Source organism: Azospirillum picis, from assembly GCF_017876115.1.
GTDB classification, from domain to species: Bacteria; Pseudomonadota; Alphaproteobacteria; order Azospirillales; family Azospirillaceae; genus Azospirillum; species Azospirillum picis.
In genome coordinates this window covers 1-102,747 of the sequence record NZ_JAGINO010000026.1, presented here as the reverse complement: position 1 = coordinate 102,747, position 102,747 = coordinate 1, and the positions used below count along the sequence as shown (strand labels likewise).

Genomic DNA, 102,747 nt, shown 5'->3' with positions numbered 1-102,747 from the left:
ATCGAACCCGCAACCGTCATCGCATGGTCGGCGTGGAGGCGATGCCATCAAGCGCTCGCCTGCCAAGCCCACCGTACAAAAGCGCAACTGTAATGCTAGGTCTCGTAGCGTTCGTAGTCGTGGCGGGGGGCGAGGTCGTCCAGGCCGCCGGCTCCGACTGCTCCCGACCTTTCGCTGGAGGTGCCGCGCGGGCAGATCGTCTGCTTGCTGGGCGGCAACGCCAGCGGCAAATCCACCTCGATGAAAATCATCCTGGGGCTGCTGAAGCCGCGCTCCGGGCAGGTGGTCTTCGACGGGCAGCCGCTGACCGGTTTGACTACGCCGCAGATCGTCCGGCGCGGCATCGGCTCCGTGCCCGAATCCCGCCGCTTGTTCGGCACCATGACGGTGCGCGAGAATGTGCTGATGGGCGCCTACACCCGCAGCGACGCGCACGAGGTGGCGGAGGATTACGAGAGCATCCTCGACCTGTTCCCCAAGCTGCGCGAACGCCATTCCCAGCAGGCCGGCACCCTGTCTGGCGGCGAACAGCAGATGGTGGCGATGGCCCGCGCCCTGATGGGCCGTCCCCGGCTGATCGTGATGGACGAGCCGACGATGGGCCTGTCGCCCTTGCATGTCGACCGCGTGCTGGAGATGATCCAGACCATCAACCGGCAGGGCGTCAGCATTTTCATGGTGGAACAGAACGCCAGCCTCGCCCTGCAGATCGCCCATCGCGGCTATGTGCTGCAGACCGGCCGCATCGTGCTGTCCGGCCCTGCCGCCGACCTCGCCCGCGACCCGCAGATCCGCGACGCCTATTGGGCGGTGCCCAGGCCGCCTGACACCGCAATACCGACAGGACCCGATTGACGATGACCAAGGACAGTTCCACCGTTGCAGACCCCGGCCCCCGTTCCCTGGAGGAGCTGGAGGCGCGGCTCGCCCGCGATCTCGATGTGCTCACCCTGCCGCCGGCCGACTGGGTACCGGCGCGAGAGGGCGTTCTCGACATCGCCATCGTCGGGGCAGGCATGGCCGGGCTGACCGCCGCCTTCGCCCTGCGCAAGGTCGGCATCTCCAACATCCGGCTGTTCGACCGGGCGCCCGCCGGCCGCGAGGGGCCGTGGGCGACCTATGCCCGCATGGAGACGCTGCGGTCGCCCAAGACGCTGACCGGGCCGGCGCTGGGCTTCGCCAACCTGACCTTCCGCGCCTGGTACGAGGCACAATTCGGCCGCACCGCCTGGGAGGTTCTGCACCGCATCCCGCGCCTGCAATGGCTCGATTACCTGACCTGGTACCGCCGCGTCACCGGCGCGTCGGTGCAGAACGACACCACCTTGACCGCGATCACCGGCGATGCGGACGGTGTTTCCCTCGACCTCGCCGGTCCTGAGGGGCGGCAGCGGGTGCGGGCGCGCCGGGTGATCCTGGCCAATGGGCGCGACGGGCTGGGTGGTCCCTTCGTCCCCGCCTTCTGGCAGGCGGTGGACAAGCGCTTCTGGAGCCATGCCCATGAGGCCATCGATTTCGCGGCGCTGAAGGGCAAGACCGTCGCGGTGCTCGGTGCCGGTGCCGGCGCCGTGGACAACGCGGCGGAGGCACTGGAGACCGGGGCCGCCAAGGTCTACATGCTGATCCGCCGGGCTGAACTGCCGCGCATCAACAAGAGTCTGGGCGCCGGCCATCCCGGCATCGTTCTGGGTTTCCATACCCTGTCGGACGAGCGGCGCTGGGCCTACAACCAGTACATCGCCGACACCGGCGTCCCGGCGCCGCACAACTCGATGCTGCGCTGCTCGCGCCACGCCAACTTCTCGCTTCTCACCAACTGCCCCGTCGAGGCGGCGGAGGTGGAGGGCGACCGGCTGGTGCTGCGCACCGGACGCGGAACGGTGACGGTCGACCACGTCATCCTCGCCACCGGCTTTTCCGTCGACTGGGCGCAGCGGCCGGAACTGGCGGAGATCGCCCGCTACACCCTGCTGTGGCGTGACCGCTATGTCCTGCCGGGCCATGAAGGCAGCGAATTCGCCCTGCACCCGTATCTCGGCCCCGATTTCGAGTTCCTGGAACGCAATCCGGGCGAGGCCCCCTGGCTGAACCGCGTCCATGCCTTCAACTATGCCGCGGTGCTGAGCCACGGCAAGGTGACCGGCGACATCCCCGGCATCAGCGCCGGCGCGGAGCGACTGGCCGACAGCCTCACTGCCGCCCTGTTCACCGAGGATTACGATCATCACTGGCAGCGGCTGATCGAGTTCAAGACGCCGGAACTGCTGGGCGACGAATGGACCGAAGCGGAGGGTTTCTGATGAGCGCAACCACCATCGACGCCGTCGGTGATATCGCTCACGTAGCGCCCGACTTGATCGACCGGCTGGCCGGCCTGTCCGATGCCTCCCCTCTGCTGGCGTTGCGCGCCCGCCGAGCGGAAGTGCGCTCCCGCACCCAAGCGGCGCACGACGCCCTGCTGTCGCCGGGGCGGCCCGGTCTGTTTCCCGCCGCCGAGCGTGCCGCGGTGGCGGAGCGCATTGCCACGCTGGCCAGAAACGAGGCACTTGCCGCCCATTACCGCAGGCTTGCCGTTGGCGCCGTTGCCCGCCCGGCCCTGATCGCCCACGCCGAGCGCGTCACGCTTTCGCCACGCGATTCCCGGCCGGAGCATCTGCGTGTGTTGGAGGATGCAGGGCTGGACGCCCACGGCATCGTCGCGCTGTCGCAGTTGATCGCACTTGTGAATTATCAGGCCCGCTTGCTGGCCGGACTGCAAGCGCTAGAGGCGGGAGGTGAGGACCAGTCGCAAGCCGATCTGGCGTTCGCGGCACCCGTTCCGGCCGATCCGGCGATCGGTTTCACCATCGACCTCCTGGACTGGAAGCCCTGGCTTGCCCCGGTGGCGCTTGAGGAGGCCAGCGAGGAGCAGCGCGTGGCGTTGGCAGTGACGCCGTCCAATATTGCAATCGGCGCCTATTCGCTGGTGCTGGCGCACGAGCCGGAGGCGCTCCTCCATCGCACGCCGCTGTTCAACGGCATCATGTACGCCCCACGCGGCCTGCCGCGGGCGGAGCGCGAACTGGCGACCGCCGTTGAGTCGGTGCTGAACGGCTGCGTCTATTGCGCGTCGGTCCATGCCCGCCGGTTCGTTGAACTGACCGGACGCAGGGAGTTGATCGACGCGCTGTTCACGCGGGGGATCGCCGGTCTGGACGACCCGCGCGAACAGGCCATTGCGCGTGCCTCCGCTCGTCTGACCGTGACCCCCACCGCCCTGACAATGGAGGACGTCGCGGCGCTACGTCAGGCTGGGTTGGAGGATGGTGAGATTCTCGACCTGATCCTGGCAGTTGCGATCTTCGCTTGGGCCAACCGTCTTATGCTGAGCCTGGGAGAACCTGTGCGTTGATGGGCCGTCGATGGCTGTGTTGGCGTCATAAATATTAAATCCTGGTTGATTTTGCCCCATAATCAACTTCATTCGGCTTCATGGGCGAGAAAATTTTGCCTTGCTGTGCTTGTCGGGCGAGTGATTGCCCTTAGAACCCGTTTGACAACCGCTTCAGTGGCAGACTCGTCGAAGTAGGAGGCTTGCCATGGCGAGCTGTATCATGCCGCCGGAGACATCGATCCGAGCTTCATAATCTCGAACCAGGCGTCTCCAGCAGGTCATCCACCCGAAAGTCCGCTCGATCTCCCAACAACGTTCCGCAACCAAACAATTATGCCGCCAACCCGATCTGATCCGAGGGGCCCTGATAGGCCTCGTCCGGGGTTGTGCCGTCGAGCGCCGAACGCGAATGGTCGGCGTTGTAATGATCGATCCGGCGCCCAATCCGGGCCTTGGCTTCACTGCCGGTTTCGAAGGCGTGCAGGTAGACCCATCACCGTCAGACCGCCCCGGATTGCCTCCAGCCCCGCCTTCACCTTGAACTCCGCCGACTACCGTGTCCGTTTTCCCGGCATCGGGGCCGTCCTGCGTCCTGGCCGAACCAAGCTTGTCCGACTGTCCGGGAAACGGGGACCACATCGCCTCATCGACCATCGCCCCGGATCGCCCGCAGCGGATGCTTGGCCGGAATCCGCTCCTCCACCGACCCGTAGCTAAACATCGCGCCCTGATACGGCTGCCGGACGCGCATCTCCGTGACCTCGTCTGACCACCATAAAAGGCAAGCGGATCACAACCGCCCCGTGCCGGTAAGGGTGTCTTTCGGCAGCCTGTTGGAGCGCCGCTTGCGAACCGGCTTCTCGGACTCCGCATCGCCGTCCTCCGGCGGGGCGTCGGTATTTCCGTCACGGCGGTAATGCTCGTAGGACTTATCGATATGCTGCTTCATCAGCTTTTCGGCTTCGTCGGGCTGACCGCTTTCGATGGCCGCGATGATCGCATCATGCTCGTTGGCCGCAGCATGCATGCGGCCGTCCTTGTAGGTGGCATGCTGATGCGAGAAGCGCAGCACGTCGGGGCCCATCAGGGCGATCAACGACCGGAGGAGGTTGTTGTTGGTCGCTTCGGCCACCTTCAGGTGAAACAGCAGATCTTCTTCCAGCGTGTAGGCGTTGGCCTCGGCCTGCTCGCGCATGCGTTGCTGGGCCTTGCGGATTTCAGCGATCTGTCCAGCATGGGCACGTTCGGTCGCCAGCCGGGCGGACAATGCCTCCAGCGCGCCACGCACCTCGATCAGCATCTCCGGGCTGGTGTCGCCGGCGTTCAGGATGTTGCTGATGAGGCCGATCAGCACATGCTCGCTGAGATTTTCCACCACCGTTCCGCTCTGCGGCGACGTGCGGACGATCCCGAAAAACTCCAGGCGGCGCAAAGCCTCGCGCACCGTGCCGCGGCTGACGTCGAAACGCTCCGCAAGCACCCTTTCGGCCGGCAGCTTCTGGCCGGCCTTGATGATCCGGCGGGCGATCAGATCGCTGATCTGCTCGATGATGATGTCGGGCGGACGCCGGATCTTGATCTTTTGAAAGTGGCGGGAGACATCGTAATCAGGATCATCCATGCCACTCTCCGATCACCGAACTGGTTCGCTGGTTTACCGTCGCTCCAATCCTTTAGGCATCCTTGGCTGCCGAGTCAATCGCATGCCCTGCCGGAGATGCGTTGCTTCCATCGGATAACCGCGTCGGGCGGGAGAAGGTTACGTGCTCGGTCAGAGGTGCCGGCGCCAGCGGTTCGGCGACGTCCCCGCCCGGCATCGCCGCCCGGCGGGGACGGGAGGTCGAGAGATCAGTAGATGGCCATGAAGCCGCCATCGACGAAGATTAGCTGCCCGTTGACGAAATCGGAAGCCGACGAGGCGAGGAACACCGCAGTGCCGACCAGATCCGCCGGATTGCCCCAGCGGCGGGCAGGTGTGCGCTTCTTCACCCAGCCGTCGAACTCCTCGTTCTCGATCAGGGGCTTGTTCATTTCAGTGACGATGTAGCCCGGACCGATGGCGTTGATCTGGACGTTGAACTCCGCCCATTCCGCCGTCATCGATTTCGTGAGGAGGCGGATGCCGCCCTTGGCGGCGGCATAGGGTGCCACGGTGACCCGCGCCTGCTCGCTGGTCAGGGAGCCGATGTTGATGATCTTGCCCGCGCGCCGCGCCACCATGCGGCGGCCGGCTTCGCGCCCGACGACGAACGCGCTGGTCAGGTTGGTGTCGACGACCTTGCGGAAGTCGTCCACCGGGAAATCGACCAGCGGGCTTCGGATCTGGATGCCGGCGTTGTTGACCAGGATGTCGACGGAAATCCCCTGCTCGTCGAACCGGGCGAAGGCCTTCGCTACGGCGTTCTCGTCCGTCACGTCGAAGGCGGATTCATGGACGGCATAGCCCTTGTCGCGCGCCCTGGCCGCAGCATCGGCAAGGGAATCGGGGTTGATGTCGCTGAGGATGATCGCAGCACCGGCCTCGGCCAGCCCTTCGGCGATGGTGTTGCCCAGCCCGCGGGCCGATCCGGTGACGAGGGCGGTTTTTCCGCTCAGATCGAACATGGTCGTCATGGTGGCTTCTTCCGGTTAGAGGCTTGTGCGGCGAACCCGCAGATCGGGACGCTCAAAGACGGCCGGCAGCAGTTCGGTGCCGAGCCCCGGTCCTTCCATCGGCAGGACATGGCCGTCGATGATGCGGGGCACCTCGGTGACGATTTCGGTGTACCAGCCGGTGTAGAAGGCCCTCACCGACTCCTGGATCAGCGTGTTCGGGGTCGACAGCGAGGAGTGGACCGCGGCGACATAGGCGACCGGGCCGGTGCAGTCGTGCGGGGCGTAGGGGCGATGGTAGGTGTCGGCGAGCGAGGCGATCTTGCGGCCCTCGGTGAGGCCGCCGGTCCACACCAGATCGGTCATCACCACGCCGATGGCGCCGGCTTCCAGCATGTCCTTGTAGGGGAAGCGCGATCCCAGCGTTTCCGAGGCGCAGATCGGCACGCTGGTCGAGGTGGCCAGCTCGGTCAGCGCATTGACCGAGTTCATGCGGATCGGATCCTCGTACCAGGTGGGATCGTAGTCTTCGAGGACGCGGGCGATCTTCTTGACGGTCGGCAGGTTCCACAGGCAGTGGAATTCGACCATGATCTGCATGCGGTCACCCACCGCCTTGCGGATCTTCTCGAACGGTTCGACGGCGCGCTTCATCTGCTCGGCGGTGATGAAACGGCCGTCGTTGGCGATGGCGGCCGGATCGAACGGCCAGATCTTCATGCCGGTGATGCCTTGCTCCAGCAGGCTTTCCGCCAGCCGGCCGGCATCGGTCATGAAGCCGTTCAGATCCTCGTACGGTCCCTCACTTGAGCCCAGGTTCCAGGTGTCGACCGGCTTGATCTTGTTGGAGCGCACATAGCCGTAGCCGGCGCAGGTGTTGTAGACCGGCACCCGGTCGTGGCAGAGCCCGCCCAGCATCTGGTGCACCGGCTGGCCGCAGACCTTGCCGAGAATGTCCCACAATGCGAGGTCGATGGCCGACGCGGCGCGGTATTCGGCGCCGGTCGAGGACTGCGCCATCGGCAGGTTCACCAACTCGCGGGCATGGGCCTCGATGCGCAACGGGTCCATTCCGAGCAGGCGGGCGGCCAGGACGTCATGGATGTGCGCCTCGACCGCGCCGGCGCCGTAGAAGGTCTCGCCGAGGCCGACGATGCCGGCATCGGTGTGGACGCGGACCCAGACGACGTTGGAGAACTCGTCCGTCCTCAGTGTTTCCAACTGCGTGATTTTCATGGAGCGCTCGCAATGGATGGGTGGACTGCCCGATCGGGGCGGTCCCACCGGAGGCGGGGATGCGCCGTGCCGCGGCACGGCGTCGCCGGATCAGAAGACGATCTGCACTTTCATGTTGCTGTTGCGGTCGTGTGCCGCGGCGAACGCGTCGGCCGCCGCCTCGAACGGGAACTGTGCCGTGGCCAGCGGCGACAGGTCGACGCCGCCGGTGGTCAGGGCGGACACCGCCCAGGCGAATTCCTCATGGAAGCGGAAGGAGGTCTTGAACGTCACTTCCTTAGCGAGCAGGCGGTTGAGCGGGATCGGGGTAAGGCCGGGCGCTAGCATGCCGACCTGGACCACGGCACCGCCCGGACGGGTGCTGAGCACGCAGGTCTCTACCGCCTTGGCACTGCCGGACGCTTCGAAGCAGACGTCGAAGCAGCCGCGGTCGGCCTGCCAGCGGCTGGGGGTTTCGCTGTCGGCGAGGACGTTGACCGTTTCGTGGGCGCCGATTCGGGCGGCGATCTCCAGCGGCTTGTCGGACAGGTCGGTGATGGTGACGTGTTCGGCCCCCGCCCGGCGCGCGGCGACGGCGATCAGGCAGCCGATCGGCCCGGCACCGGTGATCAGCACGCGTCGTCCGAGCAGGCTGCCGGCCTGCGCCACCGCGTGCAGGGCGACGGCGAAGGGTTCGGCGAAGACCAGATTGGTATGCGGCGTGTCGGCCGGCACAGGAAAGCATTGGAAATCGCGCACCACCAGCGTTTCGCGGAAGGCGCCCTGGACATGCGGGAAGCGCGCGGCGCTGCCGAAGAAGATCATGTTGGCACAGAGATTTTCCCGGCCGCCCAGGCAATGCGGGCAGGTCCGGCACGGCTTGCCGGGGTTGACGGCGACGCGGTCGCCGATCCTGGTCCGGGTGACGTCGGGGCCGACCTCGACGACATCGCCGCTGATCTCGTGGCCCAGGACCATCGGCTCCCGGACGTTGAAATCGCCGACCCGGCCTTCGAAGAAATAATGGAGATCCGACCCGCAGATGCCACCAGCGGCGATCCTGACGCGGACCTCTCCCGGCTTCAGGGCCGGCTCGTCGAGCGTCTCAAGGCGAAGGTCCTTTTGTCCATGCAGAACGCAACCGCGCATCTGGTCTCTCCTGGAAGGCAACGGCGCGCCATCGCGCCTCGTATCGTGTAGGGGCAGTCCGATTGTCCAGCCGGTGGATGTGTCGGGTAGCGTCTGAGCCGCTCGACACCGGCGGCGGCGGAAATCGGCAAAAAGGACCAATTGGTCAATTGGTTTTCTGGTAATATTGATAAGCTGGTTGTGTGGGCATGTCAACATGACGTGTTCAGTTTTGATGCCCGTGCCGATGGCACATGGCACCGACGATTGCCGGCACGCCGGCCTTGCCTGGATCAATAGGTAAAAATATCAAAGGCTTGACTGTGTCGCTGCAAGCGGACGGCATGTGATGCGCGAGTGTTCCGGCGACGGCGAGGAGGGGGAGGGCAAGGCATCGGATTACGTCTGCGATACCCCAACGGCCTGCAATCAAGCCATCCTGCGACCGTCGGTCGCACGCCGACAAAACATTTTGTGCATCCAGCGTTATGCGATTGACACGCCCTTGCCCGTTGCACTATCCAATGGATCAAAAGACCAATAAACCAATTGCCCAATGTCCGGGCTCTTGGTCCGGCGGGGACCGCCAGGATGAGGGCGGCATGAGTGATCTTATGCTGCCGCCCACGATAGGAAGCATCCGTGGTGTGAGCAGACCGGAACAGGGCATCGGACTCGGTCTATCAATCCATTCCGCTGACCGCGGCGCCTGGTCGCCACGGAATCCGGTGGAAATAATCTCGAGGGGGAATCATGAGTGCTATGCCCAAGGGAAAATCGCAGGCCAGCGGCGGTGCCGCTCCGCCCGGGTCCCCCCTCCGCGTGGTCGTCGCCGACGCCAACTTCATGCCCCACCGTGCATTGATGGAAGCGCAGCTTCCTGCAGGCACCGCCGTGTCCTGGCATCCTGCCTTCGACGAGGCGGCGGTGGCGGCTGACCTGCCGGGTGCCCATGTCTTCGTCGGGCCGCGCTTCACGGCCAGGATGGGGGCCGCCGCCGATTCCCTTCGGCTGGTCCATGTCGGCGGCGCCGGCTATGACGGCATCGACGGCAAGGCGCTGCCCGATGGCGTCCTCTGTGCCAATACCTTCTGCCACGAATGCTCGATCGCCGAATATGTTGCGGCGACCAGCGTCGTCATGCGCCGCCAGTTCTTGCAGCAGGACCGCGAACTGCGCCGGGGGCATTGGGATTCCTCAGTCTATGAATCGCAGCGCTCTCAATTGAGCTCGCTGGCCGGAGCCATCGTCGGCATCGTCGGGTACGGCCACATCGGATCGCGTGTCTGGCAGTTGATGCGGGCATTCGGCGCTTCTGGTGTCGCGGTCACCTCGCGGCCGGCGAGGGCCGAAGGGGAGGGGTTGAGCTGGGTCGCCGGCACCGACGGTCTCGACCGCCTGCTCGCGGAGAGCGATATCGTGGTGCTGTGCCTTCCGCTGTTGCCGGAAACCCGCCACCTCATCGGCAGGGCGCAGCTTGCGGCGATGAAGCCCGATGCATTGCTGGTCAATGTCAGCCGCGGCCCGCTGGTCGACCCCGAGGCGCTTTACGGTGCGCTGAAGGAACGCCGCATCGGCGGTGCCGTCATCGACGTGTGGTATCAGTATCCGAACGGCGGCGCCCACGCCCGGCCGGCGCCGCTGCCCTTCGACACGCTCGACAATATCCTGATGACGCCGCATGTCTCCGGCGTCACCACCCAGACCTTCCAGGGCCGCGTGCGCGAGGTCGCCGCGAACATTTCCCGGCTGAAGGCGGAAGAGCCGTTGCGCAATCTGGTCAGTCCCCGCTGAACGCCGGCTGACACCATCGCGGGCTTCCGCAACGGCAAGCCCGGGCGTGCCCAACCGCTGGCGCCGTACCGGCCGGCTTGTCCATCCCCCGGCGCCCCCATCATCGCGCGGCCCAGGCCGCGCGCTCATTGATCCACCGCTGTGGTGGTTGATGAAGGAAGCAGGACATGTCTCAGATATCCAGCTCCATCGCCGAAACCGAACAGATAGCCCGGGCCGACGCTGCCGCCGATGCCCCTGCCGATGCCAAGAATGTCCGTCGGGCTGCACTGGCGGGTCTCATCGGCACGATGCTCGAAAATTACGATTTCGTGATCTACGGCACGGCCTCCGCCCTGATCTTCAGCAAGCTGTTCTTCCCGACCATCTCTCCGGCGGCCGGCATCATCGCCGCCTTCGGTGCCTACGCCATCGGCTTTCTCGCCCGGCCGCTCGGCGGCCTCTTCTTCTCGCATTACGGCGAGAAGTTTGGCCGCAAATGGGTGCTGGTCACCACCCTGTTCCTGATGGGCGGGGCGACCTTCGCCATCGGCTGCCTGCCGACCTACGAGACGGCGGGCATCTGGGCACCGCTGCTGCTGGTCCTCTGCCGCTTCTTCCAGGGCTTCGGGGCGGGTGCCGAACAGTCGGGAGGCGCCACGCTGCTGACTGAAACTGCACCCCTCGGCCAGCGTGGCCGGCTGTCGTCGCTGATCATGGTGGGTGCGGCCTTCGGCACGGCGCTGGGGGCCATCGCCTGGATCGGCGTGCAGCGCCTTCCCGACGACATGCTGATGAGCTGGGGATGGCGCGCGATCTTCTGGAGCAGCATCCTCGTCACCATCGCCGCTTTCGTCATCCGGCTGAAGCTCGCCGAAAGCCCCGTGTTCACGGAGCTGAAGAAGAAGGTGGACGTCCGGAACCAGGCTCCGCTCAGGGTCGTTGCAAAGCATGGAAAGAAGAGCGTCATCAAGGTCATCCTGATGAACTGGGGCGTGTCGACCCAGTCCTACACCTATCAGGTCTTTATGATCTCCTATCTGATCAATGTGGTGGGGGTCGATACGCACTTCGTCCCGCCGGTCCAGCTTGCCGCTGCCATCGCCGCATCCTTCGCGGCCTTCCTGACGGGCAGCCTGTCCGATCGTTTCGGACGCCGCCGGATGACGCTCGCGCTGACAGGGATCCTCGTCGTTACGCCATTCATCGTCTTCCCCGGTCTCAACACCGGTTCGCCGGTCCTGATCACCGCCATCATCGTGTTCGGCTATATGGTTGCGGCCCAGGGAGTGACCGGCGTGCATATGAGCTTTTTCCCCGAGATCTTCGGCAGCCGCTACCGCTATGCCGGCGTGACGCTGGGGCGGGAGTTCTCGTCGATCATCGGCGGCGGCATCGCCCCGCTGCTGTGCGCCTCCCTGCTGGCTTGGTACGGCAATTCCTGGATTCCCGTGGCGATCTATATGGCCGTCACCATGCTGGTGTCGTTTCTGGCCACTTACTCGTTGCCCGAAACCCTCGACCGCGACCTGAACACGCCAACGGACGCCGAATGGGGCGAAGCGCGGCCTTCCAGGGCGCAACTCTGAACGGCGCCTGATCCCGGGGGACAGAGGCCGGAACCGTCTGCCCCCGCTCTTTCTCCTCCCATATCAAGGATGGGCAAGGCCATGACCCCCCGCTTTCACCGCAAGGCGGTCCGCATCGTTGGCGCCTATGCCGCTCAGCCGGATGCCCTGGAGGAGCGCGGAGCCTTTCTTGAAGAGGTTCTGTCTCTGCCCGGTGTCGATGGTCTCGAGATCCCATGGGGAGCGCCCGGCTGGGAGCGGGACGCACCGATCCTGGCCGATGTGCTCGGTGCCGTGAAGGGGCGGGGTGGGCATGTGCTGACCCTGATCGGCGCTGCCGCGTCGGCCGCGGCCAAGGAGCCGGCGGTCGGCTTGGCCTCTCCCGATCCCGAGGGGCGTGACCAGGCCGTGCAGCTTGTTGCGGCTGCCCGCGGAGCCGCGCTGGATTTCATGGCGCGCGGACAGCGCATCGCGGCCGTCGAACTCCAAGCATTTCCGACGTTGCCGCAGGCTGACGCCGGGCAGGGCGGTCGTGCGTTGGAGCGGTCGCTGTGCGAGATTCTGTCTTGGGACTGGGGCGGCGCTACTGTCGTCCTTGAGCATTGCGATGCTCGCCGGACAGGTCGATGGCAGAAGGGCCTGCTTCCTCTCGACATCGAGATCGAGGCTGTGGCTGCTGCTGCGGCCACGTCGCCCACGCCCACCGGAATGGTGGTGAATTGGGGGCGCTCCGCAATCGAGGAGCGGGATGCGGCAGCTCCCCGCCGTCATGTGCAGAGCCTGCGCTTTGCCGGATTGCTGCGCGGATTGATTTTCTCCGGCGCGACGGATCGCGATGGTGCTTACGGTATGGCCTGGAGCGATGTACATCCGCCGCTCAAGGAACTGGCGCCTGACTCGGTGATGGATCAGGACCATGTGGCGGCGACGCTCGAGGCGGCTGGCAGCACCCTGCTTTACGACGGCGTCAAGGTCGCGGCGCGACCGCCGCAAACCACCATGAAGGATCGCCTCGCCTTGATCCGCGGCACGCTGGCAGCCCTTGATGTCGATCAAGTCTGATGGTTTCGACCGGTACCAGAGTTCCTGAGTGGCGCTTCATTCCAAGAGCTTCGGCCGATCTCTGCATAGGGACCCTGTTCGGTCGACCAAATGTGGAGCAGCGATATCACATACAGCGCGCCTCGCCCCGGACGGTCCGGGGGGGGGTATATGACTGGAACGCAAAGCAGAAAGCTGGAACTGAAGGAACCGAACGCTGGCGACATGACTTTCAGCGCCTCGTCCACGATGGCGCGGATCGGCCGCGGCGGATCGGCCGGAACCGGCGCCTCAAGGCTCACATAGCTGAATGGACCGTCGCTGCGTTCGTCCGAACCCCGCGTTGTCCTCTCGCCAGTTATCGCTTATGAGCCATGCCCCCAACATCCATCGCCCTCGTTTTCGTTCGCGACTCCGACAGCTTCACCCTGCGTTGAGTGAAATACTGTGCCGGCGTACTTCCCAGGGCCTTCTTGAACATCGTGATAAAGGCATTGACCGACTCATAGCCCAGCGAATCCGCGACGGTCTGCACCGCCGCCCCACTGGCCAAATCACGAAGCGCGACGACAAGGTGCAACTGCTGTCGCCAGCGTCCGAACGTCAGTCCTGTCTCCCGGATCATCAGACGAGCTAATGACCTCTCGCTCATCGCGACGCGCTTTGCCCATTCCCCCAATGTGCTCCGGTCGGACGGTTCGATTGTCAGGGCGTCGGCGATGGCCCGGATTTTCGGATTGTTGGAGATGGGCAGGTTGAAGTGTTGACGCGGCATCCCGGCCAGTTCGTCCAGCGTCACGCGTGCAAGCCGGGCTGCATGGCTGTCCGGAGGATAGTCCGAAACCTCTTCGGTCAGCCTGTTGACCAGTTCGCGCACCAGCGGAGAAATCGACAGGGTGCAACAGAGCTCGGGCAGGGATGCGGCTCCCGGCTCGACGAACAGGTAGCTGAGCCGGGCATTCGCGGTCGCCCTGACGCTGTGCGGCATGCCACCCGGAATCCAGACTCCGCAATCGGGCGGCACGATCCAGATCTCATCGTCCGCGGTGCAGGTGACGGCCCCATGCAGCGCCAGAATTAGTTGCCCCCGCCGATGCACATGCACCGGAACCTCCGCCTCGTATTCGGCGAAGTCGAGCAGGCGTGCGAGGGCAGGGTGGTCGTCGAGGTCGGGGTCGAAGACGGAAACGGCCGACCGTGACGCTGACAGGGGTTTGGGCATGATCGAGTTTGGCGTGATCTAGGGATTTTCCTGCAGGATACCTAATTTATCGGGTTGTGCAATGCGCCGATACTCTCGGGGCAGCGTGGTGCTCGCCTGCTGGATCGGCCTGGGCCTTCCCCTCTCGCTGGTCGGCCGCACCGCGCGCACCTGTGCCTTCGTCCTGTCCGGCCACCGCGTCTGCAACCGCCCTCGACGCGCTATGACCGGTCACGGGAGAGCGCGGTATCTTCCGCCGTCAAACACACAGGCCGCGCCAGAATATCCTCTCACGACCGCGCTTGCGGGGAGTCTTCGGACGAACCCCTTGAGGCGCACGCGCTAACCTCGGTCGGCACGCGACCCTTGCATGCCGGACGCGGATCGGCCTGTGAGGCCGGCAGCCGCGCGACTTGAAAGGATGCAAAACATGCTGAGGATGGATCGCTTATCCACGACGTTGGTCCGGCTGACCATGGACCGGCCGCCCGCCAACGCGCTTTCCCTCGATCTGATCCAGGCGCTGGCGGACGATCTCACCCGGCTCGGCGAAGAGGCCGAGGCGCCGGCCGTGATCCTGACCGGCGCCGGTGAGCGCTTCTTCAGTGCCGGCGGCGACATTCGCGAAATCACCGCCAGGGCGGAAATCGCCGTTCCGCGGATGCGGGCCTTCCACCGGTTGCTTGTCGCAGTCGAATGCTACCGCTGTCCGCTGCTGTGCGCCGTCAACGGCTATGCGGTGGGCGGGGCGCTGGAACTGGTTCTGTTTGCCGATCACGTCGTGGCGGGCGAGGGCGCGACGTTCGGCTTTCCCGAGATCAACCATGGACTGCTCCCTGCCGCGAAGGGCATGCGCCAAGCGATGAACCGCCTCGGGCGCCGGGCTGCCGAGCGTCTCCTCTATTCCGGCGAACTCGTTTCGGCGCGGGAGGCGCAGGCGATGGGCCTCGTCGATGAAGTCGTCGGTTTCCATGAGTTGCAGGACCGGACCCGTGTCGTCGCCGAAACGGCTCGCCTCAAGGACATGCACCTGTTCTCGGCGATCAAACGGACCTTCACCGATGCGCCGCGGATGACCGACGAGGAGCTTGAAGCGCGCACGCTCGGCGACATGCAGGATTACCTGAACCGCGGAGAGACGGCCGCGGCGCGTGAACAGTTCCTTCAACGCAAGACGAGGCAGCAGCATGGTTGACGGCGATCATCTCCGGCTTGAGTTCATGACCTCGTCCGAGGTCGCTCTCGCCATTGCGGGCGGCATCCGGACCATCGTCATCCCCTGCGGGGCGGTGGAGCAGCACGGACCGCACCTGGCCCTCAGCGTCGATGCCGACCACGCGGACCATCTCGGCATCCTGGTGACGAAGGGCGTGGGCGGTGCCTTGGTGGCGCCGACCATCAGGGTCGGTTGCTCGTCCCATCATATTGCATTTCCCGGCACGATCTCGTTGCAGGACAGCACCTTCGAAATGATCTGCCGGGATTACTGCACCAGCCTGGCGAGACACGGGTTCGAGCGCATTCTGATCTTCTCCGCCCATGTCGGCAATTCTCCCCCCTTGGCCAGGATGCTGCCACGCTTGCGGTCGTCGGTGCCCGCTTCCTGCCGCGTCTCCGCCTTCACCGATGCGAAGGCGTGGCTGGAACGGTGGCGCGATGCGGTGGAGGAGGCGGGCGGCGAGCCGATCAGGGTCGGCGGCCATGCCGATATCGCCGAAACCTCGCTGATGCTCGACATTCACCCTGGGCGGGTGCGCACGGAACGCTATGAGGCCGGAAGACTGGGGCTTCTTTCGCAAGGCGATTTGGAACTGATGTGGCGCGACGGGCTTGCGGCCGTCAGTGCCAACGGCATTCTCGGCGACCCCGCCGGATCCTCGGCAACCATCGGCAGGCACTGCATCGAACGCATTGCCTCGCTTCTTGTCGAGAGCTTTTCCCAGGACGAGCCGGCTTGACGCCGCGCTGGAAATGCTGCGCGGCAATCGAGCCGGTCGTTTCTATACAAAATAATGTTCCGACCTCACAGTCCGCATAAAAGATCTTCGGCAGCTTCTGCCGCCGGCTTCGTGACAAGCTTCCAATCACCGAAGAGGCATTCCAAACAAACCCGAGAGGGCATCCAAATGGCAGTCAAGTTCGGCTTCTGGTCCGAGCAGGAAACTCTGGTCGGCCAAAGCTATTCGCGCCGGCTTCATGAGCTTGTCGAGGAAGCGGTGTTCGCCGAGAAGATGGGGTTCGACCTTGTCAGCCTGTCCGAGCAGCATGTCGCCTTGGGCGGGATCTCCAGTTCGGCCCCCGAAGTCGTGTATGGCTACCTCGCGGCGGTCACGTCCCGCATCCGGTTGAGGCCGGCGGTCTCGCTGATGCCCAAGAAGATCAACCACGCTCTCCGCACGGCGGAACGGGCCGCCGTCACCGACATCCTGTCCAACGGCCGCATGGAGCTGTATTGCGGCCGTGCGAACACCACCATCGCCATGCGCGCCTTCAACGTGGAGCCGGCGGAAACCCTCGAGCAGATGGAGGAGGGGATCGCGCTGATCCGCGAAGCCTTCAGCAAGGAGATCTTCACCTTCGAGGGCAAGCATTATCAGGTTCCGCCGCGCATGCTGGTGCCGAAGCCGATCCAGAAGCCCTATCCGCTGATGGGCATCGCGGCGACCAGCGAGCGCAGCCATGTCTGGGCGGCCCGCCAGGGGCTGGCGGTCCTCAGCCACACGCTCTATCAAGGCTGGGACGCCCAGGCGAAGATGGTCGAAGCCTACCGGTCGAACTGGCAGCGGGATCCGAACGGCCCGCTCGACCGTCCGCGCCTCGGCATGCCGGTGTTCCTCGGGATCGCCGAAACCGATCAGGCGGCGAAGGACATCTATGCCGAGCCGCTGATGCAGTACGCCCGCATCTCGACCGATGCCTATCCGCGGCTGGCGAAGATCGCCGACGACTACGCCTATATGGGGGAAGGGCTGGAAGCGCTCCAGCGCGCGGCCACCGACTGGGATTATCTCCTGAACGACTCCGCCAGCCTGGTTTGCGGCAGCCCGGACACGGTCATCCGCCAGCTAGAACGCTTCATCGAAACCGGCGCCGAAGAAATCCTGTTCCACATCGACTCGGTTTCGCACGCCGAGATCATGAAGGCGATCGAACTGGTTGGACGCTACGTCATCCCGCATTTCAACGACCGCAGCAATGTGGTGCGTCCGACCGACGAGATCCTCGACCAGATCCGCAGGATGCGGAAGGTGAACGCTTCGGCCTGATCCCCTGTCGACCGATCTGAAGAGAGCCTCACATGACCGACAAGACCTATAGGGGCCTGCTCGTCGAGAAGCGCGCGAGCGGCGTGGCGATCGTAACCCTGAACCGGCCCGAAATCCTCAATGCCATCGACTGGCCGATGCATGCCGCGCTGGAAGAGCTGTTCGCGGACCTCGACAGCGACCGGACGGTCAAGGCCGTCGTCCTGACCGGTGCGGGTCGCGGCTTTTGCTCCGGCGGCGATCAGAATGCGCTCGATGACGATCTGGGGCCGATTTCGCCCACCCGTTCGGGGCGTCATCTCATCCGCAACATGCTCGAACTGGAATGCCCGCTGATCGCCGCGGTGAATGGCGTCGCCGTCGGGCTGGGAGCCACGCTCGCCCTGTTCTGCGACGTCGTCTTCGCGCAGCCCGGCGCCCGCTTCGCCGACACGCATGTGACGGCCGGCGTCGTCGCCGGGGATGGCGGTGCGGTGATCTGGCCGCTCCTTCTGGGGCCTGTCCGGGCGAAGCATTATCTGATGACCGGGGACTTCATTTCGGCAGAGGACGCGGCGGCGGCCGGCATGATCAACAAGGTCGTGCCGGAAGGAACCGTCGTCGAGCATGCGGTCCGCTACGCCGAGATGCTCGCCTCCGGCCCCCGCGACGCCATCGTCTGGACCAAATACGCCGTCAACAAGCTGATCAAGGAGCAGGTGCACCTGAATCTCGACACGGCCATGGCTCACGAGATGCTCACCTTCCACAGCCCGGAGCGCCGGGAGGCCGTCGCCGCCTTCCGCGAGAAGCGCAAGCGCTTTGCAGAAGGCGGCAATTGAGATGGGCGGGCCGCATTCCTTCTTCCCGCCCGTCCCGTCCTCGATTGCCGCATCCTCCATCGACCCTCCACCGACCACGTATGAAGACGGGACGCTGCCGTCGCTGTTGCGCGACCGCCGGGACGGCGGGGGCGAAGCCGTAGCGTTCTTCCAGAAGCGTGCCGGCACGTGGCACGCCACGACCTGGAGTGAATTCGCCAGGGACGTCACAGAGCTTTCGCGTGCCCTCCTCGATCACGGTCTGGAGAAGGGGGACCACGTCGCCATCATGGGGGACATCTCGCAGGACTGGGTGGTTGCCTACATGGCGACGGTCTGTTCCGGCGGCGTGGCGGTCGGGATCTATTTCACCTCTTCGACGGAGGAGGTGGAGTATTTCCTGGAGGACTCCGGGAGCAAGTTCGCTTTCGTCGCCGGCGAGAAGGAACTCGCCACCCTTCTCCGCAGCCGGCAGGCGGAGACGCTGAAGAAGATCGTGGTCTTCGATCCGGCGGTTCCGTCATCGAAGAACGTCGTGTCGCTGCCGCGGTTCTCCGCCTCGTCGTCGGACTGTGCGTCGTTGCTGGACGAGCAGGCCGGCAATGCGCGTCCGGAGGACAATGCCAGCATCGTCTACACCTCCGGCACGACCGGCAACCCCAAGGGCGCGATCCTCACCCATCGGTCGCTGATCGAGGGGCTGTTGACCATCCGGAGCTTTTGCCCGGCACTTTTCCGCGAACCCCAGCGGGTGGTCGTCCATCTTCCCCTCTCCCATGTCGTGGGGCTCGGTCAGGGGATCGTTCTTCCTCTCATCAGCGAGGTCACGCCCTACTTCGGTGAGACCGGAGCGGACTTCGCGACGACCATCCGGGATGTGAGGCCGACCTATTGGATGGCGCCGCCGCGCTTCTATCAACGCTACGCCGCCGAACTGGTCAGCAGGATCAATGCGTCGGATTCGATACGGAAAAGATCCTATCGTTTCGCGATGTCGATCGCCCAGAAGGCGCTGGCAGATCGGCAGGCCGACGGTCCGGACGATCCGTTTCTCCAGGCGCTTTTCGCAACCTGCCGCGATCAGGTCTTCCTGCCGCTCCTGGCGGAGATCGGGCTCGATCAGCTCAGATACCCTTACACCGCCTCCGCGCCGATGCCACCCGACGTCGTGAAGCTGTGGCAGACCTGGGGGGTGAACCTCAAGGAGGTCTACGGGCAGACCGAACTGGTCGGAGCGAACACCGGGCAGATGCGGGACTGGTCGAAGCCCGGCACGATCGGCGTTCCGATTGCCGATCCGCGCTGGAAGACCAGGGTTGCCGGCGACGGCGAAATGCTGGTGACCGGACCCGGCCTGTTCACGGGCTATCTGAACAAGCCTGACGACACGCTGGACGCTCTGCGCGACGGATGGCTCCACACCGGCGACATCGTCGAGGTCCGGCCCGATGGCCAGCTGGCGATCATCGACCGAAAGAAGGAGATCATCAACACCTCCGGCGGCAAGTCGATCAGTCCGGCACAGATCGAGAACGAACTGCGTCGAAGCCCATACATCTCGGAAGCCGCGGTTTGCGGCGACGGACGGAAGTACCTCGTGGCGCTGATCGAGGTCGACCGCATCGCGACGACCGACTGGGTGAAGGCGCGCAACGAAACGGTCATCGACTACGCGGATTTCTGCTCGTCGGAAGCCGTCATCCACCTGATCGAGGGGGAGGTCGCCAAGGCGAACCAGAGGCTGGCGCCGGTCGAACAGATAAAATCGTTCCGGATCCTTCCCGAAGAGCTGTCGGCTGAAACTGGCGTCATGACGGCAACCAGGAAGAAGCGGCGCAAGGTGCTGAACCAGCGTTACGCGGCGCTGATCAATTCACTCTACGACGATTCCGAGGATTCGCTGATCCGTCAGGCGCTGTCGAACATGTGACGCGGTGATCGAAGGAATGTCATGACGATGCTCTCCTGCACCCCACGCCATCCATGCCTGTCCTCGACGATTGAGATCATCGACGAGGCGCGCAACGGTCGAATGTTCATCCTCGTCGACGACGAGGATCGGGAGAACGAGGGCGATCTCGTGATCCCGGCGCAGATGGCGACGCCCGAGGCGATCAACTTCATGGCGTCGCATGGCAGGGGCCTCATCTGTCTGGCGCTCGGCAAGGAGCGGGTCGACCAGCTCGGCCTTAAATTGATGAGCGCGGAAAACGGCACCCGCCATGGGACGGCCTTCACCGTTTCCATCGAGGCGCGCGAAGGGGTTTCCACCGGCATCTCCGCGGCGGACCGCGCGCGGACGGTGGCGGTGGCAATCGACGCGGCCAGGGGCCCGGACCAGATCGTCTCGCCGGGCCACATCTTTCCCCTTGTCTCCCGGCCCGGTGGCGTGCTGGTCCGCGCAGGCCATACCGAGGCGGCGGTGGACGTCGCGCGCCTTGCCGGCCTCAATCCGTCGGGCGTGATCTGCGAGATCATGAAGGAGGACGGGACGATGGCCCGTCTCGACGACCTGGTCGCCTTCGCCCAGCGTCACGCGCTCAAGATCGGCACGATCCGCGACCTCATCGCCTTCCGCCGCCGCCACGATCACGACGTCGAGCGGGTCGTCACCACGAAATTCGACAGCCGATGGGGCGGGGATTGGAGCGCCATCACCTTCCGCATCAAGGCGATCGGGACGGAGGCGATCGCCCTGGTGAAGGGCGTGATCGACGAGAGGCCGACGCTGGTGCGCATGCACGCGCTGGACATCCTGTCGGACGTGCTCGGCCAGGCCGGCGGGCGCGGCGATATCGTCGCACGGTCCATGCAGGAGATCGCGGCTGAAGGGAGGGGCGTGATCGTGCTGTTCAACCGCGATATGCCGATCTCGCAGCTTCTTCGGGTGAAGGCGGGCGAACCGCTCGTCGACAAGGCCGAACTGCGCAACTACGGCGTCGGCGCCCAGGTTCTCGCGGAGCTCGGCATTCACGACATGATCCTCCTGTCCAACTCGCAGCATGTCCCGGTGGCACTCAGGGGCTACGGCCTGAACATCGTGGAGCACCGGCCGCTGCCGGCCGCCCCAGCCGCCCCGTAGCGGAGCGTCCCGCGGATTGCGGCCTCGACCGCGGTCAAACCCAGATGCCGGACGACCGGTCCCGCGGTGCCGACCAGGGCCGGCGCCCTGTCATTCCACTGCCTTGCGTGAGGTTCGCCATGTCAGGACAAGATGTCGCTGTTCCAAACTATGTCGAGACGGGGGCCTTCAAGAGTGCGTTGCGGGCCGTTGTGGGGTCGGTCTCGATCGTGGCGTCGGGCCAGGGTCCCGACAGGCGCGGCCTGACCGTCACCGCCGCGGTTTCCCTGTGCGTCGATCCGCCGATGGTTCTTGCCTGCATCAACCGCGGCGCCGAGGCCCATGACGTCATTCTCGGGACCGGCGCCTTCTCCTGGAACGTCCTTTCGGCCGATCAAGTCCAACTGGCGGAACGCTTCGCGGCGATCGACGGCACCAAGGGCGCCTCCCGTTTTTCCGCCGCTGAATGGGGCGGGATGGCCACCGGCGTTCCGGTCCTTCTTCAATCCGTTTGCAGCTTCGATTGCAGACTACAGGACACAGTGGAAGTCGCCACCCATACGATCATGATCGGCGCCGTTGTTGCCCAGCACCACAATCAGGAAAAGAGTCCATTGATTTACTCTTCTGGCCAGTTCGGATGCATCGAACATTTTGAATCTGAAAAATAACACGGAGTCTCCGAGTTCCTGCCATTGTATCATCATGGGCGCTTAGAGCGGAAATCCAGGCTGTCTTTGAGCGCCGTCACGCCGGTGATGTCCTTCTGCCCCGAAAGCGCCTGCTGCTTCCGCAGGCTGGACCGGCGTCGTCAGTCGGCATGCCGAGCCACACACCGGCGGCAAGGTGAGTCCCCACCTCCCCGGCACCTCCCCGACACCGCGTTCCGACCGAAACCGACCCGGCACCACCCTGGGCTTGGTCTTTCTGGAGACAGCCGTATGATCGAAGACGCAATGACGACGGCGTCGGTGCCGCAACCGCGACCGAAGCCGATGGCCATGTCGATCCGGTATCGACGCTACGCCTTGACCATGCTGTTCCTCGTTTACATGCTGAACTTCGTCGACCGTCAGATCGTCAATATCCTGGCGGAACCGATCAAGCGCGAACTCGGTCTCGCGGACTGGCAGTTGGGGTCGTTGACCGGGCTTTCCTTCGCCATTTTCTACGCGACGCTGGCCCTTCCGATCGCGCGGTGGGCAGAGCGTTCGGACCGGGTCAGGATCGTCGCCTTGTCGGCGATCACCTGGAGCCTGTTCACGGCGGTCTGTGGCGTGGCCCAGAACTTCACCCAGCTTTTCCTCGCCAGGGTCGGTGTCGGCGCCGGCGAGGCCGGCTGCACGCCGGCATCGCAATCCCTGATCAGCGATTACACGACAAGAGAGACGCGGGCGTCGGCGCTGGCCTTCTTCTCCATGGGGATTCCCGCCGGCTCCCTGGTCGGGATGGTGGTCGGTGGCCTGATCGCGGACAGTCTCGGCTGGCGCGCCTCCTTCGCGCTGGTCGGGGTGCCCGGCATCATCCTTGGGCTGCTGGCCTACTTCACTCTGCCCGAGCCGCGGAAGTCCTCCTTCGCGGCCAGCGAGGCGCAAAGCGCGCCTGCCTTGAGGGAGGCACTGGGCGAACTCGGCAGGAACCGAACCTATATCTGGCTCACGGTCGCGATGGCGGCCATGAGTTTCGGGATCTACAGCAATCTTGCCTTCCAAAGCTCCCATTTCCTGCGCAATCACACGGAAGGGTTGGGCGCGCTGGCGGTCAGGCTGAACAATCTCACCGGAATCCAGTTGGGGCCAACGGGCTTCCTCGGCACGGTGCTGGGCCTGATCGTCGGCATCTGCGGAGCGGCGGGCACATGGCTGGGCGGCTGGTCGACGGATCGGGCGGTCATGCGCAGCAACCTGACCGCCTATGCGACGATCCCGGCGGCGGCGGCCCTGTGCATGCCGTTCGCGCTCTTCGCGACTTACACCACCTCGAACACCGTGGCTGCGCTTTGCCTGATGGGGTTGCCGATGATGCTGCAGTCCATCTACTACGGCCCCATCTTCGCCGCGGTGCAAAGCCTGGTGCGCCCGAGGACCAGGGCAACGGCCACCGCTCTCTTCCTGTTCTTTGCCAATCTGATCGGGCTCGGCCTCGGACCGCTGTCGGTCGGCCTGACCAGCGATCATCTCGCACGGTCGATGGGGTCCGGTGACGCCATCCGCTGGGCGCTGATCAGCACGTCGCTCGTCTATCTCCTGGCGGCGGCGGCCTTCATGGTGGCGCGAAGGACCATCAGGCGGGACATCGTTAGCTGACAGGGGAGCCCCGGCCGCAGGCATCCGCGCGGTGACCGCAGGGCCGGCCCCCGAACACACCGACGGCTCCTGATCCCGGCAGGCGGGATCAGGAGCCGTCGGCATGAGGCGGGTGTTGCGCCTGTTCGGCCGATGGCGAGACCCCGGACAATATCCCAAGGACAACATCCGGGCCGAAGCGATGCGGCGTCAGGTCGTCGTGCCTTCCGCCCGATCCTGCAGGTAACGGCGCGGTGGTTGTCCCATGTGCTTCCTGAACATCGCGGTGAACGCACTTGGAGAGTCGTACCCCAGTTCCTGGGAGATCGCTTGAACTGTCGCACCCATCGACAGCCGTTGGACGGCGATCACGATATGGAGTTGCTGGCGCCACCGGCCGAACGACATTCCCGTATGCTTGAGGATGAGCCGGGCCAAGGTCCGCTCGCTCATGGCGACCGCCGCCGCCCATTCCCGGATGGTCCTGCGGTCGTCCGGCGCCTCCAGCAACTGAGCGGCGATGCGCTGTATCCTCGGATGGCTGGAAACCGGAAAGTGAAGCGGCTCCGCCTTCATCTGTGCGAGTTCGTCCAGAATCACCTGGGCCAGACGGCTCGTCGGACCCTCCAAAGGGTAGAGCGGCGGCAGGTTGGCGAGGTGGAAGATCATCTCGCGCAACATCGGGCTGATCGAGAAGGTCGCGCAGGAATCCGGCAGCGGTGACAGTCCCGGATTGATGAAAACGCAGTATGACCGGCCCCTGTCCGACATGGAGACACTGTGGGGAATCCCCCCCGGGATCCAGACCGCCCCATTGGACGGGACGATCCGAAGTCCATCGAGCGTCCGGCACATGACCGAGCCTTCCGCCGCCACCACCAGTTGACCCTTCCTGTGCCGGTGGATGGGCAGTTCGTCGTCATCCACATTGCGTTGGACAAGAAATGAGACCAGCGGCCGGGCGAATTCGTCGGGATCGAGCGTGGTGAAGCTGACGCGCAGGCCGGTGGGGTCCCATAGCATCGAGCCGGCCTCATCGGCAACAGGAGCTTCCGGCCACTTCACACCACTCCGCGCGGTCTTCGGCAATGTTGCGGCCTCCGGCATCTCGAAGCGGACCTCAGTCCGATTTTGACAGTTTCGCGACATAAAATGGCAATCCCATAGATTCTGCCATTGGATGGCCTCGGATACACTCTGCTTTGTGTACATTCGAATGGCAGAAGGGAACGCGTGCTGCACTCAAATAGGTTTGTTCCGCGGAATTTCCTGCCGTTCTTCGCTTCGGTTCCAAGCCAAGCCGCCAAGAATACAACAGGGAGTCATCATGATGAACACGCTGACGCTCGACCGAACGGACATCAAGATCCTGAAAGAGTTGCAGAAGGACGCAAATCTGACGAACGTAGAACTTGCCGGCAGAATCAATCTGTCTCCCTCACCCTGTCTCACGCGGGTGAAGAAGCTGGAGCAGACCGGCATCATCGATCGACGGGTCACCCTTCTGAATCCCAAGGCGATGGGGCTGGAAATCAATGCCTATATCCAGGTCAAGCTCGACAAACAGCCGCAACCGGCCCTGGAAAATTTCCGGGACGCCGTCGAACGCATTCCCGAGGTGATGGAATGCAATTGGATGACGGGCGACTGCGATTTCCTGCTGCGCGTGGTCGTCCGGGACGTGGAGGAACTCGAACATCTGATCGCAAGCAAACTATCGAAAATAGAGTTTGTCGCCACGATCCGATCTAATCTGGTCCTGAAACAGATAACCTATAAGACGGAATTGCCCATCAGCACATCGCAGACGATAGTCGTTCGATATTGATGGCCATCCCCTGCAAGGCGGTTATTGCGGATGTCAGGGGGCCGCGTTGGGGGCTTATTCACAGTCGGTCGGCAAAAAAGCCGGCGGTCATCGTGGATGGCCGCCGGTTCACGCCTGCAAGTCCGCCGGAACAGGGGGCTCCCCCTAGGCCGAGCCGCGGCTACGGGCATCTCCTGCGAAGGCCAGGACCGCGATGATCACCACGCCCTGGATGATCTCCTGGGTTCCTCCCGGCAGCCCGGCGATCTGCATGGTGGTGACGATCAGGACCAGCAGGACGGAGCCGAACAAGGTGCCGGCGGCGGTGGCGCTGCCGCCGAAGATCAGGGTTCCGCCCAACACGACCGCCCCGACCGATTGGAGAAGGAACGGACTGCCCATGTCGAGGAAGGCGCCCCCCGCCCTTGCCGACAGCAGGGTACCGGTGAGGGCGGCGATCATGGCGCTGGCGACGAACGTGGTGGTGACCACCCGGCCGACCGGGATGCCGGCGAAGGCGGCGGCACGCTGGTTCTGCCCGACGGCGGACAGCACGCGGCCGAACACCGTCCATTTCAACATGAGGGCGCAGAGCCCGGTGGCGAGCAGCGCCACGATCACGATCACCGGGACGGAGGCCACCCGCCCGCTGGTGAGCCAGGTCAGGATCGGGCTGATCTGGAAGCCGGACGCCGACCGGTTGGCCAGCATGGTGGCAGTGGCAAGCACATAGCCGGTCGCCAGCGTCGCGATCATCGCGGGAATGCGCAGCACCAGGACGAGCAGGGCGTTGAGCAGCCCGACCGCAAGCCCGGTGCCCAGCACCGCGAGCAGGCCGAGCGGCAGCATCTGGTCCGATCCGCCGACGATGTTCACCGACAGGAAGGCCGACAGGGTGATGACGCTGGGGATCGAAAGATCGATGTTGCCGCGCCCCGTGGTGACGACCAGCATCTGGCCCAGGGCCGGGAACAGCAGGAAGGCCGCGGTCGTCATCACCCCCGACAGGCTCTGAACGCTGAAGCGGGCGGTCAGGATGCCGAGGACCAGCCACAGGATCAGGATGCCCAGGAGCGACCATGCCCACGGGCGCTTGTCGGTCCAGGTCAGAAGCGTCCTCATGCCTCGGTCTCCTTGCGGTCGATCATCGTGCGCAGAGCCAGGATGCCGATCAGCAGCAGGCCCTGGACCGCGGCGTTGTAGTCGGTGCTGATGTCGAGGAAGCTCAGCAGCGAGCCGATGAGAGAGAGGGTCACCGCTCCCGCCACCACGCCGGCCGGGGCGGTGACGCCGCCGACCAGCCGGCAGCCGCCGATCACGACGGCGGCGATGCTGAGAAGGGTGAAGCTGCTGCCGGCGTTGATGTCGCTGGCGGTGGTGATGGCGGTCATCGACAGGCCGGCGGCGGTCGCGAACAAGCCGGCGACGAGATAGCGCAGGACGCTGTGGCGCAGCGGCGACCATCCGGCCTGGACCAGGGCATGGCCGTTGTTGCCGAAGGCGCGCAGGACGACGCCCAGCCGCGAACGGTCGACCAGCAGCCCGCACAGCCCGGCCAGCACGACCATCACCGCCGCGGTCGGCAGGCCGGGGAGCTGCCAGCCGAAGGCGGCGGCGAGCCAGTCGGGGCTGGAGCCGCCCGGCGCGGCCTGCAGGGTGAAGCCGCAGCCGAGCCAGATGAAGGAGGCGCCCAGCGTCACGACGATGGCGGGAATCCGCCGGCGCTCGATGACGGCGCCGAGCAGGGAATAGCCGGCCAGCACGGCGGCCAGCAGCGCGGCACCCAGGGCGGGCTGTTCGACCAGGATGGTGGCGCTGATGACGTTCACCAGCCCCGCATAGGCGCCGATGCCGAGATCCACCTGGCTGCCGCCGACGATGACCATCTGCGCGAGCGCGATCAGCACCAGCGGCACCGCCGAGCTGAGCAGCAGGTCCACGCCGAACAGGCTGGCCGCCGACGGGTTCAGCCAGCCCAGTGCGCCGGCGACCAGCGCGAGGCTCGCCAGCGGCATCAAGGACACCAGACCCGCCGTCCAGTTCGACGCCTCGGGCTTGGCTGCAATCGGTCCGGCAGCGGCGGGAGCCGGGGCGGACCGGCCGGACGCCTCGCTCTGGAAGGCGCTGCCGACGATGCTGTCCTCGGAGATGTCCTCGCCTTCCAGATCGCGCACGATGGCGCCGTTCTGGAAAACGAGCACCCGGTCGCATTCCAGCAGCTCGACATCCTCGGTGCTGAGCCAGACGACCAGCCGGCCGGCATCGGCGGCCTCGCGGATCACCCGGTAGAAATCGTGCTTGGCCCCGATGTCCACGCCGCGCATGGGATCGTCGAGCAGCACGATGTCGAAGCCGGGCAGCAGGGCACGCGCGACCAGCGCCTTCTGCTGGTTGCCGCCGCTGAGATCGAGCAGGCGGGAGGGCAGGCGCTCCGGTGCCAGCCGCAACTGGCCGGCCCACCGCTCCGCCGCCTCGCGTTCGGCGCCGGGCGACAGCAGCGCGGTGAAGCGGCGGCGCGCCACCTCGGCGATGGTCATGTTCCGCAGCACGTCCCACAGCGCGAAGACGCCCTCGCGCTGGCGGTCGCCCGAAACGAAGCCCGCCTGGGCGGTGCAGGTGAGGTCAGGATCGCGCCCGCCGGCCGCACAGGCGCGGATGCGGTGGAGCAGCTCCTTCTGGCCGGCGCCCTCCAGGCCGGCGAGCCCGAGAACCGTCCCGGCCGCGACATCGATGGAGCGGCCGAGCGGGGCGGTCGCCTGCCCGCCGATCCGCAGCAGGGGAACCGCGTCCTGCCGGGCGCTGCCGTCCGGGACGCCTCCGGTCCGGCGGCCGCGCCGTTCGCCGTCGCCGCCCATCAGTTCGACCAGGGCGTGGATGGTGAAGCCGGCGGCCGGCCCCTCGCGCACGACCCGGCCGTTGCGCATCACCACCACGCTGGCGACGACGTCCAGCACCTCGCGCAACTTGTGGCTGATGAAGATGAAGGACACCCCGTCGCGCGCGCGGCGGCGGATGAAGGCGTGGAGCTGCGCGCCGCGTTCGCTGTCGAGGGAGGAGGTCGGCTCGTCGAGGATCAGCAGGCGCAGGGCCGGGTCGCTGGCGGCCCGCGCGATCTCGACCATCTGGCGCTGTCCCAGCGTCAGGTCGCCGACCACCGCGTCGGGGGCGATGCCGCTGTTGGGAAAGACCGCTTCGATGCCCCGGCGCGCCAGCGCGCGGTAGCGCGGGCGCCACACCGGCGACCGCCCGCCATGGTCCGGCGATTCGAGGAAGAAGTTCTCGGCGACCGTCAGGTTGGTGCAGAGCGACAGTTCCTGGTGGACGATGCGGATGCCGCGGGCCCGCGCCTCGCGCGGGCTGTGGCTGCCGAACTCCACCGGTGTGCCGGCAATGGCGAGGGTTCCCTCGTCCGGCTGGGTGACGCCGCATAGGATGCGCATCAGCGTGCTTTTGCCGGCGCCGTTGGCGCCGACCAGCCCGAGGACCTCGCCGGGGTGGATCGACAGGTGGATGCCGTCGTTGACGCGGCTCGGGCCATAGGATTTCGAGATCCCGTCGAGGACGACGACCGGCCCGGAGCGTCCGGGCAGCGTGTCGCCGTCCGCCGGGACAGGGGCGTGGAGGTGGCGGTCCTTGGAAAGGGCGGAACTCATGGCGCGATCGGCCTCTCGTCGGTGAAGGCAAAAACGGGCCGGCTGCGTGCCGGCCCGACGGCTGTCCCCGCGGGAGCGGCCGATTTTACTTGGCCTGCGCCTGGGTCTGGTCACCGGGGCCGAGCAGGGTCTTCTTCACCCAGTCCTGGCTGTAGGTGGGGCTGACGATGGTGCCGGACGGGATCGACCGGAAATCGTTCAGGTTGGTCTCGTCGACCACCGTGACCGGCATGGTCAGCGCCTTCGCCGGCTTGGCGCCCTTGGCGATCTCGTAGGCGAGCCAGAAGGCGGCGCTGCCGATGCCCGGAGCCGAGTTCATCGAGATGGTCGAGTAGCCGGACTTCTCCTTCTGGGTCGCCCACCACTGGATGAAGTTGGAGCTGCCGCCGCCGCTGATGATCGGCGGCTTCTTCTCATAGTCGCCGCCATACTGCTCGAAGGCCTGGGCGATGCCGAAATCGTCGCCGCCGCCCTGGCCGATCACCGCATCCACCTTGGGAAGGCTCGGCAGGACGTTGGCGACGGCGGACTGCGCGGTCGCGGTCGTGGCCTGGCCATAGACGGTGGCGACGACCTTGATGTCGGGGAAGTTCTTCAGCGCCTCCATCTGGCCGCCGTACATCTCGTTGTCGGGCGCCGATCCCTTGACGCCGCGGACGATGATGACGTTGCCGCGGCCGTTCAGGCGCTTGGCGATCTCGGTCGCCATGTCGGCCTGATACTTCCGGAAATCGAAGCCCAGCGTGTAGGCGCAGGGTGCCGACACCAGGGAATCGAAGGCAACGACGGTGATGCCGGCCTTGCAGGCCTTCTGGATGACGCCGTTCAGCGCGGTTTCGGACGCGGCGTCGATGGCGATCACATCGACCTTGCGCAGGATCAGATCGCCCATCTGGCTCATCTGCTGGTTGGTCGAGCCGTCGCCGTTGGCGACGATGAAGTCGGCGATCTTGCCCTCCTGCTTGGCCTGCGTGGCCGCGGCTTCGAAGGACTCCACCATCTGCCGGCGCCAGGTGTTGCCGTAATAGGAGTTCGACAGCGCGATTACCGGTTTGTCGGAGGCGGCCAGCGCCTCCGGCATGGCGGAGAGCAGCGCGCCGGCCAGGGAGGCCGCCGCCACCGGCAGCGCGACCATCAGCCGGGAGGTGAGCGGCGGGGTGAGGCCAGGCCGCGAGGCGGTCCCAGTCAGTCGGCGTTCCATCATCAACTCCTCCCGGTGTTTTTGCAGTGGGTTCGCATGAAACCTGGCAGCCACGCACCCGTTCGGGTGGCTCCGCAACCTGCCATCACAACGGGTTGTGGAAGGCGGATCGCGAACGGCGCGCCTGCCGGACAGGCTCCGGCAGCGGCTGGATACGGCACGATCATCATACCAGTTATCGTCCGTGTGCAAGATCATTTTTAAAAAAGATTGTGTTGCCTCCAACTGGCATACTGGTATGATGAGTATATCGGAGCCGCATGAAGCCCATGCCCTGCCTGCCGCGGCAAGTCCGAAGAATCCCTAAAGACAGGTGAGACGCACGATGTCTGCGCATCGCATCACCGCGACCTATCGGATCGAGACCGCTTATCCCCTGATGGAGGCGATCGAGACCATGGCCGGCGAGCAATCGACCGGGACCTTCATCCGCCTTCCCGGTGAAACCGACGCCATGCGCGACGCCTATGGCGCGCACATCGAACGGGTGACCGAGCTGGAACCGGTCGGCACGCCGTCGCTGCCGGGCGCCGGAGTGCCGCGCGCCGGGGCGGCGGGCGGCGGCGACCCGCTGTGGCGCCGGGCCGAAGTGGTGCTGTCATGGTCGCTGGAGAATTGCGGCCCGTCCCTGCCGAACCTGCTGGCGACCGTTGCCGGCAACCTGTTCGAGCTGCGCCCCTTCAGCGGTCTGCGCATCCTCGACATCACCATGCCCGAGGCGTTCGCCGCCGCCTATCCCGGGCCGCGTTTCGGCATCGCCGGCACCCGCCGGCTGGCCGGGGTGGAGCATGGCCCGCTGATCGGCACCATCATCAAGCCGAGCGTCGGGCTGGGCCCGCAGGACACCGCCGAGGCGGCCCGGACGCTGTGCGCGGCCGGAATCGACTTCATCAAGGATGACGAGCTGCAGGCCGACGGCCCGCACTGTCCCTTCGACGAGCGGGCCCGCGCGGTGATGCGGGTGGTGAACGAACAGGCCGACCGCACCGGCAGGAAGGTGATGTACGCCTTCAACATCACCGGCGACCTCGACCAGATGCGGCGCCGCCACGACCTCGTGCTGTCGCTCGGCGGCACCTGCGTGATGGCGAGCCTGAATTCGGTCGGCCTTGCCGGGATGATCGAGCTCGGCCGCTTCAGCCAGCTTCCCATCCATGCCCACCGCAACGGCTGGGGCTACCTGTCGCGGGAACCGTCGCTCGGCTGGTCCTATGTGGCGTGGCAGAAGATCTGGCGGCTGGCCGGTGCCGACCACATGCATGTCAACGGGCTGCGCAACAAGTTCTGCGAGCCGGACGACAGCGTCATTGCGTCGGCCCGCAGTTGCCTGACCCCGATGTTCGACAGCAAGCCCTGCACCGTCATGCCGGTCTTCTCCTCCGGCCAGTCGGCCCGTCAGGCGCCGGACACCTACGCGGCGCTGGGAAGCGCCGACCTGATCTACGCCGCCGGCGGCGGGATCATGGGCCATCCCGACGGCCCGGCGGCCGGCGTCGCCAGCCTGCGCGAGTCCTGGGACGCGGCGCTGGCCGGCATCCCGCTCGCCGAGCATGCGAAGACCCGCCCGGCGCTCGCCAAGGCCATCGAGGCCTACGCATGAGCGCGCCCTCCCTGGCATTATTACCGCCGCTGCCCGACGGGCTGCTGCTGAGCTATTACGGCGACGACTATACCGGCTCGGCCGCGGTGATGGAGGTGATGAGCTTCGCCGGTCTGCCGACCGTTCTGTTCCTCGACGTGCCGACGCCGGAGCGTCTGGCCCGCTTCGCCGGATACCGGGCGGTCGGCATCGCCGGGGTGGCGCGGTCGCAAGCGCCGGAGTGGATGGAGGCCAACCTTCCACCGGTGTTCCGGGCGATGGCGGCGGTGGGCGCGCCGCTCGCCCACTACAAGATCTGCTCGACCCTCGATTCGGCTCCCCATATCGGGTCGATCGGCAAGGCGGCGGAGCTGGCGGCGCCGATCCTCGGTGAGGGCGGTGGAGGCTGGATTCCGCTGGTGGCGGCGGCCCCGGCCATCGCCCGCTATCAGGCGTTCGGCAACCTCTTCGCGGTCGCGGCCGACGGCGTCCGCCATCGGCTCGACCGGCATCCCAGCATGGCGCGCCATCCGGTGACTCCGATGGACGAGGCGGACGTGCGGCTGCACATCGGCCGGCAGACCCGGTTGCCGCTGGGGCTGGTCGATCTGGTCGCCATGAAGACCGGCGCCGCCGATGCGGCCCTCGCAGCCGAACGGGCGCGTGGAGCGTCCATCGTGGCGCTCGACGTCGTCGATGCCGAAACCCTGCGCGAGGCCGGCCGGCTGATCTGGGAAGGGCGCGGCGAACGGCTGTTCGCCCTCGGCTCGCAGGGGATCGAATATGCGCTGGTCGCCCATTGGCAGGCTGCCGGCCTGATCGATCCGCCGACGGAACCCTTTCGCGCGCCGTCCGCGGAGCGGATCGCCTGCGTCTCCGGCTCCTGCGCGCCGGTCACCGCCGGGCAGATCGCGTTCGCCGGCGACAACGGCTTTGCACCCCTGCGCATCGACGCCGCCCGTGCCGTCGACGAGGCGGAGTGGGAGCGGGAGCTGGGACGCGCCGCCGATGCCGCGCTGGCGGCGGCCGGGCAGGGGCGCGACCCGCTGGTCTTCTCCGCCATGGGGCCGGACGACCCCGCCGTCGCCGGCCTGCGCGAGGCCATCGCCTCGAACGGACTGGCGGCGGACGACGTCAACGACCGGATCGGCGCCGGACTGGGCCGCCTGCTCTCCCGGGTGTTGCGGACCTCCGGACTGACGCGCGGCGTCATCGCCGGCGGCGACACCTCCGGCCATGCGGCCATGCAGCTCGGCATCCACGCCCTGACGGCGCTGGCGCCGATCGCGCCGGGGGCGCCGCTGTGCCGGGCGCATTCCGACGAGCCGGCCCATGACGGGCTGGAGATCGCATTGAAGGGCGGCCAGATGGGCGCGCCCGACTATTTCGCCGCGGTCAAGCGCGGCGCTGCCACTCACTGAGCGTTTCCAGAAGGATCGAAGACAGATGACCAAGATTGCTCTGCTCGGCGCCGGCGGTAAGATGGGCGTCCGGCTGGCCACCAACCTCCACGGCTCGCGCTTCACCGTCGACCATGTGGAAATCTCCGACGAGGGCCGGGTCCGGCTCAAGTCGGCCATCGGCGCCGAGTGCGTCGACCGCGAGCAGGCGCTGGCCAACGCCGACGTCGTGCTGATGGCGGTGCCCGACCGCCTGATCGGCAAGATCGCCCATTCCTTCATCGACCGGGTGCGGCCCGGCACCGCCATCATCATGCTCGACGCCGCCGCCCCCTATGCCGGGCTGCTTCCCGAGCGCAAGGACGTCACCTATTTCGTCACCCATCCCTGCCACCCGCCGATCTTCAACGACGAGGTGGAGCCCTCGGCCAAGTCCGACTTCTTCGGCGGGATCGCCGCCAAGCAGCACATCGTCTGCGCGCTGATGCAGGGGCCGGAGGAGCATTACGCCCTGTGCGAGGAGATCTCCCGCACCATCTACAAGCCGGTGATGCGCTCGCACCGCGTTACCGTGGAACAGCTCGCCTTCCTGGAGCCCGCCCTGTCGGAGACGGTCGGCGCCACCCTGTCGCTGGCGATGCGCGAGGCGGTGGACGAGGCGGAGCGCCGGGGCGTTCCCCGCCAGGCGGCCATCGACTTCATGCTGGGCCATCTGAACATCGAACTGGCCATCGCCTTCAACATCTTCCCCGAGGGCCGCTTCTCCGACGGCGCGCTGCACGCCATCGACAAGGCGAAGCCGGAGATCTTCCGCGACGGCTGGCTCGGCCGCGTCTTCGACCGCGAGGCCGTCCTGAAGTCGGTGAAGGACATCTGCGCTTAAAGGCATCGGACGCGGCGGCGTTGCGCTATACTGACATGATCGTCATACCGGGATGCTTCCACGGGTTCCGTCCGCCGGCCGCGGAACCCGGAAACGGAGGCACACCGGTGGGCGGCGCCTTCGGCGGATCCCCGGCCCCCGCGGCCGGGGGCTCCTTCCGGTACGTCCCACAGCAGAGTCGATCATGAGCGCCATCGATCCGATTCCCCGCCGCAAGCTCTCGCAGGAGGTCCTCGACCGGCTCCTGGCGCGGATTTCGACGGGAGATTATGCGCCCGGAGACCAGCTTCCCTCCGAGCGGCAGTTGATGGAGATGTTCCAGGTCGGGCGTCCCGCGATCCGGGAGGCGATGCAGACGCTGGCCCATATGGGGCTGGTTTCCATCACCCACGGCGAGCGCGCACGGGTGACGCCGGTCACCGCCGAGAAGCTGATCGAACAGGTCGGCGGATCGGCCCGGCATTTCCTGGCCACCGCCCCGGAAAACCTGGAGCATCTGAAGGAGGCGCGCCTGTTCTTCGAGGTCGGCATGGTCCGCATCGCCGCCGAGCGGGCGACCGAGGCCGACATCGACAGGCTGGGCTGGCGCCTGCACGAACAGCGGGAAAGCATGGACGACCGCGGGCAGTTCCTGGCCCGGGACATGGCGTTCCACCGCGAGATCGCCGCGATCTCCGGCAATCCCATCTATGCCGCCGTCGCCCAGGCGATGTTCGACTGGATGTCGGCCTACTACGTCAACCTGCTGCGGGCGCCGGGCATGGAGATGCTGACCATCGAGGAGCATGAGCGCATCTTCGACGGCATCGCCGTACGCGATCCCGACGCCGCCGCCGAGGCGATGACCGACCATCTCAAACGCGCCCACCACCTCTATCGTCAGGTTCAGGACCAAGCCTCCGGGCCATCCGCGGAGCAGGATGGGGACGAGGGGCGGGGCTGACGCCTGACGGCACCGGAAATCACAGGGAAGGACCCGTCGTGTTCGACCGTCCGTCGTCCACCTCGCACCATGCCATCGCGTGCTATGGGACAGCCCACCCGCCGTCGCGCCCCCGTGTCCTGCGGGCCGGCCCTCTCAGCGCCGAACTGGAGGATGGAGCCGTCCGCGCCATCCGGTGGCATGACGTCGAGATCCTGCGCGGCGTCGCCTTTCTCGTTCGCGACGCCCATTGGGGAACGCACTCCGCCCAACTCTCCGCTCCGGAGGTGACGGAGGCACCCGACCGTTTCGAAGCCAGGTTCCAGGGTCTGGTGGAGGCTGACGGGCAGCGCTTCCGGTACGACGTGCGGATCGGCGGTTCGGCCGATGGCGAGTTCGTCTTCGAGGCCGCCGGCACGGCCGAGACCGACGTCGTCACCTGCCGCACCGGCTTCGTCGTGCTGCATCCCATCGAGGGAGTGGCCGGCCGGCCGGTCAGGATCGGCCACGCCGATGGCAGCGAGGAGGACGGCTGTTTTCCCGCGCTGGTCAGCCCCGGCCAGCCGATCTTCTCGATCCGCAGCCTCGCGCATGAACCGGCGCCGGGGCTTCGCGCCCTCTGCCGCCTGGACGGCGACGTGTTCGAGATGGAGGACCAGAGGAACTGGACCGACGCCTCCTTCAAGACCTATGTCCGGCCTCTGGCGCTGCCCACGCCTTATGTCCTGGCCGCCGGGACGCGGCTGGAGCAGGCGGTCAGGCTTACCGTCAGCGAAGAGGCCACGGGTGGCAGGGGGCTGTCTGCCGCCGAGCCGCTGAACGGCCTGCTTCGGCTGTCGCTGGGGGAGGCGCTGAAGGCCAGGATGCCACAGGTGGGTGTGGGCATCGATACGCTCCGCCTGCCGGCACAGGAAGCGGGTGCCCCCCTTATCCGCGATGCCGGTGTGCGGCTGCTCGTCGGCCGGTTCGACCCGCTGACCTCGGGCGATGAGACATTGGCGGCCTTCGCGCGGCTGGTCGAGGCGACAGGTGCGGACCTGCTGCTCGAACTGCCCTTGCCCTGCCGCGAGGCGCTCGATGCCGAGCTGGGAGAGGTCGCCGCCCGCATCGATGCTGCCCGCCTTCCGGTCGCCGGCCTGACGGTTGCGCCCGCAGCCTATCTCCGGAGCTATCAGCCCTCCGGCCCCTGGCCGGACGGACCATCATTCACCGACATTTACCGGGCTGCGCGACATGCCTTCCCGGGACTGCCGGTCGGCGGCGGGGTCCATGCCTATTTCCCCGAACTGAACCGGGCCCGGCCGCCGGTGGAGGGCTGCGACTATGTCAGCTTCTGCACCAGCCCGATCGTTCACGCCGCCGACGAGCGGTCGATAGCCGAGTCGCTGGGTGCGCTGCCGGCCGTCATGGAGACGGCGCGGTCCATTTGCGGCAGCCTGCCGCTCCGGATCGGCCCATCCGCCATCGGGATGCGCGACAACCCCTACGGACGCGGGCCGGTCGACAACCCCGGCAACGGCCGGATACCGATGGCACGCATGGATCCGCGCCAGCGCGGGCTGTTCGCGGCCGGCTGGTATCTGGGCTACGTCGCAGAGCTTGCGCGTCAGGACGCCGCGTCCGTCACGCTCGGGGCCATAGCCGGTGAATTCGGCTTCGTCCATCAACCCGGCGAGTGGCCGCAGCCCTGGTTCGACCAAGAGCCGGCGGCAATCTATCCCGCTTACCATATCATCCGTGCACTGGCCTCGGCCGGTGGAGCCCCGCTGGTCGAGTGCCGTTTCGCTGGGCCGGGGGCGGCGCCGGTTGCCCTGGCATGGCAGCGGCCGGATGGGCAAGGGACGTTCGAGCTTTGGCTTGCCAATCTCACGGCCGATCCGATCCGGATCGACATCGCCGGCGTTCGCGGCGGCAGGCTCCATAGGCTGACCGGCCATGATTTCGCCGATGCCTGCCGTGCCCCGCAATGGATGGCGGGAGAGGGCGAAGTCTGGCCACCGTCGGAGCTCGAGCTGCCGGCCTGCTCCGTGGCGCGTATGGTCTTTGATCATCGTTCGCTGACCAACCCGGTCGCCGGCGCCGGTCGCGCACCGCAGGTTGGGATGTGACCAAGCGGTATCGCTTGAAACGTCACTCATACGGAAGACAAAAAGCCTAGGGCCTGTCCGGTGCTTCAATAGGCACCAGACAGGCCCTAGGATCGTCCCGCCTTTACCCGGATTTAGCAGACGGTGACCCTGCCGGGCTCCTACAAGGCGTCGATCGTCTCGGCCAGCGCGCTGCCGGTGGCGGACGTTGGCTGGCCGAATCCCCGCGGTCGATCGTTTTGCAGGCGATGCCGTCGATGACGAACGCCGCGCGACCAAGCGGCAGGGATCAACCCGGCCCCGTGCAGGCCCAAGCTTAAGCAGTGGTATAATCCCGCCGCTTCGTTGATGATCGCCGCCATGCAGCGGAAGCCGCGGAACGGACCGGTGGACGGGCTGATGCGCGGCAACCCGCCATGCCGGACCGTCTGCCGCCCTCCTGGCAACAGCCCACGGGGAGACCTCGACATCATGGTTTTCGACGGCAGGATCATCGGCGGCATCACCGTTTTCGTCGCGGTGGCGAAAGCGGGGAGCTACGCGCGTGCCGCCGACCAGGTGGGGTTGTCACGCTCCGGCGTCGGCAAAGCCATCGCCCGTCTTGAGGAGCGGACCGGCATGCGGCTGTTCGACCGGACCAGCCGCGCGCTCAAGCTCACCGACCAGGGGCGCGGCTTCCTGGAAGAGGTGACACCGCTGTTGGAGAGGCTTGGCGCCATTGCCATGCCGGACACGACCGAGGGAGTGCGCGGGCGGCTGCGGGTTTCGACCGACGCGGCGTTCGGACCGTTCCTGCTGGTTCCCGCCTTGCCGGACCTGATGGCGGCACATCCCCAACTGCGGATCGACCTGCTGGTCCGTGACCGGATCGACAACCTGCTCGTCGAAGGCGTCGACGTGGCGATCCGTTTCGGGGAACCCGACGCCCGCGGGCTCGACAAACGGGCGATTCTGCAAAGCCGTGTGGTCACCTGCGCAACTCCCGCCTACCTCGAGGCGCATGGCGTTCCGGCGACGCCGGAAAGCATCGTCGACCATCACAACTGCATCCGCCTGTTCGACGACCTGACCGGCAAGCCGCATAGCTGGGACTTCCAGAACGGCTCCGGCGACGTCCGATCGGTGGCGCCCGACTGCGGGCTGGTCGTCAACGACGCACCGCTGCTGGTCGCGGCGGCGCTCAACCATATCGGCATCGTCCGGCTGCTCGATTTCGTGGCCGAAGAGCATCTGCGCGACGGGCGGCTGGTCGAGGTGCTGCCCGATTGGAACCGGCGGATGTGGCCCGCCTATCTGTATACGCCGGAGACCGCATATCCGTCGCCGGCGATCCAGGCGTTCGAGCAGTTCGTGTTCACGCGCGACTTCGGGGGAAGAAGCCGGCCGTGACCAGCGACCGGCAGTCCCCGCTGGAACGACATTTCGGAGACGAACCAACTGCTTACGCTCACCATTATTAGAGGCGCGACCTTTGGCGCGGCTGATGGGGAGACGTGCAGCAATGACCACCCGCATCGCGATGGCCCTGATCGGTTCCCTTGTCCTTGCCGCGCCGCACCCCGCGAGCGCACAGGAAAGCACAGCCATGACGCCATCCCGACAAGAACAGAACCGTGCCTTCGTTCAAGCCGCCTTTGACCGCTGGGCACAGGGCCAGGGCGATGTCTTCGCGCTCGTTGCGGATGACGTGACCTGGCAGATCATGGGAGCCGATCCCGATGTCGCCAAAACCCACCATAGCCGTGAGGCGCTGATGGCCGCCGCCGCCCGCCCGTTGGCGGCGCGTCTCAGAACGCCCCTGAAGCCCAGCGTCCGCAAGATCTGGGCCGATGGCGACGATGTCCTGGTCCATTGGGACGGCAGCGCGGAACTGGTGAACGGCACGCCCTACCGGAACAGCTACCTTTGGATCCTGACGCTGCAGGATCAGCGGATCGTCGCCGTCACGGCGTTCCTCGACATTCCCGCCTTCAAGGCGGCGCTTGCACTGCCTGCGCCCGTCGAGTGACGCGGCCCGGCCCATACCCTGCTCCCCTCCCATTCCAGAGGAGTCCATCCATGCCTTGGATCGAAGCGGACGAAAGCGTTCCCCTGACGCTGTCGGTGAACGGCGTGTCCCATCATCTCGACGTCGATGCGCGCGTGACGTTGCTGGACGCGCTGAGGGAGCATCTCCAGCTCACCGGAACCAAGAAGGGCTGCGATCATGGCCAGTGCGGCGCCTGCACCGTGCTGGTGAACGGCCGGCGCATCAACAGTTGCCTGTCGCTGGCGGTGATGCATCGCGCGGACGAGATCACGACGATCGAGGGTCTCGGCACGCCCGACGCGCTGCATCCGCTCCAGGCCGCATTCGTCGAGACGGACGGCTTCCAGTGCGGCTACTGCACCTCTGGCCAGATCTGCTCGGCGATCGGCATGCTCGATGAATGGCGTGCCGGCTGGCCGAGCCATGCCGGTGCGGGTGCCGGACCGGCGCGGACGATCGACGCCGCGGAGATCCGCGAACGCATGAGCGGCAATCTGTGCCGCTGCGCCGCATACCCGCGGATCGTCGAGGCCATCACGCGCTACGCCGCCGGCGAAGGAGCGGAGGCATGATCGCTTTCGATTATATCCGGCCGGGCGATGCGGCCGAGGCCCTGCAGGCGGCGGCCGAGCGGCCCGGGGCGCGCTTCATCGCCGGCGGCACCAACCTGCTCGACCTGATGAAGCTCGGGATCGAACGGCCGCGGCACCTGGTGGACATCGGCGGCCTCGATCTGCGCACGGTCTCGGAGACGCCCGACGGCGGCCTGCGCATCGGCGCGCTGGTGTCGAACGCCGAGCTGGCGGCGCACCCGCTGGTGCGGGACCGCTATCCCGTGCTGTCCCAGGCGATCCTGGCCGGTGCTTCCGGGCAGTTGCGCAACAAGGCGACCACCGGCGGCAACCTTCTGCAGCGGACCCGCTGCTACTACTTCTACGACCCGGCCTCGCCCTGCAACAAGCGCGAGCCGGGATCCGGCTGTGCCGCGCTGGGCGGCTTCAACCGGATCATGGCGATCCTCGGGACGTCGGCGCATTGCATCGCCTCACACCCCTCCGACATGGCGGTGGCGATGCGCGCACTCGATGCGCGGGTGGAAACGCGGCTGCCCGAGGGGACCACGGGCGACCGCAAGCTCGACACGCTGTACCGCCTGCCTGGAACCACACCGCACATCGAGCATACGCTCGCGCCGGGCGAACTGATCACCGCGGTCCTGCTGCCGCCGCCGGTGCCCGGCCGCCACCATTACCGCAAGGTGCGTGACCGCGCCTCCTATGCCTTCGCGCTGGTGTCGGTGGCGGCGGTCGTCGCCGTCGAGGATGGCAGGATCACGCAGGCGGCGCTGGCCTTCGGCGGCATCGGCACCATGCCCTGGCGCGACCGTGCCGCCGAAGAGCTGCTGGTCGGCGCCACGCCCGGCCAGGACCTGTTCGAACGCTGCGCCGATGCCGTTCTCGCCCGGGCGCAAGGCCATGGCGGCAACGACTTCAAGATCCCACTGCTGCGGCGAACCCTCGTCGCGTGCCTGACCGATCTGACGGAGGATGCGCGATGACCGACGCGACCGTGAAGATGGACGCGCCGTTTCCGGCCAGCCTGCTCGACAGCGCGCCGGCGCCCACCGTGGGCACCGCACAGCCGCGGATCGACGGGCCGCGCAAGGTTTCGGGTACGGCGCGCTATGCCGCCGAGCATTTCCCGGAAGGACTGGCGCACGGCGTTCTGCTGCGCGCCCCGATCGGCTGCGGCCGTATCACCGGGGTGGACGCGGAGGCGGCGCTGGCGATGCCGGGCGTGCTCGCGCTGATCCGCGACGAGCGGCTGATCCGCAACGGCGGCGACTTCGCCGGTGCTGCCGCACCGGTGCAAGGAGTGGACGAGGTCGCCTATTTCGGCCAGCCGATCGGCGTGGTGGTGGCGGACAGCCCCGAGCGCGCCCGCGCCGCCGCACTGTCCGTCAAGGTGACGTACGAGGCCGCGCCCGGCGTCTTCGACATGGAGGCGGCACGCGGCACCGCGCTGCCGCCGACCGACGACATCTACGGCCTGTTCCTCATCCACACCGAGCAGGGCGACGTCGATCGAACGGCGCACGAGGCTGCCGCACTGGTCGATGCCGTCTGGCGGACGCCGAGCCAGAGCCATGCGGCCATGGAGCCGCACGCATCGGTGGCCGTCTGGCAGGACGGACGGCTGACGCTGCATGCCTCCTACCAGTCGCCGGTCGTCACCCGCGACCAACTGGCGACGGTGATGGGGCTGCAGCCGTCCGAGGTTCGCATCCTGTCGCCCTTCGTCGGTGGCGGGTTCGGCGGCAAGCTGGGGGTGATGCCGGAAGCCGTGGCCGCCGCGATCGCCGCCCGCCATCTCGGCCGCCCGGTGAAGGTGGTGATGACGCGCCAGCAGGTGTTCGAGACCACCGGCCGCCGCCCGATGACGCACCAGCGCGTTCGCCTTGCGGCCGATGCGGCGGGCCGCCTCACCGTCCTGCAGCACGAGACGATCACCGACCAACTGGCCGGCGAGGTGTTCTTCGAGCCGGCCGGGCTCGCCACCCATCTGCTGTATGCCGGCGAAAACCGGCTGGTCGATCACAAGGTGGTGCGGACGAACAAGCTGCTTGGCGTCTCGATGCGTGCACCGGGCGAGGCAATCGGCCAACTGGCGCTCGAATGCGCTATGGACGAACTGGCGGAGGCGCTGGACCTCGACCCGATCGAGCTCCGCCTGCGCAACGAGCCCGAGCGGCATCCTGAGCTCGGCATTCCCTTTTCCAGCCGCGCACTGGTGGATTGCCTGCGGCATGGCGCCGACCGGTTCGGCTGGGCGTCGCGCAACCGGGTGCCCGGCGGGCTCCGTGACGGCGAGTGGCTGGTCGGGCATGGCATGGCTGCCGCCGCCCGCGGCAACCTGTTCGGGCCGAGCCGGGCGCGGGTGCGGATCGATGCCGGCGGCAGGGTGATGGTGGAAACCGAGATGACCGACATCGGCACCGGGACCTACACGGTCCTGGCGCAGATCGCGGCCGATCTGCTCGGCGTGCCGCTCGCACGGGTCGAGGTGCGGCTCGGCGACACCGACGATCCGGCCAGCGCCGGTTCGGGCGGCAGTTGGGGGGCGGCGACGAGCGGCTCCGCCGTCTATGCCGCCTGCGCCGAACTCCGTGCCCGGCTCGCCGCTGCGGCCGGCCTGCCGGCGGACACCCTCACCTTCGCCGACGGCATGGTGACGGCATCCGGCTTCCGTCGCCCGATCGCCGAGCTGGTCGGCGACGGCCTGTCGGTGGAGGGCAGCGTCCAGCCCGGCGAGAGCAACAGCCGGTTCAACCAGACCTCCTACGGCGCGCATTTCTGCGAGGTGCGGGTGCATGCGGTGACCGGGGAACTGCGGGTCGCGCGGTGGAACAGCGTGTTCGCCGCTGGGCGTATCCTCAATCGGCAGACCGCGACCTCGCAGGCGATCGGCGGTGTGGTGTTCGGGATCGGCGGGGCACTCACCGAGGAGTTGGTGCATGACCCGCGCTCCGGGAAGGTCGTGAACCGTGATCTGGGCGAGTATCACGTGCCGGTGCATGCCGACATTCCGCCGATCGACGTCCATTTCCTGGAGGAGCGTGACCCGGTGGCGAACCCGCTGCTGGCGAAGGGCGTGGGTGAGCTGGGCGTCTGCGGTTCCGGCGCCGCCGTGGCCAATGCGGTGTACAACGCCACCGGCGTCCGGGTGCGGGACTTCCCCATCACCCTCGACAAGGTGCTGGCCGGCCTGCCGCCGGTGTCGGCGGCCCGCAGGCGGGCGTGAGACAAGCATGACACCGGCGTGGCCGGCCCGGCAGTCCTTTCTGTGACTGCGGCTGTCCAGGGGAGAACCCCCTGGACAGCCGGAACCATCCCGTCCTGGCGGCCGGTTCCAACGCCGGCCCTCATCCCATCGATTGCGCCCGTGCTTCGATCGGTGCCGTCACCGCTTTTCTGCCCTTCTCCGCCTTCAACGCCCAGCAGTAGGTGACCACGGCGCAGGGGATCAGCGACGCGATCGAATAGCCGACCCCGGCAAGCGGGTTGCCCGTCCAGCCCACCAGCGTCAACGAGATGAGCGGAAGGAAGCCGCCGAACATCACGTTGCCGACCTGTTGCGCCAGGCCGAAGCCGGTCGTGCGGCTCTGTGGCGGGAAGCATTCCGAGATGAAGGCGGGAAGCGGGGCCATGATCATCGCCGTCAGCGCGGCCAGCGCCGTGATGAGAAGAGTGACGAGCGTCCATGAGCCCGTGCCGGCACCGGCCGCGATGCCGGAAAAGGCCGGATAGGCGATGACCATCCAGGAGACGATGCCGATCAGCATGGTCCTGGCGCGGCCGATCCGGTCCGAAAGCCCGCCGAAGACCGGGAACAGCGGTGCGGTGGCCAGCACGGCGACGGCGACGCACATGTTCGCCTGCATGCTGTCGACCTTCAGGACGCCTTGCAGGAAATACAGCATGTAGACCACCGACGTGTACAAGGCGACCGACGTCCCGCCCTGCGCGCCGAAGATCGCCAGCAGGATTCCCTTCCAGGCCGCCCGGCTCGTCAGGGAGTCCGCAAGCGGCGACGCGGAGAGCGTTCCGGATCGCTTGAGCTCCAGGAACACCGGCGTCTCCGTCATCCGCAATCGGATGAAGGTCGCCACGATCACGATCGGCGCCGACAGAAGGAACGGTATCCGCCAGCCCCACAGGTCGAACGTCTCTGCGCTGAGGCTGGCCCTGAGGGCGGCGACGATGACGAGGGCGACGAGCAATCCGACCCCGGCGGTGCCCTGCAGCACGCTGGTGTAGAGCCCGGCACGCCGGGCGGGGGCATGCTCCATCACGTACACCGCCGCCGACCCGTATTCGCCGCCGAGCGCGATGCCCTGGACGATGCGCAACGCGAGCAGGGCGGCAGGGGCCGCGAAGCCGGCGGTGGCATAGCTCGGCAGGCAACCCATCAGGAAGGTCGCCGCGCCCATCAGCGTCAGGGTCACGACGAAGGTCTTCTTCCGCCCGATCCGGTCCGCCATCGGGCTGAAGATGAGCGTGCCGACCGGTCGCGCGAGGAACGCCGCCCCAAATCCCGCGGCGCCGACCAGTGCGGCCACCACCGGATCCTCCGTCGGGAAGAAGAGCTTGGTGAAGGTCCCCGTCAGGGCGACATAGACGAAGAAATCATAATATTCCAGCATCGTTCCAAGGCTGGACGAGAGAACGATCGACAGCATCTTCGGTGGTCGCGCTTGGACCATGTCAGTTCCTCCCCTGCGCATCCGGTCTTCCCGAACGCGGATTGTTCATGACGACCGCAGCTCATGGCGCCGGGACGAGCCCCAAGGGCTCCACGGTCGTGGGCGGTGCGTCGAGCGGCACGGTTTCCGTCCCCACGCGCATCCGGCGCCCGTGCTTTCCGGGGCTGTCGCGGTTTTTCCCGCGCGGGCTCTCCCCGGATGTCCGGGCGGAGTCCCGACCAGCGGCGGGGCCAGCGGCGGGGGTGTCCAGGGAGCCATTGCGCCCCTGTCTTTTGCCGACGCTAATGAAAGTCGGTCAGACGGACCAGCAAGTAAAATCGCGCAACTGTTGACCTGGGGGAAACGATCGCTGCCATCGCGGATGGAAGGCGCCGATGCGACCGCCGGGAGCCGACCCCTGCTAGGCGGTGCCGTCCGCCGTCAGCCAGCGCTGGAGCTGATCGAGAACGCCGCGTTTCTGGCTCCGCACATCGGACACCAGATAGTAGGTGACGTTCCGGCGATCGAGCGCGAACGCGATCGGCGCCACCAGATCGCCGGCCGCCATCTCCTCCTCGACGAGGACGAGTTGCGCCAGCGCCACCCCGTGCCCTTCGAGCGCCGCCTGGTAGGCGAGGGCCGAGCTTTCCAGTTCCCTGCGCCGCTTGAGCCGGTCCATGTCGATCCCGGCGGCGTCGCACCAGAGCGCCCAGTCGTCGGGCCTTGCACGGACGAAGAGCAGCGTCTGTCGCGCCAGCCACGAGGCGTCCTTCGCCTCGGCGCCTTTCAGCAGCGCCGGGCTGCACACCGGGCGCAGGACGTTCGGCACCAGCGGGACGGCGTGATGCTCGGGCCATTGCCCGTCGCCGAGCCGGATGGCGGCATCGAAGCCCCCCAGGTCGCTCCATTGCGATTCCGTCGTCAGGCGGATGTCGATTTCCGGATGGGCCAACTGGAAATGCGACAGGCGGGGCAGCAGCCACCGCGTCGCGAAGGTCGTGTAGGAGCGCAGCTTCAGAACCGACCGGCCCGACGACGCATGCAGGAGCGCGCTGGCCTTGCGCAGCCCGTCGAAATGGCTGGTGACCCGCTCGTAATAGGCGGCGCCGACCGAGGTCATCGTCAGGCCGCGGCCCTGCCGGGCGAACAGCGCGACGCCGAAATGCTCCTCCAGCAGCCTGATCTGCCGGCTGATGGCGCTCGGCGTCACCAGCAGTTCATCGGCGGCCGACCGGACGCTGCCCGTCCGCGCGACGATCTCGAAAGCCAGCAGAGCGTTCAGCGGCGGCAAATCCCTCATGGTCGACCGTGCAGATTTCGTCAACAGTTGCGCAAGATTACTCGATTGTGATGGAAGCGCAATCGGCGGCACATGGACTCCACCACGAGGCGACACGTCTCATCCCTCTGGAGTCATTGATTGCCATGCTCGCACAGTCTCTCACCGGGCTCACCGTTCTCGATTTCGGGCAACTGATCGCCGGGCCGGTCTGCGGGATGTGGCTCGCGGACATGGGCGCGACCGTCATCAAGATCGAGCCGCCCGGCGGCGAGCTGGCGCGGCGGCTCGGCCCGCCCTGGCAGAACGCCGAAAGCCTCACCGCCCTGACGGCGAACCGGAACAAGCTGTCCCTCAGCATCGACCTCAAGCGGCCGGAGGCGGCCGGGGTGATCCGCCGCCTGGCCGAGCGGACCGACGTCGTTCTGGAGAATTTCCGACCCGGCGTCACCGCCCGCCTCGGCATCGACCATGCCGCCCTGTCCGCCGTCAAGCCGGACCTCATCACCTGTTCGCTCTCCGCCTACGGCCGGACCGGCCCGTGGAGCGACCGTCCCGGCGTGGACGGCATCATCCAGGCGGTCACCGGGTTGATGGCAGGCATACCGGCTCCCGACGGCGGGCCGGGCAAGGTGCCCTTGCCCCTGGCCGATATGACCGGTGCGCTGTTCGCCACCGTCGCCGTCCTGGCCGCCCTGCGGCGGCGCGACGCCACCGGCGAGGGCGGGCAACTCGACGTCAGCCTCTACAATTCCATGCTGATGCTCCAGCAGCTCAACCTCGCCGCCTATCTCAACTCCGGCACCCTGCCGGAACCGACGGGCAGCGCCGCACCCTATGCCGCGGTGAACGAGGCGCTGCCGACCCGCGACGGCTGGATCATGGTGGCCGCTTACCAGGATCGCCGCTGGCGCGCGCTCTGCGACCTGATCGGGCGCAGCGACCTCGTGACCGATCCCCGCTTCGCGACGAATGCCGGACGGGTCGCCGAACGCCCGGCGCTGCTCGCCGTGCTTCAGCCGATCTTCCGCCGACGGACGTCGGCGGAGTGGCTGCCGCTGTTGCGGCAGGCCGACATCGTCGCGGCCCCGGTCGCCGATTACGCCGAGGTCGCCGGCAGCGAGCAGTATGCGGCAAGCGGCATCGAAATCGAACTGGATCACCCGCGGGCGGGCCGCTTCCGCATGCCGGGCTTCGCCCTGGGCACCCCCGGCGCCGCGGCGCCGACCGCACCACCCCCCCTCACGGGTCAGGATTCGCGCGCGGTCCTGCAACGCTTCGGCTTCGCCGAGGCGGATGTGGACGCGCTCGTGTCGGACGCCGTGGTCTTCACCGGAGCAGCATCGTGACGCGCCCATTTTTGACGATCGAGCGGGAAGGCGGCCTCGTCCTCCTGACGATGGACGAGCCGGCGACCCGCAACGCCCTCTCGCGGCCCGAACAGTGCGCCGACTTCATTGCGGCCCTGGAGGCGGTCAACGCCGACGACAGCGTCCATGTCGCGATCCTGACCGGTGCAGGGCCGGCCTTCTGCGCGGGCGGGAACGTCAAGGACATGCAGTCGCGCGACGGGTTGATGGCCGGCGGGCCGATCGACATCGGCGAGCGCTACCGGCGCACGCTTCAGCGTCTGGCGCTCGCCCTTCATGGCCTGGAGGTGCCGGTCATCGCGGCGGTGAATGGTCCGGCCATGGGGGCCGGCCTCGATCTCGCCTGCATGTGCGACCTGCGCATCGCGTCGCCGGCTGCGATCTTCGCGGAAACCTTCGTCAGGCTCGGGCTGGTGTCGGGGATCGGCGGCGCATGGTTCCTGCCAAGGGCGATCGGGCAGGCCCGCGCGGCGGAACTGGCCTTCACCGGCCGGATCATCGATGCCGGCACGGCGCTCGGCTACGGGCTGGTGTCGGAGATCGTCCCGGCCGACGGGCTGATGGAGCGTGCCCGCACCCTGGCGGAGGAAATCGCGCGGAATTCCGCGCCGGCCCTTCGCTACACCAAGCGCCTTCTCCGCCTGTCCGAGCGCAGCGACCTTGCGGGCTGCCTGGATGCGACGGCGGCGCTTCAGACGCTGGCGCACCTGTCGCCGGAGCATGCCGCATCGGTCGACCGGTATCTGGAGGAACAGGCGGTCCGCCGGGCGGCGCGCCGGCCGCTTCCCGCCTGATTGCAGCCTGACGGTGCTCAGTGGAGCGCCTGTCCCGGAATGAGGAAAGAACAGCCATGATCAAGGTCTACAATCCGGCCGACGGCTCCCTGGTCGGCGAGGCGCCGGACATGGGCATCGACGAGGTCCGGGCCGCCATCGAGCGGACCTGCCAAGCGTTCGGGCCGTGGTCGCGCCGGCTGGCGAAGGAGCGTGGCGACATCCTGCGCCGCTGGTTCGACCTCGTCAGCGCCGACAGGCAGGCGTTTGCCGAAACCATGGTCCGCGAAAACGGCAAATGCCTGACCGAAGCGATGGGAGAGATCGACTATGGTCTCGGATTCATCGAATGGTATGCCGAGGAAGCCAAGCGCGTCTATGGCGACACCATCCCGGCGCATGCGAACAACGCGGCCGTGATGGTGGTGAAGGAGCCGGTCGGCCCGACCGCCGCGATCACGCCCTGGAACTTCCCCTTCATGATGATCACGCGGAAGGTCGCGACCGCGCTCGCGGCCGGCTGCACGATGATCATCAAGCCGTCGGAGCTGACACCCCTTACCGCCTACAAGCTGCTCGACTACGCAAGGCGCGCCGGCATTCCCGAAGGCGTGTTCGAGATGGTGACCGGCGATCCAAAGGCGATCGGCGAGGCGTTCACCGGCGAGCCTCGTATCCGCAAGATCTCCTTCACCGGGTCGACGGGAGTCGGCCGCCTCCTTGCCAGGAACAGCGCCGAGACGCTCAAGACGATGACCATGGAACTGGGCGGCAACGCCCCCTTCCTCATCTTCGACGACGCGGACATCGAGGAGGCGGTGGCGGGACTGGTGGCCGCCAAGCTGCGCAATTCCGGGCAGGTCTGCATCTCGCCGAACCGCATCTATGTGCAGGATGGGGTTCACGACCGCGTCGTCGCGCTGCTGGAGGACAGGCTCGCGTCGATCCGGGTCGACCAGGGGCTGCAGAGCGACTTCGTGGTCGGTCCGTTGATCAACCAGCAGGCCGTCGACAAGGTGGGCGCCCTGGTGGCCGATGCCGTCGGGCGCGGGGCGGTTGTCCGCCGGGGCGGCAAGCCTCACGCCGAGGGCGGCCTGTTCTACGAACCGACCATCCTCACCGGGGTCGACGACACGTTCCCGATCGCCCGGACGGAAATCTTCGGGCCCGTCTTTCCCATCTACCGATTCGATCGCGAGGATGAGGCCGTCCGGCGGGCCAACGACACGGATTATGGACTGGTGGCCTACGCCTACACCCGCGATGCCGGCCGGTTCCTCCGCCTTTTGCGGGAGCTTGAGGCGGGCATGGTGATCCTTAATTCCGGCTCCGTCGGAACCGCATCGGTGCCGTTCGGCGGCGTCAAGCAATCGGGCTACGGCCGCGAGGGCAGCCATTACGGGATCGAGGAGTATGTGCAGGTGAAATACGTGTTGATGAGCGGCATGGACCGATAGGCCGGTCGACTGCTGGTCGCCCGGTTCCGTTTTTCCGCCCGGTCGGCGGGAACAACCGATCCGGCACCTCGATCCGGTAAGTGCCGCCGTGTGCCCTTGCCGGACATCGGGGAAGGGCTGCCGGCCGGCGAAAGGATCACTGGGGAACCGGAGCTTCCGAGGGCGGGCTGAGAAGAGCCAGAATGCGCTCCGCTTCGGTTGACGTGAGCGTCTTCACGGCGAAGCCGACATGCGCAACGACATAGCCCCCTGCCGCGACATCCGTCACCAGGGCGAGGGAAACCGTCATCCTGATGCCGCCCTGGTCGACGATGGCGAAGTTCCCGTCCAACACTTCTATGACGCGCGCCGGGATCGCGAGGCACATGGCGGTGGTTCCCTTCTGGATATGATCCGGTACCGGGACCGGACCGGGAGTGTTTCCGTACCCGCCGGCCCGGTCGCGTCGGCTCCGGGCGAAGGACCCTGCCGCTATGACCGGCTGATGTCCTTCAGCGCATCGAGATCCTTGATGACGAACGAGCGGTTCCCCCTCTTCTCCAGAAGGTCGAGGCGGATCAGCTCGTTGATCAATTGGGACGTCGTCTGGCGGCTGGCCCCGATCAGCAGGCCGAGGCTTTCGGTGGTCAGGTCCATGGACACCGAGACGCCGTCGGCGACCTGCTCGCCTCTCGCCTCGGCCTCGTCGATCAGGATCTGCGCCAGCCGCTGCCGGACGTCCTGGAAGACGAGGCTTTCGATGGCGTCGAGCGAGCTGTTCAGCACGTCGCCCAGGATGCCGACGATCGCCATCGAGATTTCCGGATGGGCGACCAGCTTCTCGCGGAAATCCTTGGTGTTCATCAGCATGATCTCGGCGTGGCTCATCGCCTCGATCATGGCGCGGGTGTGGGTGCTGAAGATGTCGCCCTGTTCCAGGATGGCCAGGGTGAACTCGCGCCCCTCATAGGACAGGAACACGCGAAGGCGGCCCGACACCACGATGAAGACGGCGTTCTCCCCGGACTCGGGGGTGAACACGAGGGCCCCCTTGTCGGCCTTGCGCAGGCAGGCCCCGGACAGGAAGCCGTCGAACGCCTTGCTCTTCATCATGTCCAGCACGTTGGTGCTGAGAAGCCGCATCTTTCTATGCATGACGGGGCTGGCCTCTCTCCTGTTGAACGGATCGGCGCAGGGCGACGGCCTCGGTGAGCCAGGTGATCCACGGCTCCAGCCCTTGGCCGGATTTCGCCGACAGCTCCTGCACCGGGGTTCCCGGCTTCAGGGCGTGGATCGCGGCGCGGGCGCGGGCGGCGTCGAACTCCGGCAGGTGGACGGCCAGATCGGCCTTGGTGACGAGCACCCGGTCCGCCGCGCGGAACATCACCGGGTACTTGGCCGGCTTGTCGTCCCCTTCCGTCACCGACAGCAGCAGGACGTTGCTGTGCTGCCCGAGGTCGAAATTCGCCGGGCAGACCAGATTGCCGACATTCTCGACGAACAGGATGTCGACGGCACCCAGGTCGATCGCATGCAGGGCCTGGTGGACCATGTGGGCATCGAGATGGCAGGCGGTGCCGGTGACGATCTGGACGGCCGGCACGCCGTGGCGGCGGATGCGCTCGGCGTCGTTCTCGGTCTCCAGATCCCCTTCGATCACCGCCATCCGGATCCCCGGCGGCAGGGCGTGGACCGTCGCTTCAAGCAGGCTGGTCTTCCCGCTGCCCGGCGAGGACATGAGATTGACGACGAAGACCCCGGCCGCGTCGAAATGCTGCCGGTTGTGGTCCGCCGCATGGTCGTTCTCATGCAGCAGGTTCTCGAGAACCTCGATCGTGCGCCGGCCGTCGGCGGTCGAGGCCAGCCGGCTGCCGTCCTCGAACAGATGGTGGTTGCCGGGGGTTACGGCGCATCCGCAAGTGTCGCACATCGGTCGGGTCCTCGAAACTGGGGCATCGGATCTTGGGAAACGGCAGGGGGGCGGTCCGCTCTCCGCTCATCCGGCCGTCCCGTCGCCATGCTCGTGATGGTGGCCATGCTGGTGGCCGTGGTGATGGTCATGGTGGCCGTGATGGTGATGCCCATGGTGATGGTCATGCCCGGGGACCGCCCCCGGCCCGCCGCCCAGCAGGCCGAGAAGGGCGGTCAGCGCCGCGCCGGCCTGCGTCATGCCGGCCATCGCCTCCCGCAGCCTGTCGGCCGCCTCCGGTCCGGCCCCGGCCGCGGCATCGAGCCAGCGCCGCATGTCTTCGACATGCTCGGCATTGTGCCCGATCCAGTGCGGGAGAATGACGCGCAGGCGGTCGCGCGTGTCGGGGGTGGTGCTCATGACGGGTCCTCCTCCAGATACACGCGGCCGGACAGGCAGTCTATGCTGCGGACTGAAAATCCAACCAGCGGTATCGCGTCCTCGAACAAAGGGAAAATGGTGATCTCGCGACACGTCCCGGTGTCCAGACGGGCGATGTCGCGGTGGATCGTCTCACTGCCGTCCGCGTGGCGGAGCGTGATCGTCATCTGGCACATGGCTGGTCTCGCGAAGCAATGAAGGAGACGAGGCGTTGCTTGATCGCCTCCACCTCGGTGACGGCGGCCGGGCTGGCGTCGTAGGCCGAGATCCCCTCCAGGTCGGCCTGCCGCACCGAGGGGTCGAAGGACAGGAAGCCGAGCAGCCGGTCCTTGGGCAGGTTCCCGGCCATGAAGGCGCAGTCGTCCAGCCCCGTCACCTTGCTGCCGACGAAGGCGACATGGCGGATGCCGATGTCGGCGGCAAGCTCCTCGATCTGCGCCGCAGTCTGCAGGCTGCGCCGGCCGGGTTCGACGACCACGACCAGGGCGTCCACCGATTCCGCGGTGGCGCGGCCGAGATGCTCGACCCCGGCCTCCATGTCCATGACCAGCGCGTCGTCCCGCTCGATCAGCAGATGCTTCATCAGGCTGCGCAGCAGCGTGTGTTCCGGGCAGACGCACCCCGAGCCGCCATGGTCGACTGTTCCCATCAGCAGCAGGCGGACGCCGGCATGCTCGACGCTGAACTGGTCGGGCAGGTCGTCCACCCTCGGGTTGAGGATGAACAGCGAGCCGTAGCCCGGGGCGGCCCCCGTCCGTTCACGGGCGAGATCCTTCATGCGGGAAAAGGGCTGCACGCCGGCCAGCCGCTCCGCCGGCACGCCCAGCGCCGAGGCGAGGTTGGCGTCGGGATCGGCGTCGATGGCCAGCACCTTGCGCCCGTCCGCGGCGAAGGAGCGGGCGAGCAGCCCGGCCAGCGTGGTTTTCCCGACACCGCCCTTGCCGGTGATTGCGACCTTCATGACGTCCTCCGGACCGGGGGGACCGAGGCCCCCCCTTGTTGTGGGGTTGGCCGGATCAGAGGCCCAGCGCCCGGCGCCGTTCCTCGATGGCACCGAGCAGCGTGTCGGCGGCGGCATCCGGGTTGGGTTCGACGATGAAATAGCCGCCGAACAGGTCCCCGGCACCGCGGGTCAGCAGATCGGTGACCACGGCCGAGCCGGTCACCTGCGGCACCGTGCCGATGTGGGTCGGCAGCCCGAGGCAGACGCTCCAGGTGCCGATCGCCACCGCCTTCTCGGACATCGCCTCGGGCGCCGAGGCGACCAGCGGCAGCTCGTGCAGATCCACCCCCAGCCGGTCGGCGATCGCGGTGGCGACGGCGACGGCGCGGCTGTTGTCGACGCAGGATCCCATGTGCAGCACCATCGGCAGCGGCCCGCCCAGCCCGGCGGCCTCGCCCACCGCGGTCAGCACCGCCTTCAGCGTGTCGCCCGCATAGGCGTTGGTGGCCTCCGGCGTCATCAGCCCGAGCTTGGCGAAGGCGCCGGCACCGCAGCCGGTCGCCAGCAGCAGCACGTTGTTCTTGGCCAGCTTCTTGGCGATGGTCTGGAAACCGCCGTCCTGCATGCTCTGGGTATTGTTGCAGCCGGCGAACAGCGCGATGCCGCGGATGTTGCCGTTGACGATGTTGTCGACCAGCGGCTTCAGCGGGTCGTCGGGATCGATCTTGGCCAGGGCGCCGATCACCGCCTCGGCGCTGAAGCCGACGACCGCCTTGCTGACCGCGCTGGAGATCCGGATGCGCTTGGGATCGCGCAGCGTGAAGGCGTCGATCGCCATCTCCACGATCGTCCGGGCGGTCTCCTCGGCATGCTCCTCGTGGAAGCTGACATGGGTGGCGCCCGGCATCTTGTTCTCGTCCATGGTGGTGACGAGCCGGGTGTGGAAGCACTCGGCCACCTCGCCCAGCGACGGCATGATGCACTGCACGTCCACCACCATGGCGTCGAGCGCGCCGGTCAGGATCGCCAGTTCCTGCGACAGGTAGTTGGTGGCGAGCGGCACGCCGTGGCGCAGCATCACCTCGTTGCCGCTGCAGCAGATGCCGACGATGTTGATGCCGTCCTTGGCGCCGGCCGCCTTGGCCTTGTCCTGCATGGTGCGGGCGACGTCGCAGATGACCTCGCTCAGCAGCGGGTTGTGGCCGTTGACCGCGATGTTGACGCTGTCCTTGCGGATGACGCCGAGGTTGGCGGTGGTCACCACCGGCTGCGGCGTGCCGAACATCGCGTCGGACAGCTCGGTCGCCAGGCACATGCCGGTGAAGTCGGCGAGCGCGCCCTTGATGCCGCCGAGAACCACGTTGGTCGGGTCGGCGTCGCAGCCGACCGACGTGCGCGCCATGATCTGGGCGACGGTGGCGTCGATGTTGTGCGGCAGGACGTCGAGCGCCCGCAGCTTGTCGATGCGCTTCTTCGGCAGGCTCGACGTGATCCAGTTGCAGGCGTGGTGGTGGTCCTGGTTCCGGTAGTCCTCCAGGGTCAGCGTCGCCACGTCGTAGGCGATGGGGCCGATGGCCCGGCCTTCGGTCGGCACGCCCAGCCGTTTGGCGACGGCGGTCAGCTTGGCCTCGTCGCGGATCTGGTAGGCCGGCAGCTCGTTGTGGCCGACCCGCTGCATGGCGAGCGCGATGTGCCGTCCATGCTCGGAATGGCCGGCGGCGCCGGCGGCCATCATCCGGCTGAGGTTGCGGGCGACGATGGTGTCGCGGTCGGCGCCGCAGATGCCGCGCTGCGGCCCCTTGCCGAAGGGATCGATGCGGCACGGCCCCTTCCAGCAGATGCGGCAGCAGACGCCGAGCGAGCCGAACCCGCATTGCGGCTGCTGGGCGGCATAGCGGTCCCAGACGGTCGGGATGTCGGCCTCGGCCGCGGCGGTGCACAGCTCGGCGGCGGCGGGGTCGCAGGAATTGCAGGAGGTGCAGGAGCTCATGGAAAGGCCCTCGGCATGTGGCGGTGGGAGTGGGCGAGTTCGCGGGCGCGGGCCTGGATCAGCGCCTTGCGGTAGTCTTCCAGGTTGACGAGCTGGATCGCCTTGGTGGGGCAGGCGGCGACGCAGGCCGGTTCGCCGTTGCCGGTGTCCGCCCGCCAGGAGTCGCAGAGGTCGCATTTCAGCGCGACGCCGCGGTTGGTCGGATCGTCGCCGCCGCGGCGGCGGTCGGCCTGCACGGTGATGACGCCGAACGGGCAGACCATCACGCACAGCTTGCAGCCGACGCAGTTCTCCTCGACGATCTTCACCTGCCCGTCGGCCTGCCGGCAGGCGCCGGTCGGGCAGACATGGGCGCAGGGCGCATCCTCGCACTGGCGGCACTGCATGGGCATCATGACGCCGTCGGCGACGATCACGGTGTTGCGCGGGTGCAGGGGCAGGTTCAGCGCAACCGCCTGGTTCAGGCTGTGTCCGCCGCTGTGCGCCACCGCACAGGCCAGTTCGCAGCTATGACAGCCGAGGCAGCGCTGGGCGTCCGCATAGATGATGGCATTCTCTTTTGGCGAGCTCATGCCTTGGGCCTTTCCTGATTCTTGTCTTTCCGGTTCCTGGCCGGCTTCCGGCCGGCCATTCCCCGGAGGCTAGGTCTCGAAGCTTTCGATGCGCAGTTCCTGACCGCTCAGGATCGACAGGTCACCGCCGCCGCAATCGGGGCAGTGGAAGCGGAAGCGCTCCACCTCGAACCGGGCGTCGCAGCCGCCGCACCGGGCACGCACGGGGACATGGTCGATGACCAGCTCCGCACCCTCGGCGCAGCTTCCTTCCGCGAACAGTTCGAAGCAGGCGCGGAGCTGTCCGGGCTCCACCGCCGTCAGCCGCCCGACCTTCAGGGTGACCCGCTTCACGGCGGTGACGCCGTGGCTGGCCGCCTGCTGCAGCAGGATTTCCATGAGGCTGCTGACGATGGCCATCTCGTGCATGGTGCCGCCGTTTTCCGTCTGAACCTGGGGGGCAGGTTAGCGGTGGTAGGACCACCCGTCTGTCGGCCCCCTGACAGTTCCGGGGCCGGACAGGGCCAAAACCGGCGCCGCGTCAATCCGCCACGGACCTGGAAGGGCGTGGATGCGCAAACCGCCGGCCCGGCTGTCGGGCACCTGACAGACGGTCGCCGGCCGCAGTCCTACAGTCCGGCCATACGCAATCGAGGCGCAGACGAAGAGGCTGGCCGATGGTTTATCAAAGCGCGATGGACGCCACGCTGCTGGCGTGGCTCGGCGCAGCCCTGCTCCTTGGCGGAGAGGTGCTGGCGCTGGCGCACTACAGGAATCTGCCGCGGGCGCTGGCATTGTCGGCGATCGCGGAAACCGGATATGTGCTGCTCGGCCTGGGGGTCGGCGGTGCCGCCGGCGACACCGGGGCGATCATGCATTTCGGCTTCCAGGCCGTCATGCGCGGCCTGGTGGTCGTGGCGGCCTGGTCGCTGATCCGCCGCAGCGGCGCCACCACGCTGGACGGGCTGGCCGGCAGCGGCACGCGCTTCCCGCTGGCGGCGCTGCTGTTCGGCTTCGGCCTGTTCTCCGTGATGGGGCTGTCGCCCTTCAAGGGATCGTTCAGCAAGTTCCTAATCCTCTATGCCGCCATCGAGCGGGGGGAATGGCTGCTCGCCGCGGCCGGCACGCTCGCCAGCATGATCGCGGCGGCCTATTACGTGCTCATCATTCATGGGGTCTGCCTGGCCAAGCCGTCCGCAGACGCGGCTCCCACCGCCGCCGACCCGGCGGCGGAGCGCGGGACCGCCTGGACCGTCCCGGTCATGGCGGGCTTGGCGGCGCTCACCGTGGTCATGAGCCTGTGGCCGGATCCGTTCCTGCATCTGGCGGAACGTCTGGCCGGTGCCGGCGGCGACGCGATCCCGGAATTCGAGGGGCCGTGGTCGGCATTGGTGCTGCTGCCCTATCTCGGCGGCTTCGCGCTCTACGGCGTCGGCCGTTTCAGCGCCCGCGCACGGGACGGGCTGGCGGTGCTGCTGGCGCTCGCCACCGCCGTCGCGGCGTGGAGCGCCGCCGACATCGACCCGCTGTCGCGGCTGTTCACCCTGCTGTTCGCCGGGATCGGCCTCGCGGTGACGGTCTATTCGACCGCCTACATGAAGCGGGACGGGAATGCCGGACGCTACTGGCTGCTGCTGTTCCTGATGATCGGGTCGCTGCTGGGCGTGGCGACGGCGCATGAGCTCGGCAACTTCTACGTCTTCTGGGAGCTGATGACCTGGACCTCCTATCTGCTGGTCATCCATGAGCAGACGGGCAAGGCGCTGCGGGCCGGCTTCATCTATTTCCTGATCTGCGCCTCGGGCGCCTACGTGATGCATTTCGGCATCCTGCTGCTGCACGCCGAACTCGGCACCTTCGCCATGGCGGAGATCGCCGCCCGCATCGGCGAGCTGCCGCCGGCCGTCGGCGCCCTGACCGCCTTCGCCTTCCTGGCCGCCTTCGTGGCCAAGGCCGGTCTGGTGCCGCTGCACTCCTGGCTGCCGGAGGCGCATCCGGTCGCCCCATCCTCCATCTCCGCGCCGATGTCGGGCATCCTGACCAAGGCCGGCCTGTTCGGGATCGCCAAGATCCTGCTGCTGGTGTTCGGGGCCGGGGCGCTGGAGCGCTTCGGCGCCGTGTCGCTCGACATCGGCACCGTGGTCGTCGTGCTCGGCTGCCTCACCCTGGTCTATGGCGAGGCGATGGCGGTCCGCGAGCGGACGGTCAAGCGCATGCTCGCCTATTCCACCCTGGCCCAGGTCGGCGAGATCGCCGCGATCCTCGGCCTCGGCACCCATCTCGCACTGACCGGCGCGCTGATGCACATCGCCAACCATGCGGTGATGAAGAGCCTGCTGTTCCTGGCGGTCGGCGCCCTGCTGATGCGCGGGCACGGCAAGACGCTGGACGACCTGCGCGGCCTCGGGCGCGCCATGCCGGTGACCGCCGGCTGCCTGGCGGTCGGCGTCCTCGCCATCATGGGGCTGCCGCCCTTCAGCGGTTTCGTCAGCAAGTTCCTGATGATCTATGCCGCCGTGGCCGCCGGCCACACCGAGGTCGCCGCCCTGATCCTGCTGGGCAGCGTGGTCGGCGCCTTCTACTATCTGCGGCTCGTCCGCATCCTGTTCTTCGAGCCCTATGACGGCCCCGCCCTGGCGGAGGCGCCGCTGACGATGCTCGCCGCCGTCGCCGCGCTGGCCGCGCTGGTGATCCAGGGCGGGCTGTTCCCCGACGGCGTGCTGGCGCTGGTCCGGCCGGCCGCCGACCTGCTGGCGGCGCGGGGCGGCATCGCGCTGGCCGCGGTCCCCGATCTCGCCATGCACTGGCCGCTGGGGTCCGCCGTGGCGGCGCTGGGTGCACTCGCCGTCTTCGCCGCCGGGCTGCGCTCGGCCAAGCTCTCCGGCATGCTCGCCGTCGCGGTGATGCTGGCGACGCTGGGCGCGGTGTTGCTGGAGGCCGGCCGCTTCGACGGCCTGTCCTTCTGGTTCGCGGCGCTGACCGCCGGCGTCGCGGCGCTGAACCTCGTCTACGCCATCGGCTACATGGCGCACGGCCACGCCCAGGGGCGCTTCTACGCCGCCTTCACCCTGATGGTCGCCGGGCTGATCGGCCTGGCCGGCAACGACACCGGCTTCGGCTTCTTCGCCTTCTGGGAGCTGATGAGCAGTTGGACCCTCTACGCCGTCATCGCCCACGAGGAGACGCAGGACGCGCTGAAGGAGGGGTTCAAGTACTTCATCTTCAACTTCGTCGGCGCCAGCCTGATGTTCCTCGGCATCGTGGTCCTGGCGGTGGCGTCCGGCAGCTTCGCCTTCGCCGACCTGGCCAAGGCGGCGGCCGACGCCGCGGCCGGCCATATGGCTGCCGGTCCGCTCGCCGCCGGCCCACTCGCCGCCGGCCTGGTGCTGGTGCTGGCCGGGCTGCTGATGAAGGCGGCGATGCTGCCGCTGCGCATCGACTACCAGATGCACCCGGCGACCGCGCCGACGCCGGTCAGCGGCTACATCTCCGCCGTCCTGCTGAAGAGCGGCCCCTACGGCGTGCTCAAGCTGGTCACCGCCGTCGGCGGGGCGGCGGCGGCCGGCCGGCTGGGGGCCGCGGCGGGCCTGCCCGCCCTGGGCGACGCGCTGGCGCTGATCGCCGCGGTGACGATCCTCTATGCCGGGGCGATGGCGATGATCCAGACCGGGATCAAGCGCCTGCTGATCTACAGCACGGTCAGCCAGCTCGGCTACATCCTGCTCGGGCTGTCGCTCGGCACCTCGCTGGGCGTCGCCGGGGGGCTGATGCACCTCGTCAACCACATGCTTCTGAAGGACATCCTGTTCCTGGCGGCCGGCTGCATCCTGGCGCAGAGCCACGTCCACAGCCTGGACGAGCTGGGCGGCCTGGGGCGGCGGATGCCGGTGACCTTCGGGCTGTTCCTGTTCGCCGGCCTGTCGCTGTCGGGCATCCCGCCGCTGAACGGCTTCGCCTCGAAATGGCTGGTCTACCAGGCGGCCTTCGCGGCGGGCCACCCGCTGTTCGGCCTCGCCGCACTGATGTCGAGCCTGTTCACCCTGGCCGCCGTGCTGAAGTTCGCGCACGCCGCCTTCATGGGGGCGGAGTCGCCCAAGGCCGCGAAAATCCATGAGGCGCCGGCCGTCATGCTGGTGCCGATGGGCGTGCTGGCCGGCGCCAGCGTGCTGGTTGGCCTGTTCCCCGGCCTGCTGCTGGTTCCCATCGCCGCCGTCCAGGCCGGTCTCGGGCTGGAGCCGGTGGCGGCGAGCTGGACCGGCGGCCTGCCGGGCGGCTGGCATCCGGGCGTGATCGCCCTGCTGGCGGTGCCGTTGGCGCTGCTGTCCTGGTGGTACGGCCGTCCCGGGCGTCATGCCGCCGTCCGCTCGCACGTCCATGCCTGCGGGGTCAGCGACATCCCTCCGGCACTCTCCCACGTCACCGCGTCCAACCTTTACGAAACGCCGGAGCGGCTGATCCGGCGGGTCCTGCACGCCAAGCCGCAGGCTTGAGGAGGCCGCCCATGTCCGCGCCAATGTCCGACCTGTTTTCTCTTCTCTTCGCAATCCTCGTCTTTCCCGGCGGCCTGTTCGCCCTGTGCTTCGGCCTGGTCCTGAAGGGACTGGACCGCCGGCTGGCGGCGCGCCTGCAGCGCCGCGTCGGCCCGCCGCTGCTCCAGCCGCTGTTCGACCTCGTCAAGCTGGCCCGCAAGCGCACGCTGGTCCCCGACATCGCCTGCAAGCCGCTCTTCCTGGCGGCGCCGATGGCCGGCTGCGTCAGCATGGCGCTGGCGGCGGCGCTGATCCCGATCCCCGGAGTCTATGATCCCGACCCGCTGCTGGGCGACCTGCTGGTCGTGCTCTACCTGCTGGCGGTGCCGGCGGTGGCGCTGATGATCGCCGGCTCGGCCTCCGGCTCGTCCTACGGCGCCATCGGCTTCTCGCGGGAGATGGCGCTGATGCTGGCCTACGAGGGGCCGCTGCTGATGGTCCTGGCCACGGTCGCCGTGAAGACAGGACTGGCCCAGGGCGGTTTCGTCACCTTCTCGCTGTCGGAGATCGTCCGCTACCAGCAGGAGCACGGCGCCTACCTCGCCGATCCCTGGATGTGGCCGGCCGTCCTCGCCTTCCTGGCCTTCTTCCCGGCCAATCTCGGCATCGCCCCCTTCGACATCCCCGAGGCGGAATCGGAGGTGCTGGAAGGCCCGCTGCTGGAATATTCGGGTCCGCCGCTCGGCCTGTTCAAGGTCATGTCGGCGCTGAAGGCGGTGGTGGTGCTGAGCCTCGGCGTGGTGCTGTTCTTCCCGACCGCGCCGGACGGCGCCGCCGGCCTGCTCGTCCACCTGCTGAAGCTGGCCGTCCTGAGCCTCGCCGGCGTCACCGTGCTGCGCACCGCGATCGGGCGCATGCGGATCGACCAGGCCGTCCTCTTCTATCTCAAATGGCCCGAGGCGCTGGCGATCGCCGGCCTCGCGGCCGTCCTCGCGCTCGCCTGAAGGGGAACCGCCATGAGCTTCATCGCCCGCATCTCGCAGCGTTCGCCCTGGCTGTACCGGATCAACGCCGGCTCCTGCAACGGCTGCGACGTGGAACTGGCGACCACCGCCTGCATCCCGCGCTACGACGTGGAACGCCTCGGCTGCCAGTATTGCGGCAGTCCCAAGCACGCCGACATCGTGCTGATCACCGGCCCCCTGACCCTGCGGGTCAAGGACAAGGTGCTCCGCCTCTACGAGGAAATCCCCGATCCCAAGGTGACCGTCGCCGTCGGCATCTGCCCGATCTCCGGCGGCGTCTTCCGCAACAGCTACGCGGTGGCGGGGGCGATCGACCGCTACCTCCCGGTGGACGTCAACGTGCCCGGCTGCCCGCCGCGCCCGCAGGCGATCATCGAGGGCATCGCGAAGGCGATCGACGTCTGGCGCGAACGGCTTTGAGGGTACCGTCATGAACATGCTCATGCTTCTGCTGCGCAACCTCGCCCGGGGGCCGTCCACCGACGCTTTCCCCTTCGGCGACACCTTCACGCCCGAGCGCCTGCGCGGCCGCATCCGCTTCGATCCGGAGCTCTGCACCGGCTGCCGCATGTGCGCGCATGTCTGCGCCGGCGACGCCATCCATTTCGACGAGACGGACGAGGGGCTGCGCTTCACCCTGTGGCACAACACCTGCACCTTCTGCGGGCTGTGCGAGCATTACTGCCAGACCAAGGCCATCCACCTGACCGACGACTGGCATCTCGCCCATCTGCAGCAGGACAAATACGCGATGATCGAGCAGGGCGTGGTCGCCCCCGCCGCCTGCGCCGAATGCGGGGGCCGGATGACCGCGCCGGTGCCGGCGCTCACCGCCATGGCCTACCGCGCCAGCAACCGCCGGATCGAGCATCTGCAGACACTCTGCCCCGATTGCCGCCGCAAAGCGGGCGTGAAAGGAGGCCGGTCATGAAGGACCAGCTTGGAAGCTTCATCGGCCGGCTCCAGCCCGGCTGGACCGTCGAATGCTCCACCGACGGCTACGGCGTCACGGTCGGCTGGTGCGTGCTGGAGACGGCCGGCGACCTGCTGCCCGTCGCCGCCGCGGTGAAGCAGGCCGGCGGGCGGCTGAGCACCATCACCGCCTACCAGCCCAAGGACGCGAACGCGACGGTGCGCGAGATCGCCTACCATTTCGACATGGACGGCGACACGCTGACCGTCACCGTCCGGCTGCCGCGCCTGGGGGCGGAGATCGACTCCCTGACCCCGCTCTTCCGCAATGCCGACTGGAACGAGCGGGAGTTCATGGAGCTCTACGACATCCAGGTCCGCAACCATCCCGACCCGCGCCGCCTGTTCGTCGACGCGACGGTCGACCCGGCGATCCTCGACCGGCTGATCCCCTTCTCCACCATGGTCAACAGCGCCAGCACCAAGACGCTGTGGGAGCGGATCATGGCCAAGACCGGAGGCGAGCAATGACCACCTACACCATCCCGGTCGGTCCCCTCCACGTCGCCCTCGAAGAGCCGATGTACTTCAAGGTCGAGGTGACGGGCGAGACCATCGCGTCGGTCGACATCAACGCCGGCCACGTCCACCGCGGCGTCGAATACCTGACGATGCAGCGGAATTTCTATCAGAACATCACGCTCACGGAGCGGCTCTGCTCGCTCTGCTCCAACAGCCACCCCACCACCTACTGCACGGCGCTGGAGGCCATCGCCGGGATCCGCATCCCGGAACGGGCGCGCTACCTGCGCGTCATCGCCGACGAGATCAAGCGCGTCGCCTCCAACCTCTTCAACGTCGCCATCATGGCGCACATCATCGGCTTCGACTCGCTGTTCATGCATGTCATGGAAACCCGCGAGGTGGCGCAGGACGTCAAGGAGACCATCTTCGGCAACCGCATGGATCTCGGCGCCAACCGCATCGGCGGCGTGCGCTACGACCTCGATGCCAAGAACCAGGACTATCTGTCCCAGCAGATGGAGCGGATGAAGGCCGACCTCGCGGAGATCGTCGACATCTACCGCAACAATTCCATGATCGCCCTGCGCACCGTCGGGGTCGGGGTGCTGCCGCACGACAAGGCGCTGGAATACGCCGTCGTCGGGCCGGTCGCCCGCGGCTCCGGCGTTGCCTACGACGTGCGCAGCAAGGCGCCCTATGCCGCCTACGACCGGCTCGACGTGCCGGTGGTGACGGAGACCGGCGGCGATGTCCGGGCGCGGGCGCTGGTGCGGCTGCGCGAGGTGCAGGTCGCCATCGACCTCATCCAGCAATGCCTGCGCGACATGCCTGACGGCCCCATCGCCATCGGCGGCCTGCCGCGCATTCCGGCGGGCGAGGCCATCGCCAAGTCGGAGGCTCCGCGCGGCGAGCTGATCTACTACCTGCGCACCGACGGCTCGGACAAGCCGGAACGCCTCAAATGGCGGGTGCCGAGCTACATGAACTGGGATGCCCTGCACGTCATGATGGAGGGCAACCGGATTTCCGACATCCCGCTGATCGTGAACAGCATCGATCCCTGCATCTCCTGCACGGAGCGCTGATCCGCTCCCGCGGCAAGCCGCCCCATCGGCGGCGCCTGCTCCCTTCGACCATAAGGATACAGACGATGAACAAGCTGCTTTCCGCCGGCCTCGCCGGCCTGCTCACCCTGACGCTCGCCCTGCCGGCCGCCGCCCATACCGGCCACGCCGACGGCACCGGTTTCCTGGCCGGCTTCCTGCACCCGCTGGGCGGCCTCGACCATCTGCTGGCGATGGTCGCGGTCGGCCTGTGGGCCGCCCAGACCGGTGGCCGTGCCCTGTGGATGCTGCCGGTGGCCTTCGTCACCATGCTGACCGCCGGCGCCCTCATCGGCATGGGCGGCTTCGAGCTGCCGATGGTCGAGGCGGGCATCGCCGCATCGGTGGCGGTGCTGGGCCTGCTGGTCGTCCTGAACAAGCGGGTGTCGGTCTATGCCGGCATGGCGCTGGTCGGCGTGTTCGCCGTGTTCCACGGCCATGCCCATGGCGCCGAGATGCCCGCGGCGGCCGCGCCGGTGCTGTTCGGCGCCGGTTTCATCCTGTCCACCGTTCTGCTGCACGGCGCCGGCATCGCCACGATGCTGATCGGCCGTGGCGTGGCCAAGCGTCTGGCGCGGCCGACGGCGGCGTGATCGGCGACGATGCATGAATGGGGTTTGGTATGAAGCGCGCAGACGAAGGCCGTCTGTCTGATCGGCGGCGCTGGAAGTTGCGAATGCCGACCAAACCCGCGGGGCCTTGAACCATCCCCCGGAGCGGGAAACGCGCGGGGTCGCGACCCGATCCTCCATCCGCCATCACCCTGCGGACACTCCCGCGCCGCAAGGCCGGGAGTGTCTTGGCAGGGCGGAGCCGTGCGCATCGCTACCGTCGAATCAATCAATCGAATCAATCAATCCAAGCAACCAAGCGTGACCCGGATGTCTTCCGCTGCCCAGGCGCCCTCCCACTGGTGGGCCTTCGGCTGGACGGATGGATTTGAGCCACGACGTGCCCATCCAACCCTTTCCGGCAGTTCGGACGCAGGCGTGAGAGAGTGTCGCATCACGCGATTCGGCCTAACAAAATTGTTGTTAAGGTCGAAATGCCTCGAAATGATCTCAACCCAGGAGACTAATAAAAATCCAGGGACTCTTTGGATGGTTTTCTATGCTCACTCTGTTCCCGGAAAGGGCGAGGGGTCGTGGGAGCCCTTGCCGGTCCACCTGACCAACGTTGCCGACAAAGCGGGGGATCTGGCTGCCATATTCGGCGGCCGGGAGCTTGCACGGGCCATGGGCGCGCTCCACGATATCGGCAAGGCGCAGGACGCCTTCCAATCCTATATCCGCGGACAAGGCCCGAGCGTCGACCATTCCACCGCCGGCGCGGTCCTCGCCTTGCACAGGTACCCGGCGCCGCTCGGCCGGATGATGGCCTATGGCATCGCCGGCCATCATGCCGGACTGGCCAACGGCGCCGTTGCCGGTGGCGGGTTGTCGTCGTTGAAGGACCGGCTGGCGGCCGGTGCCGCCACCCCCCTGCCGGCGAGCCGTCTGACGTCCGACTTCGACCTCGCGCCGACGGCGGTCACCCTCGGGGTGCCGGTGCTGTCCCGCGGATTCACGCACGAGTTCTCCGCCGCCTTCCTGATCCGCATGCTGTTTTCCTGCCTCGTCGATGCCGACCGGCTGGAGACGGAACGGTTTTACGCCGATGTGAATGAGGAGCCGGTCGATCGGGGCTGCCCGCTCACCGTCGCCGATCTGCGCGACCGGCTGGACGCGCATCTGGCGCAGTTCGACGGGCGGACCGGCGCAGTCGACGGTCTGCGGGCCGAGGTGCTGGCGGCCGTTCGGGCGAGGGCGGGGGACGAACCGGGGTTGTTCTCGCTGACGGTGCCGACCGGCGGTGGCAAGACCCTGTCGTCGCTGGCCTTCGCTTTGGACCACGCGGTCCGGCACGGGCTGCGCCGGGTCATCTATGTGATCCCCTTCACCTCCGTGGTCGAGCAGACGGCGGCGGTCTTCCGCAAGGCGCTTGGCAGCGACGACGCCGTCCTCGAACACCATAGCGGCTTCGATTTCGGACCGGCCGACGGTGGCGCCGCCGACAGGTAAAGTGACGACGAAGGCAAGGACGGTTCCAAGAAACTGAGGCTGGCGGCGGAGAACTGGGACCGGCCGGTGGTCGTCACCACCGCGGTGCAGTTCTTCGAAAGCCTGTTCTCCAACCGCCCGTCGGCCTGCCGGAAACTGCATGCCATCGCCGGATCGGTGGTGATCCTGGACGAGGCGCAGACCCTGCCGCTGAAGGTGCTGCGGCCCTGCCTGGAGGCGCTGCGCGAACTGGCACGCGGCTATCGCAGTTCGGTGGTGCTGTGCACGGCGACCCAGCCGGCGGTGACGGTGGAGGCCGGCTTCAAGGGCGGGCTGGAGGCGGTGCGGGAACTGGCGCCCAACCCGCCGGACCTGTACCGCCGCCTCAAGCGGGTGACGGTCACGCCCATCGCCGAGCCCCTGTCCGACGAAGCGCTGGCGGACCGCCTGCTGGCCGAGCCCCAGGCATTGTGCATCGTCAACAGCCGCCGGCATGCGCGCGACCTGCATCGGCGGATCGCCGCCGCCGCTCCCGACGGGGCAAGGCACCTGTCGACCAGCCTGTGCGCCAGGCACCGGAGGGCGGAGCTGGCGGCCATCCGCCGGGACATCGAGGATCGCAAGACCGTCCGGCTGGTTTCGACCTCCCTGGTCGAGGCTGGGGTGGATTTCAGCTTCCCGGCCGTCTACCGGGCGATGGCCGGGCTCGATTCCATCGCCCAGGCGGCGGGCCGCTGCAACCGGAACGGCGACCTGCCGGAACTGGGACGAGTCTTCGTCTTCGACAGCCCGGAGGAGGACGGCCACCGGCCACCGGCGGAGCTGGCGCTGTTCGCCCGGACCGGCGCCGGCGTGCTGCGCGCCCACGACGATCCGCTGGCGCTCGACACGCTGCGCGCCTACTTCCAGCAGCTCTACTGGTTGCGCGGTGACGGGGATCTGGACGCCGCGACGGTGGGGGAGGGGCCGGACGCCATCCCAGGCATCCTGACAGCCTTGTGCCGTCACCGCAGCAAGCATGATTTTCCCTTCGCCGACATCGCCAAGGCGTTCCGGATCATCGACTCGCCGCTGGTCCCGGTGATCGTGCCTTATCGCCCGGCTGGTGAACCGGACGCTGTCCCACGCCTGCTCGACGCCCTCCGGCATGCGCCGGTTGCCAAGACCGGCGGGATCGCCCGCGCCCTCCAGCCCTATCTGGTCCAAATTCCCCGTTCGGCCCGCGCCGGCCTGCTGAAGGCCAAAGCGGCGGAGTGCGTCCGCGGCGACGAGTTCGGCGACCAGTTCGTAGCACTGGTCAACGACGACCTTTACCACCGCGACGTCGGGCTGGATTGGGACGACCCGACCTTCCGGCGGTTCGAAACCAGCATTTTTTGAGGGAGAACCATGGCCTACGGCGTGAAACTTCACGTGTGGGGCGACCGCGCCTGCTTCACCCGGCCGGAAATGAAGGTCGAGCGGGTGTCCTACGACGTCATGACACCGTCGGCGGCGCGGGGCATCCTGGAGGCGATCCATTGGAAGCCGGCGATCCGCTGGGCGATCGACGCCATCGAGGTGCTGAAGCCGATCCGCTTCCAGTCGATCCGCCGCAACGAGGTCGGATCGCGCGTGCCCGCCGCGTCGGTGCGCAAGGCGATGAAGGCCGGCGCGGTGCAGGACCTGCGCATGGTGGCGGAGGAGAACCGGCAGCAGCGTGCCGCGACCCTGCTGGTCGATGTCGCCTATGTCATCCACGCCCATTTCGAGTTGACGGGCCGCGCCGGACCCGGCGACAGCGAGGCAAAGCACCTGTCGATGTTCAACCGACGCGCGGCCAGCGGACAGTGCTTCCAGCAGCCCTGCCTGGGTGTGCGGGAGTTCCCGGCGAACTTCGCCCTGATGGAGGATGGGGCGGCACCGGCGTCGGAGCTGCCGCTGGACCAGCGTGACCGCGATCTCGGCTGGATGCTGCTCGACATCGACCACGCCAACGACATGACCTCCCTGTTCTTCCGGGCGGCGCTGCGCGACGGTGTGATGGCGGTGCCGCCGTTGGAGTCGGTAGAGGTGCGGTCATGACCGTCCTCGCCGCACTCAACGGCTATTACGGCCGGCTGGCCGACCGCGGCGAGGTGCCGCCCTTCGGCTATTCGACGGAGCGGATCGCCCACATCATCGTCCTGTCGCCCGATGGCGGGGTGCTGGATGTCCTGCCCTGGCAGAGCCTGTCGGGAAAGAAGGCGGAACCGCGCCCGACGGCGGTGCCGCAATCCTTCAAGCGTCCGGGAACCACGCCGCGCTCCTTCTTCCTGTGGGACAACGGGAAATTCGTGCTCGGCCTCGGGCTGGAAAAGGCGACCCGGCAGCGGGTGGCGCATCCCGGCAACCACGCGGCGTTTCAGGAACTGCACCGTCGGCTGCTTGATGGAACCGAGGATGCCGGGCTGATGGCGCTGCTGCGCTTCCTCGACGGCTGGTCGGCCGGCCGGTTCGATGACTGCGGCTTCACCGACGCCATGCTCGATCAGAACTTCATGTTCATGCTCGACGGCGACCGGAACCAGGCGGGCCAGCCGCGCTTCCTGCACGATCGTCCGGCCGCCCGGCGCATCTGGGAAGGCGCGGTGGCCGAGGGCGCCGGGGAGGAGGGGATCTGCCTGGTGACCGGAACGCGCCAGCCGATCGCCCGCCTGCATCCGGCGATCAAGGGGGTGATGGACGCACAGAGTTCCGGTGCCTCCATCGTCTCCTTCAACAACGACGCCTTCACCTCCTACGGCAAAGAGCAGGGGCTGAACGCGCCGGTGTCGGAGGCGGCGGCCTTCGGCTACGGCGCCGCCCTGAACGCGCTACTGGCGCGCGGCAGCGGCAACCGGCTGACGATCGGTGACGCGACCACCGTGTTCTGGGCCGACACCTCCGGCGGCGAGGACTCCGCCCTCAAGGCGGAGGAGTTGTTCCACGACCTGCTCAGTCCGCCACCGGTTGAAGATGCCGACGAGGCGCAGGCGATCCGCAATGCCCTGCTTCCGGTCAGCCGAGGTCTTGCGGTGCGGGAAATCGCGCCGGAACTGGACGAGCGGACGCGCTTCTACGTGCTCGGCCTGTCGCCGAACATTGCCCGGCTGTCGGTCCGCTTCTGGCTGGAGGACAGCTTCTCCGAGATCGTGAAGCGCGTCGGCCTTCATTGGAGCGATCTGCAGATCGAGCCGGTGCCCTGGCGCACCGCGCCGGCGGTCTGGATGCTGCTGCGCGAGACCGCCGCGCTCAACAAGACCGAGAACATCGCGCCGCAACTGGCCGGGGAGGTGATGCGCGCCATCCTGACCGGCGGCCGCTATCCCCGCAGCCTGCTGGCGGCGGTCATCACCCGCATGCGGGCCGGCGATGCGGTGAACGGCCTGAAGGCCGCGATCTGCCGGGCCTGCCTGAACCGCGACTCCCGCCTGGGAACGAAGAAGACGGAGGAAATTCCCGTGAGCCTGAACCGAGACGAGGCGAACCCGGCCTACCGGCTGGGCCGCCTGTTCGCCGTGCTGGAGGGCGCCCAGCGGGCGGCCCTGGGGGACGTGAACGCCAGCATCCGCGACCGCTATTTCGGCGCCGCATCGGCCACCCCCGCCAGCGTCTTCCCCATGCTGCTGCGCAACAGCAACCACCATCTGGCGGTGCTGCGCAAGGGCGACAAGCCACGTCTCGGCGGTTGGTTCGAAGGGGAGATCGGCCAGATCCTCGGCGGGCTGGACAGCGGCTTTCCGCGCTCGCTGCGCATCGAGGACCAGGGGCGCTTCGCCATCGGCTACTACCACCAGCGCTATTCCGGCAAGGCCGCCGCCCCCGGCGGACAGGCCGGCGCCACTGAACAGACCGTTTCCGAGGATTGAGCGATGCCCACGATCCAGAACCGCTACGAGTTCGTCTATCTGTTCGACGTCACCAACGGCAACCCGAACGGCGATCCCGACGCCGGCAACCTGCCGCGGCTGGACCCGGAAACCAACAAGGGGCTGGTGACCGACGTCTGCCTGAAGCGCAAGATCCGCAACTTCGCCGCACTGAGCCGTGACGGCGAGCCGCGCTATGGCATCTATGTCCAGGAAGGCGCGATCCTGAACGAGAAGCACCGGGCCGCCTACCGGGCCGTCCGCCCCGACGACAAGGAGGTCGAGAGCGCGAAGAAGCTGTCGCCCAAGGAGGCGGAGGAAAAGGCCGTCCGGCAGTTCATGTGCGACAACTTCTTCGACGTCCGCAGCTTCGGCGCGGTGATGAGCACCAGCATCAATTGCGGGCAGGTGCGCGGGCCGGTGCAGCTCTCCTTCGCCCATTCGGTGGAGCCGATCCTGCCGCTGGAGATCTCGATCACCCGCATGGCCGCCACCTCGGAGAAGGAGGCGAAGGAACGCAAGGACGGCGAACCGGCGGACGACGGCCGCCGCGACAACCGCACGATGGGGCGCAAGCATGTCGTCCCCTACGGCCTGTATCGCTGCCATGGCTACATCTCCGCCAAGCTGGCGGAGGGGACCGGCTTCGACGAGGCCGATCTGGACCTGCTGTGGACCGCGCTGGAGGGCATGTTCGACCATGACCGCTCGGCGGCCCGCGGCGAGATGGCCGGCCGCAAGCTGGTCCTATTCCGCCATGACAGCGCGCTCGGCAACGCCCCCGCCCATCGCCTGTTCGACCTCGTCACGGTGAAGCGGCATTTCCAGGGCGAGGAGTACGATCTGGACGGCCCCGGCACCGGCAACCTGCCGCCGGCCCGCCGTTTTGCCGATTACCGCGTCGCCCTGGACGGGACCGGGGTGCCCGCCGGCGTGACGATGATCGAGCGGTTCTGACCGCTCCCGACGGGCAGGGGTGAACGGAGAGGGAGGGCGCAGACTCCATGGACGCGGATGATCTTCTCCCTCTCTCGGCCTTGCAGCACCAGTTGTTCTGCCCACGCCAATGCGCGCTGATCCATGTCGAGCGGCAGTGGCGGGAGAACGCCCTCACCGTCGAGGGCCGGCTGCTGCACGACGCCGTGGACGCCGGCGGCCGGGACCGGCGCGGCACCGTCCGCACAGTGCGGTCGATGCCGCTGCGCTCGCACCGGCTCGGTCTGGCAGGTGTGGCCGACCTGGTGGAGTTGCACGGCGCCGACCAACGGCCCTATCCGGTCGAGTACAAGCGCGGCCGGCCCAAGGCCCACCGGGCCGACGAGGTGCAGCTCTGCGCGCAGGCCATCTGCCTGGAGGAGATGTTCCGCACCGACATCGCCGAGGGCGCCCTGTTCTATGGGGAAAACCGGCGGCGCGTCGTGGTACGGCTCGACGAGGGGCTGCGGGCTCTGACCGAACGCACGGCGGCGGACCTCCGCGCCATGGTCGAGGCCGGCCGCACCCCGCCGCCGGTGTACGAGGCGGCGAAATGCCCGAACTGCTCGATGATCGACCTTTGCCGGCCGCGCCGGCTGGGCCGTCCGCCACCGGTGGCCGACTGGCTTGCCCGGCAACTGGAGGACGGGGAGGACGCCATGCCCTCATGCAACCGCGGAGAGTCCTGATCCCATGCGCCAGCATCTGAACACGATGTTCGTCACGACCGAAGGCGCTTGGCTGACCAAGGACGGCGCCAACATCGTGGTGGAGGTGGACCGGCGTGAAATCGGCCGCGTGCCCATGCACATGATGGGCGGGATCGTCTGTTTCGGCCGGGTCGGCATGTCGCCGCCGCTGATGGGAGCCTGTGGCGAGGCCGGAGTTACGGTCTCCTTCCTGACCGAGCATGGCAAGTTCCTGGCGCGGGTGGAGGGCGCGTGCAGTGGCAACGTCCTGCTGCGCCGGCGCCAGTATCGGGTGGCCGACGACCCGGACGCCGGTCTGGTCGTCGTCCGGGCCATCGTGGCGGCGAAGGCGGCGAACCAGCGTGCGGTGCTGCGCCGCGCATGGCGGGACCATGGCTCCTCGATGACGGAGGCCGGCTGTGCCGGGATCGACGACGCCCAGCGTCGCCTGGGCGACGTTGCGCGCCGGGTCATGGAGGCGGCGAACATCGACGTCGCCCGTGGTCACGAAGGCGACGCGGCGAACGCGTATTTCGGGGCGTTCGACCATTTGATCCGTCGCGACGACGATGCCTTCCGCTTCCGCGGCCGCAGCCGGCGTCCGCCGCTGGACGCCTGCAACGCCTTGCTGTCCTTCCTTTACGCCATGGTCGGCCACGACTGCCGATCGGCGCTTGAGTCTGTCGGCCTGGACCCGCAGGTCGGCTTCCTGCACCGCGACCGACCCGGCCGGGCCGGCTTGGCCCTCGACCTGATGGAGGAGTTCCGCCCGGTGCTGGCCGACCGGGTCGCTCTCACGCTGATCAACCGCCAGCAGATCGGGCCGAAGGACTTCACGCACATGGAGGGCGGTGCCGTCCTGCTGCGCGACGATGCCCGCAAGGCGGTCCTGGCTGCCTATCAGGAGCGCAAGAAGGATGAGATCACCCACCCGTTCTTGAACGAGAAGCTCAGCCTGGGGCTTGTCCCCCACATCCAGGCGCAATTGCTGGCCCGCCATCTGCGCGGTGACCTGGACGGCTATCCGCCCTTCCTTTGGAAATGACCGACCATGCTGATGCTGATCACCTATGACGTGAACACACAGGACGCCGCGGGCCGCCGCCGCTTGCGCCGGATCGCGAAGGCGTGCCAGGATTTCGGCCAGCGCGTCCAATTTTCCGTGTTCGAATGCGAGGTCGATCCGGCGCAATGGGCCGCGCTCCGTGCCCGGCTGATCAAGGAGATCGACCAGGGCACCGACAGCCTGCGCTTCTACCATCTCGGTGCCAATGCGGGCCGCCGCATCGAGCATGTCGGCGTCAAGCCCGCACTGGACCTTGGCGGGACCCTGGTCTTCTGACCTGCGAACCCGAAGCTCACAGGAAATCCCCGGGAGGTTCGCACCTGAACGCTATCAACGGGTTGGCGTCGGTGGCATGCTGAAAGCCGCCCGGCGGACTGCTGTGCAACAGGTGGTTCGCGTTTGATCCGGGATTGTGGGTTCCTGAACAAGTAGATATTGACTGGCTGTCGCCTCCTACGCGGAGGCGTGGATCGAAACGAAATCATGAAGGGCCACGGCATCAGCGGCTTCCAGGTCGCCTCCTACGCGGAGGCGTGGATCGAAACGTAAGCCACACCCTTGCGGATGCAGTCGCCGATGAGTCGCCTCCTACGCGGAGGCGTGGATCGAAACCGGTACCGCCGCAGGGCGTTGAACATCCCCGCCAGGTCGCCTCCTACGCGGAGGCGTGGATCGAAACACGCCCGGCGAGGTCATCTCCGCCACGATCACCCGTCGCCTCCTACGCGGAGGCGTGGATCGAAACAACAGGATGGCGAGGGACAGGATGTAGTTGGCCGGGTCGCCTCCTACGCGGAGGCGTGGATCGAAACGCCTTCCTCAACACATCTTGCACGGACGACACCCGTCGCCTCCTACGCGGAGGCGTGGATCGAAACCGGCAACACGGACCTGCTCGCCAAGGTGCTGGCCGGGTCGCCTCCTACGCGGAGGCGTGGATCGAAACCTGTCAGTGGCGTCGCTGCTCAACACCAACTTGAGTCGCCTCCTACGCGGAGGCGTGGATCGAAACAGCCAGCATCACGCGGCCCTCGCCTCAGAGCGGTCGGTCGCCTCCTACGCGGAGGCGTGGATCGAAACCGCTACGGGTTCATTGGGCTGCGCACCGACACCTGTCGCCTCCTACGCGGAGGCGTGGATCGAAACCAGAGCGTGGTGTCGGATATCCGCGCCCGCGCCCGGTCGCCTCCTACGCGGAGGCGTGGATCGAAACGCGGTTATGTGCTCGCCCATCTCGTCGGCCAATTGTCGCCTCCTACGCGGAGGCGTGGATCGAAACATCTCCTCCACCGTGAGCGCGAGCTGCTCGACCGGTCGCCTCCTACGCGGAGGCGTGGATCGAAACCACATCGTTGTCGTGATTGCGGCAGAGGTGATGATGTCGCCTCCTACGCGGAGGCGTGGATCGAAACCGGGACACGTTTGATTGGTCGACGCCTCCGCTGCCGTCGCCTCCTACGCGGAGGCGTGGATCGAAACGTCTATGTGTGGATCCGGTACGGCTGGAAAGCCGGTCGCCTCCTACGCGGAGGCGTGGATCGAAACTAGCGCGGCAAGGACAGGTCGAACCCGAACCACTGTCGCCTCCTACGCGGAGGCGTGGATCGAAACGGCCGATGAAAGGGGCAGCCGCCGTGCACTGGCTCGTCGCCTCCTACGCGGAGGCGTGGATCGAAACTTCTTGCGGGGAACGCCGCCCTTGGCCTTCGAAAAGTCGCCTCCTACGCGGAGGCGTGGATCGAAACCACAGCGCGGCCGGATCGGCGCAGACCTTCAGCGGTCGCCTCCTACGCGGAGGCGTGGATCGAAACGACATCGTGTTTGACGACGGCAGTGTTTCCCCCCGTCGCCTCCTACGCGGAGGCGTGGATTGAAACGTGCCAGTGCGCTTGCCCCCATCGGCACCCACCGTTGTGGGCAACCGCAGCCTGGCTCCAGCATTGCCAAGGTGCACCATCCTTCCGCCTGGACATCCAGCCGGTTCACCACACAGCGGATCGGCGATCGATACCTGAGTATGGGTTCCTGCCTGTCGGCGACTTCGGCACTCTACCGGCCACAGCGATGTTGGCAGGAGTTCGGTATGGAACTGGCCCTTTCCGAGACGCCGCCGCGGCTTCCTTCGGCACTGGCGGGGCAGGCATCCGTTTCGTGGATGCCGGAAGACGGGATGCCGGAAGAGGCCAACCGGCTGTCGGCCGCCGTCGACCGGCTGTTGCGGGTCGCCAGCGACATGCTCGCCTCGGACAACCAGTCCATCGCAGACTGCCTGTCGTTGGCCCTGGCCCGGCTGCAACGACCCGGCGGCGACCCCGGCACCGACGCCAAAGCACCGGAGGAGGCCGGCCGGAAAACCGGTCTCGCGGCGTGGCAGGTCCGGCGGGTCGTCTCCCATGTCGACGCCCATCTCGCCGGCACCATCCGTAACCGGGACCTCGCGGCGGCGGCGAAGCTGAGCTGCGGTTATTTCTGCCAGGCATTCAAGGACAGCTTCGGCTGCCCGCCGCACGCCTACATCATGCGCCGGCGGGTGGAGCGGGCAAAGGAACTGCTGGAGACCACCGGCACGCCCCTGTCGCAGATTGCCCTCGACTGCGGCTTTTCCGACCAGTCGCACTTCTCGCGCATCTTCCGCCGCATCGCCGGCGAGGTTCCCCGCCTGTGGCGGCACAAGCGCCAGATGGATGGGCTGGAACCCGCCCCGGCCGCAGTCGACGTCTGACGCGACCTCTGATGCACGCTCCCCGGCCTTTACGGAACGTACGGCACCGGCTCGGTGCCGGCGCATTGACGGCTCACCGACGGTTCGGCGGCGGCGATCCGGTGGCCGGTCGCCGCCGCCGTCCGGTCAGCCATGGGCGCTGTAGGCGTCCATCACGCGGGTGGAATAGACCAGCGCCGCCCCGGCATTGAGGGCGACGGCGACGCCCAGCGCCTCGGCGATCTCTTCGCGGGTGGCGCCGTTCTTGATGGCGCCCTCGGTGTGGACGGCGATACAGCCGTCGCAGCGCACGGTGACGGCGACCGCCAGGGCGATCAGCTCCCGCGTCTTGGCGCCGAGCAGGTCCTTCTTCTGGCCGGCGGCGCTGAGCCCGACATAGCCCTTCACCGTCTCGGGGCTGAGCTTGCCCATCTCGCCGACACCGGTGAGCACCTGCTGGCGGTATTCGTTCCAGTTGAGCATCATGATCGTGTCTCCTCTTCCATATGTCCGCTCATGCCTGAGCGCGGAACCGATGCCGTGACGCTACGTCCGGGCGGGCGCGCGATATAGAAGGATGCGTCCGTCTTTGGGATGCGGTTCCGGCCGTCCGCGCGACCGGACCGCGCAGCGTGGGGCACCAACCGCGCCAAGCCGGGTCAGGCGGTCCGTTCGATGGCGATTGCCGTCGCCTCGCCGCCGCCGATGCACAGCGAGGCGACGCCGCGCGTCAGCCCGCGGGCCGCCAGCGCGTGGAGCAGCGTGACGATCAGCCTCGCCCCGGTGGCGCCGATCGGGTGGCCGACCGCGCAAGCGCCGCCGTTGACGTTCAGGCAGTCCGCGGCGATGCCAAGGTCGCGCTGCGCCGCCATGGCGACGACGGCGAAGGCCTCGTTGATCTCGAAGAGGTCGACGTCGCCCACCAACCAGCCGACCTTGTCCAGCAGCTTGCCGATCGCCGGGATGGGCGCCGTGGTGAACCAGGCGGGGTCCTGGCTGTGCGTGGCATGGCCGCGGATCTCCGCCAGGATCGGCAGCCCGGCGGCCCCGGCGACGGAGCGCCGGGTCAGGACCAGCGCCGCAGCGCCGTCGGCGTTGGCGGACGAGCTGGCGGCGGTGATCGTGCCGTCCCGCCGGAAGGCCGGCTTCAGCGACGGGATCTTGTCGGGGGAGACCTTCCGCGGGTTCTCGTCCTGCTCCACCAGCCGCTCCCCGCCCTTGGCGGGAACGGCGACCGGCACGATCTCGGCCGCGAAGGCGCCGCTCTCCACCGCCCGCCGGGCGCGCGTCAGCGTCTCCACCGCATAGGCGTCCTGCTCGGCACGGCTGAAACCGTAGGCCTGCGCCGTCGCCTCGCCGAAGTCGCCCATGGCGCGGCCGCCCTCATAGGCATCCTCCAACCCGTCCAGCATCAGGTGGTCGAGCAGGCGGTCGTGGCCGATGCGGTAGCCGCCGCGCGCCTTGGCCAGCAGGTAGGGGGCGTTGCTCATCGATTCCATGCCGCCGGCCACCACGATGTCGGCGGACCCCGCGCGGATCAGGTCGTGGGCCAGCATGGTCGCCTTCATGCCCGACCCGCAAACCTTGTTGATCGTGGTGGCGCCGGTCGCGTCGGGCAGCCCGGCGCCGCGGGCCGCCTGCCGGGCCGGCGCCTGGCCCTGGCCGGCGGGCAGGACGCAGCCCATCAGCACCTCGTCGATGCCGGCGGGCGGCAGGCCGGCGCGCTCCACCGCTGCGGCGATGGCGCGGGCGCCCAGCACGGGGGCCGCCAGCGGCGCCAGCTCTCCCTGGAAGCGGCCGAGTGGCGTGCGGACCGCGGACACGATGACGACGGGGTCGTGGCCGGGGTTATGGTTGGGGTTATGGTTGGGGGCGTGGCTGGTGGAGGGGGCAGGGGAGTTCGGCATGGTCGCGGTCTCCGGATCGGCGCCCGGCTCAGGGCACGTTAAATGATGACCATCATGATTGAATAATTGATGATGATCGTCATATGATTTGTCAATGGCATTTCGGGCGCCTTTTCCGGCGTCTCTTTCAGGCGGGCGCCACCCGGCGCCCGGCCACCGGGGGTGCGGCATGAGGGTGAGCAAGGAGCAGGCGGCCGAGAACCGGCGCCGGATCGTCGACGTGGCGGGCATGCTGTTCCGCGAGCGCGGCTTCAACGGCATCGGTGTCGTCGACCTGATGAAGGAAGCCGGCCTGACCCATGGCGGCTTCTACGGTCATTTCGCCTCCAAGGACGATCTGGCGGCGGAGGCCTGCGCCCGCGCGATGGAGGAGGCGGCGGAGCGCTGGCGGCGGACGGCGGACGAGAGGGGGGGCGACGCCCTGCCGGCGCTGCTGACCAGCTACCTGTCGCAGCGCCACCGTGACCACAGCGGCGCCGGCTGCCCCATGGCGGCGCTCGGCGTCGATGCGGCACGCCAGGGGGGGGCTGCGCGGGGCGCCTTCACCCGGGGGCTGCGCCCCTTCATCGACCTGCTGGGCCGGCTGGTGCCGGGCCGGTCGGCGGAGGCGAGGCGCAAGGCGGCGCTCGCCACCCTCTCGGGCATGGTCGGCGCGCTCGTCCTGGCGCGCGCGGTCGATGACCCGGCGCTGTCCGACGAGATCCTGGAGGCCGCGCGCACGGCCTTCGCCGAGGCGGGAGACAGCGGCGCCTGACCTGTCATCGGCGCCTGACCTGTCATCGCCGATTGCCCCGTCCCCGCCACCTGCCGCCACCGCCGCCTGCCGCCGCGATGGCCGGAATCGTCGTGTCTTTGGCATTTCAGCCAAGCCCCCCGCCAGCATAGTCTGGTGCCGGCCGGCGCGGCTGCGGCTGCGTCCGTGGCGCAGGGGCACGGGGCCGGTCCGGCAGGCGGGGAGGGGACATGCTCACCATCGGTTTCGTGGTGTTCGAGGATTTCCAGGTGATGGGAATGGCCGCCCTCTCGGCCTTCGAGATGGCGAACCTCGTGCTCGGCCGGCCGGCCTATCAGGTCCATGTCCTGTCGGAACGGGGCGGGCCGGTGCGCAACTCCCTGGGCTTTGCGGTGGAGACGCGGCCTTTCGGTGAGGAGGTCTTCGACACGACGATCACCATCGGATCGCTGCAGGTCAGGCCGTCCTCGTCCGGCCTGCTGGCCTACCTGCGCGACGCCGCCGGCGCCTCGCGCCGGGTCGCCGGCATCTGCACCGGCGCCTATGTGCTGGCGGAGGCCGGCCTGCTCGACGGCCGCCGCGCCACCACCCACTGGAGCCACGCCCGCACGCTCCAGCGCCTCTACCCCAAGGTCAGGGTGGAGGAGGACCGCATCTTCAGCGTCGACGGCAATGTCTGGACCTCGGCCGGGATGACCGCCGGCCTCGACCTCGCCATGGCGCTGGTCGAGGATGATTTCGGGGTCGAGGTCGCCAAGGCGGTGGCGCGCAAGCTGGTCGTCTACCTGCGCCGGGCGGGCGGACAGTCGCAGTTCTCCGCCCTGCTGGACCTGGAACCGCGGTCCGACCGCGTGCGGCGGGCGCTGGTCCACGCCAAGGAGAACCTCCGGAACGAACTGTCGGTCGAGGAACTGGCCGGGGCCGCGAACCTCAGCCCCCGCCAGTTCAGCCGCCTGTTCCGGCAGGAGACCGGCCAGACCCCCGCCAAGGCGGTCGAGCATCTGCGCCTGGAGGCGGCCCGCGTGATGATGGAGGAAGGGCGCCACCCGATGGACGTCGTCGCCCGCGAAACCGGCTTCGCCGACCGCGAGCGCATGCGCCGCGCCTTCCTGCGCGCCTACGGCCAGCCGCCCCAGGTGATCCGCCGCTCGGTCGAGAATGGCCGCGTCCCGGCGCCCGAATAGGACGCGCCGGGGCCGCCCGCCGCTTCCGATGCCGTCGACGGCCCAAGGTTAATACCTAGATATGGCTCCCGCGATACTTCGCGTGCGCTAGCATTCCACATCGAAAACGACCGGGGCGCGGGAGGAATTACTGGTCCTCGTCCGATGCCATCCGTTCGCCCGTCTTCCAACCAGAAATGGACATCCAGCCATGCAACTCACCGGCAACACCATATTCATCACCGGTTCGACCTCCGGCATCGGCCGGGGGCTGGCCGAGGCGTTCCACCGGCTGGGCAACCAGGTCATCATCGCCGGCCGGCGCAGGTCGCTGCTGGAGCAGGTGACCGCCGCCAATCCCGGCATGAAGGCCGTCGAGCTGGACATCGCCGACCCCGTCAGCATCCAGGCCGCCGCCGAACGGCTGACGGCCGAATTCCCGGCGCTCAACGTCCTGATCAACAATGCCGGCATCATGCCCTTCGACGACGCGTCGGGCGTCATCGACGACGCGCAGGCGCAATCCATCATCGCGACCAACCTGCTCGGCCCGATCCGCATGACCTCCGCCCTGATCGAACATCTGAAGGCGCAGCCGCGGGCGGTGATCGTCAACAACACCTCGGTGCTCGCCTACACCCCGCTGGCCACCACCGCGGTCTATTCCGCCACCAAGGCGGCGCTGCACAGCTACACGCTGTCCCAGCGCTTCATGCTGCGCAAAACCAGCGTCACCGTCCAGGAGATCGCGCCGCCCTGGGTCAACACCGACCTGATCAAGAAGGGCGACGATCCCCGCGCCATGCCGCTGGACGCCTTCATCGAGCAGACGATGGCGGCGCTGGCGACCGACGCGGAGGAGGCGATCGTCGAGAGCGCCCGGCCGATGCGCGACAATGCCGGCCCGAAGGAGCATGCGCTGGTCATGGGCTTCAACAGCTACATCGCCGAGAACCCGATCCCGGTCTGAGACACCGCGCCGGGAGCGAGCGCAACGGAAAGGGCCGCCGGACGACTGTCCGGCGGCCCTTTCCATGTTCCCTCTTTCATGTCCCGATGCGGGACGGCGCGTCACTCGGCCGCCGCCCGCGCCAGCCGCGGCGCCCGGGCCGGGGCGAACTCCAGCAGGCAGGCCAGCGCGGCGCACAGGCCGCCGGCCCAGCCCAGTTCGCGCACGCTGGCGACGCTCAGCACCAGCGAACCCAGCGCCGCGCCCACCGAGAAGCCGAAATAGTGGAAGGAGGCATTGACCGACAGGATGATCGGCGCGTGCTGCGGTCCGACGATGCCGATCAGCCGCGCCTGCTGGCCGGGATAGAAGGCCCAGGCGGCGAATCCCCACACCATGATCCCGGCGAAGGCGGGCGCCAGCGCCAGCGCCGGCGGCAGCAGGTCCGCCGTCAGCGACAGGCTGGCCAGCGCCAGCGCGACCAGCGGCAGGGTCAGCGCCACGATGCGGGCGCCGCCCAGCCGGTCCGTCAGGCGTCCACCCACCGCCAGCCCGGCGAACGCCGCCAGGCCCCAGGCGAACAAGGCGACGCCGACGGCGCCGCCCTCCAGCCCGGTCACCTGCTGCAGGTAGGACGCGATGTAGGGATAGACGGTGAAGGGACCCATCGCCCACAGCGTGGTGACCGCCAGCGGCCGGCGCACCGCCGGGTTCTTCAGCGCCCGCAGCCGGGCGGCCAGTCCGGCGACCGGCACCGATGCGCCGATGGCGCGGGGCAGCCCGAACAGCAGCCCGGCGGCGGCGGCGACCGCCAGCACGGCGACGCCGCCGAAGGTCATGCGCCAGCCCAGCGCGTTGCCGACCAGGGCGCCCAGCGGCACGCCGAACACGATGGCCAGGCTGAGCCCGCTGGTCACGATCGACAGGGCGCGGCCCCGCTCGTTCGGCGGCACCAGCACGCCGGCCAGCGCGTTGGCGTTGGGCACGAACAGCCCCGCCGCCATGGCGAGCAGCACGCGCGCCGCCATCAGGCCGCCATAGCTGGCGGCCGCCGCGGCGACGACGTTGGCGGCGACGAAGGCCAGCATGGTGGCGATCAGCAGGAGGCGCCGGCTCACGGCACCGGTCGCGGCGGTCAGCACCGGGGAGCTGGCGGCATAGGTCAGCGCGAAGACGGACACAAGCTGGCCGGCCGCCTGCTCGCTGACCGACAGGTCGGCGGCGATGTCCGGCAGGATCGCCGCGATCATGAAACTCTCGGTCCCGACGGCGAAGGACCCGAGCGCCAGCCAATAGAGCGGCGCCCTGGAGGAGGCGCTCGCCGAGGTCATGGGGGAAGTCATGGGAAAAATCCTTGCGGGGGCGGTCCGGCGGCGCGCAGGCCACCGCGGCGCATGCGCCCTGCCGGGGCAGGCGGCCGGAAACGGCGGATAACCGAAGTCTAGGACGCCGCTCACAAGGCGTGAATGTCGGGGAAACAGCTTTTCCGGACATTCTCGCCCTGCGGTGGCGTCCGCGCCCTCAGACCTCGATCCTGGTCTTCGCCAGGGGAAGGCTGCGGATGCGCCGGCCGGTCAACGCCGCCACGGCATTCACCACCGCCGGCGGGACGCCGGGCAGGCCGGGCTCGCCGACGCCGCCCATCGGGGCGCCGCTCTCGACGATCTCCACATGCACCGTGGGCATGGAGCTGCGCGACAGGATCGGGTAGTCGTCGAAATTGTGCGACTGGCGGACTCCGTCCTTGTAGACGAGCTCCTCGAACAGGGTGGCCGACAAGCCCAGCGCGACGGCGGATTCCACCTGCGACCTGACGATGGCCGGGTTGACGATGCTGCCGGGATCGAAGGCGACCCAGACCGTGTGGACCTGCGTCTCGCCGTTGCGCACCGACACCTCGGCGATCGTCGCCGTCTCCGACCCGAAGGGCGAGGCCATGGAGATGCCGCGGGCGCGCCGGGTGCCGTCCACCTCGTACGGCCCGCGTTTCCAGCCGCCGGACATCGTCGCCACGGTCTCCAGCAGCTTGCGGTGGCGTGGCTTGTCCTTCAGCAGTTCCATCCGCAGGGCGTAGGGGTCCTGGCCGCCGGCATCGGCGATCTCGTCCAGGAAGCCCTCGTAGAAGAAGTCGTTCATCGAGTGGCCGACCGAGCGCCAGAAGGCGATGGTGACGGGATGGGGGACCTTCACATATTCCATCGCCCGGTTCGGGATGGCGTAGGGCTTCTCGGTGATGCCCTCCACCGCCGAGCTGTCGACCGGGTCCTTGAACACCGCGCCGAACCAGCGGCCGAGCGGCCCTTCGCCGACCGTGCGCGCCTGGATGGCGGTCGGGCGCCCGTCCGCGCCGATGGCCGCGCGGAAGCGGGTGTAGCTGAGCGGGCGAAGGGCGTCCATGCGGAACTCCTCCTCGCGCGACCACAGCACCTTCACCGGCCGGCCTGTCGCCTTGGCGAGCTGGATCGCCTGGAGGAAGGGGTTGGAGCTGCCATAGAGGAAGTGGCGGCCGAAGAACCCGCCCAGCATCGGCGAATGCAGGATGACCTTGTCGGGGGAGAGCCCCGCCGCCTGCGCCGCCACCGACTGGAACAGCTCCGGCATCTGGTTGGGCGCCCACAGCTCCAGCGTGCCGTCCGGATTGAAGCGCGCCATCGAGGACGGCGGCTCCAGTTGCCCATGGGCCAGGTAGGGGGCCTGATACTCGGCCTCGATCACCTTGGCGGCGCCGGCGACGGCCGTCGCGGCATCGCCCGCCGTCTCCGCCGGAATCCCGGCCTCGGTCGATGCCTTCAGCGCCGCCAGCAGCCCGTCCGAGGCATAGTCGGCGGCCACCGTGTCGAGGCCGGTGGCGGCGGGCGCCGACCAGCTCACCGACAGCGCCTCCACCGCCTTGCGGGCGCGCCACCAGCTATCGGCCGCCACCGCCACCGCGCCCGGCAGCGTATGGACGGAATGGACGCCGGGCATCGCCGCCGCCTCGGCCTTGTTGGCGATCGCCGTCGGCTCCGTGCCCTGGTTGGGCGCATGCTGGACCGCGGCGTAGAGCATGCCGTCCAGCTTCTGGTCGATGGCGTAGACCGCCTTGCCCGTCGACTTGGCGCGCACGTCCAACCGCGCCATCGGCTGGCGGATGTAGCGGAAGACGGCGGGATCGCGCAGCGCCACGTCGTCGCGTGGCGGCAGGGCGAGGGCGGCGGGCGCCAGCTCCCCGTAGGACAGCCGCCGGCCGGAGGCGGCATGGACGACGAAGCCGTCCTCCGTCGACAGGCTCTGCGGCTCGACCGCCATCGTGGCGGCGGCGGCGCGGATCATCATGTCGCGCGCGGTGGCGCCCAGCCGGCGCATCAGCGGGTAGCTCGACCGGGTGGAGAAGCTGCCGCCGGTCATCCGCAGCCCGTTGATCACCGCATAGTCGGGACCCGGCGGCGCGCACTCGACGGTGAAGCGGCGGGGGTCGACGTCCAGCTCCTCGCCGACGATCTGCGCCATCCCGGTGCTGATGCCCTGGCCGCCCTCCACGAAGGGGCTGAGCAGGGTGACGCCGTTGTCGCGGCCGATGACCAGGAAAGCCGGAACGCGGCTGCCCGGCTTGACGGCTGCGGCGGAAGCGGTGGCGGAAGCGGCCTGTGCCCGGGCCGGCATGGCCGGCAGCAGGGCGCCCAGCACCAGCGCGCCCGCGCCGAAGCCCAGGAAGCCGCGGCGCGACAGGTTGGAGACCCCGTCGGCCGTCATCAGCGCGGCTGCCGCCCGCGCGTCGATCCGCGGCTGGAGGGGGTGCGTGCCGTCGGCCGGTGACGGGACCGGTGGAAGGGTGAGCAGGCGGTCCATGATGCGTCCTCCCCTCAGCCGGCGGCCTGGCGGATGGCGGCGGCGATGCGGTTGTAGGTCCCGCAGCGGCACAGGTTGGTCATCGCGTCGGCGATGTCCGTGTCGGTCGGCTTGGGCGTCTGCTTCAGCAGCGCGGTCGCCGCCATCACCTGTCCCGACTGGCAGTAGCCGCATTGCGGCACCTGCGCGGCGACCCAGGCATCCACCACCCTGCGGCCGACGGGGTCCTCCTCGATGGCGTCGATGGTGCGGATGTCGGCGCTCCCGACGCTCTCCACCGGCACCTGGCACGACCGGGTGGCGGTGCCGTCGATCATCACGGTGCAGGCGCCGCACTGCGCGATGCCGCAGCCGTATTTCGTCCCGGTCAGGCCCAGCGTGTCGCGCAGGACCCAGAGCAGCGGCGTGTCGGCATCGACCGCCACCTGATAGGCGCGCCCGTTGACGTGGATTGTGGTCATGACGGTCTCCATCGGCGGATCCCATCGGCGGATCCGGATTGTGCTGGCCCACATTCTCGCCCCGCTTCCCGCGTGGCCGCATCCATCTCTAGGTATTAAGGACAAGACGCCAAGCGGGTACGGAATGACCGGAAAAGGCCGGAGACGGCCAATCGAGACAAGGCGGCCGTCCTCCTAAAATCTTCCGATGGACGGCGGAGAATAGGGCGTCACGACGACCCGGCAAGTCGGGTGGGCGCGGAAGCATCCTCAAAGGTGGAGCTTCGGTACCTTGGCCTGTTCGAGATTCCCCCGACCTCTATCCTGTGCGAGGAGTGGTCCGGGGTGAGGCGCACCGCCGCAAGGTGTTGGCCGGCGGCGTGACGGACCTCGACCGCCTCCCCCGCATCGCGGGATCGGGAGACCGTCCCGCGGGACCGCCTCTGGGGCTGCCGGTCAACCCGGCCGGCAATCAGCCGGCGGCGCCGTAGCGGGTGACGGTCTGTTCGCGCACGCCCAGGATCTCGGCCATGCGGACGAGGTCGGCCAGGGACTGGGCGTTCATCTTGCGCATCAGGTTGCCGCGGTGGATCTTCACCGTGACCTCGCTCAACTCCAGTTTTCCCGCCACCTGCTTGTTCATCAGCCCGGCGGTGACCAGGGCCATGACATCGCGCTCGCGCGGGGTCAGCTTGGCATAGAGCGCGCGCGCCGTGTCGTCCTGGCGGCGTTCGACGCGGTGCCGGCGATCCCTCTCCACCGCCTCGGCGACGGCCAGCAGAACCTCCTCCTCGGCGAAGGGCTTGGTCAGGAAATCGACGGCACCGGCCTTCATGCCGCGCACCGTCATCTGGACGTCGCCCTGGCCGGTCATCAGCACCACCGGGACCGCGACGGAACGATCGTGCAGCGCCTGCTGGACCTCCAGCCCGTCGGTGCCGTCCAGATAGACGTCCAGCATCAGGCAGGCGGCGTCGGCCGCCTCCCCGCAGGCCAGGAATTCCTCCGCGTCGGCGAAGGCGAGCACGCGGTAGCCGGCGGACCGCAGCAGGCTTTCCATCGCGCTGCGCACCTCGGCGTCGTCATCGATGATGCAGACCAGGACAGGAGCGCCGCCGTCGGTCATGGTTTCCTCCGCCACCCCCGTTTTCCGCTGGCCGGACCGGTCGGCCGGACCATCGTAGCCGGGCCACGCCGTGCCGGCAAAGCCTGCGGCGTCGTATCCCCCGACGGAGGAGGGGCTGCGGTGGGGTTGGCGGATCATGCGTCGCAATCCCGTTGTCTGGTCTTGAGGGCGTCCTCGATCAGGGCGAGCAGGCTTGCCGGATCGAGCGGCTTTGTCACGAAGGCGCAGGCGCCCAGTGCGAGCGAGCGGCTGCGGATGGCGGGTGTGGCAAAGGCGGTCATCATGATCACCGGATGGTCGCGGCCCTGACGCAGCAACTCCGCCTGCAGGCTCAACCCGTCCATGCCCGGCAGGGTCAGGTCGGTGATCAGGCAGCCGGCGTCGCCCCGGTAGGCGATGAAGTCCTCGGCCGAAGGGAAGGTGCGGACCTCCATCCCGACGGCCCGCAGGAAATTGTCGAGGCTTTCGCGGATGCCGTCGTCGTCATCGACGACGCAAATGATCGGAACGCTTTGCACCACATCTTACTCCGGCCGCCACCCCGCGCATCAACCACCTCCGTCGCGAGCATCGTATTTCAACAACTCCGGCGGGATGCGCCATTCATACCTGCGTATGGGTTGACTGCCAGCGGCGGCACCTCCGGTCCGGTCATCGTCCATGGGGTCCGTCGGCCGGCCCGTCAGCCGGTTTGGCCCATCATCGCCCGGTAAGCCATCTGGTCGTCGTGAAGGCGCAGGAAGACGGCGTATTTGGCGTCATGGTAGGCGCGCAGCCGGCCGTCCGCCGGCGCGATGCTGCGCCCGGCCCGGCTCATGCCGGCCATGCCGGCGGCGACGTCAGGGAACAGGCCGGCTGCGACGGCACCCAGCACGGCGGAGCCCAGCAGGACCGCCTCCGGCTCCTCCGGCAGGACCAGGGTGCAGCCGGTGGCGTCGGCGTGCGCCTCCAGGAACACCGGGTTCTTGGTGCCGCCGCCGCAGGCGAGGATGGTGTCGATGGCATAGCCCCGCCCGTTCATCGCTGCGACGATGTGCCGGGTGCCATAGGCCACCGCCTGCACCGTCGCCAGGTAGAGCAGCGCCAGATCCTCCACCCCGTCGGACAGGCGCAGCCCGCTGACGGCACCGCGCAGGCTGGCGTCCGCCCGTGGCGAGCGGTTGCCGTGGAAGTCCGGCAGCACATGCAGGTCGCGGGTCAGCATCGCCATCGGCCCGCCGCTGCGCTCCGCCAGCCTTGCCAGTTCGTCGTTCAGCAGTTGATAGACGGTGGTGCCGGTCCGCTGCGCCTCGACCGCGAGGCCGGCATGGCGGGGATGGCCCTGCACCACATGGTCGATCAGCGCCCCGGTCGCCGACTGCCCGCCCTCGTTCAGCCACAGCCCCGGCAGCATGGCGGAATGGTAGGGTCCCCAGACGCCGGGGATGAAGCGCGGTGCACCGGGGCTCATCACCATGTGGCAGCTCGACGTGCCGCCGATCAGCGCCAGACGCCGGTCGAAATCGACAGGCCCCGTTGCCTCCAGCGGCACCCCGATCACCCCGATCCCGCCGGCATGGGCATCGATCAGCGAGGTGCCGACGGCGATCCCCGGCGTCAGGCCAAGCTCGCGCGCCGCCTCGGCGGTCAGCCCGCCGGCGACGGCGCTGCCGACCTCCCCGACGTCGGTGCCGATGCGGGCATGCCCCTCATCGACCAGATCGACGAGCCCGATGGCGCGGAGATAGGAATCGTCCCAGCGCCCCTCATGCCCCAGATAGGTCCATTTGCACACCAGCGAGCACAGCGACCGCCGCGCCGAGCCGGTCGCCCGCCAGGTCAGGAAGTCCGGCAGGTCGAAGAAATGGGCGGCCCGGCTCCAGCTCTGCGGCAGTTTCTCCTTCAGCCACAGCAGCTTCGGCGTCTGCATCTCCGGCGAAAGCCGGCCGCCGACATAGCGCAGCACCTCGTGACCGCCGGCATTGATGCGGTCGGTCTGGTCGATGGCGCGGTGGTCCATCCAGACGATGACGTTGCGGGCATCGTCGCCTTCGGGATCGATGGTCACCGGCCGGCCGGCGGCGTCCAGCACCACCAGCGAACAGGTGGCGTCGAAGCCGATGCCGACCACCTCCGGCTTTTCGCCGCAGGCCGCCAGCGCCTCTTGCACCGCGGCGCAGACGGCGGCCCAGATGTCGTCGGAGGATTGCTCGGCCCAGTCCGGATCGGGCTTCCACATCCGGATCGGGCGGGAGGCGGCGGCCAGCCGTTGGCCGGCAAGGTCGAAGATGCCGGCGCGGGCGCTGCCGGTCCCCACATCCACCCCGATCACGGCGCGCGTCATGGCATTTCCTCCTCGAAGGCGGGTCACAGGCTGGCGCAGAAGGCCTCGAACGCCTCGTGGGTGGCGTAGGATTTCTGGGTGCCCGGCCGGGTGATGCTGTCGGCGGCATAGCGCACGGCCATGCGCAGCGCCGCGTCCAGGTCGCGGTTCTCGACATAGTAGCGCGCGAAGCTGCCGATGAAGGCGTCGCCGGCCCCGGTGGTGTCGACCGGCGTCACCCGCACCGGCTCGATCCGCCGCGTCTCCTCGCCCTTGGTCACCAGCAGGGCGCCACGGGCGCCCAGCGTGACGATGACCGTGCGGATGCCGCGGCCGATCAGCGACCGCGCCGCCGTCTCGGCCTCCGCCTCCGATGTCACCGGAAGCCCGGAAATGGTCGCCAGCTCCGTCTGGTTCGGCACCAGGAAGGTGACCTGCTCGATCCGCTTGGGATCGAGGTCGGTGGGGGCGGGGGCCGGGTTCAGCAGGGTCTCGATGCCGTGGCGGGCGCCGAAGGCGATGGTGTGGTAGATGGTCTCCAGCGGGACCTCAAGCTGCATGACGATCAGGTCGCAGCCCTTCAGGTCCTCCGCCGCGCGGTCGACGTCGGCCGGCGACAGCAGGGCGTTGGCGCCCTTGATGATCAGGATGCTGTTCTCGCCCGACGGCTCGACGAAGATCGGGGCGACGCCGCTGGAGGTGCCGGGCACCCGCTCGACATGGCGGGTGTCGATGCCGGACTCCTCGAAGTTGCGGATGGTGTTGTCGGCGAAGACGTCGTCGCCGACCTTGGTGACCATCATCACCTCCGCACCCAGCCGGGCGGCGGCGATGGCCTGGTTGGCGCCCTTGCCGCCGCAGCCCATCTCGAAGCGCGGCGCCTCGATGGTTTCGCCGGGGCCGGGCATGCGGGCGGTGTAGGTGATCAGGTCGACCATGTTGCTGCCGACCACGGCGATCTTGCCCATCTTCGGTTCCTCCTCTCACAGCGCCCTGAATTACAGCGCCCGGATGGCGCATTCCTCGGCTTCCGCCTCGTCGGCGGTCAGGTAGCCCAGCCGAACGGAAAAGCGCCGGGTCTCGCCGCCCGCCAGCGTCTGGACGTTGCCCTTCGCGGCCTCCGCGACAAAACCCTCTGGCTCGCAGGTGGAGGGCAGGGCGAAGGCGCAGACCTTCTGGTCGCTGTTGACCAGCACCCAGCGCACCGTCTTGGGGAATTCCCGCGTGCTGTAGGCGATGTGGAAGGCGTCGCCCTCGCGCCGCCGCATCATCACCGCCGTGCCGCCCTCCTCGTCGGTGCGCAGGCCGCGGATGTAGAAGACCTGTTCCGGGTCGTAGCGTCCGGGCTCGTCCAGCACCTCCATCACCGCCGGATCGCGGGCGAGGTCGGCCAGCAGCGCGTCATAGGCCAGGCTGCGCGGCACATGGGCCGGCACCGCCGTGCGCACCGCCGTCGCCTCCGGCGTGAAGGGGGCGGGCTGGACGATGCGCGCACCCTCGGCGAAGGCGAAGTTGACGTGGCACATGTACATCAGGTCCATGGCGGCACCCGACAGGTTTTCCACCGCCATCGTGATGTCGAACAGGGCGGCGCCGGGGCGCAGCACCACGCGCGGGCGGGCGACGTAATGGGCGCCGAAGCCCATCACGTATTCGCGCCGGCCGGTCACCGCCATATAGGGGCCTTCCTCGTCCTCCCCCACCTCCAGCCCGGCCGCGTCCATCGGCGCGCAGGGCATCTCGCCATGCAGCAGGTGGCTGTCCTGCGGGCCGGGGCAGCCGTTGCGCAGCAGCCCGGAGTGGAAGGCGAAGCAGCCATAGGTCCCGACGATCTCGGTGGCCGGCCGCGGCATGTCGAACATGTTCGCCATGGTCAGGTCGACGCCGTCGAACACGGCGTCCCACACCATCTGGCCGTAATAGGGCAGCACCACCAGATGGCCGCGCCGGTTGGACAGCCGCACCGCCTCAATCCCGCTGTCGTAGCGGAACAGGCTGGCGGTCATGCCGTGCGCCTCGGCGACCGGGCGCTCGGCCTCGCCGAAGAAGCTCTTGCGGAAATGGATGGCGGTTCGGACGCTCATGGGATTTGTCCCCCGAAGACGCAGGCCAACCGAAGCGGGCTAGCGGGTGCGGTTCTTGTAGGCGTTGAGGGCGATGACCAGCAGCAGGAAGGCGCCCCAGATGAAGTCGATCAGGTGGTTGGAGAAGCGCAGGATCTGGAAGCCGCTCGACAGCAGCATCAGCGCCGCCACTGCGATGGTGATGCCCAGAACCGTGCCGCGCCCGCCCGCCGGGTTGGTGCCGCCCAGCACGGCGATCAGCACCGCCTGCAACAGGTAGGAGTTGCCGTAATCCGACTTCGCCGCATTGGTCCGCCCCGACAGGATGATGCCGGCGACCGAGGCCAGCACGCCGGTCAGCATGTAGCTGTAGAGCACCATCCGCTCGCGCTTCAGCCCGGCGAACAGCGCCGCCTTCGGGTTGGTGCCGATCAGCATCAGGTTGATGCCCAGCGCGGTGCGGCTCAGCACGAAGGCGATCAGGACGGCGATCACCGCGAACAGCACGAAGGGCGTCGCCAGCCCGAGGATCTTGCCGTTGCCGAGGAAGGCCCAGGCGGTGGGAAAGCCGACGATGGCCGGCCCGCCGGTCAGCACGATGGCGAGCCCGGTGAAGACCTGCCCCGTCCCCAACGTCGCCAGGATCGGCGTGATGCCGAGCCGCGTGATCAGCAGCCCGTTGACCGTCCCTGCCACCAATCCGGTGCCGAGCGCGATCACCCCGCCCAGCAGGACGGTCAGGATGCCGGTGTCGGCGATGCCGGCGGCACCCGCCATCTTGTGGAACAGCACGCCGGCCAGGATGCCCGACAGGTTGGCGACCCCCACCACCGACAGGTCGATGCCGCCGGTCAGCATGGCGATCATCATCGCGATGGAGAGCAGCCCCAACTCGGGGAAGATGTAGGTGATCGATTCGAAGTTGTAGTAGCGCAGGAACTTGTCGGGGCTGAGCGCCGTCATCACGGCGAAGATCAGCACCGTCATCACCAGAAGCTGGACGATGTTGTTGTCGCGGTTGACCAGGCTGCGGATGTTCATTTGGGCTTTCATGCTCCCGCCTCCTCACGCCGCCCGGCGGCGGTCGCGCCACGCCGACAGGGCGGTCGCGGCGATGACGATCAGACCCACGACGACGAGCTGCCAGGTGGTGTCCACGCGCATGATGATCAGGCTGTTCTTGACCATCACCAGCATGAAGACGCCGAGCATGGTGCCGAGCACGCTGCCCCGCCCGCCGAAGATCGACGCGCCGCCCAGCACCACCGCGGCGATGACGTCCAGCTCCAGCCCGACGAAGTCGCGCGGGTTGGCCAGCCAGATCATGCCGCTGTGCAGGAGGCCGGCGAAGCCGGCCAGCGCCCCGGCGACGCAGTAGATGAAGAAGATGGTCTTGCGCAGGTCGAAGCCGGCGCGCCGTGCCGCCTCGGGATCGCCGCCCAGCGCATAGGCGCTGCGGCCGATCATGGTGTGGCGCAGCACCAGGTGCATGGCCAGCGCGAGCCCGAGATAGATCAGCACCATCGCCGTCAGGCCGTAGGTGGTGCCGTCGGGCTTGGCGACGGTCACCACGTCGGTGCGGGCGAACTCGATCAGTGCCGTCGGCATCTTGTTGATGTTGATCATGCTGGTGCCGACCACGCCCAGCAGGAAACCGCGCACCATCGCGCTGGTGCCCAGCGTCACGATCAGCGGGATCATGCGGAACTTGTAGACGAAGAAGCCGTTCACCGCGCCGAACGCCAGCCCCATGATCGTGGCGGCCAGCAGCGGCAGGACGACGCCGTTGTACCCCAGCGCCAGCATGCCCTTGATCGTCAGGTACATGGCGGCGACGGCGAAGGCCGGGAACGACACGTCGATGCCGCCTGAGATCAGCACCAGCAGCACGCCCATCGCCATGATGCCGATGATGACGTTGCTGCGCATCAGGCTGAACAGGTTGTCGAGCTGCCAGAAGGCGGGGTTGATCGTGCCGATGAGGACCATGGCGAGCAGCAGGATGCCCGCGATGACCGTTTCCGACCGGCGGAGCAGGGCCATCGGTTCCTCCCTCAGGTAAAGGTCTTGAGCCGGTCGCTGACCGTCTCTTCGGTGACGGCGGCGGCGGGCAGATCCTCGATGAAGCGCCCGCGGTGCATCAGCACGATGCGGTTGCAGTTCTGCACCAGCTCCAGCACGTCGTCGGAGATCATCAGGACGGCGAGGCCGTGATGCTGCGCCAGCTCCCGGATCTTGGCGTGGATCTCCGCCTTCGACCCGACGTCGACGCCGACGGTCGGGCCGTTGAGGATCAGCACGCGGGCGTCGGTCAGCAGCCAGCGGGCCAGCACCACGCGCTGCTGGTTGCCGCCCGAAAGCTGCATCACCGGCTTCTCGGCGGTCGGCGTGGCGATCTGCATGGCGCGGACCATGCCCTGCGTCATCTCCTCCGCTTGGCTGCGGTCGATCACCAGCTTGCGAGCCAGCCTTTCATAGGAGGTGGCGAGCATGTTGCGCTTGATGCTCTGCGGCAGGAACAGCCCTTCGGTCAGCCGGTCCTCGGGCACATAGGCGATGCCGGCGTCGATGGCCTCCTGGGTCGTGCGCAGCCGCACCGGCGCGCCGTCGATCAGGATTTCGCCCTCATACCGCGGGACCATGCCGAACAGGGCCAAGGCCAGATCGGTGCGGCCGGAGCCGAGCAGCCCGGACAGTCCGACGATCTCGCCCGGCCGTATGGCCAGATCCAGCCCCTCGCACTTGCCGGGCACCGTCAGGCCGCGGATCTCCAGCCGGGGCGCCGGCGCCCGTCCGGGCGGCGGGTTCCAGGCATAGGGTTCGTTGAGGATGTCGCCGCCGGTCATGTGGCGGGTGATCAGCGCCTCGTCGAAGTCGCCGGTCGGCCCCTCCGCCACCTTGCGGCCGTTGCGGATGACGGTGATGCGCTCGCTGATCTCCAGCATCTCGCGCATCTTGTGGCTGACGAACAGGATGGCGATGCCGCGCGCCTGGATGTCGCGGACGATGCGGAACAGCGTCTCGACCTCCTTGCGGGTCAGGGCGGTGGTCGGCTCGTCCATGATGATCAGACGGGCGTCGGACATCAGCGCGCGGGCGATGGCGACCAACTGCTTGCCGGCGGTCGGCAGCGACGCCACCTCCGCATCGAGATCCAGCTCCACCCCCAGCCGGTCGACCGCCTCGCGGGCGATGGCGCGGGTACGCCGCCAGTTCATCAGGCGCCGCTTCTCACCGAGATGGACGTTCATCGCCAGGTTCTCGGCGACCGTCAGGTTCCCGAACAGCGAGAAGTCCTGGTAGATGACCTGGACGCCGTGGGCGATCGCCTCGATCGGCGTCATCGCCGGTATCGGCCTGCCGTCGATCAGGATCTCGCCGCCGTCCGGCTGGTAGACGCCGGACATGATCTTGATGACCGTGGATTTGCCCGACCCGTTCTCGCCGGCCAGGCAATGGATCTCGCCGGGCTTGATGACCAGCGACATGGCGTCCAGTGCGACGACGCCGGAAAACACCTTCCGGATGCCGCGAAGCTCGATGAAACCGTCCGACATGTCCTCCGCCCGGCGGTTCGAGGGTAGGGATGAAGACGCGGGCGCCGGCGCCCGGACAGGGTCGCCGGCGCCCGCCTTCAGATCATCAGAAGTCGTAGGCGTCCATGTTTTCCTTGGTCACGCCGACCCAGCCCTGGCCGTACAGCAGGTTGGCCTTGGCACCCTGCGGCGTGGTCAGGGCGGTGTAGCCCGGCAGGCCCAGGTTCAGGCCGGCCTTGATCTGGTCCTTCTTGCCGTCCAGCGCCATCACCGCCAGCATGTTCATGGCATAGCCGGCGACCGCCGGATCCCAGAACTGGATGTACTGGATGTCGCCCTGGGCGAGGTACTGGCCGGCCACCGACACCAGCCCGGTGCCGGAGAAGAACAGCTTGCCCTTCAGGCCGCGTTCCGCCACCAGGCGGCCGGCGCCGGCCGAGGTCGGCATCGGACCGCCGAGCACGCCCTTCAGGTCGGGATAGGTGGTCAGGACTTCCTTCAGCTTGTTGTAGTCGGTGTTGGCGTCGTCATAGGTCTCCAGACGGTTGGTCACCATCTGCATCTTCGGGAAATGTTCCTTCTGATAGGCGACGGCGCCGTCGATCCACTCGTTCTGCGACTTCGAGGTCAGGCTGCCGACGGTGCAGACATACTTGCCTTCGCCGCCCATCGACTTGCCCAGCACTTCCATCAGCTTGGCGCCGTAGGCGAAGTTGTCGAAGGCCTCCAGCACATAGTCGGCGCTCTGGATGTTCGACGCCTCGTGCGCGATCACCACGATGCCGCGGTCGCGCGCCTTCTTCAGAACCGGCTCGACCGCCTCGACCGAGAAGGGGACGATGGTGATGGCGTCGACGCCCTGGGCGATCAGGTTCTCGACCAGTTGGACCTGCGCCGCGGCGTCGGCCTGGCTCGGGCCGACCATCCAGGTGTCGTGGCCGGTGTCGGCGGCGAACTGCTTCACGCCGTCGCGCATGCGGTCGAACCAGGCGATGCCGTCGACCTTCACCACGGTGGCGATGGTGTATTTCTTCTTGGTGGCGTCCGACTTCAGCGCCTTGACGGCATCCGGCGTCGGCACCGGGTCGGCGGCCATCGCCGGTCCGGCGACCAGCGAGGCGGCGACGATGAGCGAAGACAGAAGCTTCTTCATGTTGGCGTGACTCCCATGGCAGGCGTTGTGCGCCGCCGGCCAGCCGGCGGCGCGGGGGCGTTCGCCACCCCTTTTCCGCATCGTTCCGTTTTTCAGCGATGCCGCGCCGGGCGGGACGGACGGAACACCCGCCTGGCCGGCGCGATGGTCGGCGTGGACGGCCGGCGGCCGTCAGCCGCCGACGATGGCCACGCTGGCGCTGGCGCCGATGCGCGATGCGCCGGCCGCGATCATGCGGCGGGCATCCTCGGTCGTCCGCACGCCGCCCGACGCCTTGACACCCATGGCGTCCCCGACGGTGCGGCGCATCAGCGCCACGTCCTCGGCTGTGGCGCCTGCGCCGGCGAAGCCGGTGGAGGTCTTGACGAAATCGGCGCCGGCCTCCTGCGACAGCCGGCAGGCCAGCACCTTTTCCTCGTCGGTGAGCAGGCAGGTCTCGATGATGACCTTCAGCAGCGCGTCGCCGCAGGCCCGCTTGACCGCGGCGATGTCGTCGCGCACGGCGGCCGTCTCGCCCGCCTTCAGCAGGCCGATCGGGATCACCATGTCGACCTCGCGGGCGCCGTGGCGGACCACCCACTCGGCGGAAGCCGTCTTGATCGCCGTCGGATCGGCGCCGAAGGGGAAACAGATCACGGCGCAGGGCGCCACCGGCGTGCCGGCCAGCCGTTCTGACACCAGCGGGATGGAGAGGGGGTTGACGCAGACCGCCTTGAAGGCGTGCGCGCGCGCCTCGTCGCACAGCCGCTCGACCTCGGCAGGCTGGGCGTCCGGGCGCAGCAGGGTGTGGTCGATGAACGCAGCCAGGTCGGCCGACGCCTGCGGGGCTCTGGGAACAGCCATCTTGATCCTCCCGGGGAAACCCTTTCTGCCGGGTCTCTCCTCGTTGTCGCCGGATGTTAACATCCTAACATTTTGTGAAAGGATAGTTCCATGCGCTGCGACGGTGTGTCAAGATCAATGCATGCGCTTGTGAGATTGGCCACGGCGATGCCGTCGAGGGTGATGCGCCAACGGGGTTAAACCGTCCGTGCGCCGCCATGCCGGGCCTGGAGGCGCCGGGCTTGGAGGCGTGGTTTTGCCGGAACCGAAGCGATGCGGGATGCGGGCATGTCGATGAGAAGGGCGGAGCGTCTGAACCGGCTGCAAAGCGCCCTGGATGCCGGGGGCTACCTGCGCCTGAAGGATGCCGCGCGGCTTCTGGGAGTCTCCGAGATGACGGTGCGGCGCGACATGGCGTCCTGCGGCGGGCGTTTCGCCTATCTCGGCGGCTACATCGCCGGCGGCGTGGAGAGCGCCAGCGGCATGGGTTATCTCCTCGACCGCGAGCAGGACGCCCATATCGAGATGAAGCGCGCCGCCGGCGAGGCGGCGGCCACCCTGGTGAAGCCGGGCGAGACGGTGTTCATCGACTGCGGCACCACGACGACACATCTGGCCAGCCGCATTCCTCCCGACAGCCAGCTCACCGTGGTCTGCTACGCCATGAACATCGCCGAGATCGTCTGCAAGAAGCCGGGCGTGCGCGTGGTCATGCTTGGCGGGCTCTACCACGCCTCCTCGGCCTCCTTCTCCAGTCCGGAGTCGCTGGAGATGCTGCGCGGCATCGGCATCAACACCGCCTTCATCTCGGCCGGCGGCGTGCACGAGTCGCTCGGGATAAGCTGCTCCAACTTCCACGAGGTGGAGATCAAGCAGACCGCCATCGCCAACGCGGTGACCAAGGCGCTGGTGGTCGACACCAGCAAGTTCGACCAGGTCAAGCCGGCCTTCTTCGCCAAGCTCGACAGCTTCGGCCTCCTGTGCTGCGACCACGGCCTCGATGCGGCGCGGGCCGAGCGCCTCTCGGCGGGCGGCCTGCGCATCGTGACGGGCTGAAGCCCGCCCTTGTCGCCGTGGGCCGCGCCCGCGCCTCACCCGCGCCCCACTGCCGCAGGCCGGCAGGCGGCGCTTGCATCCGCCGCTCCGGCGGTGACTCTGCTATCGCCCCGGCGCCCTCGCGGATGGCGCCCTTGCCGACGGAGTGGGTGTCATGCCTCGCCAGGACCGCCAGCCCTCGGGCTGGATTCCCCTGAACCGGTCCCCCTTGCATTGGGCGCCGGTGGCCTGGCTTCGCGGCTTCCTGCCGAATACCCTGCGCGGCAAGCTGTTCCTGGTTTCCCTGGCGGTGGTCTCCCTGCCGATCTCGCTGACCGGCTATCTCCTGGAACGGGAGGGGCGCCAGGCGCTGGTCCAGGAGAAGACCGAAAAGCTGTTCGGCCTGACCCGGCTGCTGGACGCCCATCTCGGTCCGGGCTTCGACGCCCTCCTGGCGGAGGCCGGCACCGGTGCCGAAGGCGCCCATACTGATGGCACCGGCAACGATGGAAACGGCGCCGGCCGCGCTGCCGCGATCCGCATCCTGTCGGAGCGGCTGACCCCCTTTACCGACCTCGTCGCCGCCGCCAATCCGGGGGTCGGGGTCGGCTATTACAGCCGGGCGCTCGACGCCATCATCACCTATGGGCCGAGCCGCGACTACAGCGCCACCGTCGGCACCAGCATCCCGCCCGAGCATCCCGGCTGGCATGTGCTCGAAAGCGGCAGGCGCGCGGTCGAGAGCGGCCGGCAGGTGCGAGGGCTCATCCTGAACGCGATGCTGCCGATCGTCCGCGACGGCGGCGTGATCGGCTACATCTGGGCCAACGAGCTGTCCGACGACGTCGAGCGGCAGGCGGCGGCGATGGACCGCGCGGTGCTCACCGTCAGCCTCGCCGGCATCCTGCTCGGGCTGCTGCTGTCCCATACCCTGTCGCGCGGGGTCGGCCGCGACATCCGGGGGATCATCGACGGGCTGATCCGCATGCGCAGCGATCTCGGCCATGCGATCCGCCCGCCGCCGGGCGAGGTCGGCGAGATCGCGGTCGAGGTCAACGGCATGGCCCGCGCCCTGCTGGACGCCCAGTCGCTGACCGAGAACATCCTGCACAGCATCGCCGACGGGGTGATCGCGGTCGACTGGACCGGGCAGGTCACGGCGGTCAACCCGGCGGCCGAGGCGATGATCGGGGTGAAGGCCGCCGAGGTGATCGGCAGGCCCTATGCGTCGCTGTTCAAGGCCGACGGGCAGTTCGCCAGCCCGCTGCTGGACACGCTCAGGACCGGGCAGCCGCACATCGGCGTGACGCTGGATTTCCCCGGCACCCGGCAGACCCTGCACCTCAACGTCTCCAGCAGCCTGCTGCGCAACAGCCGCGGCGAGGCGATCGGGGCGGTGGTGGTGCTGAAGGATCTGACCGAACAGCAGCGGCTGCGGACGCAGATCATGCGGGCCGACCGGCTGGCGGCGCTGGGCGAGCTGGTCGCCGGGCTCGCCCACGAGGTGCGCAACCCGCTGACCTCGATCCGCGGCTTCATGCAGTTCCTGGAGACGTCGGACGACGTCCGGGAATGGCAGCGCTATGCCCCGCTGATCGTGCGGCAGGTCGACAGCCTGAACCGGCTGGTCACCGAACTGCTGGAGTTCGGCCGCCCCCGGCCGCCGACCATCCGGCCGGTCCAGCTCAACGACCTGATCCGCGAGGTGTCCCTGCTGGCCGGCCGCAAGTCGAGCGCGCGGATCACCCTGGCGCTCGCCGCCGACCTGCCGCGGGCGGAGGCCGACGGCGAGGCGCTGAAGCAGGTGGTGCTGAACCTGATCATCAACGCCACCCAGGCGACCACGGAAACCGGCGTCATCACGATTTCCACCGCCGCCGTGGACGGGCGCGAGGCGGTGGTGGCCGTCACCGACGACGGCGAGGGCATCGCGCCGGAGAATCTCGACAAGGTGTTCGATCCCTTCTTCTCGACCAAGCCCAACGGCACCGGCTTGGGGCTGGCGATGGCGCACCGGATCGTGGATGCTCACCACGGCACCATCACCATCGCCAGCACGCCCGGCGCCGGCACCACGGTGACGCTGCGGATTCCCTTCCTTCACAGCCGGACGGCCGAGACATGACGACCCGACTTCCCGCCGCGACGGCCCTAGTGGTGGACGACGACGAGGGGATCCGCCAGATGCTCGCCGCCGTGCTGACGCGCGAGGGGCTGGCGGTGGCCACCGCGGCGGACGGGGTGGAGGCGGTCGCCGCCTTCGCCGCGCAGCGGCCGGCGGTGGTGCTGATGGACATCCGCATGCCGCGGATGTCCGGCCTGCAGGCGCTGGCGGAGATCCGCAGGCTCGACCGCTCGACCGCGGTGATCCTGATGACCGCCTTCGCCGAGGTGGGAACCGCCGTCCAGGCGATCAGGGACGGCGCCTTCGACTACGTCATCAAGCCCTTCGACATCGCGGAAATCCTGCTGCTGGTCGGGCGCGCCCTCCAGATGCGGACGATGCGCGACGACATCGCGGCCCTGCATCGCGAGCTGTCCAGCAGCTACCGGACCGACCGCATCCTGACCGCCAGCCCGCGCATGGCCGAGCTGCTGCAGACCATCGCCAAGGTCGCCAAGAGCACCGCCACCGTGCTGGTCACCGGCGAGAGCGGCACCGGCAAGGAGCTTGTGGCGGCGGCCATCCACTACAACAGCCCGCGCAGCGCCGGCCCCTTCGTCAAGGTCAACTGCGCCGCGGTGCCGGAAGGGCTCCTGGAAAGCGAGTTCTTCGGCCACGAGAAGGGCGCCTTCACCGGCGCTCAGGCCCGGCGCCGAGGCCGGTTCGAGCAGGCCGAGCACGGCACGCTGTTCCTCGACGAGATCGGCGACATCTCGCCCGGCCTCCAGGTCAAGCTGCTGCGCGTGCTCCAGGAGCGCGAGTTCGAGCGAGTCGGCGGCACCGAGCTGGTGCGCACCGACGTGCGCGTCATCGTCGCCACCAACCGCAACCTGGAGGAGATGGTCCGCCAGGGGCTGTTCCGCCAGGACCTCTACTTCCGCCTCAACGTCGTGACGCTGAGGACGGTGCCGCTGCGCGAGCGGCCGGAGGATGTCCGCCTGCTCGCCAGCCATTTCCTGCAGCGCTTCGCGGCGGAGAACCGCATCGAGGTCGCCGGCATCGACGAGCAGGCGATGGAGCGTCTGCTGGCCTACCGCTGGCCGGGCAACATCCGCGAGCTGTCGAACGCCATGGAGCGCGCGGTGGTGATGAGCACCGGCACCATGATCGTCGCGGAGGACCTGCCGGAGCAGATCGCCGGCGCGCCGGGCGGGGCGGGCGGCAAGGAGAGGGACGGCGACGACGCGGAACCGGCCGGCGGGGCGTCCGCGGACACCCCGCCGGCCGGCGGCGGCCTGCGCGAGCAGGTCAGCCGGTTCGAGGCCCGCGTGGTGGCCGAGGCGCTGGCCCGCAACGACGGCAACCGCATGCGGACGGCGCAGGACCTTGGCATCAGCCGCCGTTCGCTGCTCTACAAGCTCCAGGAATACGGCATCTCCTGACCGTACCGGCGGGGGCCGGCCGCTGCGCAAGAATTTGCGCAGCACGCACAAAGTTGCGCACCGGTCATGGCCGGCGGGAGCCGGCCGGGCCGGGCCGGCACGGCGGCGGGGCAGTCGGATCCTTGGTTTTCCGGTCCCTCCCCCGAATGGCGGGGTTTGGCATACCCCTTGCGTATGTGTGGGTAGGCCGGCCGGCCCGAGGGCCCCACCGCGATGGCGTGGACGCTCCGGGTCCTCCGGTCGCAGCGCTGCGAAACCAACGCTTCGAAACCAAGAATGAGCGCCGGGCTCGTCCCGCCGGCCTGCCGGCGGCATCGGACGGATCCGCGCCCGCGGGGTTGCCGTCGTGACCTGGAGGAGGCTCCGGTCCGTGGCGCCCCGACGTCCAAGGGAGACGTCGAATGAGTAAAGTGCGAAAGCTGGAAGAGGCCGTCGCGATGATTCCCGACGGCGCGGTCCTGATGATCGGGGGCTTCATGGGGGTCGGTACGCCGCCCCACCTGATCGACGAACTGCTGCGGCAGGGCAAGCGCGACCTGACGGTCATCGCCAACGACACCGCCCGCCCGACCGTGGGGATCGGCCGGCTGGTGTCGGCGAAGGTGGTGCGCAAGGTGATCGCCAGCCACATCGGCACCAATTCCGAGACCCAGCGGCAGATGATCGCCGGCGAGACGGTGGTCGAGCTGGTGCCGCAGGGGACCCTGGCGGAGCGGGTGCGCGCCGGCGGCTTCGGGCTGGGCGGCGTGCTGACGCCCACCGGCGTGGGAACGGTGGTCGAGGACGGCAAGCAGCGCATCGAGCTGGACGGCAAGGTCTACCTGCTGGAAACCGCGCTGAAGGCCGACGTGGCGCTGATCGCCGCCAAGCGCGCCGACTATCTGGGGAACCTCGAATACGCGCTGACGGCGCGCAACTTCAACCCGCTGATGGCGATGGCCGCCGAGCTGGTGATCGCCGAGGCCGAGGACATCGTGCCGGTCGGCGTCATCCCGCCCGACAGCGTCGTCACCCCGAACGTGCTGGTCGACTGCCTGGTCGCCAAGGAGCGCCGCCATGGATGAGAAAACCCTGATCGCCAAGCGCGTGGCGCTGGAGCTGCAGGCGGGCAACCTGGTCAATCTCGGCATCGGCCTGCCCACCATGGTCGCCGCCCATCTGCCGGCCGGCGTCAACGTCTTCTTCCAGTCGGAGAACGGCATCGTCGGCATGGCGCCGGTGCCCGAGGCGGGGGCGGAGAACGAGGATCTGAGCGATGCCGGCGGCAGCCCGATCGGCGCCGTTCCGGGCGCCGCCTCCTTCGACAGCGCGATGTCCTTCGGCCTGATCCGCGGCGGCCACCTCGACGTGACCGTGCTCGGCGGCCTGCAGGTCGACGAGGAGGGCCGGCTCGCCAACTGGATGGTCCCCGGCAAGATGGTGCCCGGCATGGGCGGTGCGATGGACCTGGTCTCCGGCGCCAAGCGGGTGATCGTCGCCATGCAGCACAGCGCCAAGGGCACGCCCAAGATCGTCAAGCGCTGCGAGCTGCCGCTGACCTCGGTGCGGCGCGTCGACCTGATCGTCACCGAGCTGGCCGTGATCGAGCCGACCGACAAGGGGCTGGTCCTCAAGGAGGTGGCGCCCGGCGTCTCGGTGGCCGACGTGCAGGCCCTAACCGGTGCCGAGCTGATCGTGCCCGCCACCGTGCCGACCATGCCGATCGCCTGACGTCCCAACCATGGGCATGGGGGAGACCGCCCGCGTCGCCAGCCCACACGGGCGGCGCCTTCCCCCGTGCCGGAGACCCGCCATGAGCGTCACCACTGCTCCCGGGCCGGCGCCGGACGCCGGCTCCCGCTTCAACCCGATCACCCCGATTTCCCGGGCGCTGACCTGGCTGGTCAGCCGCTACCTGCCCGACCCCCTGATCTTCGCCATCCTGCTGACCGTGCTGACCTTCGGCTTCGCCTGGTGGCTGACGCCGAGCGGCCCGGTCGACCTGGTGCGGATGTGGGGCAACGGCTTCTGGAACCTGCTGGCCTTCTCGATGCAGATGGCCCTGGTCCTGGTCACCGGCCACGCGCTGGCCAGTTCCGAGCCGGTCCGCAACGTCATGGGCCGCGTGGCCTCGATCGCCAAGACGCCGGCCCAGGGCGTCATGCTGGTCTGCTTCGCCGCCGCCGTCACCAACGTCATCAACTGGGGCTTCGGCCTCGTCGTCGGCGCGATGTTCGCCCGCGAAGTGGCGCGCCGCGTCCCCAAATCCGACTACCGACTGCTGATCGCCTCGGCCTACATCGGCTTCATGACGTGGCATGGCGGCTTCTCGGCCTCGGTGCCGCTGGTCGCCGCGACCAAGGGCAACCCGATGGAGAAGACGGTCGGCCTGATCCCGATCGCCGACACCATCTTCACCACCTACAACATCGGCATCACGCTGGCCCTGATCGTCGTGCTGCCGCTGATCTGCCGGATGATGCATCCGAAGCCGAGCGAGGTGGTGGCGGTCGACCCGGCGCTGCTGAAGCCGGAGCCCTCGACCAAGCGCGTGCTCGGCCCCGACGCCAGCCCGGCCGAAAAGCTGGAGGAGAGCCGCGTCCTCGGCTTCGTCGTCGCGGCACTCGGCATCGGCTACCTGTTCCTGCACTTCCAGGCCAAGGGCTTCGACCTGAACATCAACACGGTCAACCTGATCATGCTGGTGGCCGGACTGATCCTGCACGGCACGCCGATGGCCTATGCCCGCGCCGTCGCCAACGCCGCCCGCGGCACCGCCGGCATCATGGTCCAGTTTCCCTTCTATGCCGGCATCCAGATCATGATGGAGCATTCCGGCCTGGGCGGGCTGATCACCAACCTGTTCGTCGACATTGCCAACAAGGAGACCTTCCCGGTCCTGGCCTTCCTGTCGTCGGGGCTGATCAACTTCGCGGTGCCGTCGGGCGGCGGCCACTGGGTGGTCCAGGGTCCGTTCATCATGCCGGCCGCCCAGCAGCTCGGCGTCGACCTCGGCAAGGCGGCGATGGCCATCGCCTACGGCGAGGAGTGGATGAACATGGCGCAGCCCTTCTGGGCGCTGCCGGCGCTCGCCATCGCCGGGCTCGGGGTGCGCGACATCATGGGCTACTGCGCGACCGCGCTGGTCATCACGCTGCCGATCTTCCTGATAGGCCTCTACCTCTGAGCCTTTCCAAACCACCGGCCGCCGCAGCCCGCCTCAGGGGCGCGGCGGCCGGCCCATCCGTCAAGAACCAACCGTTCCGGAGAAGTCCTCCATGACCGAGATCGTCATCGCCGGTGCGGCCCGCACCGCCATCGGCAGCTTCAACGGGTCGCTTTCGGCGGTCCCCGCCCACGAGCTCGGCGCCGCCGTGATCCGCGAGGCGCTGTCGCGCGCCCACACCGACGCCGCCGAGGTGTCGGAGGTGATCCTGGGCCAGGTGCTGACCGCCGGCCAGGGCCAGAACCCGGCCCGCCAGGCGGCGATCGCCGCCGGCATTCCGGCTGAAAAGACCGCCTTCGGCATCAACCAGGTCTGCGGCTCCGGCCTGCGCTCCGTCGCACTCGGCTGGCAGGCCATCCGCACCGGCGACGCGGAGGTGATGGTGGTCGGCGGCCAGGAGAACATGAGCCTGTCGCCCCACCTCATGCATCTGCGCAACGGCACCAAGATGGGCACGGCCGAGATGCTGGACAGCATGATCAAGGACGGGCTGTGGGAGGCCTTCCACGGCTACCACATGGGCGTCACCGCCGAGAATGTCGCCCGCGCCTGGAACCTCGACCGCGAGCGGCAGGACCTCTTCGCGCTGGCCTCGCAGCAGAAGGCGGAAGCCGCCCAGAAGGCCGGCCGCTTCAAGGACGAGATCGTTCCGGTCACCATCAAGGGCCGGAAAGGCGACACCGTCGTCGAGGCCGACGAGTATCCCAAGCACGGCACCACCATCGAGGCTCTGGCCAAGCTGCGCCCGGCCTTCGCCAAGGACGGCAC

General features: G+C 68.1%; 91 protein-coding genes, 2 pseudogenes and 1 CRISPR repeat array. Of the genes and pseudogenes, 54 read left to right on the top strand and 39 right to left on the bottom strand.

Annotation, left to right across the window (positions count from 1 at the left end):
- Positions 1 to 95 precede the first annotated feature (95 nt).
- Positions 96 to 251: a hypothetical protein gene (locus J2850_RS26920; RefSeq protein ID WP_209989064.1), complete on the bottom strand. Its 156-nt coding sequence runs from the start codon at positions 249 to 251 to the stop codon at positions 96 to 98.
- On the opposite strand from J2850_RS26920, the gene J2850_RS26915 reads away from it, so the two are divergent.
- Genes J2850_RS26915 through J2850_RS26905 form a run of 3 tightly spaced genes read left to right on the top strand, consistent with a single transcriptional unit; the run spans position 181 to position 3,391 of the window.
- Positions 181 to 855, top strand: coding sequence for an ABC transporter ATP-binding protein (locus tag J2850_RS26915; RefSeq protein ID WP_307354549.1), 675 nt, complete (start codon positions 181 to 183; stop codon positions 853 to 855). The two genes, J2850_RS26920 and J2850_RS26915, sit on opposite strands and share 71 nt — an antisense overlap.
- 2 nt (positions 856 to 857) lie before the next feature.
- Entirely contained in the window at positions 858 to 2,300 is a 1,443-nt protein-coding gene (locus J2850_RS26910; protein ID WP_209989061.1) for an NAD(P)-binding domain-containing protein, read from the top strand.
- Positions 2,300 to 3,391 (top strand): CMD domain-containing protein, encoded by a 1,092-nt coding sequence (locus J2850_RS26905; protein ID WP_209989058.1) that lies wholly within the window; start codon positions 2,300 to 2,302, stop codon positions 3,389 to 3,391. Before J2850_RS26910 ends, J2850_RS26905 begins: the two co-directional genes overlap by 1 nt.
- Before the next feature lie 153 nt (positions 3,392 to 3,544).
- Here J2850_RS26905 and J2850_RS26900 read toward each other — a convergent pair.
- The 6 genes and pseudogenes from J2850_RS26900 to J2850_RS26880 form a co-directional block, all read right to left on the bottom strand.
- Positions 3,545 to 3,697 (bottom strand): annotated as a pseudogene (locus J2850_RS26900) (IS5-like element ISRso1 family transposase); the annotation flags it as partial.
- A gap of 7 nt (positions 3,698 to 3,704) precedes the next feature.
- A pseudogene (locus J2850_RS31885) lies at positions 3,705 to 3,863 on the bottom strand (IS3 family transposase); the annotation flags it as partial.
- 300 nt (positions 3,864 to 4,163) lie between these two features.
- Entirely contained in the window at positions 4,164 to 4,994 is an 831-nt protein-coding gene (locus J2850_RS26895; RefSeq protein WP_209989055.1) for a FadR/GntR family transcriptional regulator, read from the bottom strand.
- A gap of 227 nt (positions 4,995 to 5,221) precedes the next feature.
- Complete coding sequence (locus tag J2850_RS26890; protein ID WP_209989051.1) at positions 5,222 to 5,986, bottom strand: SDR family oxidoreductase; 765 nt, start codon at positions 5,984 to 5,986, stop codon at positions 5,222 to 5,224.
- Positions 5,987 to 6,001: 15 nt separating this feature from the next.
- On the bottom strand, positions 6,002 to 7,201 hold the full coding sequence (locus J2850_RS26885) for a mandelate racemase/muconate lactonizing enzyme family protein (protein ID WP_209989048.1): 1,200 nt from the start codon (positions 7,199 to 7,201) through the stop codon (positions 6,002 to 6,004).
- Positions 7,202 to 7,291: 90 nt separating this feature from the next.
- A complete protein-coding gene (locus J2850_RS26880) occupies positions 7,292 to 8,329 on the bottom strand; it encodes an L-idonate 5-dehydrogenase (RefSeq protein ID WP_209989045.1) in 1,038 nt (345 codons plus the stop codon).
- Between the two features lie 732 nt (positions 8,330 to 9,061).
- On the opposite strand from J2850_RS26880, the gene J2850_RS26875 reads away from it, so the two are divergent.
- The 3 genes from J2850_RS26875 to J2850_RS26865 all read left to right on the top strand — a co-directional run bounded on the left by J2850_RS26875 (position 9,062) and on the right by J2850_RS26865 (position 12,711).
- A complete protein-coding gene (locus J2850_RS26875; protein ID WP_209989042.1) occupies positions 9,062 to 10,102 on the top strand; it encodes a 2-hydroxyacid dehydrogenase in 1,041 nt (346 codons plus the stop codon).
- 167 nt (positions 10,103 to 10,269) lie between these two features.
- Positions 10,270 to 11,670 carry an MFS transporter gene (locus tag J2850_RS26870; protein ID WP_209989040.1) on the top strand — a complete coding sequence of 467 codons (1,401 nt, stop codon included), beginning with the start codon at positions 10,270 to 10,272 and terminating at the stop codon, positions 11,668 to 11,670.
- 81 nt (positions 11,671 to 11,751) lie between these two features.
- Entirely contained in the window at positions 11,752 to 12,711 is a 960-nt protein-coding gene (locus tag J2850_RS26865; RefSeq protein WP_209989038.1) for a DUF4862 family protein, read from the top strand.
- Positions 12,712 to 13,048: 337 nt separating this feature from the next.
- Here the strand turns inward: J2850_RS26865 and J2850_RS26860 are convergent, their stop codons facing one another.
- Complete coding sequence (locus tag J2850_RS26860) at positions 13,049 to 13,912, bottom strand: AraC family transcriptional regulator (RefSeq protein WP_246513604.1); 864 nt, start codon at positions 13,910 to 13,912, stop codon at positions 13,049 to 13,051.
- Between the two features lie 409 nt (positions 13,913 to 14,321).
- Between J2850_RS26860 and J2850_RS26855 the strand changes: the two genes are divergently transcribed.
- The 8 genes from J2850_RS26855 (at position 14,322) to J2850_RS26820 (ending at position 23,324) form a co-directional block, all read left to right on the top strand.
- Positions 14,322 to 15,086, top strand: a complete 765-nt coding sequence (locus J2850_RS26855; protein WP_209989035.1) for an enoyl-CoA hydratase/isomerase family protein — start codon at positions 14,322 to 14,324, stop codon at positions 15,084 to 15,086.
- Positions 15,079 to 15,849 (top strand): creatininase family protein, encoded by a 771-nt coding sequence (locus J2850_RS26850; RefSeq protein WP_209989033.1) that lies wholly within the window; start codon positions 15,079 to 15,081, stop codon positions 15,847 to 15,849. The genes J2850_RS26855 and J2850_RS26850 overlap by 8 nt, the downstream gene beginning before the upstream one ends.
- A gap of 168 nt (positions 15,850 to 16,017) precedes the next feature.
- Entirely contained in the window at positions 16,018 to 17,157 is a 1,140-nt protein-coding gene (locus J2850_RS26845) for an LLM class flavin-dependent oxidoreductase (RefSeq protein ID WP_209989031.1), read from the top strand.
- 32 nt (positions 17,158 to 17,189) lie between these two features.
- The gene (locus tag J2850_RS26840) at positions 17,190 to 17,978 is read left to right on the top strand and encodes an enoyl-CoA hydratase/isomerase family protein (protein ID WP_209989030.1); all 789 of its coding nucleotides are present in this window, start codon (positions 17,190 to 17,192) and stop codon (positions 17,976 to 17,978) included.
- Position 17,979: 1 nt separating this feature from the next.
- Entirely contained in the window at positions 17,980 to 19,887 is a 1,908-nt protein-coding gene (locus tag J2850_RS26835) for an AMP-dependent synthetase/ligase (RefSeq protein WP_209989028.1), read from the top strand.
- A 21-nt stretch (positions 19,888 to 19,908) separates the two neighbouring features.
- Entirely contained in the window at positions 19,909 to 21,039 is a 1,131-nt protein-coding gene (ribB, locus tag J2850_RS26830) for a 3,4-dihydroxy-2-butanone-4-phosphate synthase (RefSeq protein ID WP_209989025.1), read from the top strand.
- A gap of 119 nt (positions 21,040 to 21,158) precedes the next feature.
- A complete protein-coding gene (locus J2850_RS26825) occupies positions 21,159 to 21,689 on the top strand; it encodes a flavin reductase family protein (protein ID WP_209989022.1) in 531 nt (176 codons plus the stop codon).
- 270 nt (positions 21,690 to 21,959) lie between these two features.
- The gene (locus J2850_RS26820; protein ID WP_246513603.1) at positions 21,960 to 23,324 is read left to right on the top strand and encodes a spinster family MFS transporter; all 1,365 of its coding nucleotides are present in this window, start codon (positions 21,960 to 21,962) and stop codon (positions 23,322 to 23,324) included.
- A gap of 189 nt (positions 23,325 to 23,513) precedes the next feature.
- Here the strand turns inward: J2850_RS26820 and J2850_RS26815 are convergent, their stop codons facing one another.
- The gene (locus J2850_RS26815; protein WP_246513601.1) at positions 23,514 to 24,392 is read right to left on the bottom strand and encodes a helix-turn-helix domain-containing protein; all 879 of its coding nucleotides are present in this window, start codon (positions 24,390 to 24,392) and stop codon (positions 23,514 to 23,516) included.
- Between the two features lie 238 nt (positions 24,393 to 24,630).
- Here J2850_RS26815 and J2850_RS26810 point away from each other — a divergent pair, with 238 nt between their 5' ends.
- Positions 24,631 to 25,131 (top strand): Lrp/AsnC family transcriptional regulator, encoded by a 501-nt coding sequence (locus tag J2850_RS26810; RefSeq protein WP_246513599.1) that lies wholly within the window; start codon positions 24,631 to 24,633, stop codon positions 25,129 to 25,131.
- A gap of 144 nt (positions 25,132 to 25,275) precedes the next feature.
- Here the strand turns inward: J2850_RS26810 and J2850_RS26805 are convergent, their stop codons facing one another.
- The 3 genes from J2850_RS26805 to J2850_RS26795 all read right to left on the bottom strand — a co-directional run bounded on the left by J2850_RS26805 (position 25,276) and on the right by J2850_RS26795 (position 29,967).
- Positions 25,276 to 26,232, bottom strand: a complete 957-nt coding sequence (locus J2850_RS26805) for an ABC transporter permease (RefSeq protein ID WP_209989016.1) — start codon at positions 26,230 to 26,232, stop codon at positions 25,276 to 25,278.
- Positions 26,229 to 28,763 (bottom strand): ATP-binding cassette domain-containing protein, encoded by a 2,535-nt coding sequence (locus J2850_RS26800; RefSeq protein ID WP_209989013.1) that lies wholly within the window; start codon positions 28,761 to 28,763, stop codon positions 26,229 to 26,231. Before J2850_RS26800 ends, J2850_RS26805 begins: the two co-directional genes overlap by 4 nt.
- Positions 28,764 to 28,848: 85 nt before the next feature.
- Positions 28,849 to 29,967 carry an ABC transporter substrate-binding protein gene (locus tag J2850_RS26795; RefSeq protein ID WP_246513597.1) on the bottom strand — a complete coding sequence of 373 codons (1,119 nt, stop codon included), beginning with the start codon at positions 29,965 to 29,967 and terminating at the stop codon, positions 28,849 to 28,851.
- Between the two features lie 322 nt (positions 29,968 to 30,289).
- Between J2850_RS26795 and J2850_RS26790 the strand changes: the two genes are divergently transcribed.
- The 5 genes from J2850_RS26790 (at position 30,290) to J2850_RS26770 (ending at position 36,856) form a co-directional block, all read left to right on the top strand.
- The gene (locus J2850_RS26790) at positions 30,290 to 31,564 is read left to right on the top strand and encodes a ribulose-bisphosphate carboxylase large subunit family protein (protein ID WP_209989010.1); all 1,275 of its coding nucleotides are present in this window, start codon (positions 30,290 to 30,292) and stop codon (positions 31,562 to 31,564) included.
- The gene (locus tag J2850_RS26785; RefSeq protein WP_209989007.1) at positions 31,561 to 32,964 is read left to right on the top strand and encodes a four-carbon acid sugar kinase family protein; all 1,404 of its coding nucleotides are present in this window, start codon (positions 31,561 to 31,563) and stop codon (positions 32,962 to 32,964) included. The genes J2850_RS26790 and J2850_RS26785 overlap by 4 nt, the downstream gene beginning before the upstream one ends.
- A gap of 25 nt (positions 32,965 to 32,989) precedes the next feature.
- On the top strand, positions 32,990 to 33,826 hold the full coding sequence (locus J2850_RS26780) for a phosphogluconate dehydrogenase C-terminal domain-containing protein (protein WP_209989004.1): 837 nt from the start codon (positions 32,990 to 32,992) through the stop codon (positions 33,824 to 33,826).
- A 184-nt stretch (positions 33,827 to 34,010) separates the two neighbouring features.
- Entirely contained in the window at positions 34,011 to 34,769 is a 759-nt protein-coding gene (locus J2850_RS26775; protein WP_209989001.1) for a transcriptional regulator NanR, read from the top strand.
- A 38-nt stretch (positions 34,770 to 34,807) separates the two neighbouring features.
- Positions 34,808 to 36,856 carry a D-apionate lactonase family protein gene (locus tag J2850_RS26770; RefSeq protein ID WP_209988998.1) on the top strand — a complete coding sequence of 683 codons (2,049 nt, stop codon included), beginning with the start codon at positions 34,808 to 34,810 and terminating at the stop codon, positions 36,854 to 36,856.
- Between the two features lie 140 nt (positions 36,857 to 36,996).
- On the opposite strand, the gene J2850_RS26765 is transcribed toward J2850_RS26770, so the two are convergent.
- Positions 36,997 to 37,329 carry a hypothetical protein gene (locus J2850_RS26765; protein ID WP_209988996.1) on the bottom strand — a complete coding sequence of 111 codons (333 nt, stop codon included), beginning with the start codon at positions 37,327 to 37,329 and terminating at the stop codon, positions 36,997 to 36,999.
- Here J2850_RS26765 and J2850_RS26760 point away from each other — a divergent pair.
- The 5 genes from J2850_RS26760 (at position 37,307) to J2850_RS26740 (ending at position 42,665) form a co-directional block, all read left to right on the top strand.
- Positions 37,307 to 38,224 carry a LysR family transcriptional regulator gene (locus J2850_RS26760; RefSeq protein WP_209988993.1) on the top strand — a complete coding sequence of 306 codons (918 nt, stop codon included), beginning with the start codon at positions 37,307 to 37,309 and terminating at the stop codon, positions 38,222 to 38,224. The two genes, J2850_RS26765 and J2850_RS26760, sit on opposite strands and share 23 nt — an antisense overlap.
- Positions 38,225 to 38,336: 112 nt before the next feature.
- Entirely contained in the window at positions 38,337 to 38,843 is a 507-nt protein-coding gene (locus J2850_RS26755) for a nuclear transport factor 2 family protein (RefSeq protein WP_209988991.1), read from the top strand.
- A gap of 50 nt (positions 38,844 to 38,893) precedes the next feature.
- On the top strand, positions 38,894 to 39,436 hold the full coding sequence (locus tag J2850_RS26750; RefSeq protein ID WP_209988989.1) for a 2Fe-2S iron-sulfur cluster-binding protein: 543 nt from the start codon (positions 38,894 to 38,896) through the stop codon (positions 39,434 to 39,436).
- Positions 39,433 to 40,422, top strand: a complete 990-nt coding sequence (locus J2850_RS26745) for an FAD binding domain-containing protein (protein ID WP_209988986.1) — start codon at positions 39,433 to 39,435, stop codon at positions 40,420 to 40,422. The genes J2850_RS26750 and J2850_RS26745 overlap by 4 nt, the downstream gene beginning before the upstream one ends.
- Complete coding sequence (locus tag J2850_RS26740) at positions 40,419 to 42,665, top strand: xanthine dehydrogenase family protein molybdopterin-binding subunit (RefSeq protein WP_209988984.1); 2,247 nt, start codon at positions 40,419 to 40,421, stop codon at positions 42,663 to 42,665. The genes J2850_RS26745 and J2850_RS26740 overlap by 4 nt, the downstream gene beginning before the upstream one ends.
- A gap of 121 nt (positions 42,666 to 42,786) precedes the next feature.
- Here the strand turns inward: J2850_RS26740 and J2850_RS26735 are convergent, their stop codons facing one another.
- Positions 42,787 to 44,127 (bottom strand): MFS transporter, encoded by a 1,341-nt coding sequence (locus J2850_RS26735; RefSeq protein WP_209988981.1) that lies wholly within the window; start codon positions 44,125 to 44,127, stop codon positions 42,787 to 42,789.
- Between the two features lie 400 nt (positions 44,128 to 44,527).
- Entirely contained in the window at positions 44,528 to 45,406 is an 879-nt protein-coding gene (locus tag J2850_RS26730) for a LysR substrate-binding domain-containing protein (protein ID WP_209988978.1), read from the bottom strand.
- A 125-nt stretch (positions 45,407 to 45,531) separates the two neighbouring features.
- Between J2850_RS26730 and J2850_RS26725 the strand changes: the two genes are divergently transcribed.
- Genes J2850_RS26725 through J2850_RS26715 form a run of 3 tightly spaced genes read left to right on the top strand, consistent with a single transcriptional unit; the run spans position 45,532 to position 48,985 of the window.
- Positions 45,532 to 46,734, top strand: coding sequence for a CaiB/BaiF CoA transferase family protein (locus tag J2850_RS26725; RefSeq protein ID WP_209988975.1), 1,203 nt, complete (start codon positions 45,532 to 45,534; stop codon positions 46,732 to 46,734).
- Complete coding sequence (locus J2850_RS26720) at positions 46,731 to 47,549, top strand: enoyl-CoA hydratase-related protein (RefSeq protein WP_307354546.1); 819 nt, start codon at positions 46,731 to 46,733, stop codon at positions 47,547 to 47,549. The genes J2850_RS26725 and J2850_RS26720 overlap by 4 nt, the downstream gene beginning before the upstream one ends.
- A 56-nt stretch (positions 47,550 to 47,605) precedes the next feature.
- Positions 47,606 to 48,985: an NAD-dependent succinate-semialdehyde dehydrogenase gene (locus J2850_RS26715; protein ID WP_209988972.1), complete on the top strand. Its 1,380-nt coding sequence runs from the start codon at positions 47,606 to 47,608 to the stop codon at positions 48,983 to 48,985.
- 136 nt (positions 48,986 to 49,121) lie between these two features.
- Here the strand turns inward: J2850_RS26715 and J2850_RS26710 are convergent, their stop codons facing one another.
- From J2850_RS26710 to hypA, 9 genes are all read right to left on the bottom strand, one after another.
- Positions 49,122 to 49,352 (bottom strand): HypC/HybG/HupF family hydrogenase formation chaperone, encoded by a 231-nt coding sequence (locus tag J2850_RS26710; RefSeq protein ID WP_209988969.1) that lies wholly within the window; start codon positions 49,350 to 49,352, stop codon positions 49,122 to 49,124.
- 104 nt (positions 49,353 to 49,456) lie between these two features.
- Positions 49,457 to 50,107 (bottom strand): Crp/Fnr family transcriptional regulator, encoded by a 651-nt coding sequence (locus J2850_RS26705; RefSeq protein WP_209988966.1) that lies wholly within the window; start codon positions 50,105 to 50,107, stop codon positions 49,457 to 49,459.
- 4 nt (positions 50,108 to 50,111) lie between these two features.
- Positions 50,112 to 50,894 (bottom strand): hydrogenase nickel incorporation protein HypB, encoded by a 783-nt coding sequence (hypB, locus tag J2850_RS26700; RefSeq protein ID WP_246513595.1) that lies wholly within the window; start codon positions 50,892 to 50,894, stop codon positions 50,112 to 50,114.
- 66 nt (positions 50,895 to 50,960) lie between these two features.
- Entirely contained in the window at positions 50,961 to 51,293 is a 333-nt protein-coding gene (locus J2850_RS31880) for a DUF8180 domain-containing protein (RefSeq protein WP_246513593.1), read from the bottom strand.
- Positions 51,290 to 51,481, bottom strand: coding sequence for a hypothetical protein (locus J2850_RS26695; protein WP_209988962.1), 192 nt, complete (start codon positions 51,479 to 51,481; stop codon positions 51,290 to 51,292). The genes J2850_RS31880 and J2850_RS26695 overlap by 4 nt, the downstream gene beginning before the upstream one ends.
- A complete protein-coding gene (locus J2850_RS26690; RefSeq protein WP_209988960.1) occupies positions 51,478 to 52,275 on the bottom strand; it encodes an ATP-binding protein in 798 nt (265 codons plus the stop codon). The genes J2850_RS26695 and J2850_RS26690 overlap by 4 nt, the downstream gene beginning before the upstream one ends.
- 55 nt (positions 52,276 to 52,330) lie before the next feature.
- Entirely contained in the window at positions 52,331 to 54,247 is a 1,917-nt protein-coding gene (cooS, locus tag J2850_RS26685; RefSeq protein ID WP_209988957.1) for an anaerobic carbon-monoxide dehydrogenase catalytic subunit, read from the bottom strand.
- Complete coding sequence (locus tag J2850_RS26680) at positions 54,244 to 54,819, bottom strand: 4Fe-4S dicluster domain-containing protein (protein WP_209988954.1); 576 nt, start codon at positions 54,817 to 54,819, stop codon at positions 54,244 to 54,246. Before J2850_RS26680 ends, cooS begins: the two co-directional genes overlap by 4 nt.
- 69 nt (positions 54,820 to 54,888) lie before the next feature.
- Positions 54,889 to 55,227: a hydrogenase maturation nickel metallochaperone HypA gene (gene hypA, locus J2850_RS26675; protein ID WP_209988951.1), complete on the bottom strand. Its 339-nt coding sequence runs from the start codon at positions 55,225 to 55,227 to the stop codon at positions 54,889 to 54,891.
- A 248-nt stretch (positions 55,228 to 55,475) separates the two neighbouring features.
- Here hypA and J2850_RS26670 point away from each other — a divergent pair, with 248 nt between their 5' ends.
- The 16 genes from J2850_RS26670 (at position 55,476) to J2850_RS26595 (ending at position 74,192) form a co-directional block, all read left to right on the top strand.
- Entirely contained in the window at positions 55,476 to 59,288 is a 3,813-nt protein-coding gene (locus J2850_RS26670) for a proton-conducting transporter transmembrane domain-containing protein (RefSeq protein WP_246513592.1), read from the top strand.
- Positions 59,289 to 59,299: 11 nt separating this feature from the next.
- Complete coding sequence (locus J2850_RS26665; protein WP_209988948.1) at positions 59,300 to 60,271, top strand: respiratory chain complex I subunit 1 family protein; 972 nt, start codon at positions 59,300 to 59,302, stop codon at positions 60,269 to 60,271.
- A 12-nt stretch (positions 60,272 to 60,283) separates the two neighbouring features.
- Positions 60,284 to 60,712 (top strand): NADH-quinone oxidoreductase subunit B family protein, encoded by a 429-nt coding sequence (locus J2850_RS26660; protein WP_200197727.1) that lies wholly within the window; start codon positions 60,284 to 60,286, stop codon positions 60,710 to 60,712.
- Between the two features lie 10 nt (positions 60,713 to 60,722).
- A complete protein-coding gene (locus tag J2850_RS26655) occupies positions 60,723 to 61,223 on the top strand; it encodes a 4Fe-4S binding protein (RefSeq protein ID WP_209988945.1) in 501 nt (166 codons plus the stop codon).
- The gene (locus J2850_RS26650; protein WP_209988941.1) at positions 61,220 to 61,735 is read left to right on the top strand and encodes an NADH-quinone oxidoreductase subunit C; all 516 of its coding nucleotides are present in this window, start codon (positions 61,220 to 61,222) and stop codon (positions 61,733 to 61,735) included. Before J2850_RS26655 ends, J2850_RS26650 begins: the two co-directional genes overlap by 4 nt.
- Complete coding sequence (locus tag J2850_RS26645; protein ID WP_209988938.1) at positions 61,732 to 62,814, top strand: hydrogenase large subunit; 1,083 nt, start codon at positions 61,732 to 61,734, stop codon at positions 62,812 to 62,814. Before J2850_RS26650 ends, J2850_RS26645 begins: the two co-directional genes overlap by 4 nt.
- A 65-nt stretch (positions 62,815 to 62,879) precedes the next feature.
- Positions 62,880 to 63,425, top strand: a complete 546-nt coding sequence (locus tag J2850_RS26640; protein ID WP_209988935.1) for a HupE/UreJ family protein — start codon at positions 62,880 to 62,882, stop codon at positions 63,423 to 63,425.
- Positions 63,426 to 63,713: 288 nt separating this feature from the next.
- Complete coding sequence (locus tag J2850_RS26635) at positions 63,714 to 64,892, top strand: CRISPR-associated endonuclease Cas3'' (RefSeq protein WP_307354550.1); 1,179 nt, start codon at positions 63,714 to 63,716, stop codon at positions 64,890 to 64,892.
- 66 nt (positions 64,893 to 64,958) lie between these two features.
- Positions 64,959 to 66,251, top strand: coding sequence for a CRISPR-associated helicase/endonuclease Cas3 (locus J2850_RS26630; RefSeq protein WP_209988930.1), 1,293 nt, complete (start codon positions 64,959 to 64,961; stop codon positions 66,249 to 66,251).
- A 9-nt stretch (positions 66,252 to 66,260) separates the two neighbouring features.
- Positions 66,261 to 66,935 (top strand): type I-C CRISPR-associated protein Cas5c, encoded by a 675-nt coding sequence (gene cas5c, locus J2850_RS26625; RefSeq protein WP_209988927.1) that lies wholly within the window; start codon positions 66,261 to 66,263, stop codon positions 66,933 to 66,935.
- The gene (gene cas8c / locus J2850_RS26620; protein ID WP_209988924.1) at positions 66,932 to 68,740 is read left to right on the top strand and encodes a type I-C CRISPR-associated protein Cas8c/Csd1; all 1,809 of its coding nucleotides are present in this window, start codon (positions 66,932 to 66,934) and stop codon (positions 68,738 to 68,740) included. The genes cas5c and cas8c overlap by 4 nt, the downstream gene beginning before the upstream one ends.
- 3 nt (positions 68,741 to 68,743) lie before the next feature.
- The gene (cas7c, locus tag J2850_RS26615; RefSeq protein WP_209988920.1) at positions 68,744 to 69,697 is read left to right on the top strand and encodes a type I-C CRISPR-associated protein Cas7/Csd2; all 954 of its coding nucleotides are present in this window, start codon (positions 68,744 to 68,746) and stop codon (positions 69,695 to 69,697) included.
- A 47-nt stretch (positions 69,698 to 69,744) separates the two neighbouring features.
- Entirely contained in the window at positions 69,745 to 70,404 is a 660-nt protein-coding gene (cas4, locus tag J2850_RS26610) for a CRISPR-associated protein Cas4 (protein ID WP_209988918.1), read from the top strand.
- 4 nt (positions 70,405 to 70,408) lie between these two features.
- Positions 70,409 to 71,449, top strand: coding sequence for a type I-C CRISPR-associated endonuclease Cas1c (gene cas1c, locus J2850_RS26605; RefSeq protein ID WP_209988915.1), 1,041 nt, complete (start codon positions 70,409 to 70,411; stop codon positions 71,447 to 71,449).
- Positions 71,450 to 71,455: 6 nt separating this feature from the next.
- Complete coding sequence (gene cas2, locus J2850_RS26600; RefSeq protein WP_209988912.1) at positions 71,456 to 71,746, top strand: CRISPR-associated endonuclease Cas2; 291 nt, start codon at positions 71,456 to 71,458, stop codon at positions 71,744 to 71,746.
- Between the two features lie 169 nt (positions 71,747 to 71,915).
- Positions 71,916 to 73,347: a CRISPR direct-repeat array (repeat unit 32 nt; unit sequence GTCGCCTCCTACGCGGAGGCGTGGATCGAAAC).
- Between the two features lie 206 nt (positions 73,348 to 73,553).
- Complete coding sequence (locus J2850_RS26595; protein WP_209988909.1) at positions 73,554 to 74,192, top strand: helix-turn-helix transcriptional regulator; 639 nt, start codon at positions 73,554 to 73,556, stop codon at positions 74,190 to 74,192.
- 126 nt (positions 74,193 to 74,318) lie between these two features.
- Here the strand turns inward: J2850_RS26595 and J2850_RS26590 are convergent, their stop codons facing one another.
- Both J2850_RS26590 and J2850_RS26585 read right to left on the bottom strand, forming a co-directional pair.
- Entirely contained in the window at positions 74,319 to 74,657 is a 339-nt protein-coding gene (locus J2850_RS26590) for a carboxymuconolactone decarboxylase family protein (protein ID WP_343206899.1), read from the bottom strand.
- Positions 74,658 to 74,830: 173 nt separating this feature from the next.
- Positions 74,831 to 76,078, bottom strand: coding sequence for an acetyl-CoA C-acyltransferase (locus tag J2850_RS26585; protein WP_209988906.1), 1,248 nt, complete (start codon positions 76,076 to 76,078; stop codon positions 74,831 to 74,833).
- A 169-nt stretch (positions 76,079 to 76,247) separates the two neighbouring features.
- Between J2850_RS26585 and J2850_RS26580 the strand changes: the two genes are divergently transcribed.
- From J2850_RS26580 to J2850_RS26570, 3 genes are all read left to right on the top strand, one after another.
- Positions 76,248 to 76,832 (top strand): TetR/AcrR family transcriptional regulator, encoded by a 585-nt coding sequence (locus J2850_RS26580; RefSeq protein WP_209988903.1) that lies wholly within the window; start codon positions 76,248 to 76,250, stop codon positions 76,830 to 76,832.
- Between the two features lie 209 nt (positions 76,833 to 77,041).
- Complete coding sequence (locus J2850_RS26575) at positions 77,042 to 77,995, top strand: GlxA family transcriptional regulator (protein ID WP_209988900.1); 954 nt, start codon at positions 77,042 to 77,044, stop codon at positions 77,993 to 77,995.
- 190 nt (positions 77,996 to 78,185) lie between these two features.
- Entirely contained in the window at positions 78,186 to 78,944 is a 759-nt protein-coding gene (locus J2850_RS26570; protein WP_209988897.1) for an SDR family oxidoreductase, read from the top strand.
- Positions 78,945 to 79,045: 101 nt separating this feature from the next.
- On the opposite strand, the gene J2850_RS26565 is transcribed toward J2850_RS26570, so the two are convergent.
- From J2850_RS26565 to deoC, 13 genes are all read right to left on the bottom strand, one after another.
- Positions 79,046 to 80,266, bottom strand: coding sequence for an MFS transporter (locus tag J2850_RS26565; protein WP_246513590.1), 1,221 nt, complete (start codon positions 80,264 to 80,266; stop codon positions 79,046 to 79,048).
- 178 nt (positions 80,267 to 80,444) lie between these two features.
- Entirely contained in the window at positions 80,445 to 82,751 is a 2,307-nt protein-coding gene (locus J2850_RS26560; RefSeq protein ID WP_209988893.1) for a xanthine dehydrogenase family protein molybdopterin-binding subunit, read from the bottom strand.
- A gap of 14 nt (positions 82,752 to 82,765) precedes the next feature.
- The gene (locus J2850_RS26555; RefSeq protein WP_209988891.1) at positions 82,766 to 83,266 is read right to left on the bottom strand and encodes a (2Fe-2S)-binding protein; all 501 of its coding nucleotides are present in this window, start codon (positions 83,264 to 83,266) and stop codon (positions 82,766 to 82,768) included.
- Between the two features lie 397 nt (positions 83,267 to 83,663).
- Positions 83,664 to 84,455 (bottom strand): response regulator transcription factor, encoded by a 792-nt coding sequence (locus J2850_RS26550; RefSeq protein WP_246513586.1) that lies wholly within the window; start codon positions 84,453 to 84,455, stop codon positions 83,664 to 83,666.
- Positions 84,452 to 84,838: a response regulator transcription factor gene (locus J2850_RS26545; protein ID WP_343206898.1), complete on the bottom strand. Its 387-nt coding sequence runs from the start codon at positions 84,836 to 84,838 to the stop codon at positions 84,452 to 84,454. The genes J2850_RS26550 and J2850_RS26545 overlap by 4 nt, the downstream gene beginning before the upstream one ends.
- Positions 84,839 to 84,999: 161 nt before the next feature.
- Positions 85,000 to 86,640, bottom strand: coding sequence for an FGGY-family carbohydrate kinase (locus J2850_RS26540; RefSeq protein ID WP_209988888.1), 1,641 nt, complete (start codon positions 86,638 to 86,640; stop codon positions 85,000 to 85,002).
- A gap of 23 nt (positions 86,641 to 86,663) precedes the next feature.
- Complete coding sequence (rbsK, locus tag J2850_RS26535; RefSeq protein ID WP_209988885.1) at positions 86,664 to 87,587, bottom strand: ribokinase; 924 nt, start codon at positions 87,585 to 87,587, stop codon at positions 86,664 to 86,666.
- A gap of 30 nt (positions 87,588 to 87,617) precedes the next feature.
- Positions 87,618 to 88,703: an aldose 1-epimerase family protein gene (locus J2850_RS26530; RefSeq protein ID WP_209988881.1), complete on the bottom strand. Its 1,086-nt coding sequence runs from the start codon at positions 88,701 to 88,703 to the stop codon at positions 87,618 to 87,620.
- A 39-nt stretch (positions 88,704 to 88,742) separates the two neighbouring features.
- Entirely contained in the window at positions 88,743 to 89,735 is a 993-nt protein-coding gene (locus J2850_RS26525) for an ABC transporter permease (protein ID WP_209988878.1), read from the bottom strand.
- Positions 89,736 to 89,747: 12 nt separating this feature from the next.
- Positions 89,748 to 90,725: an ABC transporter permease gene (locus J2850_RS26520; protein ID WP_209988875.1), complete on the bottom strand. Its 978-nt coding sequence runs from the start codon at positions 90,723 to 90,725 to the stop codon at positions 89,748 to 89,750.
- 11 nt (positions 90,726 to 90,736) lie between these two features.
- The gene (locus J2850_RS26515) at positions 90,737 to 92,239 is read right to left on the bottom strand and encodes a sugar ABC transporter ATP-binding protein (RefSeq protein ID WP_209988872.1); all 1,503 of its coding nucleotides are present in this window, start codon (positions 92,237 to 92,239) and stop codon (positions 90,737 to 90,739) included.
- Between the two features lie 85 nt (positions 92,240 to 92,324).
- Complete coding sequence (locus J2850_RS26510; RefSeq protein ID WP_209988869.1) at positions 92,325 to 93,371, bottom strand: autoinducer 2 ABC transporter substrate-binding protein; 1,047 nt, start codon at positions 93,369 to 93,371, stop codon at positions 92,325 to 92,327.
- A 171-nt stretch (positions 93,372 to 93,542) separates the two neighbouring features.
- Entirely contained in the window at positions 93,543 to 94,214 is a 672-nt protein-coding gene (gene deoC / locus J2850_RS26505; protein WP_209988866.1) for a deoxyribose-phosphate aldolase, read from the bottom strand.
- A gap of 267 nt (positions 94,215 to 94,481) precedes the next feature.
- On the opposite strand from deoC, the gene J2850_RS26500 reads away from it, so the two are divergent.
- From J2850_RS26500 to J2850_RS26470, 7 genes are all read left to right on the top strand, one after another.
- Positions 94,482 to 95,249: a DeoR/GlpR family DNA-binding transcription regulator gene (locus tag J2850_RS26500; RefSeq protein WP_209988864.1), complete on the top strand. Its 768-nt coding sequence runs from the start codon at positions 94,482 to 94,484 to the stop codon at positions 95,247 to 95,249.
- Between the two features lie 154 nt (positions 95,250 to 95,403).
- Positions 95,404 to 97,353 (top strand): two-component system sensor histidine kinase AtoS, encoded by a 1,950-nt coding sequence (gene atoS, locus J2850_RS26495; RefSeq protein ID WP_209988862.1) that lies wholly within the window; start codon positions 95,404 to 95,406, stop codon positions 97,351 to 97,353.
- Positions 97,350 to 98,774, top strand: a complete 1,425-nt coding sequence (gene atoC, locus J2850_RS26490) for an acetoacetate metabolism transcriptional regulator AtoC (RefSeq protein WP_209988860.1) — start codon at positions 97,350 to 97,352, stop codon at positions 98,772 to 98,774. The genes atoS and atoC overlap by 4 nt, the downstream gene beginning before the upstream one ends.
- 401 nt (positions 98,775 to 99,175) lie before the next feature.
- Positions 99,176 to 99,838, top strand: coding sequence for a CoA transferase subunit A (locus tag J2850_RS26485; protein WP_209988858.1), 663 nt, complete (start codon positions 99,176 to 99,178; stop codon positions 99,836 to 99,838).
- Entirely contained in the window at positions 99,831 to 100,484 is a 654-nt protein-coding gene (locus J2850_RS26480; RefSeq protein WP_209988856.1) for a 3-oxoacid CoA-transferase subunit B, read from the top strand. Before J2850_RS26485 ends, J2850_RS26480 begins: the two co-directional genes overlap by 8 nt.
- Before the next feature lie 82 nt (positions 100,485 to 100,566).
- On the top strand, positions 100,567 to 101,940 hold the full coding sequence (locus J2850_RS26475; protein ID WP_209988854.1) for a TIGR00366 family protein: 1,374 nt from the start codon (positions 100,567 to 100,569) through the stop codon (positions 101,938 to 101,940).
- A 91-nt stretch (positions 101,941 to 102,031) separates the two neighbouring features.
- A partial coding sequence (locus tag J2850_RS26470; protein WP_209988852.1) for an acetyl-CoA C-acyltransferase occupies positions 102,032 to 102,747 on the top strand: 716 nt, incomplete at its 3' end.

What these genes read in the sequence shown, in the direction of transcription:
- J2850_RS26920 (WP_209989064.1), bottom strand. Translation starts at nt 251, where the DNA reads ATGATTTTCATCGAGGTGGATTTGCCGCTGGCGTTGCCGCCCAGCAAG.
- J2850_RS26910 (WP_209989061.1), top strand. Translation starts at nt 858, where the DNA reads ATGACCAAGGACAGTTCCACCGTTGCAGACCCCGGCCCCCGTTCCCTG.
- J2850_RS26905 (WP_209989058.1), top strand. Translation starts at nt 2,300, where the DNA reads ATGAGCGCAACCACCATCGACGCCGTCGGTGATATCGCTCACGTAGCG.
- J2850_RS26895 (WP_209989055.1), bottom strand. Translation starts at nt 4,994, where the DNA reads ATGGATGATCCTGATTACGATGTCTCCCGCCACTTTCAAAAGATCAAG.
- J2850_RS26890 (WP_209989051.1), bottom strand. Translation starts at nt 5,986, where the DNA reads ATGACGACCATGTTCGATCTGAGCGGAAAAACCGCCCTCGTCACCGGA.
- J2850_RS26885 (WP_209989048.1), bottom strand. Translation starts at nt 7,201, where the DNA reads ATGAAAATCACGCAGTTGGAAACACTGAGGACGGACGAGTTCTCCAAC.
- J2850_RS26880 (WP_209989045.1), bottom strand. Translation starts at nt 8,329, where the DNA reads ATGCGCGGTTGCGTTCTGCATGGACAAAAGGACCTTCGCCTTGAGACG.
- J2850_RS26875 (WP_209989042.1), top strand. Translation starts at nt 9,062, where the DNA reads ATGAGTGCTATGCCCAAGGGAAAATCGCAGGCCAGCGGCGGTGCCGCT.
- J2850_RS26870 (WP_209989040.1), top strand. Translation starts at nt 10,270, where the DNA reads ATGTCTCAGATATCCAGCTCCATCGCCGAAACCGAACAGATAGCCCGG.
- J2850_RS26865 (WP_209989038.1), top strand. Translation starts at nt 11,752, where the DNA reads ATGACCCCCCGCTTTCACCGCAAGGCGGTCCGCATCGTTGGCGCCTAT.
- J2850_RS26860 (WP_246513604.1), bottom strand. Translation starts at nt 13,912, where the DNA reads ATGCCCAAACCCCTGTCAGCGTCACGGTCGGCCGTTTCCGTCTTCGAC.
- J2850_RS26855 (WP_209989035.1), top strand. Translation starts at nt 14,322, where the DNA reads ATGCTGAGGATGGATCGCTTATCCACGACGTTGGTCCGGCTGACCATG.
- J2850_RS26850 (WP_209989033.1), top strand. Translation starts at nt 15,079, where the DNA reads ATGGTTGACGGCGATCATCTCCGGCTTGAGTTCATGACCTCGTCCGAG.
- J2850_RS26845 (WP_209989031.1), top strand. Translation starts at nt 16,018, where the DNA reads ATGGCAGTCAAGTTCGGCTTCTGGTCCGAGCAGGAAACTCTGGTCGGC.
- J2850_RS26840 (WP_209989030.1), top strand. Translation starts at nt 17,190, where the DNA reads ATGACCGACAAGACCTATAGGGGCCTGCTCGTCGAGAAGCGCGCGAGC.
- J2850_RS26835 (WP_209989028.1), top strand. Translation starts at nt 17,980, where the DNA reads ATGGGCGGGCCGCATTCCTTCTTCCCGCCCGTCCCGTCCTCGATTGCC.
- ribB (WP_209989025.1), top strand. Translation starts at nt 19,909, where the DNA reads ATGACGATGCTCTCCTGCACCCCACGCCATCCATGCCTGTCCTCGACG.
- J2850_RS26825 (WP_209989022.1), top strand. Translation starts at nt 21,159, where the DNA reads ATGTCAGGACAAGATGTCGCTGTTCCAAACTATGTCGAGACGGGGGCC.
- J2850_RS26820 (WP_246513603.1), top strand. Translation starts at nt 21,960, where the DNA reads ATGATCGAAGACGCAATGACGACGGCGTCGGTGCCGCAACCGCGACCG.
- J2850_RS26810 (WP_246513599.1), top strand. Translation starts at nt 24,631, where the DNA reads ATGATGAACACGCTGACGCTCGACCGAACGGACATCAAGATCCTGAAA.
- J2850_RS26805 (WP_209989016.1), bottom strand. Translation starts at nt 26,232, where the DNA reads ATGAGGACGCTTCTGACCTGGACCGACAAGCGCCCGTGGGCATGGTCG.
- J2850_RS26800 (WP_209989013.1), bottom strand. Translation starts at nt 28,763, where the DNA reads ATGAGTTCCGCCCTTTCCAAGGACCGCCACCTCCACGCCCCTGTCCCG.
- J2850_RS26795 (WP_246513597.1), bottom strand. Translation starts at nt 29,967, where the DNA reads ATGATGGAACGCCGACTGACTGGGACCGCCTCGCGGCCTGGCCTCACC.
- J2850_RS26790 (WP_209989010.1), top strand. Translation starts at nt 30,290, where the DNA reads ATGTCTGCGCATCGCATCACCGCGACCTATCGGATCGAGACCGCTTAT.
- J2850_RS26785 (WP_209989007.1), top strand. Translation starts at nt 31,561, where the DNA reads ATGAGCGCGCCCTCCCTGGCATTATTACCGCCGCTGCCCGACGGGCTG.
- J2850_RS26780 (WP_209989004.1), top strand. Translation starts at nt 32,990, where the DNA reads ATGACCAAGATTGCTCTGCTCGGCGCCGGCGGTAAGATGGGCGTCCGG.
- J2850_RS26775 (WP_209989001.1), top strand. Translation starts at nt 34,011, where the DNA reads ATGAGCGCCATCGATCCGATTCCCCGCCGCAAGCTCTCGCAGGAGGTC.
- J2850_RS26760 (WP_209988993.1), top strand. Translation starts at nt 37,307, where the DNA reads ATGGTTTTCGACGGCAGGATCATCGGCGGCATCACCGTTTTCGTCGCG.
- J2850_RS26765 (WP_209988996.1), bottom strand. Translation starts at nt 37,329, where the DNA reads ATGATCCTGCCGTCGAAAACCATGATGTCGAGGTCTCCCCGTGGGCTG.
- J2850_RS26755 (WP_209988991.1), top strand. Translation starts at nt 38,337, where the DNA reads ATGACCACCCGCATCGCGATGGCCCTGATCGGTTCCCTTGTCCTTGCC.
- J2850_RS26750 (WP_209988989.1), top strand. Translation starts at nt 38,894, where the DNA reads ATGCCTTGGATCGAAGCGGACGAAAGCGTTCCCCTGACGCTGTCGGTG.
- J2850_RS26745 (WP_209988986.1), top strand. Translation starts at nt 39,433, where the DNA reads ATGATCGCTTTCGATTATATCCGGCCGGGCGATGCGGCCGAGGCCCTG.
- J2850_RS26740 (WP_209988984.1), top strand. Translation starts at nt 40,419, where the DNA reads ATGACCGACGCGACCGTGAAGATGGACGCGCCGTTTCCGGCCAGCCTG.
- J2850_RS26735 (WP_209988981.1), bottom strand. Translation starts at nt 44,127, where the DNA reads ATGGTCCAAGCGCGACCACCGAAGATGCTGTCGATCGTTCTCTCGTCC.
- J2850_RS26730 (WP_209988978.1), bottom strand. Translation starts at nt 45,406, where the DNA reads ATGAGGGATTTGCCGCCGCTGAACGCTCTGCTGGCTTTCGAGATCGTC.
- J2850_RS26725 (WP_209988975.1), top strand. Translation starts at nt 45,532, where the DNA reads ATGCTCGCACAGTCTCTCACCGGGCTCACCGTTCTCGATTTCGGGCAA.
- J2850_RS26715 (WP_209988972.1), top strand. Translation starts at nt 47,606, where the DNA reads ATGATCAAGGTCTACAATCCGGCCGACGGCTCCCTGGTCGGCGAGGCG.
- J2850_RS26710 (WP_209988969.1), bottom strand. Translation starts at nt 49,352, where the DNA reads ATGTGCCTCGCGATCCCGGCGCGCGTCATAGAAGTGTTGGACGGGAAC.
- J2850_RS26705 (WP_209988966.1), bottom strand. Translation starts at nt 50,107, where the DNA reads ATGCGGCTTCTCAGCACCAACGTGCTGGACATGATGAAGAGCAAGGCG.
- hypB (WP_246513595.1), bottom strand. Translation starts at nt 50,894, where the DNA reads ATGTGCGACACTTGCGGATGCGCCGTAACCCCCGGCAACCACCATCTG.
- J2850_RS31880 (WP_246513593.1), bottom strand. Translation starts at nt 51,293, where the DNA reads ATGAGCACCACCCCCGACACGCGCGACCGCCTGCGCGTCATTCTCCCG.
- J2850_RS26695 (WP_209988962.1), bottom strand. Translation starts at nt 51,481, where the DNA reads ATGACGATCACGCTCCGCCACGCGGACGGCAGTGAGACGATCCACCGC.
- J2850_RS26690 (WP_209988960.1), bottom strand. Translation starts at nt 52,275, where the DNA reads ATGAAGGTCGCAATCACCGGCAAGGGCGGTGTCGGGAAAACCACGCTG.
- cooS (WP_209988957.1), bottom strand. Translation starts at nt 54,247, where the DNA reads ATGAGCTCCTGCACCTCCTGCAATTCCTGCGACCCCGCCGCCGCCGAG.
- J2850_RS26680 (WP_209988954.1), bottom strand. Translation starts at nt 54,819, where the DNA reads ATGAGCTCGCCAAAAGAGAATGCCATCATCTATGCGGACGCCCAGCGC.
- hypA (WP_209988951.1), bottom strand. Translation starts at nt 55,227, where the DNA reads ATGCACGAGATGGCCATCGTCAGCAGCCTCATGGAAATCCTGCTGCAG.
- J2850_RS26670 (WP_246513592.1), top strand. Translation starts at nt 55,476, where the DNA reads ATGGTTTATCAAAGCGCGATGGACGCCACGCTGCTGGCGTGGCTCGGC.
- J2850_RS26665 (WP_209988948.1), top strand. Translation starts at nt 59,300, where the DNA reads ATGTCCGCGCCAATGTCCGACCTGTTTTCTCTTCTCTTCGCAATCCTC.
- J2850_RS26660 (WP_200197727.1), top strand. Translation starts at nt 60,284, where the DNA reads ATGAGCTTCATCGCCCGCATCTCGCAGCGTTCGCCCTGGCTGTACCGG.
- J2850_RS26655 (WP_209988945.1), top strand. Translation starts at nt 60,723, where the DNA reads ATGAACATGCTCATGCTTCTGCTGCGCAACCTCGCCCGGGGGCCGTCC.
- J2850_RS26650 (WP_209988941.1), top strand. Translation starts at nt 61,220, where the DNA reads ATGAAGGACCAGCTTGGAAGCTTCATCGGCCGGCTCCAGCCCGGCTGG.
- J2850_RS26645 (WP_209988938.1), top strand. Translation starts at nt 61,732, where the DNA reads ATGACCACCTACACCATCCCGGTCGGTCCCCTCCACGTCGCCCTCGAA.
- J2850_RS26640 (WP_209988935.1), top strand. Translation starts at nt 62,880, where the DNA reads ATGAACAAGCTGCTTTCCGCCGGCCTCGCCGGCCTGCTCACCCTGACG.
- J2850_RS26635 (WP_307354550.1), top strand. Translation starts at nt 63,714, where the DNA reads ATGTCTTCCGCTGCCCAGGCGCCCTCCCACTGGTGGGCCTTCGGCTGG.
- cas5c (WP_209988927.1), top strand. Translation starts at nt 66,261, where the DNA reads ATGGCCTACGGCGTGAAACTTCACGTGTGGGGCGACCGCGCCTGCTTC.
- cas8c (WP_209988924.1), top strand. Translation starts at nt 66,932, where the DNA reads ATGACCGTCCTCGCCGCACTCAACGGCTATTACGGCCGGCTGGCCGAC.
- cas7c (WP_209988920.1), top strand. Translation starts at nt 68,744, where the DNA reads ATGCCCACGATCCAGAACCGCTACGAGTTCGTCTATCTGTTCGACGTC.
- cas4 (WP_209988918.1), top strand. Translation starts at nt 69,745, where the DNA reads ATGGACGCGGATGATCTTCTCCCTCTCTCGGCCTTGCAGCACCAGTTG.
- cas1c (WP_209988915.1), top strand. Translation starts at nt 70,409, where the DNA reads ATGCGCCAGCATCTGAACACGATGTTCGTCACGACCGAAGGCGCTTGG.
- cas2 (WP_209988912.1), top strand. Translation starts at nt 71,456, where the DNA reads ATGCTGATGCTGATCACCTATGACGTGAACACACAGGACGCCGCGGGC.
- J2850_RS26595 (WP_209988909.1), top strand. Translation starts at nt 73,554, where the DNA reads ATGGAACTGGCCCTTTCCGAGACGCCGCCGCGGCTTCCTTCGGCACTG.
- J2850_RS26590 (WP_343206899.1), bottom strand. Translation starts at nt 74,657, where the DNA reads ATGATGCTCAACTGGAACGAATACCGCCAGCAGGTGCTCACCGGTGTC.
- J2850_RS26585 (WP_209988906.1), bottom strand. Translation starts at nt 76,078, where the DNA reads ATGCCGAACTCCCCTGCCCCCTCCACCAGCCACGCCCCCAACCATAAC.
- J2850_RS26580 (WP_209988903.1), top strand. Translation starts at nt 76,248, where the DNA reads ATGAGGGTGAGCAAGGAGCAGGCGGCCGAGAACCGGCGCCGGATCGTC.
- J2850_RS26575 (WP_209988900.1), top strand. Translation starts at nt 77,042, where the DNA reads ATGCTCACCATCGGTTTCGTGGTGTTCGAGGATTTCCAGGTGATGGGA.
- J2850_RS26570 (WP_209988897.1), top strand. Translation starts at nt 78,186, where the DNA reads ATGCAACTCACCGGCAACACCATATTCATCACCGGTTCGACCTCCGGC.
- J2850_RS26565 (WP_246513590.1), bottom strand. Translation starts at nt 80,266, where the DNA reads ATGACTTCCCCCATGACCTCGGCGAGCGCCTCCTCCAGGGCGCCGCTC.
- J2850_RS26560 (WP_209988893.1), bottom strand. Translation starts at nt 82,751, where the DNA reads ATGGACCGCCTGCTCACCCTTCCACCGGTCCCGTCACCGGCCGACGGC.
- J2850_RS26555 (WP_209988891.1), bottom strand. Translation starts at nt 83,266, where the DNA reads ATGTGGGCCAGCACAATCCGGATCCGCCGATGGGATCCGCCGATGGAG.
- J2850_RS26550 (WP_246513586.1), bottom strand. Translation starts at nt 84,455, where the DNA reads ATGATCCGCCAACCCCACCGCAGCCCCTCCTCCGTCGGGGGATACGAC.
- J2850_RS26540 (WP_209988888.1), bottom strand. Translation starts at nt 86,640, where the DNA reads ATGACGCGCGCCGTGATCGGGGTGGATGTGGGGACCGGCAGCGCCCGC.
- rbsK (WP_209988885.1), bottom strand. Translation starts at nt 87,587, where the DNA reads ATGGGCAAGATCGCCGTGGTCGGCAGCAACATGGTCGACCTGATCACC.
- J2850_RS26530 (WP_209988881.1), bottom strand. Translation starts at nt 88,703, where the DNA reads ATGAGCGTCCGAACCGCCATCCATTTCCGCAAGAGCTTCTTCGGCGAG.
- J2850_RS26525 (WP_209988878.1), bottom strand. Translation starts at nt 89,735, where the DNA reads ATGAAAGCCCAAATGAACATCCGCAGCCTGGTCAACCGCGACAACAAC.
- J2850_RS26520 (WP_209988875.1), bottom strand. Translation starts at nt 90,725, where the DNA reads ATGGCCCTGCTCCGCCGGTCGGAAACGGTCATCGCGGGCATCCTGCTG.
- J2850_RS26515 (WP_209988872.1), bottom strand. Translation starts at nt 92,239, where the DNA reads ATGTCGGACGGTTTCATCGAGCTTCGCGGCATCCGGAAGGTGTTTTCC.
- J2850_RS26510 (WP_209988869.1), bottom strand. Translation starts at nt 93,371, where the DNA reads ATGAAGAAGCTTCTGTCTTCGCTCATCGTCGCCGCCTCGCTGGTCGCC.
- deoC (WP_209988866.1), bottom strand. Translation starts at nt 94,214, where the DNA reads ATGGCTGTTCCCAGAGCCCCGCAGGCGTCGGCCGACCTGGCTGCGTTC.
- J2850_RS26500 (WP_209988864.1), top strand. Translation starts at nt 94,482, where the DNA reads ATGTCGATGAGAAGGGCGGAGCGTCTGAACCGGCTGCAAAGCGCCCTG.
- atoS (WP_209988862.1), top strand. Translation starts at nt 95,404, where the DNA reads ATGCCTCGCCAGGACCGCCAGCCCTCGGGCTGGATTCCCCTGAACCGG.
- atoC (WP_209988860.1), top strand. Translation starts at nt 97,350, where the DNA reads ATGACGACCCGACTTCCCGCCGCGACGGCCCTAGTGGTGGACGACGAC.
- J2850_RS26485 (WP_209988858.1), top strand. Translation starts at nt 99,176, where the DNA reads ATGAGTAAAGTGCGAAAGCTGGAAGAGGCCGTCGCGATGATTCCCGAC.
- J2850_RS26480 (WP_209988856.1), top strand. Translation starts at nt 99,831, where the DNA reads ATGGATGAGAAAACCCTGATCGCCAAGCGCGTGGCGCTGGAGCTGCAG.
- J2850_RS26475 (WP_209988854.1), top strand. Translation starts at nt 100,567, where the DNA reads ATGAGCGTCACCACTGCTCCCGGGCCGGCGCCGGACGCCGGCTCCCGC.